The organism is Paenibacillus sp. EPM92, assembly GCF_016586185.1.
Lineage (GTDB): Bacteria > Bacillota > Bacilli > Paenibacillales > NBRC-103111 > Paenibacillus_G > Paenibacillus_G validus.
Genome location: NZ_BCPS01000005.1, coordinates 1 through 87,660, shown reverse-complemented (window position 1 = coordinate 87,660; position 87,660 = coordinate 1). Strand labels below are relative to the sequence as shown.

The 87,660-nt window shown below is 45.9% G+C and carries 86 protein-coding genes, 1 pseudogene and 1 riboswitch; of the genes and pseudogenes, 81 read left to right on the top strand and 6 right to left on the bottom strand.

The window, feature by feature from the left end:
• The 31 genes and pseudogenes from JMF85_RS00835 to JMF85_RS00685 all read left to right on the top strand — a co-directional run.
• Nucleotides 1-574, top strand: a pseudogene (locus JMF85_RS00835) (ParB/RepB/Spo0J family partition protein); the annotation flags it as partial.
• 88 nt (nucleotides 575-662) lie between these two features.
• Nucleotides 663-872 (top strand): hypothetical protein, encoded by a 210-nt coding sequence (locus JMF85_RS00830; RefSeq protein ID WP_127609411.1) that lies wholly within the window; start codon nucleotides 663-665, stop codon nucleotides 870-872.
• Nucleotides 860-1,468, top strand: a complete 609-nt coding sequence (locus JMF85_RS00825; protein ID WP_127609413.1) for a hypothetical protein — start codon at nucleotides 860-862, stop codon at nucleotides 1,466-1,468. Before JMF85_RS00830 ends, JMF85_RS00825 begins: the two co-directional genes overlap by 13 nt.
• A gap of 46 nt (nucleotides 1,469-1,514) precedes the next feature.
• Nucleotides 1,515-2,627, top strand: coding sequence for an SAF domain-containing protein (locus tag JMF85_RS00820; protein WP_127609415.1), 1,113 nt, complete (start codon nucleotides 1,515-1,517; stop codon nucleotides 2,625-2,627).
• Between the two features lie 11 nt (nucleotides 2,628-2,638).
• The gene (locus JMF85_RS00815) at nucleotides 2,639-3,346 is read left to right on the top strand and encodes a hypothetical protein (protein WP_127609417.1); all 708 of its coding nucleotides are present in this window, start codon (nucleotides 2,639-2,641) and stop codon (nucleotides 3,344-3,346) included.
• A gap of 33 nt (nucleotides 3,347-3,379) precedes the next feature.
• Nucleotides 3,380-4,225: a CpaE/TadZ family protein gene (locus JMF85_RS00810; RefSeq protein ID WP_127609418.1), complete on the top strand. Its 846-nt coding sequence runs from the start codon at nucleotides 3,380-3,382 to the stop codon at nucleotides 4,223-4,225.
• Nucleotides 4,222-6,093: an ATPase, T2SS/T4P/T4SS family gene (locus JMF85_RS00805; protein ID WP_127609420.1), complete on the top strand. Its 1,872-nt coding sequence runs from the start codon at nucleotides 4,222-4,224 to the stop codon at nucleotides 6,091-6,093. The genes JMF85_RS00810 and JMF85_RS00805 overlap by 4 nt, the downstream gene beginning before the upstream one ends.
• Nucleotides 6,083-8,152: a CBS domain-containing protein gene (locus tag JMF85_RS00800; RefSeq protein ID WP_127609422.1), complete on the top strand. Its 2,070-nt coding sequence runs from the start codon at nucleotides 6,083-6,085 to the stop codon at nucleotides 8,150-8,152. The genes JMF85_RS00805 and JMF85_RS00800 overlap by 11 nt, the downstream gene beginning before the upstream one ends.
• Before the next feature lie 76 nt (nucleotides 8,153-8,228).
• A complete protein-coding gene (locus JMF85_RS00795) occupies nucleotides 8,229-8,708 on the top strand; it encodes an ABC transporter permease (protein ID WP_127609423.1) in 480 nt (159 codons plus the stop codon).
• An 84-nt stretch (nucleotides 8,709-8,792) separates the two neighbouring features.
• Entirely contained in the window at nucleotides 8,793-9,182 is a 390-nt protein-coding gene (locus tag JMF85_RS00790; RefSeq protein ID WP_127609425.1) for a hypothetical protein, read from the top strand.
• 10 nt (nucleotides 9,183-9,192) lie between these two features.
• Entirely contained in the window at nucleotides 9,193-9,741 is a 549-nt protein-coding gene (locus tag JMF85_RS00785) for a hypothetical protein (RefSeq protein ID WP_127609427.1), read from the top strand.
• Nucleotides 9,728-10,711: a hypothetical protein gene (locus JMF85_RS00780; RefSeq protein ID WP_127609429.1), complete on the top strand. Its 984-nt coding sequence runs from the start codon at nucleotides 9,728-9,730 to the stop codon at nucleotides 10,709-10,711. Before JMF85_RS00785 ends, JMF85_RS00780 begins: the two co-directional genes overlap by 14 nt.
• A gap of 116 nt (nucleotides 10,712-10,827) precedes the next feature.
• Nucleotides 10,828-11,940 (top strand): copper amine oxidase N-terminal domain-containing protein, encoded by a 1,113-nt coding sequence (locus JMF85_RS00775; RefSeq protein WP_236595688.1) that lies wholly within the window; start codon nucleotides 10,828-10,830, stop codon nucleotides 11,938-11,940.
• Nucleotides 11,941-15,765 (top strand): DUF5704 domain-containing protein, encoded by a 3,825-nt coding sequence (locus JMF85_RS00770; protein ID WP_236595687.1) that lies wholly within the window; start codon nucleotides 11,941-11,943, stop codon nucleotides 15,763-15,765.
• A 38-nt stretch (nucleotides 15,766-15,803) separates the two neighbouring features.
• Nucleotides 15,804-16,232: a hypothetical protein gene (locus tag JMF85_RS00765; protein WP_141336562.1), complete on the top strand. Its 429-nt coding sequence runs from the start codon at nucleotides 15,804-15,806 to the stop codon at nucleotides 16,230-16,232.
• 21 nt (nucleotides 16,233-16,253) lie between these two features.
• Nucleotides 16,254-16,520, top strand: a complete 267-nt coding sequence (locus JMF85_RS00760; RefSeq protein WP_141336561.1) for a helix-turn-helix domain-containing protein — start codon at nucleotides 16,254-16,256, stop codon at nucleotides 16,518-16,520.
• Nucleotides 16,521-16,533: 13 nt separating this feature from the next.
• Nucleotides 16,534-23,808, top strand: coding sequence for a helicase-related protein (locus JMF85_RS28540; protein WP_141336560.1), 7,275 nt, complete (start codon nucleotides 16,534-16,536; stop codon nucleotides 23,806-23,808).
• Nucleotides 23,809-23,872: 64 nt separating this feature from the next.
• Entirely contained in the window at nucleotides 23,873-24,271 is a 399-nt protein-coding gene (locus JMF85_RS00750) for a hypothetical protein (RefSeq protein ID WP_141336559.1), read from the top strand.
• Between the two features lie 206 nt (nucleotides 24,272-24,477).
• Nucleotides 24,478-24,678, top strand: a complete 201-nt coding sequence (locus JMF85_RS00745; protein ID WP_236595684.1) for a hypothetical protein — start codon at nucleotides 24,478-24,480, stop codon at nucleotides 24,676-24,678.
• A gap of 166 nt (nucleotides 24,679-24,844) precedes the next feature.
• Nucleotides 24,845-25,786 carry a DUF3991 and TOPRIM domain-containing protein gene (locus JMF85_RS00740; RefSeq protein WP_141336557.1) on the top strand — a complete coding sequence of 314 codons (942 nt, stop codon included), beginning with the start codon at nucleotides 24,845-24,847 and terminating at the stop codon, nucleotides 25,784-25,786.
• 75 nt (nucleotides 25,787-25,861) lie between these two features.
• Nucleotides 25,862-26,410: a hypothetical protein gene (locus tag JMF85_RS00735; RefSeq protein ID WP_174350980.1), complete on the top strand. Its 549-nt coding sequence runs from the start codon at nucleotides 25,862-25,864 to the stop codon at nucleotides 26,408-26,410.
• Nucleotides 26,411-26,613: 203 nt separating this feature from the next.
• Nucleotides 26,614-26,904 (top strand): type II toxin-antitoxin system Phd/YefM family antitoxin, encoded by a 291-nt coding sequence (locus tag JMF85_RS00730; RefSeq protein ID WP_127609431.1) that lies wholly within the window; start codon nucleotides 26,614-26,616, stop codon nucleotides 26,902-26,904.
• Nucleotides 26,882-27,199 carry a type II toxin-antitoxin system RelE/ParE family toxin gene (locus JMF85_RS00725; protein ID WP_127609433.1) on the top strand — a complete coding sequence of 106 codons (318 nt, stop codon included), beginning with the start codon at nucleotides 26,882-26,884 and terminating at the stop codon, nucleotides 27,197-27,199. Before JMF85_RS00730 ends, JMF85_RS00725 begins: the two co-directional genes overlap by 23 nt.
• Before the next feature lie 283 nt (nucleotides 27,200-27,482).
• Entirely contained in the window at nucleotides 27,483-27,848 is a 366-nt protein-coding gene (locus JMF85_RS00720) for a MobC family plasmid mobilization relaxosome protein (RefSeq protein ID WP_127608053.1), read from the top strand.
• Between the two features lie 13 nt (nucleotides 27,849-27,861).
• Nucleotides 27,862-29,283: a relaxase/mobilization nuclease domain-containing protein gene (locus JMF85_RS00715; protein ID WP_127608052.1), complete on the top strand. Its 1,422-nt coding sequence runs from the start codon at nucleotides 27,862-27,864 to the stop codon at nucleotides 29,281-29,283.
• Nucleotides 29,195-30,157, top strand: coding sequence for a PcfB family protein (locus JMF85_RS00710; RefSeq protein WP_236595683.1), 963 nt, complete (start codon nucleotides 29,195-29,197; stop codon nucleotides 30,155-30,157). Before JMF85_RS00715 ends, JMF85_RS00710 begins: the two co-directional genes overlap by 89 nt.
• Entirely contained in the window at nucleotides 30,154-31,047 is an 894-nt protein-coding gene (locus JMF85_RS00705; protein ID WP_201317585.1) for a hypothetical protein, read from the top strand. The genes JMF85_RS00710 and JMF85_RS00705 overlap by 4 nt, the downstream gene beginning before the upstream one ends.
• 15 nt (nucleotides 31,048-31,062) lie before the next feature.
• Nucleotides 31,063-31,254 carry a hypothetical protein gene (locus JMF85_RS00700; protein ID WP_054795919.1) on the top strand — a complete coding sequence of 64 codons (192 nt, stop codon included), beginning with the start codon at nucleotides 31,063-31,065 and terminating at the stop codon, nucleotides 31,252-31,254.
• Nucleotides 31,241-33,016 carry a VirD4-like conjugal transfer protein, CD1115 family gene (locus JMF85_RS00695; protein ID WP_054798835.1) on the top strand — a complete coding sequence of 592 codons (1,776 nt, stop codon included), beginning with the start codon at nucleotides 31,241-31,243 and terminating at the stop codon, nucleotides 33,014-33,016. The genes JMF85_RS00700 and JMF85_RS00695 overlap by 14 nt, the downstream gene beginning before the upstream one ends.
• A complete protein-coding gene (locus JMF85_RS00690) occupies nucleotides 33,013-33,312 on the top strand; it encodes a glutamyl-tRNA amidotransferase (RefSeq protein WP_430016623.1) in 300 nt (99 codons plus the stop codon). The genes JMF85_RS00695 and JMF85_RS00690 overlap by 4 nt, the downstream gene beginning before the upstream one ends.
• Before the next feature lie 59 nt (nucleotides 33,313-33,371).
• A complete protein-coding gene (locus JMF85_RS00685; RefSeq protein WP_127608049.1) occupies nucleotides 33,372-34,211 on the top strand; it encodes a VirB6/TrbL-like conjugal transfer protein, CD1112 family in 840 nt (279 codons plus the stop codon).
• A 7-nt stretch (nucleotides 34,212-34,218) separates the two neighbouring features.
• Here JMF85_RS00685 and JMF85_RS00680 read toward each other — a convergent pair whose 3' ends face one another.
• On the bottom strand, nucleotides 34,219-34,551 hold the full coding sequence (locus tag JMF85_RS00680) for a helix-turn-helix domain-containing protein (protein ID WP_127608048.1): 333 nt from the start codon (nucleotides 34,549-34,551) through the stop codon (nucleotides 34,219-34,221).
• A gap of 157 nt (nucleotides 34,552-34,708) precedes the next feature.
• Here JMF85_RS00680 and JMF85_RS00675 point away from each other — a divergent pair, with 157 nt between their 5' ends.
• The 13 genes from JMF85_RS00675 (at nucleotide 34,709) to JMF85_RS00615 (ending at nucleotide 46,935) form a co-directional block, all read left to right on the top strand.
• Nucleotides 34,709-34,897, top strand: coding sequence for a hypothetical protein (locus JMF85_RS00675; RefSeq protein ID WP_054795922.1), 189 nt, complete (start codon nucleotides 34,709-34,711; stop codon nucleotides 34,895-34,897).
• A 16-nt stretch (nucleotides 34,898-34,913) separates the two neighbouring features.
• Nucleotides 34,914-35,285 carry a hypothetical protein gene (locus JMF85_RS00670; RefSeq protein WP_127608047.1) on the top strand — a complete coding sequence of 124 codons (372 nt, stop codon included), beginning with the start codon at nucleotides 34,914-34,916 and terminating at the stop codon, nucleotides 35,283-35,285.
• Entirely contained in the window at nucleotides 35,269-35,619 is a 351-nt protein-coding gene (locus JMF85_RS00665; protein ID WP_127608046.1) for a PrgI family protein, read from the top strand. The genes JMF85_RS00670 and JMF85_RS00665 overlap by 17 nt, the downstream gene beginning before the upstream one ends.
• A complete protein-coding gene (locus JMF85_RS00660) occupies nucleotides 35,616-37,952 on the top strand; it encodes a VirB4-like conjugal transfer ATPase, CD1110 family (RefSeq protein ID WP_430103021.1) in 2,337 nt (778 codons plus the stop codon). The genes JMF85_RS00665 and JMF85_RS00660 overlap by 4 nt, the downstream gene beginning before the upstream one ends.
• A 160-nt stretch (nucleotides 37,953-38,112) precedes the next feature.
• A complete protein-coding gene (locus JMF85_RS00655; protein WP_127608044.1) occupies nucleotides 38,113-38,373 on the top strand; it encodes a type II toxin-antitoxin system Phd/YefM family antitoxin in 261 nt (86 codons plus the stop codon).
• On the top strand, nucleotides 38,366-38,674 hold the full coding sequence (locus tag JMF85_RS00650) for a type II toxin-antitoxin system RelE/ParE family toxin (RefSeq protein ID WP_054795924.1): 309 nt from the start codon (nucleotides 38,366-38,368) through the stop codon (nucleotides 38,672-38,674). The genes JMF85_RS00655 and JMF85_RS00650 overlap by 8 nt, the downstream gene beginning before the upstream one ends.
• Before the next feature lie 891 nt (nucleotides 38,675-39,565).
• Entirely contained in the window at nucleotides 39,566-40,819 is a 1,254-nt protein-coding gene (locus JMF85_RS00645) for a cell wall-binding repeat-containing protein (RefSeq protein ID WP_054795925.1), read from the top strand.
• A gap of 72 nt (nucleotides 40,820-40,891) precedes the next feature.
• Nucleotides 40,892-41,302, top strand: coding sequence for a DUF302 domain-containing protein (locus JMF85_RS00640; protein ID WP_127608043.1), 411 nt, complete (start codon nucleotides 40,892-40,894; stop codon nucleotides 41,300-41,302).
• 360 nt (nucleotides 41,303-41,662) lie between these two features.
• On the top strand, nucleotides 41,663-42,001 hold the full coding sequence (locus JMF85_RS00635; protein WP_397375419.1) for a metal-sensitive transcriptional regulator: 339 nt from the start codon (nucleotides 41,663-41,665) through the stop codon (nucleotides 41,999-42,001).
• A gap of 25 nt (nucleotides 42,002-42,026) precedes the next feature.
• Nucleotides 42,027-42,227: a copper chaperone CopZ gene (gene copZ, locus JMF85_RS00630; protein WP_054798833.1), complete on the top strand. Its 201-nt coding sequence runs from the start codon at nucleotides 42,027-42,029 to the stop codon at nucleotides 42,225-42,227.
• Between the two features lie 97 nt (nucleotides 42,228-42,324).
• Nucleotides 42,325-44,754, top strand: a complete 2,430-nt coding sequence (locus tag JMF85_RS00625; protein ID WP_127608042.1) for a heavy metal translocating P-type ATPase — start codon at nucleotides 42,325-42,327, stop codon at nucleotides 44,752-44,754.
• 47 nt (nucleotides 44,755-44,801) lie between these two features.
• Nucleotides 44,802-45,425, top strand: a complete 624-nt coding sequence (locus JMF85_RS00620; protein WP_127608041.1) for an NAD(P)/FAD-dependent oxidoreductase — start codon at nucleotides 44,802-44,804, stop codon at nucleotides 45,423-45,425.
• A 319-nt stretch (nucleotides 45,426-45,744) separates the two neighbouring features.
• Entirely contained in the window at nucleotides 45,745-46,935 is a 1,191-nt protein-coding gene (locus JMF85_RS00615) for a D-alanyl-D-alanine carboxypeptidase family protein (protein WP_236595682.1), read from the top strand.
• A gap of 62 nt (nucleotides 46,936-46,997) precedes the next feature.
• Here the strand turns inward: JMF85_RS00615 and JMF85_RS28770 are convergent, their stop codons facing one another.
• A complete protein-coding gene (locus tag JMF85_RS28770; RefSeq protein ID WP_127608039.1) occupies nucleotides 46,998-47,342 on the bottom strand; it encodes a four-helix bundle copper-binding protein in 345 nt (114 codons plus the stop codon).
• Between the two features lie 216 nt (nucleotides 47,343-47,558).
• On the opposite strand from JMF85_RS28770, the gene JMF85_RS00605 reads away from it, so the two are divergent.
• The 5 genes from JMF85_RS00605 (at nucleotide 47,559) to JMF85_RS00585 (ending at nucleotide 53,390) form a co-directional block, all read left to right on the top strand.
• On the top strand, nucleotides 47,559-49,751 hold the full coding sequence (locus JMF85_RS00605; RefSeq protein ID WP_127608038.1) for a spermine synthase: 2,193 nt from the start codon (nucleotides 47,559-47,561) through the stop codon (nucleotides 49,749-49,751).
• Between the two features lie 104 nt (nucleotides 49,752-49,855).
• Entirely contained in the window at nucleotides 49,856-50,680 is an 825-nt protein-coding gene (locus JMF85_RS00600) for a C39 family peptidase (protein WP_127608037.1), read from the top strand.
• A gap of 18 nt (nucleotides 50,681-50,698) precedes the next feature.
• The gene (locus tag JMF85_RS00595) at nucleotides 50,699-51,391 is read left to right on the top strand and encodes a response regulator transcription factor (protein WP_127608036.1); all 693 of its coding nucleotides are present in this window, start codon (nucleotides 50,699-50,701) and stop codon (nucleotides 51,389-51,391) included.
• Nucleotides 51,388-52,467 carry a sensor histidine kinase gene (locus tag JMF85_RS00590; RefSeq protein WP_127608035.1) on the top strand — a complete coding sequence of 360 codons (1,080 nt, stop codon included), beginning with the start codon at nucleotides 51,388-51,390 and terminating at the stop codon, nucleotides 52,465-52,467. Before JMF85_RS00595 ends, JMF85_RS00590 begins: the two co-directional genes overlap by 4 nt.
• Nucleotides 52,468-52,490: 23 nt before the next feature.
• Nucleotides 52,491-53,390, top strand: coding sequence for a WD40/YVTN/BNR-like repeat-containing protein (locus JMF85_RS00585; protein ID WP_127608034.1), 900 nt, complete (start codon nucleotides 52,491-52,493; stop codon nucleotides 53,388-53,390).
• Between the two features lie 62 nt (nucleotides 53,391-53,452).
• Here JMF85_RS00585 and JMF85_RS00580 read toward each other — a convergent pair whose 3' ends face one another.
• A complete protein-coding gene (locus tag JMF85_RS00580; protein ID WP_127608033.1) occupies nucleotides 53,453-55,114 on the bottom strand; it encodes a multicopper oxidase family protein in 1,662 nt (553 codons plus the stop codon).
• Nucleotides 55,115-55,287: 173 nt separating this feature from the next.
• Between JMF85_RS00580 and JMF85_RS00575 the strand changes: the two genes are divergently transcribed.
• The 10 genes from JMF85_RS00575 (at nucleotide 55,288) to JMF85_RS00530 (ending at nucleotide 62,211) form a co-directional block, all read left to right on the top strand.
• Nucleotides 55,288-55,722, top strand: coding sequence for a BlaI/MecI/CopY family transcriptional regulator (locus JMF85_RS00575; protein WP_127608032.1), 435 nt, complete (start codon nucleotides 55,288-55,290; stop codon nucleotides 55,720-55,722).
• Nucleotides 55,719-56,576: a M56 family metallopeptidase gene (locus JMF85_RS00570; protein WP_127608031.1), complete on the top strand. Its 858-nt coding sequence runs from the start codon at nucleotides 55,719-55,721 to the stop codon at nucleotides 56,574-56,576. Before JMF85_RS00575 ends, JMF85_RS00570 begins: the two co-directional genes overlap by 4 nt.
• Before the next feature lie 61 nt (nucleotides 56,577-56,637).
• Nucleotides 56,638-57,351: a cytochrome c biogenesis CcdA family protein gene (locus tag JMF85_RS00565; RefSeq protein ID WP_127608030.1), complete on the top strand. Its 714-nt coding sequence runs from the start codon at nucleotides 56,638-56,640 to the stop codon at nucleotides 57,349-57,351.
• A 61-nt stretch (nucleotides 57,352-57,412) separates the two neighbouring features.
• Nucleotides 57,413-57,928, top strand: a complete 516-nt coding sequence (locus tag JMF85_RS00560) for a TlpA family protein disulfide reductase (protein WP_127608029.1) — start codon at nucleotides 57,413-57,415, stop codon at nucleotides 57,926-57,928.
• Between the two features lie 13 nt (nucleotides 57,929-57,941).
• A complete protein-coding gene (locus tag JMF85_RS00555) occupies nucleotides 57,942-58,799 on the top strand; it encodes a prolipoprotein diacylglyceryl transferase (protein ID WP_201317583.1) in 858 nt (285 codons plus the stop codon).
• Nucleotides 58,800-58,943: 144 nt separating this feature from the next.
• Nucleotides 58,944-59,750, top strand: coding sequence for a prolipoprotein diacylglyceryl transferase (gene lgt / locus JMF85_RS00550; RefSeq protein ID WP_127608027.1), 807 nt, complete (start codon nucleotides 58,944-58,946; stop codon nucleotides 59,748-59,750).
• A gap of 14 nt (nucleotides 59,751-59,764) precedes the next feature.
• Nucleotides 59,765-60,175, top strand: coding sequence for a rhodanese-like domain-containing protein (locus JMF85_RS00545; RefSeq protein ID WP_236595681.1), 411 nt, complete (start codon nucleotides 59,765-59,767; stop codon nucleotides 60,173-60,175).
• Between the two features lie 43 nt (nucleotides 60,176-60,218).
• On the top strand, nucleotides 60,219-60,482 hold the full coding sequence (locus JMF85_RS00540; RefSeq protein ID WP_164751825.1) for a hypothetical protein: 264 nt from the start codon (nucleotides 60,219-60,221) through the stop codon (nucleotides 60,480-60,482).
• Nucleotides 60,373-61,704, top strand: a complete 1,332-nt coding sequence (locus JMF85_RS00535) for a multicopper oxidase family protein (RefSeq protein ID WP_236595690.1) — start codon at nucleotides 60,373-60,375, stop codon at nucleotides 61,702-61,704. The genes JMF85_RS00540 and JMF85_RS00535 overlap by 110 nt, the downstream gene beginning before the upstream one ends.
• A gap of 39 nt (nucleotides 61,705-61,743) precedes the next feature.
• Entirely contained in the window at nucleotides 61,744-62,211 is a 468-nt protein-coding gene (locus JMF85_RS00530; protein WP_127608025.1) for a putative iron-sulfur cluster-binding metallochaperone, read from the top strand.
• Nucleotides 62,212-62,224: 13 nt separating this feature from the next.
• On the opposite strand, the gene JMF85_RS00525 is transcribed toward JMF85_RS00530, so the two are convergent.
• The gene (locus JMF85_RS00525) at nucleotides 62,225-63,127 is read right to left on the bottom strand and encodes a cupredoxin domain-containing protein (protein WP_127608024.1); all 903 of its coding nucleotides are present in this window, start codon (nucleotides 63,125-63,127) and stop codon (nucleotides 62,225-62,227) included.
• Between the two features lie 176 nt (nucleotides 63,128-63,303).
• Between JMF85_RS00525 and JMF85_RS00520 the strand changes: the two genes are divergently transcribed.
• From JMF85_RS00520 to JMF85_RS00510, 3 genes are all read left to right on the top strand, one after another.
• On the top strand, nucleotides 63,304-63,507 hold the full coding sequence (locus tag JMF85_RS00520) for a DUF2933 domain-containing protein (RefSeq protein ID WP_054798818.1): 204 nt from the start codon (nucleotides 63,304-63,306) through the stop codon (nucleotides 63,505-63,507).
• Nucleotides 63,508-63,733: 226 nt separating this feature from the next.
• Nucleotides 63,734-64,111, top strand: coding sequence for an ArsR/SmtB family transcription factor (locus JMF85_RS00515; protein ID WP_054796030.1), 378 nt, complete (start codon nucleotides 63,734-63,736; stop codon nucleotides 64,109-64,111).
• Nucleotides 64,101-66,245 carry a heavy metal translocating P-type ATPase gene (locus JMF85_RS00510; RefSeq protein WP_127608023.1) on the top strand — a complete coding sequence of 715 codons (2,145 nt, stop codon included), beginning with the start codon at nucleotides 64,101-64,103 and terminating at the stop codon, nucleotides 66,243-66,245. Before JMF85_RS00515 ends, JMF85_RS00510 begins: the two co-directional genes overlap by 11 nt.
• A gap of 788 nt (nucleotides 66,246-67,033) precedes the next feature.
• Here the strand turns inward: JMF85_RS00510 and JMF85_RS00505 are convergent.
• On the bottom strand, nucleotides 67,034-67,597 hold the full coding sequence (locus tag JMF85_RS00505) for a C40 family peptidase (RefSeq protein WP_127608022.1): 564 nt from the start codon (nucleotides 67,595-67,597) through the stop codon (nucleotides 67,034-67,036).
• A 374-nt stretch (nucleotides 67,598-67,971) separates the two neighbouring features.
• On the opposite strand from JMF85_RS00505, the gene JMF85_RS00500 reads away from it, so the two are divergent.
• The 16 genes from JMF85_RS00500 to JMF85_RS00425 all read left to right on the top strand — a co-directional run bounded on the left by JMF85_RS00500 (nucleotide 67,972) and on the right by JMF85_RS00425 (nucleotide 84,474).
• Nucleotides 67,972-68,535: a TVP38/TMEM64 family protein gene (locus JMF85_RS00500; RefSeq protein ID WP_127608021.1), complete on the top strand. Its 564-nt coding sequence runs from the start codon at nucleotides 67,972-67,974 to the stop codon at nucleotides 68,533-68,535.
• Between the two features lie 58 nt (nucleotides 68,536-68,593).
• On the top strand, nucleotides 68,594-69,643 hold the full coding sequence (locus JMF85_RS00495) for a F510_1955 family glycosylhydrolase (protein WP_164751823.1): 1,050 nt from the start codon (nucleotides 68,594-68,596) through the stop codon (nucleotides 69,641-69,643).
• Between the two features lie 8 nt (nucleotides 69,644-69,651).
• A complete protein-coding gene (resA, locus tag JMF85_RS00490; protein ID WP_127608019.1) occupies nucleotides 69,652-70,173 on the top strand; it encodes a thiol-disulfide oxidoreductase ResA in 522 nt (173 codons plus the stop codon).
• Nucleotides 70,174-70,208: 35 nt separating this feature from the next.
• Nucleotides 70,209-70,799 carry a class I SAM-dependent methyltransferase gene (locus JMF85_RS00485; protein ID WP_141336219.1) on the top strand — a complete coding sequence of 197 codons (591 nt, stop codon included), beginning with the start codon at nucleotides 70,209-70,211 and terminating at the stop codon, nucleotides 70,797-70,799.
• A gap of 184 nt (nucleotides 70,800-70,983) precedes the next feature.
• Nucleotides 70,984-71,727, top strand: a complete 744-nt coding sequence (locus JMF85_RS00480) for an urease accessory protein UreH domain-containing protein (protein ID WP_127608017.1) — start codon at nucleotides 70,984-70,986, stop codon at nucleotides 71,725-71,727.
• Nucleotides 71,728-71,975: 248 nt separating this feature from the next.
• A riboswitch (cyclic di-GMP riboswitch) is annotated at nucleotides 71,976-72,061 on the top strand.
• 92 nt (nucleotides 72,062-72,153) lie between these two features.
• On the top strand, nucleotides 72,154-72,867 hold the full coding sequence (locus JMF85_RS00475; RefSeq protein WP_201317582.1) for a response regulator: 714 nt from the start codon (nucleotides 72,154-72,156) through the stop codon (nucleotides 72,865-72,867).
• A 239-nt stretch (nucleotides 72,868-73,106) separates the two neighbouring features.
• Nucleotides 73,107-73,664, top strand: a complete 558-nt coding sequence (locus tag JMF85_RS00470; RefSeq protein WP_054796027.1) for a hypothetical protein — start codon at nucleotides 73,107-73,109, stop codon at nucleotides 73,662-73,664.
• A 233-nt stretch (nucleotides 73,665-73,897) separates the two neighbouring features.
• The gene (locus JMF85_RS00465) at nucleotides 73,898-74,227 is read left to right on the top strand and encodes a helix-turn-helix domain-containing protein (RefSeq protein WP_054796026.1); all 330 of its coding nucleotides are present in this window, start codon (nucleotides 73,898-73,900) and stop codon (nucleotides 74,225-74,227) included.
• A gap of 589 nt (nucleotides 74,228-74,816) precedes the next feature.
• Nucleotides 74,817-75,236: an RNA polymerase sigma factor gene (locus JMF85_RS00460; RefSeq protein ID WP_127608015.1), complete on the top strand. Its 420-nt coding sequence runs from the start codon at nucleotides 74,817-74,819 to the stop codon at nucleotides 75,234-75,236.
• A gap of 118 nt (nucleotides 75,237-75,354) precedes the next feature.
• Nucleotides 75,355-75,762: a DUF6075 family protein gene (locus tag JMF85_RS00455; protein ID WP_127608014.1), complete on the top strand. Its 408-nt coding sequence runs from the start codon at nucleotides 75,355-75,357 to the stop codon at nucleotides 75,760-75,762.
• 32 nt (nucleotides 75,763-75,794) lie between these two features.
• Nucleotides 75,795-77,450 (top strand): hypothetical protein, encoded by a 1,656-nt coding sequence (locus tag JMF85_RS00450; RefSeq protein ID WP_127608013.1) that lies wholly within the window; start codon nucleotides 75,795-75,797, stop codon nucleotides 77,448-77,450.
• Nucleotides 77,451-77,937: 487 nt separating this feature from the next.
• Nucleotides 77,938-78,150: a hypothetical protein gene (locus JMF85_RS00445; protein WP_127608012.1), complete on the top strand. Its 213-nt coding sequence runs from the start codon at nucleotides 77,938-77,940 to the stop codon at nucleotides 78,148-78,150.
• On the top strand, nucleotides 78,147-79,103 hold the full coding sequence (locus tag JMF85_RS00440) for a hypothetical protein (protein WP_127608011.1): 957 nt from the start codon (nucleotides 78,147-78,149) through the stop codon (nucleotides 79,101-79,103). Before JMF85_RS00445 ends, JMF85_RS00440 begins: the two co-directional genes overlap by 4 nt.
• A 9-nt stretch (nucleotides 79,104-79,112) precedes the next feature.
• Entirely contained in the window at nucleotides 79,113-79,601 is a 489-nt protein-coding gene (locus tag JMF85_RS00435) for a hypothetical protein (protein WP_127608010.1), read from the top strand.
• Complete coding sequence (locus tag JMF85_RS00430) at nucleotides 79,588-81,615, top strand: coiled-coil domain-containing protein (RefSeq protein WP_127608009.1); 2,028 nt, start codon at nucleotides 79,588-79,590, stop codon at nucleotides 81,613-81,615. The genes JMF85_RS00435 and JMF85_RS00430 overlap by 14 nt, the downstream gene beginning before the upstream one ends.
• 1,098 nt (nucleotides 81,616-82,713) lie before the next feature.
• Nucleotides 82,714-84,474 carry a recombinase family protein gene (locus JMF85_RS00425; protein ID WP_201317581.1) on the top strand — a complete coding sequence of 587 codons (1,761 nt, stop codon included), beginning with the start codon at nucleotides 82,714-82,716 and terminating at the stop codon, nucleotides 84,472-84,474.
• Nucleotides 84,475-84,496: 22 nt separating this feature from the next.
• On the opposite strand, the gene JMF85_RS00420 is transcribed toward JMF85_RS00425, so the two are convergent.
• Nucleotides 84,497-86,020, bottom strand: a complete 1,524-nt coding sequence (locus JMF85_RS00420) for a recombinase family protein (protein ID WP_201317580.1) — start codon at nucleotides 86,018-86,020, stop codon at nucleotides 84,497-84,499.
• A 402-nt stretch (nucleotides 86,021-86,422) separates the two neighbouring features.
• On the opposite strand from JMF85_RS00420, the gene JMF85_RS00415 reads away from it, so the two are divergent.
• From JMF85_RS00415 to JMF85_RS27885, 3 genes are all read left to right on the top strand, one after another.
• Complete coding sequence (locus JMF85_RS00415) at nucleotides 86,423-86,833, top strand: hypothetical protein (RefSeq protein ID WP_201317579.1); 411 nt, start codon at nucleotides 86,423-86,425, stop codon at nucleotides 86,831-86,833.
• 1 nt (nucleotide 86,834) lies between these two features.
• The gene (locus tag JMF85_RS00410; RefSeq protein ID WP_201317578.1) at nucleotides 86,835-87,254 is read left to right on the top strand and encodes a hypothetical protein; all 420 of its coding nucleotides are present in this window, start codon (nucleotides 86,835-86,837) and stop codon (nucleotides 87,252-87,254) included.
• A 141-nt stretch (nucleotides 87,255-87,395) separates the two neighbouring features.
• A partial coding sequence (locus JMF85_RS27885; protein ID WP_236595680.1) for a hypothetical protein occupies nucleotides 87,396-87,660 on the top strand: 265 nt, incomplete at its 3' end.

Genomic DNA, 87,660 nt, shown 5'->3' with positions numbered 1-87,660 from the left:
CCTGCAACGGGAGTATATCTTGCCGAGTGAGAAGGCTTTTGCTTATAAGATGAAGCTGGAGGCGATGAATCGGCAAGGACAAAGAACTGATTTAACTCGTTCCCAAGTTGGGAACAAGTTAGATGGGAAAAAGTCCAGTGAAGTATTGGCGGAGCAAGTTGGAGAGAGCAAAAACCAAATATTTAGATATATCCGTCTTACCGAACTGACCCCCTCCATTCTCGAAATGGTGGACGATAAACGAATCGCCTTTAATCCGGCCGTGGAGCTTTCATACTTGGCCGAAGAAGAACAGCAAGCTCTGTACGAGACGATGCAGTCCGAAGATTGCACTCCATCGTTGGCGCAGGCACAGCGCATGAAAAAACTGAGCCAGGACGGGCGGCTTAACGTGGATGTCATCTTCTCGATTCTCACGGAGGAGAAGCCGAACCAAAAAGAAAAGATGACCATTCAGCGCGAGCGGATCGACCGCTTCTTTCCGAGGGACTTTAACGAAAAGCAAAAGGAAGACCTGATCGTGCAACTATTGGAAAGCTGGTATAAAAAGCGGCAACGGGAACAGGAACGCTAACTTGTATTTGAATACTTATCCTGTTCGTTGGCACTCTCCCCTATAACGGAGAGCTTTTTTATGCCCATTTTTGGGGAGGCGATAAGCGATGTATTTCACAAAAGGGAGGCGTCGTCAGTATGAGCGCCTGATGCAAGAAAAACCGGGTTTCAACCGCATTGAAGTTTTGGAGGATGAGACGGAGGAGACGCGCACGCGAAAAAAGGAATCTCGTGAAACCGGTCAATCCAAACGAAACCGGAGAACGAAGGAAGACCGCAACTTGCCAGGAAAGGAAGACGGACGATGGAAGAAATGAAGCGAATGGTGGACAACTACGAAGTCTATCAGGCCATCTCCATCGGGAAGGTGGAAGTGCTGCTTGGCATAGACGAAACCAATGTTGATCATCCGTACATGGTGTGTACCTGCACCCGAAACAATTCGTTGGGTGTCGAGCAATTTTACGCGATTTCAGCTGGCGCGGATTATCTTGAGGCCATGCATGACTTTATTTCCCGTGTGCAATGGGAACTGGAGGATCTCAAAGAAGAACGGGCAACCGTCTTGGTGCCCCTAACTCCCCTCACCCAGGCACAATGTCAGCCCATTCGCGAAGACATGCGCATTGACAACCAGGTCGTCGCCATCCGACCGGAACGGTTGCGTCCCGAATATCGCACTGCAGTTAATCAGCTTGTATTGGCACAAAGCGGTTTTGGCACCTCTGCCTATTCCCGAGGCCGCGCCGTCTACGTGTTAAATCTGTATACCGGAGAGGAGTCTCGCTGGAATCGGGAGGATTTTATCGGCCTAATAAAACCGGAGCATATGCCCGCATGGGCGCAAGAAAAGCTGGAGCAGCATCAGGCTGCGGTCCAGCAAAAGCTAAAGTGCCGTGACGATGCCCGGTAAAACGTTCGAAAGCATTTCAGTATTGAGGAGAGAGGAGACGTGAGCGATGTCGTGGACTTATCGGAACCGTAAGACGCTTATTATCACCGCGATCGCTATAAGTGTTTGTTTACTTGTGGCTGCGGTCATTTATTCTCTGATTAACCAATCGGAACAAAAGCAGAAGCAGCAGCAAATGAAGGAACATTATGAAAGGCAAATCGAGGAACTGAAAACGATAGAGGAACAATCGCGCAGAAACGTCTGGACCGTGGCGCGAACCATCCCGGCCGGCGGCACCGTGACGGCGCAAGACATTAAGGCTGAAACAATGCCTGCGAGTCTGGTGCCATCCGGGATGATTACCGATCAAAATTCGGTCATTGGCAAAAGAGTCAAAATCGAATTGCAGCCAGGCACGCCGTTGATGCCATCGATGCTGTACGAGGGCGCACCGATCCCCAAGGATTTACGGTTACAGGAGTTTCATGTCATTCAGCTTCCCTCCAATTTGCAAAAGGGGCAGTACATTGACGTGAGAATCAACTTCCCGACTGGCGAGGATTTTGTCCTGCTTTCAAAAAAGAAAGCGCGGGAGTTATCGGGCACGGTCATCTGGCTGGAAATGAATGAGCTGGATATTTTGCAAACGTCAAGTGCGATTATCGACGCCTACTTGCAAGGCGCTCGTCTGTATGCCCTGCCTTATATCGAGCCTGGATTGCAGGAAGCGGCAGTGGTCAATTATCCTGCCAATCCGAAGGTGCTCGATTTGATGGAACATGATCCGAACCTGCTCGAAAAAGCGACAACCGAGCTTGCCCGCAAGCTTCGCGCGACACTGGATGACAATCTCAAAGCGATGAGCGAGTCGGACAAACTGCGTGTGACGAGCGGCAGTGTAACGGTTCAGCAGCAACTGCAAAATGAGCGCATTGTTACGCAACAAGGCAATACCATGCAAGAAGCGATTCCGTCGCAACCGATAGACACATCATCAACAGTCGATTATGAACCGCCAACCGTGCAGCCGCTGCCCTCCCCTTCCGATTCGTTAACAACGAATGAAAATGGACCGGAAACGGAACCAGCGCCAGCGCCATCACTGCCGCAAGTGCCGGCTTTGCCGTCGGGAGAGCCTGCCAGCGAAGATAAATTGGAGCACATTTTTAATCAGTGAAGGAGGCCCTCATGAAAAAAATCGTGTTTTTCGGCGCGCCGGACAAAAGTCACTTGCTCCTTGTGCTGGGCAAGCTGCTCACGGCGCTGGAGCAAAAGGTATTGATCGTGGATTCTACACTCGCCCAATCGATGCAAGGCTATTTGCCTCAAGTGGAATTCGGCTATTCGCTGCGGGAGTTTGAAGGCATCGATGTGGCGACCGGGCTGCTCACATCAGCGCAACTGGAGCGCTCTGTCCTTCAATCCGCAGGCGAAGCGGCTTATGATGTCATGCTGCTTGACACCGATCACACCGAATTTGTGAAAGGACGAGACTTACCGGGCTATGACAAGCGGGTTTGGTGCAGCAATTACAGTCGGCTGGGCATGCAAATCAATGCGAGTCTGATGCAGCGGCTGTGCCTTCACGAAGCGGAGGGACAACCGCTCACCTTTTACAAACTGATTACCCCCACCTTGCCGACCGCCATACCTGAGTCGTACATCGATTCGCTGCTGCCGCACCAGACTGTGCGCTGGGAGGAAACCGTGTTCCGCTTTCCGCTTGACGAACGGAATCTATCCGTTGAGCTCGACAACCAGCATCATGGCCGCATCGACATCAGGCGGCTGTCCGGGACGTATCGCCGAACCGTGCTCGACATGCTGCAACAGTTGTTTGATTGCGATGCCAAAACGGCTCGGCAGGCATGGGCGCGCTCCCGAAAGCGCGCGTGAATCCGGTAATGTTGCACGAAAGGAGATGAAGCAATGGGTTTTACTGTGGTGTTCTGGAGTCCGATTTCGGGACAAGCCGGTACGACGAGCAACCTGATCGCCGCCGCCGCGCTGCTCGGACTTGAATATTCCTCGCGTCTTTTGCTGCTCGGGCATTTGCAAAGTGAATACGCAGCCATTGAACGCGGATTTTACCCAAGGCGATCTTGGACAAGCAAAGCGGACGTCACCTCCGACGTAGGAATTGACGCGCTGCTCAGGCTATTGCAAAACCGCAAGCTCGAACCGAAATTGCTACGGAATTACACGTTGCCGCTGCTCGCCGAGCGCCTCGACATCCTACCGGGATCGAACAAACCGGACGTATCGTTTGTTTCGTCCGCACGGGACTGGCTTGACTCGCTTTTGGAACTGACAAGGCGGGCATACGATCTGGTGTTGGTCGACGGAGGAAGCGGCGACGTGTCGGAGTGGACACGAGGTCTGCTGCGACAGGCGGATTTGCTGGTCGTCTGTCTGCCACAGAATATACTCAAATTGGAGCAGGCTTTTCCGCTGGTGGAGGCGCAGCTACTGTCCAATCGGAAGCTGTTGCTCGTTTTCGGACAAGTTGATCCTCGCTCGTCGTTGACGATCAAAAACGTCATGCGTCAGTTTTACCGCCGGGAGCCTGCGTACCCGATTGTCCATAATACGGGCTGGCTCGATGCCGCCCAGCAAGGAGACGCTATTCATTTTTTATTTCGCAACCGGAAGGTGCCTCGCGATCATGAAAACAGCCTTTTTGTGCAACAAGTGCGGGCGTTAGCGCAGGCGATCACCCAGCGCGCTGGTTTAGGCAATCCTCTTTTCGGCGGGAAGGAGGACGTTGGCAAATGATGTTCGTTTTGAACGGATTGATCATAGCAGGCATCCTCATCGCGGTCGGCGTCCTGCTCTATTTGCGCATGAGCCGCCGCTTGCCGGAGCAGTCGGACGAAAAGCCAGTCTATACGCTGGAAGCGATGACTGCGTTTGTGAAAGTGGCGCTGCATGAGATGACGAGCAGCAACCTGATCGACTATGGTTTATCGGAAGAAGAATACCGCCGCCGGAAAAACAAGCGCGCGGAACTGAAAAAAGCGCTGCGGGGCTGCACGTCCGGTGATTTGCGGGACAAGGCCTATGTGAAGCAAGTGATCACCGATTTGCTTGAGCAGCGCTATACACTGGACGACGATAACTTGAATCGGCTTCTGCCGTTTGACGATCCGCAAGCGCTCACGCCACAGGATCAGTTTGACATCCTGCTCTATCTATATAAGAAACAACATCGTTTGAGGGCGTTGGATGAACTGATCCAAAAATACGAACTGGATCGCCCCAAACGGAGCATGGAAGACGAAGAAATCGAATCTTACCGGATTACCGCTGATGAAATCCGCGACATCTACAAGCGGGAAGTGCGCAAGCTGTCCGCCGAAGACAAAACGCAGATCATCGTACAGCGGATATACCAGCAGTACAAAGGATTTAGCGTCATCGACGAAATCCGCGATATGAAAATCGATGGCGTATCGGGTGGCGTGTCCGGCATCCCGCCCGCGATGTGGGAAGGCGAGTGGAGCTTGGAGGAAGAAGCACAACTTCGCGAGGTGCCGAAGTCACATGACAGCGTATGGCTGTTTTATAAAGGAAAGTCGATTCATCTGAGCTTTCTGTCCTTCGGCTCGGAACAAGAGCTAAGGCGCGTGTGCCAGAATGTGTACAAGCATAATTTCCCCGGCCAACTGTCCGAAGCGAACGGTTTTAAGGTGAATGAAATGGCCGACGGTTCCCGCGTCGTCGTGTTGCGCCCCCGGTTCAGTGAATCGTGGGCTTTTTTTGTGCGCAAATTCGATGTCCAAAACGCTACGCTGGAACAGTTGATTCAAGACGATCATGCCGAACTTCCGATTGGATTGATTCGATATTTGGTCATGGGCGAGCGCATTACGGCCATTACCGGCGCGCAAGGCAGCGGCAAGACGACGCTTTTGATGGCGATGGTGCGCTACATTCCGGCTATTTTACCGATTCGGGTGCAGGAAATGGCCTTTGAGCTTCAACTTCGGAAAATTTACCGGGATCGCAACATTGTAAGTTTGCGGGAAACGGAAACGATCTCCGGGCAGGACGGGCTGGACATTCAGAAAAAAACGGACGGCTCGGTCAATATTTTGGGGGAAGTGGCGACCGACCCGGTTGCCGCCTGGATGGTGCAGATGGCGCAGGTCGCTTCACTGTTTACTTTGTTTACGCATCACGCCAAAACGTTCCGTGATCTCGTCTACTCGCTGCGCAATTCGTTGCTGAAGACAGGGGTGTTTACAAACGAGAAAGTGGCCGAGCAGCAGGTTGTCAGTGTCATCAACTTTGACATTCATTTGAGAAGGGACACGGACGGACATCGCTATATCGAGCGCATTACCGAGTGCGTGCCGGTGGAACAGGAGGTGGCCTACCCGGATTCGTTCCGCCACAAAGCAACGACCGAAGAGAAAATGACGGCGTTTATGGAGACGTTGCTCGAATACTTCCGCCGCACGACGGATCGACCGCTTTATGCCGCGCGCAATGTAATCGAATACCGAGACGGACGGTATGTCGCTGTTCATCCGCTATCCGAGAAAAGCCGCAAAGAAATCGCTGCTTGTCTCGCCGGGCCAGACCAGGCGGCGTTCGAGGCGTTTTTGGCGGTTCATTGGGGGGATAGCGATGAAACTTGAATGGCTGTCCCTATTGCTCGGTGCGGCGACGGTGTTGTTCCTCGCGATGTTGGCCGCGTTTCAATGGGTATCCCGCTACGGTTCGGACGTAGAGGCCGTTCGGCGGTATGAAGCGCTGCGCAAGCCGGGCAAAGCCCGCAAAAAGCAAGCGCTGTATAGCGTCTTGCAGCAGTTGTACCGCCTATGCGAGCGCGTGCCGATTCTGCGTGCCTATTTGCTTCAACTCCGTAAACGAATGACCATCCTCCAGCTTGGCGATGAATGGAAGCTGCGGCTGGAGACGATGAAGACGGCTCTAATTATTTGGGGCATGCTGATTGCAGCGGCTGTTCCGCTGGCATTCGGTGTTCGCGATCCGGTCACGCTTGGCATGATCGCCATCGGCTTCTGGGTTGGCCACGGCATCTTTTCGGACAACCTCGTCCATCGTCTGGAAACGCGCCTGCTACGGCAACTTCGGCATTTCTTCTCGGATGTGCGTCACCACTATCATCGTCATGGGATGGTGGAGGAAGCCATTTATGAAGCGACGGACGGTGCGCCGTATGAGATGGCGCTGCATGGACACGAAATATACGATGTGCTGACAACAAGCGACGCGGAGCAGCGGCTGGCGCAGTACATCGAGAGCGCGCCGAATCGCTATTTGCAGGGTTTGGCCGGGCTGTCGCATTTGGTGAAAGAGTACGGCGATAAACGAACCACTACCGGCTCCGTGTACTTGAAGGCGCTCGGGAAGCTCGCGACCGAATTGAATCTGGAACTGTTGCGTCGCGAGCGTCTTGGTTTCCTGTTGCAGGGACTGACCGCTATCGCGCTGTTGCCGCTGCTGTTTACCCGGCCGATTGAAGCTTGGGCCAGCCACTACTTTCCGGCGATGGACGCTTTTTATGCGAGCACCGCCGGCTGGATCGTGAAAATCGGCTTAATGGCGGTCGTTTGGCTGTCCTATGTCCTGCTGCGCAACATTCAGGAACTGGACGTGAGTCCAAAACCGACCGGCCGAAAAAGATGGGAGAGACGGGTGTACGAGTGGCCGTGGATGCGCTGGCTTGTGCATCGCATCAGCCCCGCCCCCGGTTCCCGAGAAGCCGACCGCATGGTCAAGTTGCTCAAGGAAACCGCATCGCAACTTCGGCTGGAATGGCTCTATGTACAGCGCATCGTGGCGGGAGGCATGGCGTTTTTGGTTGTGCTCGGGATGTTTATTGCGCTGCATGCCGCAAGTCGGCATCAAATCCTGTATGCGCCAGTGAAGCCTGGCATCTTGTTCGGCCAACTTTCGCCGGAGGAGGAAAACAAGGCGCGTGAAGCGGCGGCGCTCGATCGCCGCATCATTGATCGCGCTAAGGAGGTGAAGAACCGCACCGAAGAAACGGTTATGGCCTTGCTCCGCAGCGAATCGCCGACGACGAATCCGGACGATCAGCTTCGCACCGCGGCTCGGCGCATCCTTGGCAAGCTCGCGAAGCTGGACAATCAGTATGTGAAGTGGTGGGAAACGCTCCTCGCCGCTCTCGCGGGCTGGGGCGGCTACGCCATGCCGGTCGGCGTTCGGTGGTTCCAAAGGCGTATGCGGCAGATGGAGATGAAGCATGAAGTGGATCAACTGCATGCCGTCATCGCGATGCTGGCAGATATGGACCGTATGTCGGTCGAGCATCTGCTCATTTGGATGGAGCAGTTTGCCCGCGTGTTTAAGGAGCCGCTGCAGACCTGCTTGCTTCATTTCGAACAGGGCGCGGATCAGGCGTTGGCGCAGCTCAAAGAGGATGCGCCTTTTTTGCCGTTCGTCCGCACGGTTGAAAAGCTGGAACTGGCGGCGCAAAGCCTGCCGATTCGAGAAGCGTTCGACGATCTGGAGTCGGAGCAAGCCTACGCGCAGGAGCAGCGCAAACAGGAATATGAGCAATTGATCGAGCAAAAGGCAGGCTGGGGAAAATGGATCGGGTTTGCGCCAATGATGGCCCTTATTTTCGGCTATCTGGTCATTCCACTCGTTATCGTCAGCCTGCACCAAATGTCCGTTTACTACGAACAGCTTCAGCGCATCCAGTAAGCGGCCATGTTGCGGCGCTTTCCAAACAGGAAGTGTCTTTTTTATTTTCTATTTCATTTGAAGGAGAGATCGGTTCATGTCTAACGCACAGAAAGCACTCGTGATGGCAGCAGGCATTTTTCTTGCCATCGCACTCATTACCCTCGCCGTTGTGTTGTTTATTTCCGCACAAGACTCAACCAAAGCGGCGCAAAGCAATTTCAGTAACATTCAGACCGAACTGTCACAAACGGCGTTTACAGTGTACGACAACACGACGCTATCAGGAAGCCAGGTGGTTAATGCGCTGCGCAAGTTCAGCGATCAAGACCAGTTTGGCATTCAGATCGTCACGGGGAAAAATCCGGTCGGCCAGTGGTATGGAAAAGTGATCAATACAGGCGTTCCGATGGACAGCGTAACCTATGGTTCGGTCATTGGCGTAGCGCCGGGGCAACTCAGTCATGCGGTCGATGAATCAGATATAAACTACGTCAATCCGAGCGGCAAATTCCGGGCGCAACTGGTTCACGACAGCAGCAACGTCATCCGCGGCATCGTGTTCCGACAGCAATAAGCGATCGATACCTTGACTATCATAAAACGCTTATGGGGTGTCCTCTACTGACGGACGCCCCTGCGTTTCCAAGGAGGGAAACCAATGGAACATGCCCCCAGGACGATGCTGGAGATGAGTGTGGCTTGTCTCCTCTTTCTGATGGCTGTCACAAGCGGGCTTCTGCTCTTTCAAACCGGGGCTGCGCTGAACTCGACCGCCTATGTGTCGGGAAAGTCGCTGGACCGCAACATGCAGCAGTCGTTTTCGCCCCAGGCTGGCGATGGCATCGTATCCGGCGCAGAGGTGGTGCAATCCATTGCCCGTCTGGAGACGGGAGAAGCGGAAATCGTGGTGGACGGCGTTCGATATGCGCCGCCGCTTGATCGGGAACAGTTCGTCCCCTTCGGGATTCGCTTGAATGCCCGGTATTCGGCAGTCGCCCAGCGGGATGCGTCCGGTCAGCTGCTGCGCCTTATTTTCGTCTCACGTTAAGGAGAATGCCATGAACAGTATTTCGAAAATATTTGCGTTGCTCATTGCCATTCTATTGCTCTACCTTTACCCAATTTCTGCTGCATTCGACCAACAGGACGATGTTTCCGAACTGGTCGTCCTGAAAGCGACGACAGCTTTTGTGGACGCGGTACGGGATAAAGGTTATGTGTCGCCGACCATGTATAACGACTTTTTGGAGACGATTGCGGCAACGGGCAACACCTTCGATGTGCAGATGGAACACGGAAGCAAAAAGTACGTGCCGGTGTATGACGACCCAACAAGGCCGGAGACTTTTCGGGGCAGCTACGAAGTTCACTACTACACGTATTATAACGCACAGATCCTTCCCGTTCTGTTCCCGAACAGCACGGCCGGAAAAGATGATGTGGCGCGACGTTACAAGTTGTGGGTTGGCGATACCTTTGCGGTTACGGTTGAAAATACGAACCGGACACCTGGCACGACCCTATTCGATTTTCTGAACCAGGCCATCAGTCCGATCGAAAAAATATACCTTCCATACGGCGGGGTGGTGCGCAATGAAGATCATTGAATGGGCCATTGTTGGGGTGCTCATTTTTCTGCCATTTGCGACGGTGAACCGGATCGAAGTCGAAACGCAGCGGAAGGCGCTATTGACCGAACTGCGGTATAATGCCGCGCTGAATGCGGCGGTGGATGACGCGGCGAGAACGTTGACTGTCAATGCCAACCAGCAACGGGAGACGCAATACGAATCGGCCAAGCGGGTGGCGCTGAATAAAGACGAAGCAATTGCCGCTTTTTATCGAACGCTATACACAAACTTCGGCATCGCCGACGATCCCATTGCGCAAGGAGTACTCAACCGGTATATCCCGGCAGTCGTGGTCATCGGGTACGACGGCTTTTACATCTATGCCGAGGACGAGTGGACGGGAACTGACGGGAACACGGAACGAAAACCGGTTTGGGGAGCGAAAAAGCCGTATGCCTACGCCGATCTATCGGGCAACAGCCTTTCGTTCACGCTGGACGATTTCGTCCTCGCTTACGATGCGGGCAGCCGAAGCTGGCACGAGGGCTTGCGAGTCGACGTTAGACAGCAGACGAACATTGCGCTGCTAAAAGACGCGGAGCGATTCGAGCAGGTGCGCCGAAGTACCATTGTCCGCGCAATCGAGGACGAATTGGCCTACCGGATCAACAAACATAACGAATCGGTTTCCCGATTTGGTCTCTCCTACACGTTCACGTTGCCAACGATTTCGCAAGAGGAGTGGCACAATACCGTGGATGATGTCGGGGTACTTGCCTTTATTCAAGGCATTCCGATGGGAGGCAAGTTTTATAACAACTACGCCCTCGGCGGAAGCCGCGTGCTCAAGAAGCCGGAGATTGTTGGAGCCAGAAAAGGAAGCATGAAGGTGTATTATCACACCACATGCGGCTTTTCCTATCCGGTGGAAGAAACGTTTTCCAGCGAAAAAGCGGCTGCGCTAAAAGGCTATATGCCGCTTGGTTGTCCGCCTGCACCATCGTAACAAGACGACAGCTATTTCAGAAAGTGGACACTCCGCCGATTCGGTTCTATGATGAATCTAACAGTCGAAATCTACCAAATTCGTCATTAGCAATAATATTGAGAGGAGTGAATCGCGTGAGAAAATGGATATTATCGGGGCTAGTCACCGTTATGCTTTGCAGCCTGTTCAGTATGATGGCAAACGCGGCGAGCAAACCTCCATCCTTTGTCAGCGTCGTTATGGACGGTCATAAAATCTGGTTTCCCGACGCACAGGCTTTTGTGGATGAAAATGGCCGGACGCTCGTGCCGGTTCGATTCATCGCGGAAAAGATGGGCGCGAAAGTAGGCTGGGAGCCACAAACCATGACCGTACCGATTGAGCGGGATGACCTGCATATTGTGCTTACGATCGGCGAAAGCAAGGCGCTCGTTAACGGCAAAGAAATGGTTTTCGATACGAAGGCGATCACCAGCGGCGGCCGGACGTTTGTCCCGCTGCGTTTTGTCAGCGAAGCGCTGGGGGCGGAAGTGAATTGGGATAGCCCGACATCGACCGTCTTTATTTCTACAAAAGAAGATGCCAATGCAAACTACGATGAATGGGACCGACTCATTCGCACAACCAATCTGCCAAAGAACGCGAAAGATTATCCGTATATCCTAGCCGATGTGCCGAATGAAGCGTATGAAATGGCTTATCCCTACTCGCATCCTACGGACAGCAAAGTTTCATCTGTTCTCTATTCGACCATACCGGAATTTAATAAGAAAAACGTGGATATTTGGATGAACCGGTTGAAAACGTTCGGCGCGCTGTGGCTGAACGTGGATTACAAAACGATCGATGATATGTGGGCGCAAGCGGTATTTGCTACGAAAGTGCAAAGTTCCAATGCGGAACTGAAATATATACGTCGCTATGTGGATTGGGTTAAAGAAAACAAGATTCAGATCGAGGGATACCTGGATCCCGAACCGTCCATGATTTATAAGGATGGGTTTGGGAACAATTACGTGCGTTCCAAGTTTAGAATCAAATTCAATTCATTCACAGAGAGTAAGAATTTGCTGTACGATGAGCATTTCCCCAACGACCGCAAATTCGAAACGCAGGTTTGGTACGAAGGATATGCGGATATTTCCCTATCCACGAATGTTGGTGGAGATTGGGGCAGTACATTGAAAGTCGATCCAGGAGCAAGTTTATTCCGTAATTATCTCATCGGAAAGGCGGACTCGAAATAGATGAGGAAAAACAAAATCATAAAAACGGCGTTGAGCGTGCTTCTGGCATGCTCTTTTTTATTCTCTGTATTTCCTTTCGTAGCGAATGCTGCGCCCCCCAAAGTAAGAACCGAGGCAGGAAAAATCAGCTTTGAAATAACCAGTACGGCCGCAACCTCTTCCATCCGCTACAGAACGGTAGGTTGGACGATACGCAGAGATCAATTATGCACGAATACTTCGCCCAAGCAGTGCGGCAATCCGAAAAACGGCCAGCATGCTTCGTTTTTGAACCAACAAGTGCAGCAGGTAGGCCAATACCCGAATCCGCCGATCCCCGGCCAGCCTTTAACAACCTTTTACGAAGTCAGCGAGGCGCTTGTCACGGAAGGCATGTGGAAGGCGGGCATGGGCGACATCAAGGACAACGACGACTTGTATTTGTATGCGATTATGGTGTCCATCGATGGAAATGGCAACGTGCGCAAAGGGCCATTTTATACATTGGAAGAGATCAAACGGGCCGAACCTTGGGCGCACGAGGACGACTTGGACGATTATTTCGGCATACATGTGCCCTACCGCAGTGCGGATTTTCCGGTCGATGTCATTGCGAAAACCGTAAACGGTAAAGTCATTCAAAAACCGGAAGTGACGTTTCAAAAGGGCAAATACAAAATCGGAGAAACGATCAACCATGAATTTCCCGAAACGATCGAAGATAACGGGAAAACGTACAAAATCGTTCGCTCCTATTTATCACCGAAGCAGGACCCGACGAAGAAAAACTGGCTGCAGGAAGATCCCGAAACGAATCCGAAGGTGCGAACGCGAAGTTTTACGGTTGCGCTGGGTGGAACAGATGCCATAGCCGAATATGCGGAGAACAACCCGGTGAAAGCCATCTATCAGAAAGAAGACGGTACAAAGCTCAAGGAAGTGGACAAAGGCGTTTTCGCAACAGGAGAGGAAGCGAATCATACGTTTGAGGGCCAAATCACTTCTGGCGGCCAAACTTATGAAATCATCCGCTCCTACATTACGAACAATAACAAGCCCGACGAGAAGCTGTTCATTCAGGAGAAAGGTGATCCCAAGCTCAAGGAGCGATCCATTCTCGTTGGATCGGGCGGCTCCAACTTTATCGGCATATACAAAATTCCCTCCTCGGTTACGGTTACGTCCCGGATTGAAGCGCCGGAAACCGTTGACAAAAACGTGACCGAAATGGACGGGAATTTTGTTTTTGAAGTGAAGTCATTAAAAATCCTGAAATCATACGAAATCATGGATATTCGAAACGCCAGACTTGTTCAAACAGGCGACAAAACCGGAACGCTCTCCGGCACTTCGGCTAATAAAACGATTCCGATCAAAATCCCGTTTACCTCCGGCGACAAAGTAAGCGTAAAAATCACCGTTGTCGTGAAGGATGTGGACGGCAATACCGGGGATTCGACATCCGATCATACGGTTCACAAAGGTGATGGCGGCGGAGAACCGCAGCCCGGCGATTCCCAGCAGGCTGAAGTGATGGAGCCAACCGTTTCCGCCGTCATTCAGGCGGAAGCGCGCGGCGCAGAAAAGTTTGATGTATTGCAAGGCATTCCGACTTCGGAGAGCCTGTATGTGAACGCCTTGGCTAAATCGTACTTGTACCGCAATACGTTCACGGAAACGGCCGGCTCAAAGCAATACCCGATTTCCGTAAGCCGGACATATACGTTGCGATGGACCGAATACGTTCCCGGCCCGCCTGATGCGAACGGGAATCCGACGACCATTTCGGTTCCGCGTTCAGACACACAGACGGTCACCAAAAACTATTCGATTGAACGCAGGTACAGCTTCTGGACGATTCAAAATCTTGAAGTATACGGCATTCAAAAGGCGACGGTCTCGAATTATGCGCTTCCTTCGGGAACAGTTACGCTTGTTCCGAGTGGCTACAGGCCGCCAACCGTTTCCGCATCGCATGATGCGTCGCTTAGCGCGCATATCACCGATCCGGTCTATTCGAATGTGACTCTTCCCGGACAAACGATTTCCGGCGGTTCCAGCCGCCCCTCCGTTCCGAACGAGGATTGGAAAAACGAGGCCGAGAAAGCGATTGGCAAAATCAAAGTAAAAAACGATTCGCTCGTTTTTAACGGAACAACCATCATGGACAACCGAATCGTTGAAGAAAAAGCGCCGACGCCGGGCGCGATTCCGGCTCCGACGATGATCGGGCAAGATGTGTTGTACGGCAAAGGCTATCTTATCGACGCGTCCAAAACGAACAAAGCAAGTCAGCCAAGTACCGGTACAATATCATATTCCCTGATTAAAGGCATTGGCGGCGGCGGAGACAAAACCTATCCGATTAACGGCATCAACCCGGTGACCGTGCATACACCGGTGGTGAACTACGCCTCGGTGTCGGACGATCAGGCGCATAATCAGAAGACGCAGCCGACCGCCGGACGTTCGGCGCTCATTTTGGATCGGCCTTTTACCGTGACGATTCCGACAAGCGGCCCGCACAAGGACATCAAGGGCTACGGCAATCGGGATTATGCCAAGTATGTGAGAGATAAACAGGTTCGTTTTCCGTTTGACGTGTACAAAGCGGATCGCACAACGTTCGTTCCGAAAGAAACGTGGGTGTCCATCCCGGTCGGACAAACGCAGACGACCTTCTACTTGCCCGTTTGGGTGGATGAGAGTAATTACGACGTGTTATTCCGAACGTTTGCTGAGAACAGTCCGGCTTCCTTTACGTCCCAAATGAATGCCAATCTGGACTTGACACATCATGTGGCTACGCAGGTGGTTCCGGTGGAAGTCATTGGCCGCCTCTATGATTTTCGGATCACCGACATCGCCGACTTTGCTTGGGAGTCGGTGTTCCGTACCCAAAAGGGCAGCGCAACGCCGACCGGAAACGCTTATTGGGTCGGAACGAAAGGCATTGACGGCGCACCGCGCGGCAATACCCCTCCTTACGTGCTGCCGGTACGGCAAGGCAGTCACCCGGAAAGCGGCAAAAAGAACGTATCGGTCAAAACGGGCTATCATTTCAAATTTGAAGTGATGACGAAAGGCAACATGTTCGGCGCAGGAGACGGCATCCGCATTACACCGACGTTTTATTTTGTGGACAGCAAGGGAAGGAACCGCCAGGAAGTCGATCTTTACTACCATTCGGGAAATCGGCGGTTTATTCGCATCGGATCTATCGACGATACGGAGAAGAGATATGTGACGCTTGACGCTCGCTTGCGCAATGTACCCAGGCAGGAGTTGACCGATACTGCCGCCACCCTTTGGTCGTTAAGCGGTTCGTCCGGTACCAAGCAGACGTTTATCGATCAATATATGATGGATGTGCAGAAGTCAAAGTATGTCGGCGGCTACGACATTATGCTGCTTCCGCCGCAGCTTCGGACGTTTATCGGCAGTATGAACGTGCCTTCCGGCGTCCATGCGGCCCGCGCCAACGCTTCGGTGCAGAAGTGGTATGGCGAATACAGTTTGCCTGCCGCGCCGTATGTGGTGCCCAAAGGGTTCAACTTGGCGGAATATGGACGGAAAAACCGGCTGGATGACAAGTCGCCTATTTTCTTGAAGGATGGGTACATCGTCGTTAATTTCAATCTCGAAACGATCCGCAACAAAGACTTGAACCATCCTCATTTGCAATACATGTTCGGACCGCTGAATAACCAATGGCAGATGGAAGGATTTCAGCGGAGTTTCACCGACCCGTATGGCGTGACGTTCCAGTTGAAGGACGGGGATATTGTGTTTTATCATGCGAATCTATCCTCCTATGACGACTATGGCACAGGGGGAACCCATTAAAGAAAACTTATTTTTATACCAGCCGGGAGGAAAAGATCATGCTGGAAAGATTGCAAGCGGCCGTGTCGGAGGATGCGGCTTATTTTTATTCCACTTCGAGGGAGAAAGACGAGGAACGGCGATGCATCGGGCACCTTCGCGGCTATTTTGGCAGCAGCGGCGAGACATACTGGGCAACCTGGTTCGATCATGCACCTGCGCTCAAAACGCCGTCCTTTCGAGCGGAACTGGATGCGGTGGTGCAGACGTTGACCGAGCAAGGACTGCTTCAAAGCCGCAGCCGGATGAACCGCTATTGCCTGTCGCATCCAGAGGCCCGTTTATCCGGTGCGTGGCATTCCGGCGTTTACGGCTTTTGTTTTCAAACGGAGCGCCATCGATACTATCTGCGCTGTTTTCCGCATACGGGAGACTACAATTTCTATTTGTACTGCTACGTCCGGCAGGATCGTTTGTCGGGGTGTTAGTGCTTGCTGAGGAGGAAGACCATGAACGATCTCGCGAGGTATAAACTGCTGGCGAAAGCGAAAGTCCCGCCTGCCGCAAAACTGCTGTACAGCTACCTGATGGACCGCGCGGGCGGACGGCTTGGCTGCGTCTTGTTGTCCGGTAAAAAGCTGGCTTTGGAGGTGGGCCTTTCCCCTTCCACTGTCCGCCGCAATCTCCATCGCTTGATACTTATCGGACTCCTTCGGATTACGGCTCGTTATTCCGAAGAAGGCATTCGTCTGACCAATCAAATTACGCTTCTGTAAGGGAGGTGCTCTCATGACAGCCAAGTTGCAGCGCATTGTCGAGCTAGCTGCCAGCATGGCTCGCACAGTGACGAACCAGCCTGAGCGCTGGGCGGATTTTTTGCGGACGGCAGCCTGGAACTATAAATATCCGTTTCAGGATCAACTGTTGATCTACGCCCAACGTCCTGATGCGACAGCTTGCGCGCCGATTGACGTTTGGAACAAACGGCTGGACCGTTGGGTGAAACGCGGTGCCAAAGGGATCGCCCTGATCGAAGATCGGGGCAACCACTTGGGTCTGCGTCATGTGTTTGACGTATCGGATACCCAGAGCAGACGCCAGCCGGAGTTATCGCTATGGCGTTTGCAGGACAGCGATACGGCTCATGTCATCGAGACGCTGGGAAATGCGTTTGGCGCGTCGGATGAGATGGAACCACATGCGGATCTGCCTGCTGCACTCCTCGCAGCTGCACGAAATGCGGTGGATGACAACAGCGCCGATTATGTGGCCGAGTTGATGAAAGAGCGGGAGTACAGTTTACTGGAGGACCTGGACATCCCGCATGTGGAATTGCTGTTCAAGCAAACTGCCGAATCGGCCGTCGCTTACATGGCAATGACCCGTTGCGGACTCAATCCCGCACATTACATCAGCATCGAAGATTTGTCCGGCATCGGGTATTTCAACACGCTTCCTACATTGTCCCATTTGGGCGCAGCGATTAGCGATGTGTCCGAGATGATGTTGCGGGAAGTGGAATCGACCGTCCGGGCGCTGCGCCGGGATGCACAGCGAATGAATGAAGATCGTTCGACTCGCACCCTTGCAAGACCCGATTCCATGCCGCACAATGAAGCTACTCGACAAGAAAGGAAGGATGAATATGGAGCTGACCTACACGCCGCAAGGGGATTATCTGTTGCCCAACCTGACGCTAAGCGAAGCGGAGACGACGATCGGGAAGTACGGGATGATGCGCAAGACGTTTCTGAAAACCGAGCGGAAGGGCATGTACGCTCATCTGATGTTGTCGGAGCAGTTGAACCAACATCTGGCGGACATCGACCAGACAGCGCGGGAGCAGATCGAGCGGACGATACAGGAATTGCTCGCATCCCACCCGGCTCCGGACAAGACGAGCAATCCGCTGGCCTGGACGGGATATATGAACAACCTGAAGCAACAAGCGGAGGAACTGATTCTCACGGAACTGATTTATCAATAAAATGGTTTGATCGGGAAACGGAGGACCGCAGTCTTCCGTTTTTTCACGACCAAGCGATTATCAACGATATGATCCGAGCCGCGCCGCTGCGGGAAAGCAAGACGGAGATTGTAGCGTTTTTCCATGCTCATGAAGATGAGCGCGAGCGACTGTTGTATGTGCGCAGTTTGTTTCCGGCTGGCATCACTGAGCTAATGCTTGAAGACGGCTTACGAGCCGGGTTTGAACCGTATCGCAATGTTCTGCATCTGTGGACGGGAACGGCGGATAAGCGTACGGCGCAAAGCTTTTACGATTGGGGTGCCATCGCAGGGCATATCTCCAGCATGCTGCTGTTAAACGAATTTGACTTATCACAAAGGGCAGAACCTTCCATCCAGCAACAGACGCTGTGGATGGAGCAAGCGGAGGACGCAAAAGCCTCCGCTTTTTTCATGCCGCAAGCGGTCATTGACGCTGTTTTGCAAAACGGCAGCGGTTTTGAGAATGGCAAGTATCGCATTGCGCTTCATTTTCAGCAGTCGCTGTCCGCACAGGAGAACGCCGATTTCCTGAAACGGGAATACGGGATCGGCGGGCGTCTCCCTGCGCTGACCGGCACGGATATTCATATGAATTATGACAGCAAAGGCATCACTCTCACCCGCGGCTCCATCATGAACCCGGATGCGCAGGTCGTGCTGCCGTGGTTGAAAGTGCAGAAACGTATCGGCGAACTGCTTGCAGCGGGTCGTTACTTGAACCGGCAGGAAACCGAGCGATTGCCCGCCTTTGGGGAGGAACAGGAAGAACGGCGGCGGCAGCAAGCGGCGGAAATGGCTAGACCCGATGTGCCGCAGCTGGATGCATCATCATCTGATGTGCTTCCCCAACCGGACGCGCAAGCGGAACTGGAACATATGACGCCGAATCGGGAACGGGCGCGCTACGGTTATGATGTAGGCAGCATCGTCTGGATTGGTGCGGACGAATATGAAGTCGCGCAATTGGAATCGCAAACGGTGATGCTGCAAGACCGGCAGTTCCCACTATTTATCAAAGAGTGGAATCGTCGGGATTTTGAGCGAATACTGCGCGAAAACCCGCTAAATGATCATCTGATTACCGGGGAGCTAGAACCGGAATTAACAAATGTAGAAGGTTGGGAGTTGGTAGCGGAAGAAGATGTTTCATCGACTAGATTAAACGATGAGCAGGAGCAACAGACGCAACAAGCGAATGTCCCTTCACCAACTCAAGCATCGGATCGTCCGGCTGCTCCTGCGGTTAACTACAGGATTACTGACGATGAACTGGGGCATGGCGGCGCAAAAACGAAATTCAAATGGAACATAGAAGCGATTCGTCTGTTGAACAAGCTGGAGAAGGAGCAGCGGGAAGCGACAGCAGACGAGCAGGCGGTGCTTGCTCGCTATGTCGGATGGGGCGGTCTCCCGCAGGCATTTGACGAAGCGAACAAGCAGTGGGCAGCTGAATATGCGGAACTTCGAGAATTGCTGGAGCCGGAGGAGTATGCGTCCGCTCGTGCGTCAACGTTGAATGCCCATTATACGTCAGTGACCGTCATCAAAGCGATGTACGAATGTCTGGAATCGATGGGCTTTCGCAGCGGCAATATTTTGGAGCCGTCCTGCGGCATCGGCCATTTTTTCGGTCTGGTACCGGAGTCGTTCAAAGACTCGCGGCTTTTTGGCGTGGAACTGGACAGCATAACCGGTCGTATGGCCAAACAGCTTTATCCGCAGGCGTCGATTGCCGTCAGCGGCTATGAACAGACGAACTTGCCGGACAGCTTCTTTGATCTCGCCATTGGGAACGTGCCGTTCGGCGGCTACGGTGTGGCGGATAAACGTTACGATAAGCACAAGTTTCTCATCCACGATTACTTTTTCGCCAAGACGCTGGACAAAGTACGTCCGGGCGGCATTATTGCCTTCATTACGTCCAAAGGAACGATGGACAAGCAAAACCCGGCGGTACGTAAATATATTGCGGAACGTGCCGAACTGCTCGGAGCAGTGCGTCTGCCGAATAATGCGTTTCTGGCCAATGCCGGCACCGAAGTAACCGCTGATATTATCTTTTTACAAAAACGGGATCGCATGGTTGCTGTCAGCGAGCAAACCGAGTCATGGCTATCACTAGCAGAGACAGCGGACGGTGTGCCGATCAATAGCTACTTTGCTGCCCATCCGGACATGGTGCTGGGCACAATGGTTTTTGACGACCGAATGTACGGTAACCGGCAGGAAACCGCCTGTAAGCCGTATCCCGACACTAATCTGGATGAACTGCTGCGCGAAGCATTGTCTAACATCCATGCCGAATGGGTGGAACTGGAACGTGATCACCAGCCGGAAGAAGAAGACACCTCCCTCCCTGCTGACCCGTCTGTCCGCAATTTCAGCTTTGCGCTGGTGGACGGTCACATCTATTATCGGGAGAACAGCCGGATGCGCCGTGTGGACACTTCGGCGACGGCAGCAGGTCGCATTAAGGGCATGATCGGACTGCGGGACACCGTGCGTGAGTTGATCGAGTACCAAACCGAAGACTACAGCGATGAGATGATTGGGCAGCAACAGCGTAAGTTGAATGCGCAGTACGATCGGTTTACGGCACAATACGGCCTGATCAACAGCCGCGCCAACAGCCTTGCTTTTTCGGATGACAGTTCTTACTTTCTTCTTTGCTCACTTGAAATCATTGACGAGGAAGGACGGCTGCTGCGCAAAGCGGATATGTTCACCAAGCGCACCATCCGTCAGCGTATCCACGTAGAACAGGTGGATACCGCATCGGAAGCGCTTGCGGTTTCCATCGGTGCAAAAGCCCGTGTCGATCTGCCGTATATGGCGGAGCTAACCGGCATGACGGAAGATCAGCTGATTCAGGAGCTGCGCGGCGTCATCTTTCCTAATCCCGAACATCTGGACGAGAAAGGAAAGCCGATCTATGAAACCGCGGATGCGTACCTGTCCGGCAATGTGCGGGAGAAGCTGCGCGTGGCCAAACAGTTTGCCGCATACGATGCCGAACGTTACGGCGAAAACGTCAAAACGCTTGAAGCGGTACAGCCGAAAGACCTGGACGCCTCCGAAATCGACGTCCGCCTGGGCGCTACTTGGCTTCCGCCAGAGGACATTCGGCAATTTCTGTTTGAACTGGTGGACACGCCGCCGATGTACCAGACCTACATCAACGTCATGTATTCCGAATATACGGCGGCCTGGAACGTCAAAGGCAAAAGCGATGACCGTAGCAACAATATTAAGGCGAACGTCACGTACGGCACAAACCGCGTTAATGCATACAAGATACTGGAAGATACACTGAACTTGCGAGACGTGCGCGTATTTGACACCGTGTATGAGGACGGCGTGGAAAAGCGTGTGCTGAACAAGCAGGAGACGGCCATCGCCCAGCAAAAGCAGGAGATGATCAAAGAAGCGTTTCGCGATTGGATATGGCGAGATCCGCAGCGGCGCGAACGGCTGACAGGGCTGTACAATGACCGGTTTAACGCCATCCGTCCCCGCGAATACGACGGCAGTCATATTCGATTCACCGGGATGAACCCGGAAATCCGGCTGCGCCAGCATCAAGTCAATGCGGTTGCCCGCGCATTGTACGGCGGCAACTCCCTCTTTGCCCACTGCGTCGGCGCGGGCAAAACATTCGCCATGACCGCCGCAGCGATGGAGAGCAAGCATCTAGGGTTGTGCAACAAAAGCATGCTGGTCGTTCCGAACCATCTGACTGAACAGTGGGCGGCGGAATTTTTGCAGCTTTATCCGTCCGCGAATATTTTGGTGGCGACCAAGAAGGACTTTGAAACGAAAAACCGCAAAACGTTTTGCGCGCGGATCGCGACCGGTGATTATGACGCGATCATCATCGGCCATTCGCAGTTCGAAAAAATACCGATTTCAATGGAACGTCAACGGCAGCAGCTGTATGAGCAGATTTCGGAAATTACAAACGGCATCCGGGAACTCAAGGAAGCCAGAGGCGAACGCTATGCGATCAAGCAGCTTGAAAAGACGAAAAAGACGCTCCAAACGAAGCTGGAAAAGCTGAACGATACAAGCCGGAAGGATGATGTCGTCACCTTTGAGGAATTGGGCGTAGACCGTTTATTCGTGGACGAAGCCGATTCGTACAAAAACCTGTTTCTTTATACGAAAATGCGCAATGTGGCCGGACTGTCGCAAACCGAAGCGCAAAAGTCGTCGGACATGTTTGCCAAATGCCGCTATTTGGACGAACTTACCGGGGGCCGTGGGATCATTTTTGCGACGGGTACCCCGATCTCCAACTCCATCACCGAGATGTACACGATGCAGCGCTACTTGCAGTACGAGCGGCTCAAGCGGCAGGGCTTGCAGCATTTTGACGCCTGGGCTTCGACATTTGGCGAAACGGTTACGGCGATCGAGCTTGCGCCGGAAGGAACGGGCTATCGGGCGAAAACCCGTTTTGCCCGTTTTTATAATTTGCCCGAGTTAATGAACGTGTTCAAAGAAGTGGCCGACATTCAGACGGCGGACATGCTCCAGCTTCCCGTGCCGAAAGCTCACTTCCATAATGTTGCCGTGCCGCCAAGCGATTTTCAACGCGACATGGTAGCGGATCTCGCCCGCCGCGCCGAACGGGTGCGGGCGAAGGAAGTGGAGCCTCACGAGGACAATATGCTGACGATCACCAATGACGGACGCAAACTGGCGCTCGATCAGCGGCTGGCCAATCCGATGCTCCCCGACGACGAAGGCAGCAAAGTAAGCGCCTGTGCGGACAACGTCTACCGATATTGGGTGGACAGCCAGGAAGAGCGGCTCACGCAGTTGGTATTTTGCGATCTATCCATCCCCAAGCAGGACGGTACATTTAACGTGTACGACGAGCTAAAGCGCAAACTGATGGAAAAAGGCGTTCCCGCCGAGGAAATCGCCTTTATTCACGACGCCAATACCGAGGTCAAGAAAAAGGAACTGTTCGCTAAAGTACGCAGCGGCCAAGTTCGGATATTGCTGGGATCGACGTTCAAAATGGGGGCGGGCACAAACGTGCAAACGAAACTGATTGCCCTCCACGACCTTGATTGCCCTTGGCGTCCGCGGGATTTAGAGCAGCGCAGCGGGCGTATTATCCGGCAAGGCAACCAGAATAGCGAGGTGCACATTTTCCGCTATGTCACCGAGAACACATTTGATGCTTACTTATACCAGACACTTGAGAATAAGCAGCGTTTTATCTCGCAGATCATGACCAGCAAGTCGCCGGTCCGTTCCGCCGAGGATATTGACGAGACGGCCCTCTCCTATGCCGAGGTTAAGGCGCTGGCGACCGGGAACCCTTACATTAAAGAAAAAATGGACTTGGATATCCAGGTATCCAAACTGAAGCTGCTCAAAGCCAACCATTTAAGCCAGCGCTACGCGCTGGAGGACCGGTTGCTCAAAATGTTGCCGCAGCAAATCAAGTCTACGGAGGAACGGATCGCCGGTTATGAACAGGATGCAGCATTGTTCTTACGTTCCAAATCGACTGAGCACGAGGAATCGGAGGAATCGAAATTCCCCGGCATGGTCATCAAGGATTTCACCTATACAGAGAGAGCGGCGGCAGGCGCGGCTTTGCTTGATGCTTGCAAAGGAATGACATCACCCGATCCGCAGGAAGTCGGCAGCTATCGGGGATTTTCCTTGTGGTTGTCCTTTGACAGCTTCCACAAGGAATATAAGGCAACATTACGCGGTGCGCTGGGTCATACGGTCGCATTAGGTGCGGATGCGGGCGGTAACATAACCCGGATCAACAATGCCTTATCCGACTTGCCTGCAAAGCTGGAGCGTGCCCGCGAGCAGCTTGCCACCTTGCGTCAGCAAATGGAAACGGCGAAGGAACAAATCGCGGCTCCATTCGAGAAGGAGCAGGAGTTGCAAACGAAATCGGCGCGGCTTGCAGAATTGAATGCACTGCTCAACATGGACAAGCGGGAAAATGAAACCGTGGACAACGTGCCGGACGAAGAACCGGAAGCACCGGAACGACGGGCTGTGGGCCGTGAACGATAACGGCTTTCGCACCTTCGTTCCTCCCCCTCCTTCTTGTTATAGTGGGAACAAGGAGGGGATGCAGATGGAATCGATGAATGTGCTACAAATGGAAGCCGTATTTGATGAGATTGAAAATAGGACGGTCAGCCGCCTGCGCGCAAACGAGGAGGCGTATGCACGATTGCTCCGGCAAAGAAACGATCTTAAAGAGCGGCATCCGTTCGTCAAATCGGTATTGGAAGGAGACGCTTCGGTCTTTCCAAGTGCCGAAGATCATCAGGCATGGCTGGATTACAAGCGCGCATCGGACGAATCCGACCAGATGGAGCGAATGGCGCTTTATTTGCAAGGACATGCCGATTGTTACGCGTATTTGTCGAAAAATTGGAGCTTTATGATGAAATCGAAATGGGGTATCCTCAACAATAGAAGCTTGCTCGCGTTTCGTCACGCGGTAGGCTTTTTTTCGTTTAGAAAATGATGTCTTCGACGTGCAGCATTTCACAGGTCAAAGACAGGCTGTCTATGAAAGTTATAAATTACACTGCGAATGGACTCCAGATTTGGGGTCCTTTTCGCATTTTTGGAGGAATGCACATGTTGTATGCCATCCCGAGTGGCGGATGCTTTTTCCCGATTCTACCGCCTCTTTGTTACGGAATCGGCTTGACCGAGGAGGGAGAGACCGTGGCAACATTGGAATTGATATCCAAAGAAAAGAACGTATTTGGCGACACGTACTATTACATCCGTGATTCAAACGGGGTGACCAGTCAGGTTTACGAGGGCGATTTAGACGCGTTCATGAAAAGGAAAGGTGCTACGGAATTGAGGGAAGGCAGAGCTTTCCTGTATCCCAAAAGGAAGAGTAAGAGTAAGGCACGATGAACGGTATACCCAACGGACGCTGCTTGGATCGCGATTAGTCATATGGACATATTGGAAATGAACCCAGTAATCATAGGAGAAGTCAGAATGTAATTACAATTAAGTTCAGACACAACTTGTAAATGTAGTCATGTCTTATTTGCTTCTATGGAAAGGAGCTGCGGCGATGAGCTATGTAAGCAAGGAACAGATCGAACGTGCAAAAAGGTTGGATTTGCTCACGTATTTGCAAGTATACGAGCCTGCGGAACTGGTACGTTGCTCTCGCAATGTCTACACCACCCGAACGCACGACAGCTTGAAAATTTCCAACGGCAAATGGTATTGGTGGTCAAGGGGGATCGGCGGACGTTCGGCGCTGGACTATTTAATCAAAGTGCGGGGTCTGTCTTTTCCTGATGCGGTGTTGCTAATCGAAGACGTTCATCCGGTCAGCGAGCCTACGTTTTCGCACCCTTCGCAACACCGCCCGGTGCGGTTTGAGCTTCCTGAACCGAATCGCACATCGCATCGCGTCGCGGCATACCTCAGCAAACGCGGTATCCATCGCGCGTTGATCGAATATTGTCTTGAAACAGGGCGATTGTATGAAAGCCGGCGCTATCACAACGCGGTATTCGTCGGCTTTGATCAAGAAGGGATTCCGCGCTATGCGGCGATACGCGGAACGACAAGCACCCGTTATATGGGGGAAGCCGCTGGCAGTGACAAGCGATATTCATTTTCGATTCCAGCATTAAACGACAGTCCTGAACTGCACCTGTTTGAGAGTGCCATTGATCTTTTATCGTATTGTACGCTGGAGCATCTTGCCGGTCGGAATTGGCGACAAGCTCATAAGTTGTCGTTAGCTGGTATTTATAGGCCGAAGGCGGGTCGAGAGCAAAGCGATCCGCCTGCCGCTCTCACGCAATTTTTGCAAAGTTTTCCGCAAGTGAAGCGGTTGGTACTGCATTTGGATAACGATGAAGCGGGGCGACTGGCTACCGTCACGATACAGAGGTTACTCTCACCTGTCCTTTACATTTCCGATGAACCGCCCAAACGCGGTAAGGATATGAACGAAGAGCTACAGTGGAGAATGAGACAGCGTAACGAGCGGTTCTGATGGTGCTCTCGTTCCAAAAGGGAATTGGAACATTCCTCCTTTTAGGTGCGTCTGAATGTTGAGGTGATTAATTTGATGAGCAGACTGTTTCTTTTACTTGGGGTTATAATCACGATTTCTTTTGTAACCGGTTGTTCCACGCCCCAAGCAATCGATGAGATTTCAGAATCAAGTCCTTCTCATGCGATCACTGAAACCGCTATAGAGTATACTCAAGCCCCTTTCCCTATTGAAAACGGGCCATTGAACGAGCCGTTAGTAAAGGAGACTCCAGGTCAGTTAAAAGGTTTCGCTGAAGACGAATCCTTAAGTGTGAGTCTGCTGGCACAGATAGAATCAGATCACAATGATTATAAAACCAACATTGAGTTTCATAATAAGTCAGATAAGTCGTTGGATCTGGTTTTTGACTGCGGACTCCTTATTTCAAATGATCAATTTGCATTGAAACAGGGGGACTGTCCAGCCGTCGAATCGATGCTATTAAAGAAAAATATGAAAGAAACACAAGCTCTTGTCTTATCCAAAAATTTTTTTGAGATAGCGAATAACGTGATAACTGTAAGATACCGACAAGATCAGAAAACAAAAGATTTAGAAGTGAAACTAGAAGTACCGGAATAATGATTTTAAGTCTATTCCTCAATAACTGAGGACAACGATTATTCTGAGGTAGGCACTAAACGGCGACGTTTGTTATTGGAATTGAATTCTCATTGTATTTGGATGGATTGGAAATAAGCGTGATGCAAGCGCGGCTACATTGACTGTATAGCATGTAATAGGTATAATAAAGTCAATATACAGCTATGCAAGGAGAGAGTTAGATGATTATCAAACCTTCCGCCAGTATCCGGCAAAACTATAATGAAATCGCCGATCTATGCAAAACATCCGGGGAACCGGTTTATCTAACCAAGAACGGTGAAGGCGATCTCGTCGTGATGGACATAGAGACATTCTCCCGTCGCGAGAAGATGTTAAAGCTGCGCGAAGAACTGCTAGCTGTGCAAGAAGATCGTTTGGCGGGCCGTGTTGGTGTGACGCCGGATGAATTGGACGCTTACCTGGAGGGCATTATTGACGAGGTGCAGCATGGAAAAGATGCCCCGATATAAGATCATCGTTTCCGATCGCGCCCGCCAAATGCTGGCGACTCATGTGCGATTTCTTGCGGAGAAAAGTCCGGATGCGGCGCGAAAAACGAAGAACGAATTGCTGCAAGCGATACGTTCCTTGGCGCGAATGCCGGAACGCTATCCTTTTCTGGAAGCGGAATTTATTCCGTCAAACAAGTATCACAAGATGTTCGTGGAAAAGTGGTATCTGGTGTTATATCAAATTCAGGATGAAATCGTGTATGTCGATTTCATTGTAGACTGTCGCCAGGATTACCGCTGGTTGGTGCGATAACATAAAAATTCCGAGGAAGACGCTGAGTGGATCGGCGTCTTTTTTGTGTATTTGAGGGTCCCCTCTTTTTCCCGGGAGGTGCCTTGAAGGCGACGCGAGACGGATGTCTCGTGTTGCAGCAAGCACTGAATTTGGATATCCAAATTCGCTTGTTAGGGGCGCAGCCCCTAAGACCCCATCATCGCGATGCTATCGTTTCGATGATCGAATCGTGTTCAAACTGGTTGTTCATCGCGGCAGCGTTCTGCTTCAAGGAGACATTTATGGAAAGGGGTGATGGTCGATGAGGAAACGTTCGATATCATTTCTGCTTCGCCTGAGTGAAAGCGAACATGCTCGCCTTACTAGAGAAGTGGAAAAAACAGGACTTTCTCGGGAGGCGTACATCCGAGCGCTCATTAATGGATATGTACCGAAGCAGCTGCCGCCACTGGACTACTACGCGATGATTCGTGAGCTGCACGCCATAGGCAATAATCTGAATCAACTGGCTGTGAAGGCACATACGACCGGTCGTCTGGAAAGAGCTGCCTTTCAGGAGGAAGCCGATCACTTGCGCCGTGCTGTTCAGCACATTCAACAGGCGGTAACCGAACCGGAGCGAAGAAGCGAACTACCTTCGATGCATACAAGCGGACATCCGCCGTAAGGGGGCATGACAAATGGCAACGACCGCGATCTGGGATGTGACTGACCGTTTGAAGCGCGTACTGGACTACGCTCGAAATCCCGACAAAACGACACAAGATCGCGCCGAACCAGATAGCTTGCAGCAGGCGCTTGGCTATGCGACAGCGGATGCGAAAACGGAGAGGCAACTGTACGTGAGCGGCATCAACTGCGACCCGCTCACCGCTTATGAGCAAATGCAGCGCACCAAGCGACAATTTCAAAAAACGGATGGCATTGTCGCGTTTCACGGATATCAGTCGTTCGCGCCGGGCGAAACGACGCCGGAAATTGCCCATGCCATCGGGGTTAGGCTGGCGCAAGAACTATGGGGAGAACGCTTTGAAGTCGTCGTAGCGACCCATCTGGACAAGGGACATTTGCACAATCATTTTGTGTTGAATGCTGTTTCTTTTGTAGATGGCAAGCGGTACTACGACAACAAAGCTTCCTACGCTTTGCTGCGGCACACGTCCGACCGGCTTTGCCGGGAGCATGCGCTGTCGGTCATTGAACATCCCGAACCAGGTAAAGCTAAGCACTATGGGGAGTGGCAGGCGGAACGCGAAAACAAACCAACTTGGCGGGGATTGATTCGTGAGGACATCGACACCGCCATCGCAGCTTCCATGACAATGACCCAGTTTTTCGCCGCTCTGCAAAAACAAGGGTATGCGATCAAAACCAATGTGAAACATCTGGCAGTGCGTCCGCCCGGCAAGGAGCGCTTCGTCCGCTTGCGCAGTTTGGGATACGAATATACGGAGGAAGCGTTAAAGGAGCGCATCTTGCAAAACCACATGCCGAAGCGCCAGCCCTCACTTCCGCTACCGCGCCGAAAGCGAGTTGTCAGGGTTCGTGGAGTTTGGAGGGCTGGACGTAAATTCAGCGGCTTGCAGGCGTTGTACCTACGCTATTTATATGAAATGGGCATCCTGCCCCGTCAACGTGCGTCCCCGCGAAGGACGCATTTTTTGTTGCGTCAAGACTTGCGCCACTTGACGGTCATCACCGAGCAGACAAGACTGCTGTGTCGCCGCCGCATCACCACGAAGGATGAGCTACTCGCAAATCTCACCGGGCTTCAGGAGGAAATGAAACAAGGGTACAGCGCGCGCAAGGCATTGTACAACCGGCTGCGCCGTTGTAAGCAGCCGGAGCAGCGTGAGGCAATCAAAAGACAAATTGCCGAGGCGACCCGGCAGCTTGCGAAACTGCGAAAGGAGGTGAAGCTTTGCACGGGTATTCTCGCCCGTTCGGAGGGGATGGTCCATTTATTGCGTGAACGTGAACCCGAACATCACATACGAAAGGAGATGAACGCCGATGAGCGGAAACGAAGCGGCCGATCAAGTCGTCAGCATGAGTCTGCGGGGCATCGAGATGGTGGCCAAAATTTCCGGGGAAGGCGCTAAGCATTTGGCGGTGTATTTGTTCGCCGCCTTGCAGGGACAGAAACGGACAAAAGGGCGCATCCGTTTGGAAAGTTTGCTCCGCAGCGGCAAGGAACTCAAGGTGTTTGCCGTGAAAACCGAGGATCTCCCGACTTTTTGTAAGGAGGCCAAGCGGTACGGTGTGCTATATTGCGCGCTACGCGACAAAAAGAACGTGGACGGGCTTTGCGATGTGATGGTGCGTGCCGAAGATGCGTCTAAGATCAACCGGATCGTCGAGCGCTTCAAACTGGCGACGGTAGACACGGCCAGCATCAAACAAGAAATTGCAAATACCCGCAGCGAAAAGCAGCCGGACGAGAGCCAAACTGCGCAAACGCCGGAGTTAAACGGCGAAGCGCCTGAGCGGGAAGGGAGTCCGCCATCTGTCACGGAGGAAGTTCGAGAAGATTTTTTGGACGAACTGCTGGGAAAGACCGAACAGCCGGAGGAGGTTCGGGCAGCAAGCCAGCAACCGGAAGCCGCGCCTCCGGAACCGACTCCCCCGGCAGCCGCACCTTCGGCCGACGAACGAGTGCAGCAGCAGACACCGCTGCCCTCTCCCCCGATGCAGGAGGGAAGAACGATGGAACCGGCCATTCCGTCCGTGCCTATCTCCGGGCACAGCGTCGACAACGTAAGGGATTCGACTGATCGTAAACCGGCGCAGGAAAAGGTGTCGATCCGTCAACTGTTGCGTGAAATTCGTGAAGAAAATCGCGAAGCGGAGAAAAGACGGCGGCAAATGGAGCGTGAGCCGTCTTTGCCTAAACGCAGGGATCGTGGCAAGGCAACATCGGGCGACAAAACGCCAACGCCCACTACCCGGAATCGAAAGCGAGGGAAATCCAAATGAACGAACTGGACGAATTATTCTCTACTCCTTCCATCCAGCGAGAGCAGTCGTTTGACAAGGAAGCGTGGGTTCACCAAAAACAGGAACAGCGGCAGTGGACTTACGACACGATTGATACGACGACGATGACGATTGTTCAAAATGGAGAACAGTTTCAGCGTTATCTGGATGTGCAAAGCCGTTTTGACCGTTACAGTGTCTCCAATGCGCTGCTGATTTTAGCACAACGCCCGGAAGCGACACGCATAGCGGATTTCGAGGGTTGGAAGGAACAAGGCGTATCGATCCGCCGCAAGGAAACCGGTTTTTATATTTTGGAACCGGGCGAGGAATACCGGCGGGAAGATGGAAGCACCGCGACCAGCTACAACCCGAAGAAGATGTTCGATATAGCCCAAACCACTGCAAAGAAACCGGATCAACCGGTCTACCCGGATGATCGCACCCGCATCAAGGCGCTCATGGATCGTGCGCCAGTACCGATCACAATCAGCGATGCGCTTCCTGCAAATGTGCATGCGCTCTACCAACCGGATGTGCGCAACATTGTCATCCGCCGCGGGCTGGCAGCTGGAGACATCTTCCGCGCACTGGCGCAGGAACTGGCGCATGCGGAAATGGATCGCGGCGATAGTCGCTACAGCCGATCAGAATATCAGTTTCATGCCTACAGTGTTGCCTATATCCTTTGCAAGCAGGCTGGAGTTGAAACGACCGCGTTCCGGTTTGACCGGGTGGCAGAACGGTTCAAAGACATGGAGCCGCAGCCGATTCGTGCGGAATTGACGACGATGAAAGAAGCTTCGCATACGATTTCCCGGCGTATGCACCGCATACTGAACCCGCAGCGGCAACCTTCGCAACCAGGTCGAACCGATCCTACCCGCTAAGGAGCGTGAGGAACCATGAAAACGGAAGAACGCATACTCAGTCTCGACCACTACGAGCATGGCATTGTCATCAACGCGTTGAATAAGCTGCGTAATGACTTGATAGGCGAGCGGCGGCCGACCGATGCGGTGGACGATCTGCTACTGAAAACGTTGGATGCGCCCTATCAAAGAATGAAACGCCGGAGTCGCCATGAAACGCGCTAAAGCCGCAAGGAGTCAACTTGTACTCGTTGCGGTTTTTTTTATTCCCGTCATATGGGTGGCGCTGCTCGTCGCCCCGGCGTTATCTGGGGGATTGCCTGCAATCCTGCTTCATCTAAGCGAGGCGAATCCCTTTCAACTCCAGTGGGTTGAGGATTCAATCCGAAGCCTGCTCGTCTGTACGCTGGCTTATGGGCTGGCGGTTGGCGCGTATCTGGCTTCGCCGCGTAATTATCGTCGCCGCGAAGAACATGGCAGCGCCAAGTGGGGCAAGGCGAAACCGATCAACGCCAAATACCAGAGCAAGCAAGCGGAGCAAAACAAAATATTGACGCAGCACGTGCGCATCGGTCTAGATGGACGCAAGCACCGCCGTAATCTGAATGTTCTCGTCGTAGGGGGTTCCGGTTCCGGCAAAACGCGGTTTTATGCGAAGCCGAACGTGATGCAGGCGCACACCTCATATGTCGTACTTGATCCGAAAGGCGAAATATTGCGTGACACCGGTCATTTGCTTCAGACGAAAGGGTATGACATTAAAGTGTTGGATTTGATTCATCCGCACCGTTCCCACGGCTATAACGCTTTCTCCTATTTGCAGGATGATAAGGATGTGCTAAAGCTGGTCACCAATCTGATTCGCAACACGACGCCCAAAAACAGCAATACGAACGATCCCTTTTGGGAACGTTCTGAAACCGCCTTGCTGGAAGCGCTCATGCTGTACTTGCTCTATGAAGCGCCGCCGGAGGAGCAGAACTTCCCGATGATTATGGAAATGATTGCTGCTGCCGAGGTTCGGGAAGAAGACGAAACGTACCAAAGCCCGCTAGATGAATTGTTCGAGCGGCTTGCCATGCGCGACCCGGAACATCTCGCCGTCAAGCAATACAACATCTTCAAGCTGGCTGCGGGCAAGACAGCCAAATCCATTCTGATCGGACTTGGCGTGCGATTGGAAAAATTCAATTTGCACAGCATTGCCGGAATGAGCCTGGTCGATGAAATGGACTTGCCACGTATCGGCACCCGGAAGACGGCGCTATTTGCCGTCATCCCCGACAACGACAGCAGTTTCAATTTTATCGTGGGCATGCTGTACACGCAGCTTTTTCAATGCCTCATGTACGAAGCGGACTACCGTTACGGCGGCCGTCTACCAGTGCATGTGCATTTTGTCATGGACGAGTTCGCGAATGTCGCCCTGCCCGATGAGTTCGACAAGCTGCTCTCAACGATCCGCAGTCGGGAAATATCGGTGTCTATCATTTTGCAAAACTTGGCACAGCTTAAAGTGTTGTACAAGGACGCATGGGAATCCATCGTCGGCAACTGCGATCTGTTCCTGTATCTGGGCGGCAATGAACAATCCACGCACAAGTATGTGTCGGAGCTACTTGGCAAAGAAACTATTGATACGAACACCTACGGCCAAAGTAAAGGACGCAGCGGCAGCTATTCCATCAACTACCAGCAGTCTGGCCGGGAATTGCTTACCCCTGATGAAGTGCGACTCCTTGATAATCGTTATGCGCTGCTGTTTATTCGTGGGGAACGACCGGTGCTTGATGACAAATACGAGGTACTGCGCCATCCTCATATCGCGCTGACGACAGACGGCGCAGGTCAGGCGTACCAGCACGGCGGTACGGAGCATGCGCTCGATTGGAGGACGGTGCAATTGGATGAGAACGGTGAATATGAGCTTTTGTCAGAGGAAGAACTGGAGGCATTATTTTTACATGAAGGGATGGATCGCGTTTGAAACGTAAAACGAAATGGCTGATTGCTTTCTACATGATGACGGTGCTGTTCGGGACGATGCTAGTTTCCACCGCCTATGCCCAAAGCGACCCGATGACGACAGTCAACAACTTGTCCAATTTTATCTTCGGGTTGATTCGCGCGGTCGGCATGATTATTTTGGGGTTTGGCGTTGTGCAGATCGGCTTGTCGCTCAAGTCGCATGACCCTTCGCAGCGAGCGAATGGTTTTTTAACCTTGGCCGGGGGCGTCATCATCACGTTTACCAAAGAGATTTTGGACCTGATCACAGGTTAAGCCATGGAGGATGAGGAATGAGCCGACGCCCGTTCCTCCCTCGACAGAAGGGTGAGCGTATGTCGAAAAACAGTTGGATTGCAGATAATTTGGAGAATGCTCTAGATACCTGGGAGCAGAAAATGAATGAAATCTGGCACCTTGTTACCCAGTCACCAGTCGATTTCAAGGGGGGCACCATTTGGCGCATCATCACGGATATTCACGGCGCGTTACAGGCAACGGGACTGGCGCTGCTGGTTTTATTTTTTGTCGTCGGTGTGATGAAAACAGCGGGTAATTTTGCCGAACTGAAGCGGCCGGAGCTGGCGGTCAAGTTATTTGTCCGATTTGTGCTGGCCAAGGCAGTTGTCACCTATGGTTTGGAACTGATGATGGCTCTGTTTACGATTGTGCAGGGCATCATCTCGACGATGATGTCCCGTTCGGGGTTTGGTGCGGTGGATGGCATGTCGCTGCCGGACACGATTACCCAGGCGATCGAAGATGTCGGGTTTTGGCAAAGCATACCACTCTGGGTCGTCTCTTTGCTGGGCAGCCTGTTTATTACCGTTCTGTCCTTCATCATGATTCTTTCTGTGTACGGGCGTTTTTTTCGGATTTATCTGTATACAGCGATTGCTCCGGTTCCGCTCGCCTCATTCGCTGGCGAGCCGAGCCAGAGTATCGGCAAATCATTTTTGAAAGGATATGCAGCCGCCTGTATGGAAGGGGCGATCATCGTGCTGGCGTGCATCATCTACGCGGCGTTTGCCAGCGCGCCCCCGGCTGTCGAAGCTGGCTCTGGCGCGGTCACGATGGTATGGACGTACATCGGAGAACTCATTTTTAACATGCTGGTCTTGGTCGGCACGGTGAAGATGGCCGACCGGGTCGTTCGGGAGATGATGGGTTTATAGGCGGGAATTATTGGATGGCGGTCAGAAACAGCTTCAGCAGCGCCAGCGAGTCTTTGCGCTGTTTGTCTGTGCATTGCTGGAGCGCGGCCATAATCAGCTCAATTTCATTGGAAGGTTCAGCGTAAACGTTTTGTAGCAGCAAATCATTCGGAGACAGTTTCAGCACATGACAGATGCTGAGCATCGTTTCTATCGACATGCCGGCTTTCCCCCGCTCAATGTCCGCGCAAAACCGGGGAACACGCCCGATCTGCTCGGCCAGTTGCTCGCGTGACATGCCCCATGCTTCTCTCCGTTTGCGTATCCGCTGGCCTACTATTTTTTTATCGTAAACGTGCATCGCTTGTCATCTCTTTCCGAATAGGAGTTCATAGTTCCTATTATGGACAAGCACAGAATTGACTTACATGAGTTTTGAAATTACTATCAGGGGGGGCTAAAAACTCATATCCAGATATGTTAATCGGTAGCCCATCTGAAAACAAGGCGGTGGAAGAATGAGCAATCTATTGCGTAAATTGGAGAAAGAACGACAGGAGCTGAACAAGCTAGGCGAGCAGTCATTGAAGCAATCCATTCGATTATCCGACAACCAGGAATTGCAGGAGCAAAGTCGCAAAGTGGATGAATTGCTCGTTCGTTATGAGCGTACCCGACGCAAACGGCATCGGAGACATGGTAGATGAGAGGTGTGGGCAAACGATGAAATTTCCGCCATGGTTCAGAGAAGCGATTCAAAAACGGCTAGACAATGTATCCGATCTTATTGAAAATCACTCCGAACTTAGCCGCATTCGGGAAAACGAAAGAAAAGCATTTGAACGCTTATTCGCGGGCATGGACATCGGGCGCATGCCGGAATTTGCGGGTTGGGAAGATTGTCAGCACCTCAAGCAAGCAATTATGAATGAATGGCTATATCTGCAAGGTCTGAAAGATGGCATACAGCTTGCGTCCGCGTTATCGAGTCATCTTCATCCGTTCGATGAGCAGGGCTTCGCCAACATAGATAGTCGCCAGCCCGATGCACGGGCGGCAGATTCGGGAGGTCCTACACATGGAAGTCAAAATTAACCGGGAAATCCGGGAATATACCGAGAGCTTGTTTTTTGGACTGTCCTTGCGGCAGTTCTTTTTTTCAGTATTGGCCGTTCTGGTGGCAATTGGCTTGTACTTTGCTTTGCGAGACCGCTTCGGCGTGGAGACGCTCAGTTGGATGTGCATTCTGGGAGCCGCCCCCTGCGCCGCGCTCGGGTTTATTCACTACCACGGCATGACGGCAGAGCAGCTTCTGTGGACGTATGTAAAATCCGAATTTCTCATGCCCAAACGGCTGGTTTATCGCGCGACGAACATTTACTACGAGGTGCTGCATAAGTATGTCCAGCAGCGTGAGCAAGGAGAGTGAAGCTCGTGATTAAAACGCTTAAACGAATTATCAAGCAAGACAAGGAACGGTTCGCCATTCCGAAGGGTGTCCAGCAAGTCATCCCGATTCGTGCCATCTGGCCGGATGGGATTTTTTTTGTGGGCAACAAGTTTTCTAAGTCGTACCGATTTGAAGACATGAACTACGCTGTCGCCTCCAGAGAAGACAAGGAAGCAATGTTCCTAGCCTATTGCGAACTGCTTAATTCTCTCGATAGCGGCGCGACGACGAAAATCACGATTCATAACCGACGTTTAAATCGGCTGGACGTGGAAGACACCTTGCTGATCCCCCATCGTCAGGACGGACTTGATGGATACCGCGAGGAATACAACCAGATGTTGCTCGACAAGGCGATGGGCGCAAACGGCACTTTTCAGGAAAAATATATTACGGTATCTGTGGTCAAAAGAAATGTGGAGGATGCCCGTCAGTATTTCGCCAGAATCGGTTCGGAACTGATGGCGCATTTCTCGCGTCTTGGTTCCGCATGCGTGGAACTGGATGCGATAGATCGCCTGCGCATGCTCCATGATTTTTTTCGAATTGGCGAGGAGGCTGACTATCACTTTGACTTGTCCGCTACCATGCGCAAGGGACATGACTTCAAGGATTACATCAGTCCGGATACGTTTGAGTTCGAACGGGATTACTTTCGGATGGGACGCTACTTTGGCCGTGTCGTTTTTCTACGGGAATACGCGAGCTACATCAAGGACAGCATGGTGGCTGAATTATGCGACCTAAACCGGAACTTGCTGCTATCTCTTGATGTGATACCGATTCCGACCGATGAGGCCGTCCGCGAAGTGGAAAACCGGCTGCTCGGCGTGGAGACGAATATAACGAATTGGCAGCGGCGGCAAAACAACAATAATAATTTCTCTGCCGTTGTTCCTTATGATATGGAGCAACAACGCAAGGAAAGCAAGGAGTTTCTGGACGATCTGACGACACGCGACCAGCGCATGATGTTCGGACTGCTGACAATGGTGCATATTGCGGAGAGCAAGGAGCAGTTGGACAACGATACCGAAGCCCTGTTGACAACTGCTCGCAAGCATCTATGCCAGTTAGCACCGCTGACCTTTCAGCAAATGGACGGACTCAATACGGTGCTTCCGTATGGATTGCGCAAGGTACATGCGTTGCGAACTTTGACGACGGAAAGCACTGCCGTTTTCATTCCATTCCGGGCACAGGAGGTCATCCATCCCGGCGGTATGTATTACGGCCAAAATGTCATCAGTAAGAATATGATTATGGCCAACCGCAAGCAACTGTTAAACGGGAACAGTTTCATTCTGGGGGTATCCGGCTCAGGTAAAAGTTTTACGGCAAAGCGTGAGATAGTCAATCTGGTGCTAGCAGGCGATGACGACGTGATCCTGATTGACCCTGAGCGTGAATATTCTGCGCTGGTGGAAGCACTGGGCGGCGAAACGGTCCATATTTCCGCAACCTCGCCGAATCATATTAATGCCATGGATATCAATCGGCAGTACGGCGACGGGGCCAATCCAATCATCCTCAAGTCGGAGTTTGTTCTGTCGCTGTGCGAACAACTGATGGGCGGCTATCCCCTTGGCGCAAAGGAGAAGTCGTTGATCGACCGCTGCACCGCAAAAGTGTATCGAACTTATTTGCAAAGCAATTTCAAAGGCGACCCGCCTACTTTGCAACATTTTCACGCTGAACTGCTCAAGCAATCTGAACCAGAAGCGCAAGACATTGCTCTGGCGATTGAGTTGTTTACTTCCGGCAGTCTGAATACGTTCGCAAAGCCTACTAATGTTAATGTCTATAACCGGCTCATTTGCTATGATATTCTTGACTTGGGAAAGCAGCTGCTCCCGATTGGCATGTTAGTCGTACTGGATAGTATCCTGAATCGGATTACACAAAACCGGGCAAAGGGAAAAAATACGTTTATCATTATCGACGAGATTTATCTGTTGTTCCAGCATGAATATAGCGCCAACTTTCTTTTCACGCTTTGGAAGCGTGTCCGAAAGTATGGCGCCTTTTGTACGGGAATTACGCAAAACGTGGACGATTTGCTGCAAAGCCATACGGCACGTACCATGTTAGCAAATAGTGAATTTATCGTCATGTTGAATCAGGCCAGCACCGATCGGATGGAGCTTGCCGAGTTGCTTAATATTTCAGACCTGCAACTCTCATACATCACGAATGTAGACGCCGGAAATGGACTTATGAAGGTAGGCAGTTCCCTTGTTCCATTTACCGACAAATTCCCGCGGAATACGAAACTGTATCGCCTAATGACGACAAAGCCCGGGGAGGGATAACAAAACAGCAGTAAGCGGTTGGTCGCCATTAGATCCATCCGCTTACTATTTTATAAAGATGGTGACAGATAGTAGGGATGATTAATAAGATGATTAGTAAGATCATTGAATGTAGGGGATATTTATGGTACAATAAGGCCACGAAAAGGAGCTGGATGTTATGCCTAAAATAATCCCAATTCGCGATTTGAAAAATACGAGTGAAATTTCTCAAATGTGTCAAGAATCTGATGAGCCTATTTTTATTACCAAGAACGGATATGGAGACATGGTTCTCATGAGCATGAAAACGTATGAGGAAAAGATGTTTATGCTTGATGTCTACGAAAAGCTGAATGCAGCTGAAAAACAATTGGCGGAAGAAAAAGTTCTTGATGGCGAATCTTCATTAAAAAGCATAAGAGAAAAATACGATGTATAGATTGATTGTCACAGAACTTGCTCATCAGGATTTAGATAATATTGTTTCATACATTGCAGTTCAGCTGGCAAATCCAACAGCTGCTTCTGATTTCCTTGACGAGGTTGATAAGTGTTATGCTCATCTAAGAAATAACCCTGTAATGTATCCTAAGTGTCAAGATAATCGATTGGAGAAGGAAGGTTATCGAAAGGCGGTTATAAAGAATTATATTCTTGTCTATAAAGTGGACGAAGGCGCAGAAAAGGTAGTTATTTTACGCTTCTTTTATGGAGCACAAGACTATAATAAATTAATATAGAAACATAATATAATCGAAAGCAACTCTTATCTAGGTTGCTTTTTTCTATGCTTTATATATAAATAACAATGCAGTTACCAAGGAAATACGAAATAAGAGATTTTTCAACTGAATCATTCTATAAAGATCGAGATAGATGGAAGAAGCAAATAATTAGGAACAACATACCAATGTAGAATAACCCCTGGCCAACGGCTAGGGGTAACACATTCCTATATAGGCACAGATAAATGGTCAACTTTTTGGGAGTTCAGTTCTCGTTCAAAGTCTTCGCAAACCTCGCTATACACGGATCTCTCCATCATGCTTATCATACATTATGCAACGGTGTCGTTACTAGGCACGTGCGCTTTTTCCCCGGCAAGTTTTGAAAATTTCTTCTCCTGTTTCGAGTAATTAGTTTTTTGTTGCTCAAGATAAAGTTTCATTTTTAAATGCCAATCCACCTTTTTTGTCGGCAACAATCTTCATGATTGAGGGTGTAGGCACCGCATTGTGTAATAGGTGAAGTTATTGCATACCTCCCTTAGGGGCGAATTCGTGATGTTTGCATCACGTATAACAGTCTATGCTAGATAGCATAACATGAACACGGCATGTGCCCAAAATATGATACGAAACCTGAATTCAACAAAGTATGGAAAGATGTATAAATCAAATGGCAAGTTTGATTTATCGTACGCAAAGTAGACATTTTACGCTGTAACCGATTGTTCGTGACCTCATACAGTAGCTTTACTTGTAAATCAAGACTAATTGGGGCGTAAATTCCCCAGAAACAAATGGATAAGACTTTCAGCCGTTTGGAAATAATATACGGGAAGCCGCAAAGGCAGAAGTTTGAAGTACATCTAAAAGTTACAGATGAAAATCCAAGATGGAGGATTTCGCATGAATAAGCGTTTAAAGATCAATATCCTTTTCTTCGCAGTAATATTGACATTAACTGCATGCACACCGGGAGCTACACAAGGCCAACAAACACAAAAAGGTCAAGTAAACGTCGATCAACAGAAAAACAAAGCGTCAGAGCCTCCTTGGATCGCTTCTAAAAATACAACACGTATTAACAACAGTGATCCTTTTCAAACGGCCGTATTGGTGTCCAAAACGGTTTGGATGGCGACAAACGAAAAGAACCAGCCCGGTGGTGTTATTCTGGCCAACCCAGAAGATTGGCAATCCGCACTAGTAAGTGCAGATTTAATTCATCATCCGAATAATGGCCCCGTATTATTTGTGAATAAGAATAATGTGCCAGAGATTACGAAAAATGAATTAAAAAGGCTCAATCCTGTAGGATCGACTTTGAATAACGGAACACAAGTTATTTTGGTCGGAAATCTGGATCAAAATGTTGAGCAGGAAATCAAAGGAATGGGCTTTAAAATAGATTGGATTAAGGGTGAAGGTCCCGCAGCTATCGCTAAAACAGTAGATGATTATTATGCAAGAATTTCACAGGGCTATCCACAATCTGTAATTATAGGCTCTCTGGATAGCCAAGAATATTCACTGCCGGCAATTAACTGGATTGCACACATGCCTGAGCCGCTACTGTATGTAACAAAGGATGAGATTCCAACGGATACAATAGAAGCATTAAAGCTTAGAAATGGAAAGGCATCTATTTATTTATTGGGACCAAAGAGCATTATATCCGAAAATGTTGAAAAACAATTAGGACAGTACGGAAAGGTCGTTCGGATCTCTGGAAACGACCCTTATGAAAATGCCGTTGCATTTGCTAAATATAAAGACCCCGAGACCGGATTTGGATGGGGAATCACTTCACCGGGACATAACTTTTCGTTTATTAGTCTGAATACAGCATCATTGGCTCTCGCAGCAGCGCCTTTCTCACATCTGGGCAAACATGCTCCTATTCTTTGGACTGATAAGGAGAAGATGCCGGACACTGTCATGGATTACATGATGACGGTTCAACCCAAATATAAGAAATCTCCAACGGAAGGGCCGTATAACCATTCTTGGTTAGTCGGCGATGAACAATCGTTGAATAGGGCTGCACAAGGAGAAATTGACGATATGCTGGAGATCATTTCTTCCACAGGCGAAGGACATGGGCAACATGAGGGAAATTCTAAAAACGGCATGTCGGAAATGCCGGCTATGGGTCATTAGATGTTAAATAAAAGGACTTACTTGCGATTGTCTTCATCGCGGGCGAGTTGAACAGGGAAAAGAGGAAAAGTCATGTTCCATTACACTGTTAAGACAGCAAAAACGCCTAAAGAAGCAATTTCAGCCCTTACTGAAAACCTAAAGGAAGAAAAATTCGGTGTCCTCTGGCAATTAGATATGCAGGAAAAACTTCATGAGAAAGGTGTTGATTTTGACAATACTTATCATATTCTTGAAGTATGCAATCCAAATGAAGCCAAACGTGTGCTTTCAGAAAATGCTTTGGTTGGTTATTTCCTCCCATGTAAGCTTGCCGTTTATGAAGAGAGCGGGAGTACCCGGATCGGCTTGCCGAAGCCTACGGCTTTAATCGGACTTGTAGAGAACGATGAACTGATGGCTATCGCTTCAGATATCGAGAAGCGGCTTATAGCCTGCGTGGAAAAAAAGCCGTTAATCCGCGATATCCAAAGGACGTTGTGATTAACGCCTCTGGTCTGAAAATATCATTAGCTATAAGGTACGTCTAGACACTGCCTCCGGGTATGTGTCATTTTTCATTGAAATTTAGTGTTTTTGGTATGAGAAAAATGGACTTAAAAAAAACTACTGTTCGAAAAAATAGTGACATAAGGGACGGATTAATGAACTGGATGATGGATGGTATGTTCGGAATGTGAATCGTCATGTTTATTGGAATGGCTTTGATTATTGCGGTATCCGGATTTACTGTCTATATCGTTATTAGAAAATTGCTTCAGCGCAAACACCCGAATTTGCGGATAATAATGATTGACAATTACCATAGGGGGGTATACTATAAATACAAGGAGGTGCAATTTAGTGGAAATCATACAAACTGGGGTTACAGATGTTCAAGAACATTGTTGTTCGAGTTTAGATGAACGGAAAAGTCATCATTCCAGTAAAACGAAAGCTGCACTAACAGCTCGATTAAATCGGATTGAAGGACAGGTCCGAGGTATAAAAGGGTTAATCGAAAAGGATACTTATTGTGATGATGTTTTGAATCAAATTGCCGCGGTTCACTCCGCTCTGAACGGCGTAGGAAAACTGTTATTGGCCGAACATTTAAAAAGCTGTGTTGTGGAACGAATACAAGATGGTGAAGTCGAGGTTATTGAAGAACTATTGAAAACAATGAATACTTTAATGAAGTAAATTTCAAATAAAGGAGACCCGTAACATGCAAAATCAAACATTGAAAGTGGAAGGCATGTCTTGCAATCATTGTGTAAATTCTATTGAAGGAGCACTGCGAAATATTGGGGTAACCGCAAAAGTTGATCTAAAAAATGGTACAGTTCAGGTTCAGTATGATGAAAATAACGTTAATCTTGAGAAAATCAAACATGAAATTGAAGAGCAAGGCTATGATGTGGTTTGAAATTTAACGAAGTAGTCACTCGCATCGAGTGACTATTTTCCATCATTTTTTTACTCAAAATTATACCCCCCATGGGTACATGAAAAGGTGACTACAGATGGAATCCAATCAAATCGAATTGAAGCAAAGTTCCCTGCAAATTACTGGTATGACCTGCGCCGCGTGTGCGAATCGTATTGAAAAAGGCTTGAATAAGTTGGAAGGGGTTAAAGAGGCCAATGTTAATTTCGCGATGGAGCGGGCGACGATAACGTACGATCCTACAGTAATGGATCTTTCAAAAATGGAACAAAGCATACAAAAACTGGGGTACGGGACGGCAAAGGAAACAATCGACCTGCAGCTTAGTGGTATGACGTGCGCAGCCTGTGCAAACAAGATTGAAAAATCGCTTAACAAGCTGCCGGGTGTTACGAATGCAACTGTCAACTTTGCGATGGAAACAGCTCATGTGGAATATAGCCCGACGGAAGTTACTGTCGCCGATATGCAGAACCAAGTAGAAAAACTAGGTTATAAAGCAATGCCAAAACAAGCTCAAAGTAATTTGGAGGAACATCGGCATCAAGAGATAATACATCAAAAGCGTAAGCTATTCATTTCAGTCCTATTAAGTTTGCCGTTGTTGTGGTCGATGGTTAGCCACTTTTCATTCACATCGTGGATCTGGATGCCTGAATTATTTATGAATCCGTGGTTCCAATTGGCACTTGCCACCCCAGTCCAGTTTTATATCGGAAAGCAGTTTTATGTGGGTGCCTTTAAGGCTTTACGTAACAAAAGCGCCAATATGGATGTGCTTATTGCACTAGGAACGTCTGCAGCCTATTTCTATAGTTTGTATTTATCGATTGTGTGGGCATCATCTGCGGATGCTGCACATCATGGACCGGATCTGTATTTTGAGACAAGCGCCGTATTGATTACATTGGTTGTTCTCGGAAAACTATTCGAATCTCAGGCGAAGGGACGAACGTCCGAAGCGATCAAAAAACTTATGGGCTTACAAGCCAAAACCGCGCTAGTCGTGCGCGATGGACAGGAACTGACCATTCCGGTTGAAGAAGTAGTGACCGGAGATATCGTACTTGTGAAGCCGGGTGAGAAAGTTCCCGTAGATGGAGAAGTGGTCGAGGGAACGTCATCCGTAGATGAATCGATGTTAACCGGAGAGAGTATTCCCGTAGAGAAAAACGTAGGCGACTTTGTCATTGGAGCGACCGTTAACAAGAACGGAAGATTGAGAGTAAAGGCAACAAAAGTCGGTAAGGAAACAGCGCTGGCTCAAATAATTAAAGTTGTGGAAGAAGCACAAGGTTCGAAAGCGCCGATCCAACGGGTAGCGGATCGCATCTCCGGCATCTTTGTACCGATTGTAGTCGCCATTGCGGTTTTAGCCTTTGGGGTTTGGTACTTCATTGTAACACCAGGCGATTTTGCCAGTGCATTGGAAAAATCGATAGCTATCCTTGTTATCGCTTGTCCGTGTGCGTTAGGTCTTGCAACGCCAACCTCAATTATGGCGGGCTCCGGTCGTGCAGCAGAGATGGGCGTTCTGTTCAAAGGCGGAGAACATTTGGAATCGACGCATAAAATCGAGGCGATCATCTTGGACAAAACCGGCACGATTACAAAAGGTGAGCCGGAATTGACCGATGTATGGGTCGATAATATGGAGGAATCGGATTTCCTGCGCCTAGTCGGTGCAGCTGAGAAGAGTTCGGAACACCCGCTTGCGGAGGCGATCGTGTCAGGTGTTAAGGGGAGAGGTCTGGAACTTCCCGAAGCTAGCGAGTTTGAAGCCGTCCCGGGATACGGCATCCGCGCTGTTGTAGAAGGAAAGGTGATCTTGGCCGGTACCCGCCGTTTAATGGCCAAGTATGGCGTAACTGCGGAGCAGGCGTTCGATCAGATGTCGAAGTTAGAGCAGGAAGGGAAAACAGCGATGCTTATTGCGATCGATCAACAATATGCCGGAATAGTAGCCGTGGCTGATACGATTAAAGAGACTTCAAAAACGGCTGTTGATCGCCTCAAGCGGATGGGACTAGAAGTAATCATGATTACGGGGGACAACGAGCGGACGGCTCGGGCCATTGCATCGCAAGTCGGTATTGATAATGTGTTGGCCGAAGTGTTGCCAGCGGGAAAAGCGGAAGAGGTCAAGAAATTACAGTCGCAAGGCAAAAAGGTGGCGATGGTTGGCGACGGTATCAACGACGCTCCAGCCCTGGCACTGGCGGATATCGGGATGGCGATCGGTACTGGAACCGATGTAGCCATGGAAGCAGCTGATGTAACATTGATGCGTGGTGATTTAAATAGTATACCTGATGCGATATTTATGAGCCGTAAGACAATGCGGAACATTAGGCAGAATTTATTCTGGGCTCTTGCTTATAACTCCGCTGGAATCCCGATTGCGGCAATTGGCTTGTTGGCGCCATGGGTGGCTGGAGCGGCAATGGCGTTCAGTTCCGTTTCCGTAGTGTTAAATGCATTGAGATTGCAGAGAGTGAAAATTTAAGTTTGAACTAAGCTTCATATATATTGAAAAGGGAGAGTGAAAATCAAATGGCTTTTCAGAAATTTGCCGTAACACCTGGGTTTGGAGTGGGTGGTACAATATTTAAGCCTAACCAGCTTGCATTGCTAGGTTCCATCGTAGGGGAAGATGCCCAGATTGAAATGACGACATTCAAGCAGCTTTATGTGGCATTGCAAGAAGAACGTGTGCAAGAAGTGCAGAAACAATTGCAGGAAGCAGGCTTGGAGATTCACCCTGCAGGCTTTTATTCGAAAAGTTTAATTGCATGCAATTTTTGCAGAGGAGCAGAGGATGCAGGGTTGGATGTAGCCGAAACACTCGATAAGGCAATTGTCGGTCATCCAGTTCCCAGTCCATTGAAGATTGGTTATGCAGGTTGTGCGCTCGGTACGAGCGAGCCTTTACTAAAAGACATTGCTATCGTGAAAATGAAAGATAGATATGATCTCTATGTTGGTGGCGATGCCAAAGGTTTGAAGGCGCGGCTTGCGCAGTTGTTAGTACCTGGCCTTAGAGCAGAACAGCTTATTCCTGCAGTCACCCGATTGATTACAGACTTTCAGCAGAACGGAAAAAAGAAAGAGACCTACGCCAGATATGCGGAACGTATATCGCTGGAAAAATTACGAGAAGTTGCTGAAGCAGCTTAATATTTCAGAGGGGACTACTAGTGAAAGAACAGTATAAGGTTGGTGCTGAGCGGTATTTTAGGAAAATCCAATTTAGTTATATCTTATAATCGCTGTATAAATAAAGTAAATGGATGCCAAGGAAATAGTATAGCAGTCCGAAGTTATTTTAACTTTGTACTGCTATACTGTAATTCTTAGATAAAAACTAAAGCGATATGCATTTTCAAAATATTACAAAGGATATTTCAAGGATCTTAAGATCTTGACATTGCACTTTTTAATACACTACAATAAGTAGTGTATTTTTTCAATTCCGTTCATGAAAAGGAAAAGTTCAGTGAAAACATTCTATCATTTTTTTCTTCTATTCGTCTCGTTCATATTCGTTTTTCAAAATACGGTATATGCAACGAAAGATGATCAGCATTTTTCGCTCAACAGCGAAGCTGCTATCTTAATTGACGGAGCAACAGGCACCATATTGTATGAAAAAGAAAGTAATCGCTTAATGTATCCCGCAAGTATCACGAAAATCGTAACAGGGATAATAGCTATAGAAGAGGGCAATTTGGACGATATTGTAACCGTTAGCGAAACAGCTAGAAATGTTATTGGTACGAGAGTTTATTTACTTGAAGGGGAACAGGTTACATTATTAAAACTTGTCCAAGGACTGCTTATTAATTCAGGCAATGATGCGGGAACAGCGATTGCGGAATATTTTGATGGAAGTGAAGCCCAATTTGCAGAACGTATGAATCAATTTGTCAGGGATACGGTTGGAGTTAAGAACACAAATTTTCAAAACCCGCATGGGCTATTTGATGAAAAACATCAAACAACTGCTTATGATATGGCAATTATTACGCAATACGCGATGAAAAACCCGATATTTCGTTCCATCGTTGGAACAAAGGAAATGGAGTGGATCGGGAAAGGATGGGAAACAACACTCTATAATCATAACAAACTACTATGGCGATACGAAGGAACAACAGGTGTAAAAAACGGATATGTGAGTCAGTCCGGAAACACGTTGGTTGCCTCTGTCAAGAGAGGGAATTCAGAATGGATTGCCGTTACCTTGAAAGCCGATTCGTCAGAATTAGCTTACGGTGATATGGTAAAATTGTTCGACTATGGATTTGAACATTTTCAAACCAATAAGATTACTTTAAATCCCTCAGCATTTGAGTCTTATATCGACCGTTTTGTAATCCCGGAACAATTAATCTTTACAAGCGATAAAGACGAAAAATTTGATATCCAGATCGATGATTCTGCTTTCCTAATCGTTGTTTTGAACTTTGACGGAAAAAAAATATATTCAAAAGAATTGGAAATCAATAATAATAAAGAACTTAAACGAGATAATACGGAAGATCCTTCAATTGAAAAAAAGGCAGCATCATCCCCATTCAGCACCAGTATAACATTTATGTTTATGTTAATTCTTACGGTCGTTATTCTAATCTTAAGGAAAAAGAGAAAGCAAAAAAAATTATCTAAACAAATTTTCGAAAATTAGAGAAAAATCCAAATAAAAAAAGAGGGATAACTGAAAGGGGGACAACCGTCCCCCTATCTCAGTCAAGCTGCCATTTTTCTGCATTCTTCAGCGCATTTTCTGCAAAGTTCGGCGCAGTGTTGGCAGTGTTCGTCTTTAAACTTCGCACATTCCGCCGCACAAGCATCACAAATGCTTGCGCAGATATTACAGATTTGTTTGGCATAGGGACTGTTACGTGACATGAATTGAGATGAGATTGAGCAAATATCTGCACAATCCCGCAGCAACTGAATGCATTGAATTCTTGCCTGCACATCCGGTTCATTCAAACACGCGGTTAGGCAATGTTCACAAGCTTGTACGCAGGCATTACATGTGTCGATACAAGATTGGTGATGCTGTGCAGTATGCGTTGTGACTGGCATGGAATAACACTCCTCCTTATATCGTTGGTTACTTCTTGATGTATAATTCCCAAATGATACATCTATATTCGTGAGGGCAGAGAACCATCTTCCTTTCATTTAATTAATCCGGAAAGATATTATAAAAACATCACCCCTTGCTTGGTTTTAAGGTCATCACGATTTGACCAAACTGTTAATATTAACAGGATTACCTTATGAAGGGGAACTATGTCATTGAAGCGAAGCGATCGTAAAGATATGCTGATTACATTTTCATCGGCTTTTGCTTTTTTAGTATATGAAGTATTCCTCTCCCGTTTTTTTTCGGTGATACTGGATTATAACTTCGTCTTTTTAACGATTTCCCTGGCAACATTAGGAATCGGTCTTGGCGGGTTTTTAGCCTACAAATCTTCAGGATTCGTCTTTAGAAACCGCAATGAATGGTTAGGGCTATTTGCTATCCTGTTGATTATTTCAGTTTTAACAATATATGTGCTTCCTTATCAGAATATATGGTTCTATTCGGCTGTAGCACTTTTACCTTTTTTCGCGGGTGGTTCGTTGCTTGCCGCAATCATGCAGGGGCAACGTGAAAATATTCGGACGATATATTTTTTCGATTTAGCCGGTGCCGGAATTGGTGCGGTATTTTCTATATGGTTAATGGATGTACTAGGTCCGATCGAAATGGTCAGTCTAATATCAGCGGCGCTAGTGTTCATTAGTTTTGTTTGCAGCGTCAAAACCGCTGCAAACCCATTAAAATATATATATATAACGGGTCTTGCTATCTTGATTTTCAACTTAGTTCAACCTTTTACTAACTTTCTTCCATTTCGTGCTTACCAAACGAGCCCGGCAAATTTGTTTTTAGGTGAAAAAGACACTCACATTGTTTATTCGGATTGGAATTCATTTTCTCGCACAGATGTATACGACGCGGGAGATGGGCAATTGTTATATATCACGATCGATGGCGGAGCAGTATCGCCAATTTCGAAATATACAGGCGATTTGCAGCAGGTCGATTATTTGCGATGGACAACGAGTTTTCTTGCTTTTCAAGATGTTACAAAAGAACGGGTCTTAATTATTGGTGCTGGCGGGGGACAAGAAGTCCTGACTGCAAAAATGGCCGGTTTTGAGCAGATTGAGGCAGTCGATATCAATCCAGGAAGTTTTCGGGCTGTTGAGGCAATGTCATCTTTTTCAGGCAATGTATTTAAACAGCCTGGCGTTAGGGAAATTGTATCCGATGGCCGTAACTATATCCGGCAAACCCAAAATCAGTATGACTTAATTTACTTATCGTTGGTAAAAAAGGAGTCAGAAAACGCTTTGGGTATGACCTTAACAGAAAACTATATGTTTACAGTTGAAGCGGTAGGAGAATATCTAAAGAAGTTAAAGCCGGGCGGAAGACTTGCCTTTCTGCTTCATAACGAAATGGAATTGGCGAAGGTTATGACTGCTGTTGAAAAATCCCTTAAAAGCGAAGGGGTTACCAACAATCGAATAAGTGATCACATTGCAGTGATTGGTACGTTTCAGCATCTTGGACACGAGGTTTGGGGTATGGGGGGAAGCGTGATAACACGGCCTCTGTTGATCATTAACAAGCGGCCGATTTCGTTAATGTTAGCCAACCGTTTAAAATCGGAAACGGAGAGCATACAGCAAATTCCGATTCACATTCCTCATGTAAATGATCAATACTCTTCGTTAAGTAAGTTATTAGCCGATCAGAAAGTCAACTTGGCTGCGAATAGCGACGATATGCCGTTCTTTTATAACAAAACAGGAAAAATCCCCTATTCGTTTATTTGGATCGTAGTTCTGACATTTTTGTTCGTATTTGTCTTTGCTAGAATAACGAAAAACGGATACGGAGGGACCGCCTATTTTTCAGGTATTGCCATCGGTTTTATTATCATTGAAACAACGCTTGTGCAACGGCTTATTTTACCGTTAGGCCATCCTACGTTGTCTTTTGTATTGGTTCTGGGTATTTTACTGATTGCCGGTGGAATCGGGAGTTTGTTATCCGGGATATGGTTCAATGGACAAACGAAACGATTTGTCCCTTTACTGATAATAACAATTCTTGCGATAGGAGTGAATTCGGGAATTACTTGGTACAATGAGCAAATGTTTTATTTGCCTTTGATTTATCGAATAGCAGTTGCAGCGATATTGTTATTCCCGCTGGGCTTTTTTATGGGTATGCCCTTTCCTTATGGTTTAACTCAAGTTTCGGAACGGCAGACGGCGGTAAGTTGGGCGATAAACGGATTGATGACAGTAGCCGGTTCCCTTCTTTCCGTAATGATTTCCATGACAATGGGATTTACCGTTGCAATGATGATCGGGGCCGCTGTTTACGGATTGCTATACATTGTGCATCCGAAATTGGTTTATAAATAAGTGAGAACAGGTAGTTACAATTATCCAAATATATACTACAATATGTAGTGTATTAAATTTTTAAATTTATTATGAGTGGTTGTACAACGGGAGAGGCAGAAAGTATGTTGAAAACTCTGAAGTACATATTTGCAACAATATTAGTCATCGGCCTTGTTATGACAAGCGCGTTCTTTACGTTGTTATTGTATTTAAAGATAACTGATCAGGAGTTTTTGATAGGTTCTAATCCCGATGACATGCGACAATCCGTCGCTATCTTAACTGAAAATAAAGATGATTATAATGAAAGTGATAATGTTGATCAGAAAAAAGAAAAGCTCGAATCGGCCTTTATTGACGCACCTGTCGTTCTTCAGTTACCCGAACTTTATAACGGATGTGAAATTGCAACATTAACGATGATGTTCAATTTTTACGGCATCGATAAAAGTAAAATGGATTTGCTTCCCGAACTAAAACAGGATCCTACGCCTATTGAGTATAATAAAGACGGAAGCATCCGCTATTGGGGAAACCCGAATTTAGGTTTTGTAGGAGATATAACAGGCAAGAAAAAAGGATACGGTATTTATCACACGGCATTATTTGAATTACTTATCAAATATATTCCAACCGGAATTGATTTTACCGGAAAAGACTTTGATGAACTGGAGCAACAAGTATCTGACGGTTTTCCGGTTCTGGTTTGGACAACCGTTTCATACACGAAGCCGTCTGAAAAGCAATGGATGGTGTGGGATTCCCCACTTGGGCCGATCCGGACGACGTTTCAAGAGCATACGGTGCTCTTGGTCGGTTACGACAATGATCATGTGTTTATAAACGACCCGCGAAAAAATCAAAAAGGAATTAAAGTCGATAAGAAACAATTTATTGAGAGTTGGGAAGCCTTAGGAAAACAGGCGCTATCCTACAGAGTAGATTAATTGCGAGGATGATAGGGTATGAAGAGCATTTTAATAGTCGATGATGAGGAAAAAATCCGCGATGTCATTAGTTCTTATTTGGTAAAGGAGGGGTACAACGTCGTTGAGGCGGGAACGGGTATAGAAGCCTTATCGTTTATCGAATCAACGGCAATCGACTTGGTCATACTGGATTTGATGCTTCCGGATATTCCTGGAGAAGAAGTATGCCAAAAAATTCGTCAGCAAAGCTCCGTTCCCATTCTTATGCTTACCGCAAAGGTTTCAGAAAATAATCGGATACAAGGTCTTTCGCTTGGTGCAGATGATTATTTGATTAAGCCTTTTGATGTTCGAGAGTTGGTTGCCAGGGTTAGGGCAATCCTTCGACGTTCCGATGACAGTTATTTACTTGCTGATCGCGTCTCTTTTAACGATGGCGAGCTTATTATCGATGTTTTACGCCATGAGGTATATTTAAATGGAGCTCCGATTGTGTTAACTCCGAACGAATATAAACTGCTGATGGTTTTAGCCCGACATCCTCAAAGACATTTTACAAGAGAAGAATTGGTGGAAAAAGTGTATGGTTTTGATTATGCGGGGGATGTTCGGTCCATTGATCAGCATGTTAAAAATTTACGTCAAAAAATTGAGCCGGATCCTAAAAAACCGGAATATATCGTTACCCTTTACGGTGTTGGGTATCGCTTTATGGGTGGTACTAGATGAGAAAAACCGGATTGCGTGCCCGCCTTTCCTTCATTTTTATTTTTACGGTGGCAGCCATACTCGTATTCGTTAGTATAAGTCTTATATTTGAGACGCATTATCACTTCTTGATGTATCAGAACCAGTCGATGGGAATGACTCACGATTTTTCTCAGCTTATTTATCATTTAGAACAAGCATTGATTCAATCCATCGTTTGGACATTTTTGGTAGCGCTTCTTTTGACCATCGGTATTAGCTTATATATAGCGAAACGAGTATCTGCGCCGCTGATCACAATGAAACATGTTGCGGAAAAAATGACACATGGACATTTAGAATCAAGGTCAAACATTAAAGGAAATGACGAGTTGGCGGATCTGGGAGCCTCATTAAATCGACTTGCAGAACAATTGCAAAATCAGGAACATTTGCGCAAAATAATGACTCAAGATATTGCACATGAATTGCGTACTCCGCTTGCAACGTTAAAAAGTCACATGCAAGCATTCCAAGATGGAGTTTGGCAACCGACACCGTCGCGGATTCAAGCCTGTTATGAAGAAATCGAGCGATTAATTCGTTTGGTTGCTGATTTGGAGCAACTCACACATATAGAATCCTCCCAATTTCGATTATCTTTGAAACAAGAAGACATAAGTAAGTTGATCCAACATGGAGTAAGCGTGGTATCAGCTGCCTACATGCAAAAAAATGTTCAACTCATAGTCAAAAGTGCTCCCTCAATCATCATACAGGTTGACAAGGAACGTCTTATTCAAGTTCTTGTTAATCTGTTAAGCAATGCTTTGGAATTTACCCCGGAAAATAGATATGTGGAAATAAAAGCGACGGATAAGGGGGAAAGTGTTCTTATCACTGTGAGTGATACTGGATCAGGTATTTCGCCTAAAGATTTGCCATATGTTTTCGAACGGTTTTATCGGGGGGACAAATCGCGAAATCGAAAATCCGGGGGTGGAGGTATTGGTCTTACAATCGTGAAAAAAATAGTCGAAGCCCACCATGGATCGGTATGGATTGAAAGCAACCATGGAACTATTGTTTATATTCAACTTCCTAAAAATTTGGATTAGTAACTGAAGGAGAAGAGATAAATATGGCCAGTAAGAAAAAAGGATCTTCTTTGAGTATAGGGTGGGTATTTTCGATCGTTATGATTGGAATTTTAGGCGTGGCTGTCTGGGGAATCATAAATAGGACAAGCTCAGCGGACGAGTTAAAACCCGGCTCGGCAACGCATCCTCATGTCTTTAGCTATTCTGCAGATGAATCAACTGTCTGGTTAGGAACGCATACAGGTGTTTATGAATATAACAACGGGAAATGGTTACGCACATTACAACCTTTGCAAAGTAACGACGTAATGGGACTGGAAATCGATCCAACAAATCCGGAAAAAATGATAGTTTCCGGTCATGGTTTTGTTAAGCGATCATTAGACGGTGGAAAGACTTGGGATGTGGCCGAAGACGGGCTACCGAATAAACAAAAACCAAATGAACCGGATGCGCACCTTTTGGCCATGGATACAAATAACCCTGAGCATCTTTATACAATGCTTGCTGGTCCAGGAGACAATCTGTATGAATCCAACAACGGTGGGAATACCTGGACGAAGGTAGGTGTTATTCCTCAAGCTGCATATTCTATAGCAATTGCACCCGGTCAATCTTCATCCATTATTGCCGGCACAGAAAGCGGGCTGTACCGTTACGATATAATGGATAACAATATAAAAGAGACGAAGATCGGTAATGAGCCGACATTTCAAATTTTTATTACGCCAACCGGGGAAATCATTACTATGAATGAAAGCAGATTTCAAAGATCGAACGACTTAACAACTTGGAAGCCAATGCTAGTCGATTTGAATGGAGAAATGCCGCTTGGGATCAAAGGTTCGAAGAAAGACGCCAACCGTCTGTTAATTGTGACTGAAAGGTATTCGGTATATGAAAGTAAAGACGGTGGTGAGAGCTGGGCGAAAACAAAATAACAACCTGCAAAAAACAGCCTGATTTTACGCTAATTTAAGGCGTAAGATCAGGCCATTTAAGGTTATTCAGGCTTATTGCCGGCATTCGGATCAGGTACAAAATCGCTCTTATAGTCGGTATATTGCAAATGCGTAACCATACCTGCTGCAGCATGGTGAAGTTCGTGACAGTGGAACATCCAGTCTCCTGGATTATCCGCAACAAAAGCCACTTCGTATTCTTCTCCTGGTTTCAAATTAAGTGTGTCTTTCACGATGGGTGAGCCTTCTATAGGCTTACCGTTCTTGCTAAGAACTTGGAAGAAATGACCATGAAGGTGCATGGGATGATCGTCGGTCTTGGAATTATTGACTAATCGGACTTTGACGAGGTCTCCCTTTTTGACTTTGATTTTCTCAGTGTCGGGATATGTTTTTCCATTAATCGTATAGACCTGCTGTCCACTCTGTTGATCCGTATTCAGATCCATCGTGTACTCTAAATCATATTTTTGGTCCAATGTGAACACTGAATTTGATGATTGCCCATAACGTGTCAAATCAAGGATTGGCAGCGCGGCAGTTTCGTTTGGCTTGTCTGTATCTGCGTTTGCGCCTTCGTAGGCAATGATGGCCTTCATGCCTTTCACACGCGGATCATCTCCGTGATCTTCGATATACCATTGCCCGGGGTTGTTCGCTTCAAATTCGAGATCGTAGCGTTCTCCCGGAGCAATCGAAATGACCTGATCATTGATAGAAGCAGGATTGTTGATCGGTTGTCCGTCAGTAGAGACGACTTTAAATTCGTGCCCATGTAAATGGATATTATGCGAAAGTAATCCAGCGTTAACGAGTCGAATGCGAACTTTTTCGCCCTTTTTCACTATAAGTTTATCAATCGAGTCTCCCGACTTCCCATTGATTGAATATATATCGTACATACTCATATCATGACCTTCAGCCGAAGAACCGTGAGCATCATCACCCATATTTCCATGGTCCATGTTATTTTCACTCGATGCCTGGTCTTTTGAAGAATCCATATTCATGTTGCTATGATCCATCGATGACATATCCATGTTCATGCTGCTATTGTCCATTGATGACATGTCCATATCGCCCATGCTCATCCATTCATCTAAAACTAACGTATAATCCCGATCCACTTTCTCATCTGTTCCTTCAACAATAAACGCACCGTAGAGGCCCTTATCCACTTGATTAGCACCGTCTTGATGAGAATGGTACCAGTAAGTGCCGGGAACAGTAGCTTTAAATTCATAGACAAATGACTTCCCAGGTTGTACAGCATTTTGAGTTACACCCGGAATGCCGTCCATTTCGTTGGGAACAGGTAAACCATGCCAATGTATCGTAGTGGGTTCAGGCAAATCGTTTTTTAATGTGATTTTGACGGTGTCGCCTTGTTTAACACGAAATTCGGGGCCTGGCACAGAGTTATTAAATGTCCATACAGGCAACGTTTTTCCAGGAGTGATTTCTAAATTGCTTGTTTTTGCGGTAAGCGTAAATTCCTTCCCCTTTAAGGTTGTCATCTTTGATGTTTTATCTTGTGTATTTACATTAGACTGATTGCTGCTATCCGTATTGGTCATACCGGATTGATTCATGTTCGAGTGATCCATTCCTTCCATCGAATCCTTCGAATCAAAGCAGGCTGTAAGCAAAACAGCAAGTATTGCAAAAACGAATACTAATTTAAAACGTGTACCAATCTTCATAATGCTTCCTCCCTATCCTCAATACTTTTGTCTATAACATTTATCACAAACTAATCATAATACATGATTATGTAGAACTTATGTAGGGAGGCCGGATTCATTTTTGCCCGATTTGTGAGCGATTGACACAGTGTATTTAATAGACTACAATTTGTAGTGTGGGGGGGCAGAAAATGACAAATGTGAAGAAGTTTAATGTGAATGAAGAAGGATTAAATCGTTTTTTCGGCCCACTCGAAGCCAAGATTATGAACATATTGTGGTTGTCCGATGGTATGAGTATCAAGGATGTGCAGTCAATTTTAAATCAGGAAAGTCCTATTTCGTTTAACACAGTGATGACCGTAATGAATCGATTGCTGGAAAAAGGGCACCTTAGTAAAGATACACGTGGAAAAGGCAGGAATAGGGTGACAGTTTTCGAACCTGTGCAAACGAAAGAACAATTTCTGCACGTACAAACTAAGGCGGTTACAGATGGCCTCATTCAAGAATTTGGTGATCTTGTTGTGGGACACATGATTGATGCGTTGGAGGATGCCGACTCTGAATTGATCAATAAATTATCGGATAAATTAAATCAACTGAAAAGCAGGAAAGATTTATGAATCCTGTATTCCGAATAAATTTCATTTTCGGTTCCTTGTTACTCGTCGGTGTTATGATTTTAGTACAAATGGGCCTATATATAGCGCATCAACTATGGGATGTTCGCCTTCCCTGGAACTTTTTCCAATATTGTATAAGTGCATTAAAGGAAGAAACCGTAGCCCATAATGTCATAAAATTTTTGATCAACGTGATCATTTTATATACGTTTGGGAAAATGATCTGGCGTCTTTACAAGCAATTACGTTTAACCCAAAAATGGCTCAGGGTGTTTCATAGCAAGAAACATACGAAACTTACCAAACAACTGAATGATAAGTATAAAAAGTGGGGGACAGAGTTCATTGTTGTTAATGATGAGAAGTTTATTGCTCTAACAATAGGATTCTTCCAGCCCCGAATTATTGTTTCAACCGGAGTATTGAGCATGTTTTCCAATCATGAAGTAGAAGCCATTCTGCTTCATGAGTGGTACCACTGCCGGAATCGTGACCCATTGAAAATGTTCCTGTTAGCTTTGATCCTTGACGGGTTAGGGTATATACCGACGATGAAGGCGATGGTACGTGATTTTAAGACATGGAAGGAATTGCTTGCCGACCGATTCGCCATTAAGCAAATGGGGACGGAGTATTATTTAGGCAATGTTCTACTAAAGCTATCAAAAGTAGGCAAGATGCAGCACTCTACTGCAGTTGCTTACTTTGCAGAAAATGCAATCAATTATCGAATTATGCAAGTTCTTGAACCGAAACAGCGGATCCATGTTCCCATGTCTGACTTTAAACCGTTGTTACTGACCCTATCTCTTATATTTATTATGAGTAGCATTATTTTAGGTGGGTGTTCGTAAGCCCGCCCTTTTCAAAACAATTTACACTACAATCAGTAGTGTGAAAAGGGAGGTAACCTTTTTGAATGCTGCAGATTTAAGCATTTGGCTTGTATTTGGCGCAGGTCTTTTATCATTTATTTCGCCCTGCTGTCTTCCATTGTATCCTTCTTATCTATCATACATTACAGGTATTTCTGTAAAAGATTTGCAAGAAGGTAAAGGAATGCTCCACCGGCAAGCGATGATGCATACGGTGTTTTTTATGATCGGTTTCTCAATTATTTTTATTGCTCTCGGTATCTCAGTTAGTTTCATAGGAAACTTATTTACTGATTATCAAGACCTGATACGCAAACTTGGAGGTATTATGGTCGCTGTTATGGGTCTGGTTATGCTTGGAGTTTTTACACCCAAGTTCTTAATGAAAGACGCGAGAGTTACTTTCAAGAACAAGCCAGTTGGTTATTTTGGTTCCGTACTTGTCGGGATAACGTATGCGGCGGGTTGGACACCCTGCGTCGGACCAATTTTGTCGGCGGTGATTATGCTTGGAGTGGCCAATCCGAATCAGGCAATTATCTATACCGTTGCTTACACAATTGGTTTTGCTATTCCGTTTTTCGTGATGGCATTCTTTATCGGACGATTAAAATCGATACTTAAATATTCAGGCATCTTGATGAAAATTGGTGGGGCCTTGATGGTATTGACCGGAATTCTGTTGTATACGGACCAAATGACAAAAATTACGATTTTCTTGATTCAGTTATTCGGTGGATTTACAGGATTTTAAAAGGAAGTAGTATGCTGGAAAATATAACTTTTTGAATATGGTAATGGAGAGAAGGAAAAGGATGAAAAAACAATGGATAGTGCTAGCGACTATTGTTGTTCTCACCGTTGCGGCTGTTTATCAATCGCCATCACCAAATAATAAGGAAGAACTGCCCAAAGTAGGGTATCGAGCCCCGCAGATTTCACTAACTGGACTTGATGGGAAGGCGTATTCTTTTGATGACTTGAATGGCAAACCCGTTGTTATTAACTTTTGGGCATCATGGTGCGGCCCATGCAGGATTGAGGCGCCCGATTTGGTGAGACTGTATGAAAAATATAATGAACAGATCGAGATTTATGCAGTAAACGTTACTGTCGGCGACAGTATTGATGGAGCAAAAGCTTTTGTGGAGGAATACGGTTTTGATTTCCCCGTTTTACTGGATCCGGAAGGAACAGTGTCTGGGCGATATCAGATCAGGCCAATTCCAACAACCTTTTTTGTAAATGGGAAAGGCGTCATTGTGGATCAGGTAATCGGAGTTGTAGATTCCCGAGATTTGGAAAGTAAATTTAAGCGACTTATTCGTTAGGGGGCAAAGGGTTATGCCGGAAATACTGCAATTTGGACCCTTAATGATTAAATTGGACTGGCTGCTGATGGGGTTTTCAGGAATGGTTGGCTACTATGTACTGCAAAAGCTAATCAAAAACTCCCCTTTCTATGATCGTCCAATTCTTGATAAGCTTTTCAATAGTTTTATTATCGTATTCTTCGTCTGGAAATTCAGCCCCTTGCTTTTCTCGCCGTCTATTTTATGGAGTAACCCGTATCGATTAATTACTATGATTGGTTCTTCAACGGGATTATGGATAGGAGTTACGGTTGCCGTATTTTACATGACCATAAGTATACGGCGATTGAAAGTTCCGGCTTTTTTTATTGGTGACCTGCTTGCTATTGGAACCATCACGTCAGTCCTCGTATACAGTTTGATTGGATGGCAATACGGTTCGGCTACTTCGTTGCCTTGGGGAATTTCGATTGAAAGCCCTCAGTTTAAATATCATCCTATCAATGTTTACATGCTGTTTATTACAGTTCCCATGCTCATTTACTTGTGGAGACAACGGTCGAAGGTCGGTTCGGGAAACATAGTTGTTCTGTTTTTAACTTATTTTGGTGCAGGCTTGATGCTAGTGTCGTTATTTAAGCCGAAAGCAATTTTTCTACTAGGGTTATCTGGACAACAAATCGTGTATTTGTTGATGATGGCAGCGGGATTTATATCTTCCATGTTCTTAAACAGATTGAAACATCATGAACAGACATCAATAAGCGAAAGGGATGAAGATCAACATGATGCCGCGTGGGTATTATCTTCTGATCCAGGAAATGCTGTTGCTGACCAAATCCGATCTGAAAATTCGAGCAAAGAGAACAGGACAATATTTTCAGATTAAACAAGATGCATTATCGTTTATACAAACAGAATGGTTTGAAGCGCTCTGCTTTGCGGTGGATTTAGACCCGGATGCGGTAAGGGACTGTTTTTTTGGGCGAACGCCTAATTTGCAAAACAATTATAGGGCAAGGTAGGGTATAGGATGAGAGTGATTCTTTTTTCGATTGGCGATTTCCAAGTTCGATCATATGGATTGGTCGTTGCTTTAGCCATCATGTTGGCCATGGGTGTGGCGTATTATTTAGCAAAAGGGACAACATATCGCAAACATATTCCAAACATGATGTTTTATGTACTAATCGGAGCAATCTTGGTTGCAAGAATTTGGCATGTGTTCTTCTTCCAATGGGACTATTACTCCAAACATTTAGTGGAGATACCTGCTATTTGGAACGGAGGTATTGCCATTCAAGGAGCGCTAGTAGGTGGATTTATCGCTGCGGCGATTTACGCCCGAGTGGCTCGGATTTCATTTTGGGAGCTGGCGGACACGATGGCGCCAGCTATTATATTTGGCCAGGCTATCGGTCGTATCGCTTGCTTTTTAAATGGAGATGCGTATGGATCACCTACAGGCTCAAGTTTTGGCATCGTTTATCCGGAAGGCACAATGGCATATGCCGAATACGGTCCGCAACCACTTTGGCCAGCCGAGATATGGGAAGGTCAGTGGGATTTCATTGTATTTGCGATTTTATTGATCATGAAAAATAAAACATGGCCTAAAGGGTTTTTGTTCTTATCTTATAACATCTTGTATGCGATCGGAAGGTTTATGCTGGAGTTTTTAAGAGGTGACTCTCCTAGATATCTTTTTAATTGGACAGCAGGACAATGGACGAGTGTAGTTGTGATTGTAATTAGTCTGGTAATCATGATGATCTTCACTTTAAGACAGAAACGAAAAGACCCCGAAGATCTTTCGCCCAAGTTAGAACAAATTCATTAAAAGGAGGGTCGCTTGTGATAAGAAATAAGTGGTTTGTCTTACTTGTATTGATTGTAGTTATGTTAGGAGCGGCCTCCATCAAGTTTTTAACAACGAACAAGTCCCTAGAAACTATACCTGAACTGCAAATCGTGGATACTAAGATGCTCACGAATATGATCAACAGTAAAAAAGATATGGTCATTGTCGATTTAAGGGAACCCGAATTATTTTCCAATAGTAGAGTACCCAACTCGATAAACATTCCTTTTGAGGAGATTCAGTTGAGGTATACTGAACTGCCTAAGGATAAGGAAATTGTCTTTGTGTGTCATACCGGTCGTATGGGAGTGGAAAGTGGGAACCTTTTGTTAGAGAATGGTTATAACCAGGTTTATAATCTTGACGGCGGTATGGCTAAATGGACGGGGGACCTCGAGAAGTAACTATCCGTTAAAATACGAGCACGTTAAGAAGGAGGACTAGCGGTTGAAAAACATTTATAAAGCAATTCTAATCCTTCTCATTGCCTCAGTCCTTGGTTCTTGTTCAATGATGGGAATGATGAATCGATCAGAACCCACAAGTGAAAAAAGACAACGGAAAGAAGTGGATATTAATCAGTTTTCAATACTTCCAATCGATGATACCTTTTATACAAGGCCTCAAATCGAAGGCGATAAGATCACATATAATATCGTTGCACAAACAAGAGGTCTCGTCGGGAATAAAACTAAACCTTTATTCCTATAACGGAACTGTACCCGGCCAAGAAATCCGTGTAAAAGTAGGGCAGCAGGTAGAAGTCAATTTGAAGAATGAGCTGGATCAGCCCGTAACCATCCACTGGCATGGATATCCTGTTCCGGTAGATATGGATGGAGTACCCGGGGTAACACAGAACGCAGTGAAACCTGGAGAGAGTTTTCAGTATTCATTTACAGCAACCGTTCCAGGCACCTATTGGTATCATTCCCATTACAAAAGTGCCGAGCAAGTGGATCTTGGGTTATATGGTGCACTGATCGTGGAGGGCGACCGGCAAACGGAGTTGGACCGAGATTATACGTTTATCCTGGATGAGATGAATAGTAAGGGAAAAGCAGGATCAAAGGGTATGATGGGAAGCTCCAATGATGATCTTTTCACTGTAAATGGCAAGTCTGGTGATTTGATTTCTGCGTACGAAATTCAAACGGGTGAGAATGTGCGGTTGCGTTTTATAAATGCAGGATATATAACCCATTATATGAACTTGGGTTCGATCGAATATAGAGTCGTGGCGGTTGATGGGCAGGCAGTAATGGATCCGCAAATAATCCAAAATAAGCTTTTGCCCGTTGGACCAGGGGAAAGATACGATGTGGAATTTACTGCGCCCGATAGCAGCTTTTTTATAAGAGAGATGTTAAATACGCCTGCTGCAGATGGATTAATCATTCCATTAATTAATAGAACATCCAAGAAAACATTGGATGAAACGGAGTATGACGGAATCTTTACATTGACTGGATCCGGGATTGCAACAGAATATGCTTCTCTTGCATCAAATAAATATGATCAAGAATACAAGATGGTGCTGTCGCATGGAATGAAAGGAATGGGGATGATCTATACAATTAATGGAAGGACATATCCTGATATCGATCCGCTTGATGTGAAGAGAGGGGATATTATTAAAGTAACATTAGAAAGCAAAGATATGATGTTCGATCATCCTATGCATTTGCATGGACACTTTTTTCAAGTATTAAGTAAGGATGGCTCACCGGTTGAAGACGGGGCGATCTTCAAAGATACACTTGTTGTAAAACCGGGCGAGAAGTATGAGTTGGCTTTCATTGCAAATAATCCCGGAGAGTGGATGTTTCATTGCCACGATCTCAACCATGCGAGTTCTGGGATGATGACATCAGTACTTTATGACGGGTATGCAATTCCGAGCCATATTGATCAATCGCAGCCGAGCGAGTAAGATTAGCGTGTTTCTACGGACATTAAGGAGTGGTCATCATTGAACGAATGTTGTCAATCATCATCGTTGGAAAAGTCGAATCTTAATTATTGCCCTATTTGTCAGCAAAAGGGCAAGAACGTTCCTCTTATTACACTCAAAGCAATGCTTATACCAAAAGCCTTAGAAACCATAGACAGTGAATTGATATACACATTCTGCTCAAATTCCTCATGTGAAGTAGTTTATTTCAGCAATGATCAAACTTACGTTTCAGACGACCTCAAAATATCTGTATTTCAGAAAAACAAGGCTTTGAATGTGCCGGTTTGCTACTGTTTTGGATGGACGAGAAAACGCCTAACGGAAGCAACTCTAAAAAACCAACGCCCCATAGAACATATACGCATGCAGGTACAAGCCAAGCGTTGTGGCTGTGAAGTTAATAACCCGCAAGGGTCTTGTTGTTTGGGTAATGTAACCTCATTTATACGCAGCATTAACACGGATAAAAATCCTACGTCTTAATATCAATATTGTTCTATAATGGATGAACACGAACGGCAGAGATCATTCCAGCCTCCTGATGGCCAGGCAATGTACACACTGCTCGGTATTCACCTGTTTTCTCCAGAGTGGCGATTACACTGCTTCTTTGCCCTGGTTTTGCATGGACATGAATATCAGTTCCGACAATTTCAAAGTCATGTTCAACATTTCCCGCGTTATACAAAATAATCTTTATTTTTTCGTTCGCATTCATGTGGATTGTGGATGGGGAAAATGAAAATTCATTCGCTATTATTGCGAGTTCATTTTTGGATAGGTCTGGTAAATTCTTCTCTAGTTGGTGTTCATGCGTAGCGTTAGGATCAGCTGTATTATTGTATTGTTTACCGTAGTAGTTATTGTGTAAATCGCTCCCTACACCCAAAATAATTATGACTGCAAACAAAACGATTACGGCAAACATAGAGACTGGTTTGGACAATAATGATGATCTTTTCTGTAAATGTTCTAGCTTTATTTCTCCCTGTAACATCAGAAATAAAAGAAACAGCACACCGGTACAAAGAACTGACATGATTTTTATGGCTGCAATTGTATATGATGTAGGGATCATGACCATAAACATTGTGCCCATCATGCCGCCCATGATACCCGATAAAAGTCCGTCCAATATGGCCATAATACTAATAGGGATTCCAGAAACTGTCCCGATGATTCCCCCGATTAACATACTAATTATTGTTGCATGAAAGATTTCACCCGGGAGCCATATAACGAGCAGCGTCCCTACGCCTAAACCGATTGTCATTCCCTGCACCATTGCAGCCATCATACCGGCCATACAGGATAAACGATGGCGGAAAACGATAATGAATCGAAGAATCCATATGGTTAAAACGGAATAAATACCCAGGAAAAAGAAAGTGTTCGTCATTTTTTGCCCTCCAGTAAATGATAGCTTGTATATTAAAAATATGTATGGAATGTCCTAAATATTAATGTGGAAAAAACTTGATTTCAACAACTTCTACACAGGGATCTCATAATTAGGAATTACAATTGAGTTATAAAAACTCATATAAGATAACCAAGAAAGGAAGTGAAGGTAAGATGAATTGGTACTGGTTGTTAATGCTTGTTTGTCCAATAATGATGATATGGATGATGAAAGGAATGCATGGCGATCATAAAGCCGGAAACTCAAATAACAGTCATTCTCTTGAACAAGTGACTAACGAGTTGAACGAATTAAAGGAACGGAATAACGAACTACATCGACAGGTTGAAAATTTGCAACAAAAACAGCATGTTTAAAATACGGAAGGGGCATATGCCTCTTCTTTGTATTTTTACATCGATTCTAAGCGCTATAACAAGGGACAAAAAAACTCCCTGGTTTGTAGCGCTTTTTCCATGTCGTGGAATTATACTCAAATATGGTTGAAGCCTTTTTTAAACACAGTCAAATTTTCATTTGAATGTATAAAAAGATCGTGCTATGATAATAATCAAATAAAGGTTTGATTGAAGGGGTGACGGAATGAGCAAAAAGGAAAAAGACACTTGTGATATTTACTGTTATGACGAACCCAAGGTTCAAAGGGTACAAAAATCGCTTGAAGGGCAAAATATTCACGGCATGGTCAAAATGTTTAAGGTATTAGCCGACGAAACACGTATGAAGATCGCCTTCGCCCTTTGTGAAGAAGATGAACTTTGCGTTTGCGACGTCGCGAATATTATCGGTTCAACAATGGCGACGGCTTCGCACCACTTACGGACGTTAAATCAACTTGGATTAGCGAAAAACCGTAAGGAAGGCAAATTAGTGTTCTACTCGTTAGAAGACGATCATGTTCGTCAATTGGTACAGTTAGCATCCACACATTCGGGGGATTTGATTACTAATGGCAAGTAATGTAGAAAATAACGCTATAAGTGAAGAAAATAAAAATGTTTTCCGCGTGCAAGGCTTTACATGTACCAATTGCGCGGGGAAATTTGAAAAGAACGTCAAGGACTTACCCGGTGTAAAGGACGCACAAGTTAACTTCGGTGCTTCAAAAATAACTGTTTACGGCAAGACAAGCGTTCAAGAACTTGAAAAAGCTGGCGCTTTCGAGAACTTAAAAGTTACGCCAGAAAAAGAACGTGTAGTCGAGAAGAAAAAACCATTTTGGTTAGCAAACTGGAATGTATTACTTTCGGTCGTTCTACTGGTTGCGGGTTATTTACTTGGTGAACAATACGGGGAAGAAAGCATTCTATCTTCAATAACATACGGCGCATCGATCATAATTGGCGGGTACGCATTATTCATTAAAGGTATAAAGAATCTTTTCCGTCTTAATTTTGATATGAACACGCTTATGACCGTAGCAATTATCGGCGCCGCGGCTATCGGCGAATGGGGCGAAGGCGCAACGGTCGTCATTCTATTCGCTATCAGTGAAGTTCTGGAACGCTACTCGATGGAAAAAGCCCGTCAATCCATTCGTTCCCTTATGGACATTGCACCGAAAGAAGCGCTAATACGTCGCGGTTCCGCTGAACTAATGGTTAACGTTGACGATATTCAAGTAGGCGATATTATGATCGTGAAACCGGGACAAAAACTTGCGATGGACGGCGTTGTTATTAAAGGGACATCAACGATTAACCAAGCCGCGATAACAGGCGAATCCGTTCCCGTATCTAAAACAATTGACGATGAAGTATTTGCGGGAACCTTAAACGAAGAAGGTTTGCTTGAAGTTAAAGTTACAAAATTAGTCGAGGATACGACGATTTCAAAAATTATCAACCTTGTCGAAGAAGCACAGGCGGAACGCGCACCTTCGCAAGCGTTCGTTGATCGGTTCGCGAAATACTATACGCCCGCGATTATGATTTTGGCGTTAGGTATTGCCGTTGTTCCTCCGCTTATCCTTGGTGGCGATTGGGGCGAATGGGTTTATAGGGGATTGGCGCTACTCGTCGTCGGTTGTCCTTGTGCGTTAGTTATTTCAACACCTATTTCGATTGTTACGGCTATTGGTAACGCGGCAAAGAATGGCGTTCTTATCAAAGGCGGTATTCACCTTGAAGAAGCTGGACGCCTTTCAGCAATCGCTTTTGATAAAACAGGTACTTTGACAAAAGGCTTCCCGGAAGTAACTAACGTTGAAACTTTCGGAACGATAGACGAAAAGGGATTGCTTGCTATCGCGGCAGTTATCGAAAAAGGGTCGCAACACCCGCTTGCTTCCGCGATTGTTCGAAAAGCTGAAAGCATCTGCGCCGATTTATCACTTACCGTTGAAGACTTTCAGTCCATTACGGGCAAAGGTGTAAAAGCGAAGGTAAACGGGGAATTGTATTACATCGGAAGTCCGAAACTTTTCACAGAACTTCATTCCAATATGAATGTTGAAACGAATCAGCGTATCGAAGTTCTTCAAAAGCAGGGGAAAACAGTTATGGTATTGGGTACTGAACAACAAGTTCTTGCCTTAATCGCCGTTGCTGACGAAGTACGCGATTCCAGTGAAGACGTTATCAAACAACTGCACGAAATTGGCATCAAGAAGACGATTATGCTTACGGGCGACAATCAAGCAACCGCCGAAGCTATCGGGCAACGACTGAATGTTACGGACGTTAAAGCCGATCTAATGCCACAAGATAAATTAGACTATATCAAGCAACTTCGCAAAGATTACGGCAATGTCGCAATGATCGGCGACGGCGTAAACGACGCGCCAGCGCTTGCGGCTTCAACGGTTGGTATCGCAATGGGTGGCGCCGGTACAGATACGGCACTTGAAACGGCAGATATTGCGCTTATGGCGGATGATTTAAGTAAATTACCATATACAATTCGATTAAGCCGTAAAACCCTAACGATAATTAAACAAAACATTACGTTTTCGCTCGGTATAAAACTTCTTGCATTGGCGTTTATTGTTCCCGGATGGCTTACGTTGTGGATGGCGGTTTTCGCCGATATGGGCGCGACGTTGATCGTTACGCTAAATAGCCTTAGATTGTTGAAGATCAGAAATAGTAAGTAATTGAAGAAGCCCCGCCACTTTCCGTTACATTTAAAGGTCAGCTAAGCGGGGGGTTCGCTTCGAATAGCGAAGGTCGGGCGGCAATAACTATCGGCTTCGGCGTTCGCTTCGTCTACGCTTCATTTCTCGATCTGCATGTTGTTTGTGGATGTTTAGTTCAATTAATGCGACTTTCTTCGACAATACACCCGCCACGGTCAACGAAGTATGGGATTTTCGGCGATGGGAGTATTTATATAGACGTTGGCCACTTCAAGCATCACAACTGAACTATTAAAAAAATTCTCATCATGTTGTTCCAGTAATCCATTCCGTTGTCCATTGCATTGATACGTGTGAGTATGTGCGACTTGCATCATAATATCACTAAATATTGAAACACTATATTTCTACTAACTACTCGGATTTAGCACGACACACTTTATGCAAATGGCTTATGAGATCATCTATCCTAAAACAAGTTTTGTAAAAGTATTTTTTGAATAATACAAACCAAATATGGATACATTTAACTGATGAACCAAACTTGAAGGGGGATTAGGTTTGTTTGCTGGACAAAAACCAAAGCAACCAAAGAAATGTAAGAATTGTATCTGGGGATATTGGGACGGAATTAAACAATTTTGTTCGAAACAAACATGTGTTCATGCGCGTGACGCGAAAACACGGAATGAAACGGTGACGCTAGAATAGCGGTATCGGACCAGTTGTAAGCGAATATGTCTAAAGAGAAGGGGCAACAAAAAATGACAATATTATCACTGAGATAACATTGTCATTTTTATTTGTTACTTTAAAATACTTCCTCCGAACAAGAAGCGCTTTTCCCACTGTTTACCTTCAATCGTATCGATTCTGACTCCACCCGACTTTTTGGAATAAGTGTGAAGGATTTTTCCATTCCCTAGATAAATACCGTTATGTGTAATACGTTCCTTACTTTTATCGATCCCGCGATAATTCGAATCTTTGCTGCCTTTATAGGACATAAAAAACATAATATCCCCTGGTTTTAGTTTTCGCCAATCTGTTGTGACTGTTCCATTCTTCTTTACATAATCCCCTTGCTTTCTCGAATCAGCCGGAAGCTTAATTTTGGCTCCCTCCAGGTAGGCTTGTCTGACAAAATCGGAACAATCAAATGTCCTGGTGTTAGAACGGCTCGACCCAAATTCATAAGGAGTTCCTAAATATTTCTTCCCGCTACTGATCACACTATGCCTGACCGAAGAAATGTTTGTTAGCTTAATATCCTGTTGATTTTGCGAAGCGGCATAAGCTTGTCCTTGGTAGAAGAGAGGACTTACAACTAGAGTGCTGGTTATCAACCCTATTGCTGCGATCTTTTTCATAGAATCCCTCCAAAAATTAAAGATATATAACTTGCTTGTTCACCCATGGTAACATGTGCGATAGGAGGGGGTTGGATGGAATGTTTTCCAATATACAAAAAGAGATAGGGAAAACGAATTGAGAGATTAATAGTTAATAGAGTTGCCGTGTTCATAAATCATTCAAATTTACAAGATAAATTAAACGATAAGACAGGTAAGCATGGCTGCGCAAATTGACACTAACTCGACATTACACTACAATGAGTAGTATAAAAACGGGTTAAAATACTACAATGAGACTTGGTAATAGGTTGCGATAGAAATTTCACTTTGAAGTTTGAACAAACGATTGGCGGTAAACCCGATTTCTTACAGAAAGGCTAATAAACCGGATGGCCCCTTTATTTAATGTCGATGTTATTGCAGAATGGCTAAGAAGTTATGGGGTATGGGCCATCCTGATTAGTTTACTGATCAACATTCTGATCAGTATATTAGGACTCGTTCCCACCCTGTTTTTATCAGGAGCTAACGCTGTTGTATTCGGATTTATCCCTGGATTTTTTCTTTCCTTGGCAGGGGAAGCACTTGGGGCAGCAGTTTCATTCTGGTTGTATCGATGGGGGTTCGGTAAGCAAAAGAAAGTAAAAAAAGAGAATTGGAAATGGTTACAACGATTTAACGAGGCGGGCCGCAGTCGTCGGGCAATGATTCTGTTTATAGCTCGGTTGACTCCACTGATTCCTTCCGGCGTCATAACTTTTGCCGCAGCGATCTCGCGAATGCCTTTTACCGATTTTTTTCTTATTACTTCGCTGGGCAAAGCCCCTTCCATTGCGTTGGAGACAATGGTGGGACATGATTTGATTCGCATCGGCGAATATTATCCCAGACTATTAATTTCGCTTTTTTGTTTATTATTAATTTATTTGTTATATAGAAAGAAACGAATATGAGACAATGTTCAGTTGCATTAGATTTGACTACATCATTACAGAAGAAGGGAATTTCATTATGAACACATTATTAATTGGAACAGGTGCATTATTTGTTCTATTCTTTGCATTACATTGGAACGCATCCCACAAAGTAAAGCAGCTCAAAGATGTGAAGAGGCAGGAAGACCGATATCAGCGACAGAAGTGGACCAAAATAGCAACCGGATTCAGGTGGGCATGGGTCGCATCTCTAATCGCGGTCATCATTAGCGGCGTGTTGTCTTTGCAGGGAACGGCTTCAAAAACGATTACGTTGACGCATGTCCATGGTCTCGGTTATTCAGGGGACGGACAGCGAATTTTAATCCCTTCTCACCTCGGTTTGAAAGTTTACTCACAAGGGAAATGGTCAGACGGTCAAGGAGAAAAACACGATTATATGGGATTTACCACTGTGGACAACGGTTTTTATAGCAGCGGGCATCCGGCACAGGGTTCGAATAAAAGGAATCCTTTTGGAATTGTAAAAAGTTCAGATGAAGGTAAAAGCTTTGAAATCCTGGATTTGTATGGGGAAATTGATTTTCATTTAATGAGTGCAAGTTACAAGACGCACACCATTTACGCAGTTAACCCGGAGCCGAACTCTAGGTTAACAACAACGGGATTATATTATTCCAAAGACGATGCAAAGACATGGAACAAAAGCGAAATGACTGGAATAGATGTTGAACTGTCCGAACTGACATCTTTAGCTGTTCACCCGTCCGATGATTCAATCGTTGCAGTTGGAACGACAAAAGCGTTGTATGTATCCAAAGATTCAGGCAACCAATTCGAAAAAATAGCCGATCTACAGGTAACTTCTCTTACCTTTGGTATGGAAGGAAATATAATCGTTGGCAGCTACAAACAAAAAGGGGTTATTTATCAAATGGATCTGCAACAGAAACAGTTGGTTGAGGTGAATATTCCAGATCTTGTTGAAGATGCAGCATCGTATATTGCACAGAACCCAACGAATACCAAAGAACTTGTTTTCGCCACTTTTAATCTGGATGTATATATATCCTTGGATGAAGGGATGAACTGGAGGAAAATTGCGGATAAAGGAAAAGGGGTTTAAGAATAACAGTGAAACGTAATCGAAGATGGATTCAAATTGTTGTATTGTCGGTCGTATTGGTAATTGGAGCTTATACAATTGGATCAGCGTTATTTAGATCAGATTCTTCCGTAAAAATTGGCTCAAAAGCCCCCGAGTTTAAGCTTTTTGGTTTGGATCAACAGGTTCATCAATTAGCAGACTATGAAGGGAAAGCACTGGTAATCAATTTTTGGGGTACGTTTTGTCCGCCATGTGTGAACGAGATGCCGGCTCTGCAAAAACAATATGATCAATGGAAAGACGACAATGTGGTAGTGCTTGGCATTAACTTAAGTGAAAGCCGGGTTACAGTACAAAGTTTTATTGATCGATACGCGATTACGTTTCCGATCATTATCGACAACGACAACGAAATCCGAAACAAATATAATGTTATGTCTTATCCCACGACGTTTTTCGTAGATTCATCTGGCGTGATCAAAGATAAATTTATTGGTGAGATGAAAGAACAAGATATCCTCATCCGGATAAATCGATTATTACAATAATTGCTTCGTGAGCAGTTTATGATCAGGAGGCTGCAATGGATAAATTATTCAACAAATATTATGATCGGTTGATGCAGCCGCTAGAAACAAAAATATTCGGCCGGATAAGAAAACAGCTTCTTTCTAAGGCGAAAGGAAAAGTGCTGGAAATTGGCTCAGGTACGGGTATTAACTTTTTGTACTATGAGTTTGCAGATCAAGTCATTGCAATAGAGCCAGATCCAATGATGTTGGAGCAATCCCTAATTAAAGCACGTGAAGCTACAGTTCCGATCGAAGTGGTACCGGGAGATGCCCAAAAACTACCGTATCCAACCAATTCGTTCGATTCAATCGTTGGAACACTAGTATTATGTACGATACCTGACCCGGCGAAAGCTCTGGCCGAAATCCATAGAGTATGCAAGCCTGAAGGAACGATTTTAATTTTTGAACACGTAAGGTTAAATCATCTGGTCCTTGGTAAAATACAAGACTGGTTAACGCCCGTTTGGAAACGATTATGTGTTGGTTGTCATTTAAACCGCAATACACTTGAAACCGTTGAACAAGCAGGTTTCAGAGTGGTGCAAACGACGTCGATGTGTAGGGAACTGTTCCTAGTAATTGAAGCAAGAATAAAATAAATTGGAAATGTGAGACTGCGGTGAACGATAAAGCGGCAGTTATTCTGGAAATAAAATAGACTGCTTTTATGTATCCGCGAAACACTACGTTATGTAGTTTATAATAGATGCTTGTCAAGGTTCGATGTGTGATGAAAGCATAACTGCCAAATCTATTTAACGGATTTTGGGGGGTGAATAGTTAATGTACTCCTTTTTTAGTAAAATTAGCGCCTTCCTTAGCGAACCATTCGTTAACGCGGCGAACACTGATATCGCCTTTCTTGCGGCGCTGTTTCTCGGTTTTGTTGGTTCGGTTGCTCCTTGTCAAATGTCAGCGAACGTTGCGGCTATTACTTACTTTGGGCAGCGTCAAGCGCAAGCAAGGTTGTCGTGGCCCGAAACGTTCATGTATTTATTAGGGAAGATGATTGTATTCAGTATTTTCGGTGCTTTGTTTTGGTTTTTCGGTCAAAAGATATCCACTGACATGATCCCTTTATATTCTTTTGCAAGAAAGCTGCTTGGGCCGTTATTGATTTTAATCGGATTGTTTTTGCTTGGCTGGATTCGGCTTCCTTTTCAACTTGGGGCTCGAGTGGCAGGATTTTTTGAAAAATTGGCCGATCGAACCGGAGGAAGGAGCGGAGCCTTTCTAATGGGGATTGCATTTTCGCTAGGATTTTGTCCAACAATGTTTGTTTTGTTCTTCGGTTCGCTTATGCCTTTGGCATTGCAATCAACATATGGCGTAGTGTTGCCATCTGTTTTTGCAATCGGTACCGCAATGCCGTTTTTACTAATTGCCGGGTTTGCTGTAGGTTTCGGGTTAGATCGAGTCATTGTTAAGCGTGCCAAAAGGTGGGGGTTGTGGATACAAAAACTTGCGGGTGTGTTATTTATAGTGCTGGGCATAAGCGATACCTTGACATATTGGACTCTAATGTAAATCATGGGAGGTGCCAACGGAAAAATAATGCAGAGTGAGAGCCACGAGTAGTTGATTAGACCTATTGTGTGATCAAGAAATTTTTCGCGAACTTACAATTTGTGACGCTTCTATAGTTTATCCTGTATCATTCGATATGAAATGATATAGAATCGACAAATATCAACACATTTAAACACGTGGGACTTAGGGCGGTGCCAGAAAAATAAAAATTATGGTATTATAAGGCTATGATTTGGAAGAAATAATAGGAAAAATGGCAAACCAGATCGAAAGGCTGGGACGCAAAGCCACGGGTCTTCTGCACTATTGCAATGATCGCCGGGTTACCCTCACAAATCTCACATCTACGAAAAACTAGACACGGCCGTTTGAGGGTACGTGTCTTTTTGTCGTGATTCTAGAATGAATACGAGGTGATGATATATGGAGGAGCGTGTACGCTATGCTGCAAAAGTTGAAGAAGTCATGCGCTGGCAAGAAAGCAGGATACAAGTATTGCTGGTGGACAGCGACCCCGTATGGCAACAACGGTTGACGGCGTTGATCGATGCTGAGCCGGATATGAGTATATCTCATATTGCAACAAACAAAGAATCGGCTATTCGAGCCAGTATGCAATTGGATTTAGACGTAATGATTCATGACCCGGTGTTACATTCGTCGCAACAGGATGGATTGGATACAATTGCCGAAGTGTTGAAGATCAAATCACTGCCAATCATTATCTTGACTTCACTCTACCAGCCCGAGATCATTGTGGATGCAATGCTGGCCGGAGCGATCAATTATATTACCAAGATCAATTATGTGGATGTCGCAAGTGCCGTCAGGGAAGCGTATCAAGGGCAATCCTCCCTTCACGCCGATGTTGCATCCATCATCCGTAATGAAATTGGACTTGTTAAGCGAAGGGAATTGCATCGAATACTGACTCCTACTGAAAAAGAAATCTTGCAGTTGATCGGTTGGGGCTATACACAACCGGTAGTTAGAGAATTGCTCGGAATCACGTCTAACACAATGAAGACGCATGTTCGCAATATCATTCGCAAATTCGACGTATCTTCCATTCGCGAAGCAGCGGAAAAAGCGAAACGTAGGGGCTTGTACGATCAACTAGATCGCATCACCTGTTAGCGATTCGTTTCCGATTCGAGCCGTTTCGCGATGGTTTGACAACCAATGATCTGTTGGTATGAGGGAAAAATCACCCTCCTCTTTCGAATGTATTATTGGTAAAATGTGGACAAATGCAGGTATCTACAGAGGAATTTTATTACCAAGTTTGTAGGAGGTGAGAATCAAAAATTGACTTAAGTTGCGAAAAATGGCATCCTTACTGCTTCCTCCACTTTACTAGAGAAGGGACGATGATAATGAAAACGGAGCGTGAACAACCTATAATCATGACGATTAACAGGCAGGCTGGCGGAACAATTTCAGGCAGCATGCACAGCAAGGAGGGAATTGTGATGACGCTGACCCAGCACCCCGTCCCCTATGAGAAAGTAGAATTATGGCTGAAGTCTTACAAGGACTGGAAGGCGAGACTGAAGTACATGCAGTCAGAACTGTCCTACATCCCTGAATTAACGCGTACGCTACAAATGGTTGCGGCTCACAGCAGCGGCAGAAAACAGGAAACGGTTTTACGGACGGTTATACGACGTATCGAAATCACCGAACATGAAATCCCGTTGCTGCTATCCAGAATCGGTTTGATCGACTATGCTTTCTCGGCTCTCACCCCGGAAGAAAGCTTGTTCATTCGGTTACGATATATGGATCAACTGGCGCTTTCAGACGCCATGAGCCGCCTAGCACTTTCCCGCCGCGCGTACTTCTACCTTCGAAAGCGAACATTGCACAAAATCTATATGAAAATCAAAGATCGGGCGGTTTTGTTGGATTTGGATTCGTCCCAAAATGATTGACCGGTTTCAGAAGATGCATATGCGCATCTTCTTTTTTTGCGTCCATTTTTCATTTTAATACGTTTTTATTCGTTACGTCCAATCCCAGTAAATACGATTAATGTCTCGCCAATTGATTCAATGAGTATTGAGGAGATTATAACACATACATTGGATACTGAGAATAGCGAATCTATCGAATGTTCATTTGACTTACTCTGCCTTATAAGCTGAAAGAATAAGGTGGTGGAAATGTGAACTCAATTCGGGATTCGTTAGGTCAGCGCATTCGCACATTGCGGGAACAATACGGATGGACGCAAGAGCAGCTTGCAGAGCGGGCAGACCTCCATCCTAATTATATCGGACAAATTGAACGCGGGCTAAAGAACGTTTCATTGGATAATATTTATAAACTGGCTGTTGGTTTGCGCATGGATTTGTCTCAGTTATTTGTTTTTGAGAATCGCGAACTTCCAGAGCCGTTGTCCCAGATTGGCCAAATGCTACAGCATTGTTCCGAAGAAGATTTAGATTTTCTGATTCAACACATCGAGCATTTGTTGAAGTGGAGACAAAAGTAAGTAACTGCTCGAAAGGAAGCGCCGGAACTGCATCGAACATGCACCGAACGCAGCACTGGATTTGCTCTCTTTTTTGCACAAAGTCTGCACGCGTTATGCACATGATCCGTGTTATGATGTTAGTGTGGACAGGTTGTGCAACCACAAGCATCATGAAGACTGGTTGTCCCTTTCATCAAGCGCCGTTTCTTTCCCTGCTATCCCAGTGGGAAGAAATACGGCGCTTTTTTTATTTTGTTACTGATACAGCAGTCGTCGACTATATTCCGAATGTAAAGGAGTTGAACTAAACATAGGGCAACGCCAACCATCAAAGGCCCGCACAATTTCTCGCACGGTGTTGCCAGGTGAGAAAGGGAGTTGATGTTGATGTATCCCGACGACACATAATAACAAGCGGCGAATGATTCATCGGCATGCGTGGAATCAAGTTTATCAAGTCTTACGATCAGACCTGGTCGCAATCAAGCGTTGGCACGCTCTGCGGCAAGGTCTTTTTTGTTGTCCTTCCCGCTTGTCAGGAAGCGTCGGCTGTCGCTCTCCCCCCTCTGTTTTGATTGATCAAACAAACCAAAACGGAGGGACGAGTATGAAAAAGATCAATTTGAAAGACATATATCCTTTTTGGAAAACGGATGTATGGGTTGAAGTGGATGACGAGGTGGCTCAGGAGCTGCATCGGTTTGAATTAATTGAAAGCGCATACAAACTGCGCACGTATCGTCACCGGGCGTATTACTCGCTGGATCGAAACGATGGAATTGAGAAGGACGTTCTTTTTCTTTCGATTTCGCCGGAGGAGTACTATGAACGCAAGCTCTCCCGGCAACAGCTTTACGAAGCGTTGTGCCAGTTGCCGGAGAAATCGGCCAGACGAATTTATGCACACTTTTTTCTAGGCATGAGCAAAGTCGCTATTGCCAGAGCTGAGCATGTCGATGAACGGGCCGTTCGTAAATCTATTAAACAAGGCTTAAAGATAATGGAGCGTCTACTCAAAAACATGTGATTTTTCGTCATTGGGTCCGGTTTTCCCGTCAGAATGAAATGTTATATAGAGGATCTTTTCAGACAGCGGCTGGTTGCATCCAGCCGCTCATCATTCTCGGTGAGAGGGGCAAGTATCGATGCATCCTATTCGATTTCGGGATGAAGAACACGAGAGGTTCTATCATCAAATGCTGGCTGAAAGGAAATGCAACGACGGCTATCATCGTGCGCTTTTTTACACATTGGGCATTTCCCGGGAAACTAGGAGTCATGTACGTGATTTGTTTGATTTTTCTAACGGCGGCATTAATCCCAAGGGCCTTTCGGCCCCATGGCAAACCGGCAGTTCCATTCGAATATGTCGGCTCGCCTTTAATCTATGGAACGGGTGGACCGAACCAGGTGGGGAACGCTTCTCCACTCCCAACGAATTATTCGATTGCAGCTACGCCCCTTTCTTTTTCGAGGCAATTCATCTTCGTTATCCGGAATATTTCCGAAGTCAGGAAAAGATTTTCAAACGGCTATCTGAACAAACCCGCTGAACAGATACCGATTGTCGGGGGTGCATAAGAAGATGAAAGAAATTAAAACGAGGGTTGTTGTAAAAAACATAAAACGGCTGGATAGGTTCAAAAATTTAATGGAACGAGTAAGGAAAACGGGTGTCCGAGTCAAGAATCATACAGACAACGATGAGTCGACTTCCCCATCTCCTGTTGAATTTGCGCAACACCGCACCGCATCGTCAATTAAAACAATGGCTCAAATGGGCATTCGCATGAAGACCAACAGCAGACTGATTCGGTTGATTCAAAAAAAGAGGGCAACTCCAGTTGAAGATGCTGCTAATCCACAATCGAGTGGGTTACCCGTAAAAAAGTATAAGAAAACGACAGACGGGGTTATGAAGGCGAGAAAAAATCCCGTTAACGATTCCCGACTTTCCCCGAATGCCGATGCTTCTAACATGAGTACACTGCGATTTACCCGTAGGATGCAACCCCGTGAGCCGTTCGATGGAAAATACCTTTTGCCTTCTGATCAACTACCGGGAAAACAACGCTTTGTACGAAGCCGGGTCAATGCCCGGCTTTTGCATCGTTCTCAAAAAAACAGCTTTCCTGACCAGATGCTAAGAATGGACGTTAGACATCCAAAGTCCGTCGTAAAAAATGAAATAATCATCACCGCCGCGGCATCTCATTCAGCAAATGTACGAAGCAATCACCCTAAAACGCTAACGCCGGAAAGATTGAAGCCACGACATTTCAGACAAGCGTTATCCCGTATCCCCTCCGCTATATCAAAACAAGCAGGTTCAACGATCAAACGTAAAGAACGAAAATTCAAGGTATTACCCCTATTTATTAAAACCGGGCAACGACTGGGTCAGACTAATAATCATCCGGATTCGCAAGCCGAAGGGAAAATGAATGCGTTCAAAACGGCACGGCGGACAGTACAAATGGTGATGACTGCCCGCCGATCTGTTCAAAGGGCACAAGCCGCCGCGAGATTTAATCTTCGGATCATTAGAATGGTTGCAAAAGCAACCGCCCTGCTCGTCAAGGGATTGACGGCGCTTTTGGGGATCAGTAGTTCCGTTATCATCTTGTTGTGCATTGTAATGGCGGTAGCCGCAGTCATTTCCTCTCCCTTTGGCATCTTTGTATCCGGCGAAAATACGGACGCCGATGTAAAGCCGCTTTCCCAAATTGTTGAACAAATGGACGATGAATTTGCCGCCAGACTGGAAGAAGTACAGCAATCAGCCGACCCTGTAGACCGGGTGGAAATTCATTATCCTGGCAGCGCGGACAATACTCGAATGGATAATTGGATGGATATTATAGCCGTCTTCGCCGTGAAGACCGTCATGGATGCTGAAAATGGAATGGATGTGGCTACGCTCGATGCAACAAGAATCGGTATAATCCAATCCGTTTTTTGGGATATGAATCCAATAGAAACTCACGTTGAAACGATAGAACATAAGGAAACAATGACGGTAGAACATGAAGACGGGAGCACCAGCGAAGAAACGATTACCAACTACGAGTACATTTTGCATATTACGATTGCCAGCAGGACTGCGGAGCAACAGGCCGACATATACCGCTTTACAAGTGAACAGAAAGACATAATAAATGAAATGCTATCCGTAGAGTTCCGACCTTTCATGTTAGCGATCTTAGGTAAAGAACAGGATATTGGATTTACGCCGGAATAACCTGAAACGATTAAACATCATCTGCCCTAAGAGGAATTGTTCGATTTGGATAAACAAGTCCTGTTTGGCAGATCGCATTCTACGAACGCAAATTGATCCTCCGAAAAGATAAGGCTCAAGTTCTGAGCCTTATTCGCGTTAGCGTGCCCCATAAAGCATATATCTTCTTGCTGGACAAAATTGGTTCACGGGCGGTTATCAAGTGTTGGCTTCAATAAACTTTGGCTGTGGAAAGCGCGTTTATTGCGAAAAAGAAGGAATAAAGTCCCCTTTTGTCAAATAGGTAACTTTCGGGAGTAGCGAAAGGTGGGTCTTCATGAACATATGTAATTATATGCATGACGATTTGTTTTATCAAAACAGGTCGGAATTATTTTATACTGTTCTCCAGTTAATTCTTTACGGATCGAGCTTGCTTTATATGACTGGTAACGGGCGGTATTTTGGCACGACAGCCATTGTCAGTTCTATGTGGAGGATTAATATTATGAGTACTGGTACCCTACCTCGAGTAAATGAACGATTATTTTTTTTCGATAAAGAGGTAATCGTTGTGAAAGTATTTTCTATTTTTCAATTGGCAGAAATTCGTTACGCTTGCTCACTCGCTACATTTATGGTTGATATAAAAGTTTTGCGCCAAGAAGCAGATAAAAGTAGTTCTATCTCTATTAAGTTATTAGGTGGTACAGATAAATGATCTTAAATTTTATTGAAGGACCTTTAAACGGTGATTCTTGGGAAAGTCTAATTACCTCTTGTTACAGGATGAAATACCAAGATGAGCACTTCACCGAAATTCCAGCAGTTCATGGAGGTGATGCTGGTATTGAGGGATTTACACGTCATGGAAGGGTTTATCAATGTTATTGCCCTGAACGTGAGTATTCTGATGATGAATTGCACGATCATCTAAGAGATAAAATGACAGCAGATATAAACAAATTGATATCGCCCAAATATGCCAAAAGATTAAAGGAATTGGGTGTGCCCAAAATAAAAGAATGGCATTTTGTAATTCCTCAGTACAGGGATTCAAGAATTGTTACACATGCAGAGACTAAACGTAAAGAAGTGCTTCTGAAGAAAGAATCCGAACCAAATAATTATGATTATATAGATGATGATTTTGTAATAGTCATTAAGCAAGCAGAAGACTTTAAAGTGGAAATATCTAAAATCATTCGAACAACATTGACGGATATGCAACTTAACTTTGCAATTTACCATACTACTAGTCCCGACTGGTCGAAATGCGATTCTGAGAAAGCCGGCAATATTAAAAGAAAGGTTAAAGCAGTAATGGGAGATGTTGAAGAGTCTGATGAGGATTTCAATGATATTGTTAATACTTACATAGATTCCTACATTAAAGGCATTGAAATTCTAAGAATATTACGTGTTTCTTACCCTGAGGTCTATGAAGAAATTTACATGCTGGAGCAATCGTATAAAAAGCAGGTATCCCTAAAAACTAAAATGAATACAGACAGTTCAATTAACTCTAAGTTATTTTTCGAAATACTCGATGATTTTCAGAATAAGCTAGAACAACAGTTTAAATATCTTACAACTGCATCAGTAATGGAATTAAAAATTGATCTTATTAGCGGGTGGCTTGCTGATTGTTCGATGCAGTTTAGAAGTAGGTGAACTGGGATAATGCTAGAGAAAAATTTTCTAATTGCGGATGAGATATTGTTTGATGCGAAGCCCGATGCAGTACCGTACAACTATAGAATTAGTTATAAGTTGGCACAACTTTGCTTAATTCTTGAAATGTGCTGTGGCCGTGGAGGGTGTTCATTGTTAAAGTTGCATATGATTTCAATCGGTCTTAGTACAAACAATGACATGGAGAAATTAAGTGATTTCGCTAACGATAGACTAACCAATTATACTATAGTGAGATTTGATCCAGCAGTAAACCATGCTGTAAAGTATGCACTTGCTGAAGAACTGTTCTTTCAACAACAAAATGGTTTATTTCGTCTGACAAAGAAGGGTAAGGCCTACGTAAAGAAAATTATTAGAAACACAGATTTATTAAGTAATGAAAAGCGGTATTTATTCACCTTGTCAAATAAACTAACAGAAGAAAAAATTAACAACCTCACTTCGCTTTGGAGGTATTCCAATGTTGAGAATTAGAAGATTGAAAACTGAAATTAAGACAAGTAACGGTGTGTTTGGATCTGACGATAAATTCACTGAAGGTCTGAATTTTATTGCAAGTGAAGATAACACCTGTGGAAAGAGTTCAATAATAGCTGCAATTTATTACTGTCTTGGTCTTGAAGAAATAATTGGTGGTCGCGGTGAGAAAGTCCTGACATCAGTGTATAAAACTTCTATTGAAGAAGGAGAAAGCGTATGGCCAGTACTTGAGTCAGGGGCATATTTGGAAATTTCAAATGGTAAAGACGTGATTACAATTTACCGGGCAGCTAAGATGGAAAATAGAGATAGTAAACTGATTACGGTGTGTCACAGTGAATTAGACGATATCGGAAAACCCAATATATTGTGCGAAGATATGTACGTACATATGCCCAATTCAGCAGTTAACAAAAAAGGATTTCATAGCTTCTTAGAAACATTCTTACATATTGAATTACCGTTAGTACCAGCTTCTGATGATGCAATTAGAAAGTTATATTTGCAATTAATTTTCTCAGGGATGTTTATTGAACAGAAGCACGGATGGGCGGATCTCTTATCAGGAATGCCTGTTCTCGGAATTAGAGAGTCCAAGAAACGGGTATTAGAATTTATTTTGCGCCTAGATACTTTGGAAAATGAAAAGAAAAAGGATTACCTTCGGACATCGGAAAGTAACATTAAGCATAAATGGGAGTCCCTTGTAAAGGAATTAATCATTTATACAAATAGGGAGTCATGTACAATAAGTGGGCTTCCAGCAAGCCCGAAGTTGCTGTCCGAGGATGATTTCTCAAAAATCCTTATTAGTAAGGATAATGACAGTATAGAGGAATATATTGAAGACCTTAACGAGCAGTATAAAGAATTGGGGCTTATGAAGCCCAAAATCATCGATAATTTTGATGAGATTCAAGAAGAACTAAATGAGACTGAAAATTCAATAGACCAATTCGAAAGCGAGCTTCATAAACATAGAGATATGTTGCTTTCAGAAAATAGCAGTATTGAAAGATTAGCTAGTAATCTGGAAATAATCGATTCTGATATTAGAAATAATAAAGATGCTGCACGTCTTCGAGATCTCGGTTCTGAATTGAATTTAGCTACTTCGAAGGATCTTTGTCCTGTATGTAGTCAAGCTATTCAGGATACTTTGATTCCAGATTCAAGTCATATGCAGGTCATGAGTATTGATGAAAACATTAGGCATTTGAACGCACAGAAAGAGATGCTAGAATTTGCCCGAAATAGTCATAGACAAAATAAAGAGAAATTGCAGGGTAAAATAACTCAATTGGAAAATAGCTTATTTAAGCTTCGTAGTTTAGCTAAATCGTTACGCAGCGATCTTTATTCGACGAACGATAATATGTCAGAATCTATTGTTTATAAGAGATTGCAACTTGATTCCGAAATAAACAATCTCAATAAATTGTGTGATTTTTTATCAAGCCAGAAACTGAAACTAAAAGAGCTATCGGATGACTGGAAACAATATCTAACAGAAAAATCCGGATTGCCAAGTAAAAAGTTTACGGACTTGGATGAGGAAAAAATAAAGACATTAAGAAATCATTTTATTAACAATCTGAGGCAATTTGGTTATAAAAGTATTCTCAACTTAAATCAAATAGATATCTCTTTAGAGTCATATCTACCCGTAATTGAAGGATTCGATATGAAATTTGATTCTTCAGCAAGTGATAATATACGAGCGATATGGGCTTTTATACTGGCATTACTCCAAACATCTAATGAAAAAGCAGGAAATCACCCCGGAGTATTAATCTTTGACGAACCTGCCCAGCATAGCATCGTTATTAATGATATGGAGCAATTTTTTAATTGTATTATCAAGTTGAAAAAGAGTCAGGTCATTGTTGGAATTACGATAAAGGATAGCGATACACGTCAAGCAATAAGTAAATTACCTTCGGAAGATTATAATTTAATTAGAGTACCCAATAAAGCTTTTCGAAAGTTCGAATCAGAAAGCGAATAGCAAATATCTAGAATCCCCGGGGAATTTATAACTAAGTTCAATCCAAAACCAGAATGAATGAGGGATTGAATGTTCTCGTTATAATAATCGTTCCGGGGATTTAGCTTGTTCAGGAGAATTGTCAGCACTTACAACTTATGTGCTTCGTCGGTGACGTAATACCGCCATTAACGTAAGCGCTTGTGAGTCAGACTCGACCACAGCGTAAAGAGTCTAACGCTACTGAACGGCGGTAATGCATTAAACCAATAAAGTCTGTGCCTATTTATCTCGACAGAGTAGCAATACCCCTTTCACGTCTGGCATCAAAAGAACGTATCCTCGTGTCTCGTTTTCCTTAGCCCCCTCGCCTTTTTCTTAGAAAACGCTCTCCGATCTGATCGATAGTTTTGCAACCAAGGTCCGATTTTGCATTGAAAATGAAATGAATATTAGAGGGACACTATTCAACCCCTCATTGATCCTTGAAAACTGAATAAAATCTTATCCGGTACGTTCCCCGCATGACCTGAAAGGAAAGCCAGATTGCAGGCGCGCCATGACCATTTTGCCGGTTCTTGTTTCTACATGCCCTGAAATCAGAAGCGGTAAACTGCGAGCGATTTTGCCCATGCAATGAAAAATGGTGGTGCTATTTATGGCGAAGACCCATGCGGAGGGATAATGATACTTCCGTCCAGCCACAGTTCAGCGCAATGGGGGCGGCTTGCAGCGATCCTGGAAGAGGTTTGAAGCCTATGAGGACGGCTAACCACTGTCCGCCGGATAGGATATTTGAGAGAAGCAACCAAAACAGAGGCGAAAACAGAGATGCGCACATACGGTTATGTTCGTTGCGCATCTCTGATTTTCAGCTTTGATGGATTAATGGGAGGTTATTATGAACCATAAACTCATCCGGTACAGCATGCAAATAGCTATGATAAGACAGTTACTGGCTTTATCTTTGATTACCGAAAACGAATTTCATTTGATAAAGAACAAAACGATGCGGGATTACGGCATCATTTCGGACCTTACTTCTTGATTCGCACATTTGTCGGTTCGCCCATCTCTTATTAAACTGATGGCGAGTAAATAAGAATGGAGGACAACACCATGGCTCTTGAAGTGGAAGTGATTAAAGCAAGTCGGAAAATATCGGATCGCAACGCCGGAAAGTTATCGGATGTTCTTCGCGTCGCCCCTTATGCCCGCGTAAGTACCGACACTGAGGAGCAATTGAACAGCTACAAATCGCAAGTCGCATATTATACCGATCTCGTAAGCAAGCGCAGCGACTGGATGCTTGTCGATATTTATGCGGACGAAGCCATAACCGGGACACAGGTAACGAAGCGCGAGGATTTTCAGCGCATGATTAACGATTGTATGGATGGGAAAATTGATATGATCATCACAAAGTCTATCTCCAGGTTTGCAAGAAACACGCTGGATACGTTGAAATACGTCCGAATGTTGAAGGAAAAGAACATCGCCGTATTTTTTGAAGACGAAAATATCAATACGCTGACGATGGACGGCGAATTGTTGCTTGTCATTCTAAGCTCCGTAGCGCAGCAGGAAGTGGAGAATATCTCCGCCAACGTGAAAAAAGGTTTGAAAATGAAAATGAAGCGCGGCGAACTGGTGGGCTTTCAAAGTTGTCTGGGATACGATTACGATGTGAATACGAAACAGATAACCGTTAATCAAGAAGAAGCCGAAATCGTCCGCTATATTTTTGAACGATACTCATCGGGAATCGGCGCTTACGTTATTGCAAAGGAACTGACTGAGGCGGGACATAAAACCAAGTACGGAAGAGTCGAATGGCAGGACACAACCGTTCTTGGTATCATAAAGAATGAGAAGTACAAAGGCGATTTGTTGCAAGGAAAGACATTTACCGTCGATCCCATTTCCAAGAGAAGATTGGACAATTACGGCGAGGAAGATCAGTTTTATGTCAAAAATCATCATGAGCCGATTGTCAGCGAGGAAGTTTTTGAAAAGGCGCAGGACATATTGCATCGAAGAGGCGAGAATCGCCGCCGCGGCGCAAAAGGCAAGCGGGACAAGTACAGCAGGAAATTTGCTTTCAGCAGCAAGTTGGAATGTGCTTTCTGCGGAAGCAATCTCTCGCGGCGGAACTGGCACAGCGGAACCCCGCATGAAAAGGTGATTTGGCAGTGTGTGACAGCCACGAAAAAAGGGAAGAAATACTGCTCTCTCAGTAAAGCCTTGGAGGAAAAGCTGATTGAGGGTGCTTTTGTCGAATCGTACAAATTGGTGTGCCGCAACAATTCGGATGTGCTAGACGAGCTTATGAAAAGAATGGAGTCCGTGTTTAGCGACCAGAATAATCAAAAGCGACTGAACAAAATTATCAGCGATATTCAGGCTACGGAGCAAAAACGTTGCAAACTGATTGATTTGTGCCTGGATGAGAAAATAGACAGGGCTACTTACGAACAGAAGTATGCGGAGCTCGATACTTCGCTTACTAAATTGCTCGAAGAAAAGGAACAGTTAGAGCAATCCGCGCAAGATGAAATTGACTTGGGAAAACGGCTTGAACATTTTCGCAAAGTGCTTCAAACGAATGAGCTTCTGACCGCATTCGACCGGAACGTATTCGAAAGCATTGTCGATAAAGTGATTATTGGGGAGAACCCCGATCAAGGTAGTCCCGAGCCGTACAAATTGACCTTCGTCTATAAAACCGGCTTTCATAACAGCATCCAAAGCAAGATGCATAAGCAAAAAAAGTCCATGCGAAGTGAAAGGGGGAAAGTGCATTCCTATTCCCAGCACAACACATGTGGAGTGTGTAGTGTCAACATGCCGAAAAGATCTTCTATAGTCGAAGGGCGATGATTAAGCATCATCGCCTTTTGTCCTAGACTTTGAAGTTATATGTGACACTCACGTCACCAGATTCCTTGACCTCAATCCGCTTCACAAGCATTAGTAGTAACTCTCGGTCTAGTGTTTCAAATGAAACAAGTTTTGCAATATCTGGTAAAGTCAATTTGACATCCTCATGTTCCTTGAGAAGATTGCTTAATTTTTGTTGAGTATCAAGCAATTCACTACTAATCCTCTCAAGCATCTCATGATATTGTTCTTTTTCGATATCACCGTCGAGCCACTTATCTTCAGCAACTTTCTTTCGTCGCTCAAGTTTTTCAAGTTCCTTCTTTAAAGTTGTAATATCCCTTGAAGCTGCTTTCTTCTCGATTGCAGCTTCCTTTTGCATTTTCTGAATAAGGGCATCAGAACTGACATTCTCGTTCATTAAGAGTTTGATGTCAGAAAGAATCAAGTTGATAAGTTCATGCTCGTAAATAGAGTGACGAGTGCAATGCCCTTTACCTCTTAGTTTGTATTTCCCGCACATATAGTGGGTTTTCCCATATGAGCGTTTAACACAATGCATTCCTGATCCACAGTCAGCGCAGAAGAGTATGTGGGTAAAGAGGTTCGGCATACCACTAACCTTATTATGCGATCTACGATTAATCAGGTCTTGAACAACTTGGAATTGTTCTCTTGAGATCAACGCCGGATGGTTATTAGTTAACATTATTTGTTCTTCCTTCTTGATGGCTTTCCGTTTATTGCTACCTAAAGTAGCAGCTTGCTCTCGTTGAGCGATCAAGTCACCGACATAGACAGGATTGGTCAGGATATATTCGATTGTGCTTTGGCACCAGTACTGACTACCGTTTTTCCGACCATGAGTTTGCCCAGGGGTTGGAACTTCATCAACATTCAAGCGATTGGCAATCGCTTGCATCCCTAACTCGCCTTCTTGATACCAATCAAAGATTCGTTGAACAATGTCTGGAGTGCTGTCATCAGCAAATACTAGGCGCTTCTCCAATTTCCGATATCCATACGGTGTAAATGAACCTGTAAACTCTCCACGCTTTGCCCTAGCACGTTCTGCCATTCGTATGAACTCTGATGTAGTTTGACTCTGCATATGATAGACCATAGCGTACATAGTCAACTTACTCTGCCAATCTGATTTGTCAGTATCGAGATTTTCTGTCAGTGCAATGAAGCGAACGCCGATCTCAACCATTTTCGGGATAACCGTTGTCAACTCACCCATATTACGCCCAAACCGACTCAGAGATTTTACGAGAATCACTTGAAACTTTTTATTCAGACCATCTTTAACAAGTCGAGCAAATGCTTCTCTCTTTTTGAAGCTGGAACCTCTCTCTCCATAAGTCTCGTAGAGAACCCAACCTTTTTTACGATAGTAGTCTTGCAAGCCCTCCTCTTGATTGATGATCGAAGAATCTTGTTCTTCAAAGACAGTTGAAACTCGAACATAAGTTGCTACCTTCACTTCAGTTCCCCCATTCAAGGGGATACCTAAACCGTTGTTGTCAGCTACATTATATCTCATTATTTTTTACCATCCAGTTCTTTTTTCATCCAGAGAAATAGTAGTGTTTCAAGCTTCTGATCTCCTTCATACTTCCTTTCAATTATCCGAGGCATACTTTCTTTTTTTTGATCTTGCATGCAGAACACTCCGTTCTAGTTAAGTTAGGAGTTCGATCTCCGCATGAGTTAAAGAATCTCTTATTCTATATCCCAATCTGTTTTTAAGTCCCTCATCTAAACAGCAATGTTCCCTAAAGACATGAAAAAACCGCACTTATGAAAAGTGCGGTTGATAAATTTATCGGGAAGGGCAATATTTTTTAAGAAATTTGTCGAAAATCGGACTTGAATACAGATATATTTTACATAACATAGAGGACACTTCTCGCAAATTCAGTCTCTGAGAAAGGGGGGGTTATTAATGACTGATCTTATTGGTTTTTGGACGAGCGGTATGATTACCCGCGCTCACACGGAGGATCATGGTATTTGCTTCAATCCTGAAGGAACTGGCTTCGTAACTTGGTCAAATTTATTTGTGGAGAACTTCGATACCTTTACTTGGTCTTTGGACAATAAGTGTCTTTCCCTAGTTGGCATAACGAGATATGTTTTTTACCATGAAAAACTGCAAGAAGTATCTCCTTCCGAGATTAATGAGCGAGATATTCAGATTGTTCGTACCAAGTATAAGTCTTTGGACGATGAAGAAATTGACACCTTAGCCTTTCCTAAATATCCAGAAAGAGTTTTTGGCTTCATATGTAATGATATTTGGGGTATAGAGCATTATAATGAGCTGCAGAATATTTTGACAAAAGGGGTTGCATGACATGAAAAACGAATTGCAAGAACAAGTCTTTACTCGCTTTCCTTGGACAAGACCCGACGAATCCGATACTAGGAGTCCATATACATTATTTCAACTTGAATGCGGAGATGGTTGGTTTCAGTTGCTTTGGGATTTATTCACCGAGATTGAATCGTTGTATCAATCGAGAGATACGGAGATTCAATTAACCATCGGTCAAGTAAAGCAGAAGTTCGGTTCTTTAGAGGTCTACATTCATGATGCATTGCCAGAAGCATATGAAATTGTTAATAGGTATCAAACGTTATCTGAGACAATATGTGAAGGTTGCGCTATTGAAAGTTCTATTCAGCAACGTCACTATTACTTCTCAACCTTATGTAATCCTTGTTATGAGATCAAGCTTCAATCCAGAGCTAGACTTGGGAGGAACGAAGGATAAGGTAATCCTCCTATTACTTTCAATTCCAAGTATTCGTTCCGCTAATGATGTTGGACGGATACTTTTTTATTTTTGGATAAGCAATTCAATAATTATTACATCAGTACATGGAGTATCCCAAAACGAAGGAGGTAATTCAAGTTGAGAGCCAAGCCGCATGTAAATGAAAATGTTCAACTGCACATGTCAGCTTCATACATCCGAAATGGTAGGTCACGAAGCATCTCCGAACCTAACAAGCCTAAGCGTATCTTTAGTCTTGTGATCAAGGGATTTATGCTCAGTTCAGTCCTATTGAGCAGTTTTGCCACCGCAGGGATTCCGGCTTTTGCCGCGACTTCACCCGCTCTACCCACTCACCCAATTACTACTCAAGCACCACAGCAAGTTCAAGAAGATGTTCTTG

Bases quoted from the DNA above. Each gene is read 5' to 3' on its own strand.
- JMF85_RS00705 (WP_201317585.1), top strand. From the start codon at position 30,154: ATGAACGAACTGGACGAATTATTCTCTACTCCTTCCATCCAGCGAGAG.
- JMF85_RS00700 (WP_054795919.1), top strand. From the start codon at position 31,063: ATGAAAACGGAAGAACGCATACTCAGTCTCGACCACTACGAGCATGGC.
- JMF85_RS00750 (WP_141336559.1), top strand. From the start codon at position 23,873: ATGGAATCGATGAATGTGCTACAAATGGAAGCCGTATTTGATGAGATT.
- JMF85_RS00595 (WP_127608036.1), top strand. From the start codon at position 50,699: ATGAAGAGCATTTTAATAGTCGATGATGAGGAAAAAATCCGCGATGTC.
- JMF85_RS28540 (WP_141336560.1), top strand. From the start codon at position 16,534: ATGACAGCCAAGTTGCAGCGCATTGTCGAGCTAGCTGCCAGCATGGCT.
- JMF85_RS00415 (WP_201317579.1), top strand. From the start codon at position 86,423: ATGACTGATCTTATTGGTTTTTGGACGAGCGGTATGATTACCCGCGCT.
- JMF85_RS00495 (WP_164751823.1), top strand. From the start codon at position 68,594: ATGAACACATTATTAATTGGAACAGGTGCATTATTTGTTCTATTCTTT.
- lgt (WP_127608027.1), top strand. From the start codon at position 58,944: ATGAGAGTGATTCTTTTTTCGATTGGCGATTTCCAAGTTCGATCATAT.
- JMF85_RS00680 (WP_127608048.1), bottom strand. From the start codon at position 34,551: ATGCACGTTTACGATAAAAAAATAGTAGGCCAGCGGATACGCAAACGG.
- JMF85_RS00825 (WP_127609413.1), top strand. From the start codon at position 860: ATGGAAGAAATGAAGCGAATGGTGGACAACTACGAAGTCTATCAGGCC.
- JMF85_RS00720 (WP_127608053.1), top strand. From the start codon at position 27,483: ATGAGGAAACGTTCGATATCATTTCTGCTTCGCCTGAGTGAAAGCGAA.
- JMF85_RS00560 (WP_127608029.1), top strand. From the start codon at position 57,413: ATGAAAAAACAATGGATAGTGCTAGCGACTATTGTTGTTCTCACCGTT.
- JMF85_RS00425 (WP_201317581.1), top strand. From the start codon at position 82,714: ATGGCTCTTGAAGTGGAAGTGATTAAAGCAAGTCGGAAAATATCGGAT.
- JMF85_RS00485 (WP_141336219.1), top strand. From the start codon at position 70,209: ATGGATAAATTATTCAACAAATATTATGATCGGTTGATGCAGCCGCTA.
- JMF85_RS00815 (WP_127609417.1), top strand. From the start codon at position 2,639: ATGAAAAAAATCGTGTTTTTCGGCGCGCCGGACAAAAGTCACTTGCTC.
- JMF85_RS00650 (WP_054795924.1), top strand. From the start codon at position 38,366: ATGTATAGATTGATTGTCACAGAACTTGCTCATCAGGATTTAGATAAT.
- JMF85_RS00685 (WP_127608049.1), top strand. From the start codon at position 33,372: ATGTCGAAAAACAGTTGGATTGCAGATAATTTGGAGAATGCTCTAGAT.
- JMF85_RS00795 (WP_127609423.1), top strand. From the start codon at position 8,229: ATGTCTAACGCACAGAAAGCACTCGTGATGGCAGCAGGCATTTTTCTT.
- JMF85_RS00580 (WP_127608033.1), bottom strand. From the start codon at position 55,114: ATGAAGATTGGTACACGTTTTAAATTAGTATTCGTTTTTGCAATACTT.
- JMF85_RS00640 (WP_127608043.1), top strand. From the start codon at position 40,892: ATGTTCCATTACACTGTTAAGACAGCAAAAACGCCTAAAGAAGCAATT.
- JMF85_RS00590 (WP_127608035.1), top strand. From the start codon at position 51,388: ATGAGAAAAACCGGATTGCGTGCCCGCCTTTCCTTCATTTTTATTTTT.
- JMF85_RS00805 (WP_127609420.1), top strand. From the start codon at position 4,222: ATGATGTTCGTTTTGAACGGATTGATCATAGCAGGCATCCTCATCGCG.
- JMF85_RS00460 (WP_127608015.1), top strand. From the start codon at position 74,817: ATGAAAAAGATCAATTTGAAAGACATATATCCTTTTTGGAAAACGGAT.
- JMF85_RS00500 (WP_127608021.1), top strand. From the start codon at position 67,972: ATGGCCCCTTTATTTAATGTCGATGTTATTGCAGAATGGCTAAGAAGT.
- JMF85_RS00810 (WP_127609418.1), top strand. From the start codon at position 3,380: ATGGGTTTTACTGTGGTGTTCTGGAGTCCGATTTCGGGACAAGCCGGT.
- JMF85_RS00525 (WP_127608024.1), bottom strand. From the start codon at position 63,127: ATGACGAACACTTTCTTTTTCCTGGGTATTTATTCCGTTTTAACCATA.
- JMF85_RS00780 (WP_127609429.1), top strand. From the start codon at position 9,728: ATGAAGATCATTGAATGGGCCATTGTTGGGGTGCTCATTTTTCTGCCA.
- JMF85_RS00515 (WP_054796030.1), top strand. From the start codon at position 63,734: ATGAGCAAAAAGGAAAAAGACACTTGTGATATTTACTGTTATGACGAA.
- copZ (WP_054798833.1), top strand. From the start codon at position 42,027: ATGCAAAATCAAACATTGAAAGTGGAAGGCATGTCTTGCAATCATTGT.
- JMF85_RS00665 (WP_127608046.1), top strand. From the start codon at position 35,269: ATGGAAGTCAAAATTAACCGGGAAATCCGGGAATATACCGAGAGCTTG.
- JMF85_RS00520 (WP_054798818.1), top strand. From the start codon at position 63,304: ATGAATTGGTACTGGTTGTTAATGCTTGTTTGTCCAATAATGATGATA.
- JMF85_RS00470 (WP_054796027.1), top strand. From the start codon at position 73,107: ATGAAAACGGAGCGTGAACAACCTATAATCATGACGATTAACAGGCAG.
- JMF85_RS00695 (WP_054798835.1), top strand. From the start codon at position 31,241: ATGAAACGCGCTAAAGCCGCAAGGAGTCAACTTGTACTCGTTGCGGTT.
- JMF85_RS00575 (WP_127608032.1), top strand. From the start codon at position 55,288: ATGACAAATGTGAAGAAGTTTAATGTGAATGAAGAAGGATTAAATCGT.
- JMF85_RS00645 (WP_054795925.1), top strand. From the start codon at position 39,566: ATGAATAAGCGTTTAAAGATCAATATCCTTTTCTTCGCAGTAATATTG.
- JMF85_RS00620 (WP_127608041.1), top strand. From the start codon at position 44,802: ATGGCTTTTCAGAAATTTGCCGTAACACCTGGGTTTGGAGTGGGTGGT.
- JMF85_RS00585 (WP_127608034.1), top strand. From the start codon at position 52,491: ATGGCCAGTAAGAAAAAAGGATCTTCTTTGAGTATAGGGTGGGTATTT.
- JMF85_RS00800 (WP_127609422.1), top strand. From the start codon at position 6,083: ATGAAACTTGAATGGCTGTCCCTATTGCTCGGTGCGGCGACGGTGTTG.
- JMF85_RS00450 (WP_127608013.1), top strand. From the start codon at position 75,795: ATGAAAGAAATTAAAACGAGGGTTGTTGTAAAAAACATAAAACGGCTG.
- JMF85_RS00430 (WP_127608009.1), top strand. From the start codon at position 79,588: ATGTTGAGAATTAGAAGATTGAAAACTGAAATTAAGACAAGTAACGGT.
- JMF85_RS00670 (WP_127608047.1), top strand. From the start codon at position 34,914: ATGAAATTTCCGCCATGGTTCAGAGAAGCGATTCAAAAACGGCTAGAC.
- JMF85_RS00725 (WP_127609433.1), top strand. From the start codon at position 26,882: ATGGAAAAGATGCCCCGATATAAGATCATCGTTTCCGATCGCGCCCGC.
- JMF85_RS00790 (WP_127609425.1), top strand. From the start codon at position 8,793: ATGGAACATGCCCCCAGGACGATGCTGGAGATGAGTGTGGCTTGTCTC.
- JMF85_RS00420 (WP_201317580.1), bottom strand. From the start codon at position 86,020: ATGAGATATAATGTAGCTGACAACAACGGTTTAGGTATCCCCTTGAAT.
- JMF85_RS00625 (WP_127608042.1), top strand. From the start codon at position 42,325: ATGGAATCCAATCAAATCGAATTGAAGCAAAGTTCCCTGCAAATTACT.
- JMF85_RS00710 (WP_236595683.1), top strand. From the start codon at position 29,195: ATGAGCGGAAACGAAGCGGCCGATCAAGTCGTCAGCATGAGTCTGCGG.
- JMF85_RS00735 (WP_174350980.1), top strand. From the start codon at position 25,862: ATGAGCAGACTGTTTCTTTTACTTGGGGTTATAATCACGATTTCTTTT.
- JMF85_RS00820 (WP_127609415.1), top strand. From the start codon at position 1,515: ATGTCGTGGACTTATCGGAACCGTAAGACGCTTATTATCACCGCGATC.
- JMF85_RS00740 (WP_141336557.1), top strand. From the start codon at position 24,845: ATGAGCTATGTAAGCAAGGAACAGATCGAACGTGCAAAAAGGTTGGAT.
- JMF85_RS00760 (WP_141336561.1), top strand. From the start codon at position 16,254: ATGAACGATCTCGCGAGGTATAAACTGCTGGCGAAAGCGAAAGTCCCG.
- JMF85_RS00600 (WP_127608037.1), top strand. From the start codon at position 49,856: ATGTTGAAAACTCTGAAGTACATATTTGCAACAATATTAGTCATCGGC.
- JMF85_RS00510 (WP_127608023.1), top strand. From the start codon at position 64,101: ATGGCAAGTAATGTAGAAAATAACGCTATAAGTGAAGAAAATAAAAAT.
- JMF85_RS00570 (WP_127608031.1), top strand. From the start codon at position 55,719: ATGAATCCTGTATTCCGAATAAATTTCATTTTCGGTTCCTTGTTACTC.
- JMF85_RS00440 (WP_127608011.1), top strand. From the start codon at position 78,147: ATGATCTTAAATTTTATTGAAGGACCTTTAAACGGTGATTCTTGGGAA.
- JMF85_RS00730 (WP_127609431.1), top strand. From the start codon at position 26,614: ATGATTATCAAACCTTCCGCCAGTATCCGGCAAAACTATAATGAAATC.
- JMF85_RS00655 (WP_127608044.1), top strand. From the start codon at position 38,113: ATGCCTAAAATAATCCCAATTCGCGATTTGAAAAATACGAGTGAAATT.
- JMF85_RS00455 (WP_127608014.1), top strand. From the start codon at position 75,355: ATGCATCCTATTCGATTTCGGGATGAAGAACACGAGAGGTTCTATCAT.
- JMF85_RS00535 (WP_236595690.1), top strand. From the start codon at position 60,373: ATGATACCTTTTATACAAGGCCTCAAATCGAAGGCGATAAGATCACAT.
- JMF85_RS00445 (WP_127608012.1), top strand. From the start codon at position 77,938: ATGAGTACTGGTACCCTACCTCGAGTAAATGAACGATTATTTTTTTTC.
- JMF85_RS00765 (WP_141336562.1), top strand. From the start codon at position 15,804: ATGCTGGAAAGATTGCAAGCGGCCGTGTCGGAGGATGCGGCTTATTTT.
- JMF85_RS00715 (WP_127608052.1), top strand. From the start codon at position 27,862: ATGGCAACGACCGCGATCTGGGATGTGACTGACCGTTTGAAGCGCGTA.
- JMF85_RS00555 (WP_201317583.1), top strand. From the start codon at position 57,942: ATGCCGGAAATACTGCAATTTGGACCCTTAATGATTAAATTGGACTGG.
- JMF85_RS00410 (WP_201317578.1), top strand. From the start codon at position 86,835: ATGAAAAACGAATTGCAAGAACAAGTCTTTACTCGCTTTCCTTGGACA.
- JMF85_RS00435 (WP_127608010.1), top strand. From the start codon at position 79,113: ATGCTAGAGAAAAATTTTCTAATTGCGGATGAGATATTGTTTGATGCG.
- JMF85_RS00785 (WP_127609427.1), top strand. From the start codon at position 9,193: ATGAACAGTATTTCGAAAATATTTGCGTTGCTCATTGCCATTCTATTG.
- JMF85_RS00505 (WP_127608022.1), bottom strand. From the start codon at position 67,597: ATGAAAAAGATCGCAGCAATAGGGTTGATAACCAGCACTCTAGTTGTA.
- JMF85_RS28770 (WP_127608039.1), bottom strand. From the start codon at position 47,342: ATGCCAGTCACAACGCATACTGCACAGCATCACCAATCTTGTATCGAC.
- JMF85_RS00475 (WP_201317582.1), top strand. From the start codon at position 72,154: ATGGAGGAGCGTGTACGCTATGCTGCAAAAGTTGAAGAAGTCATGCGC.
- JMF85_RS00830 (WP_127609411.1), top strand. From the start codon at position 663: ATGTATTTCACAAAAGGGAGGCGTCGTCAGTATGAGCGCCTGATGCAA.
- JMF85_RS00770 (WP_236595687.1), top strand. From the start codon at position 11,941: ATGAGGAAAAACAAAATCATAAAAACGGCGTTGAGCGTGCTTCTGGCA.
- JMF85_RS00675 (WP_054795922.1), top strand. From the start codon at position 34,709: ATGAGCAATCTATTGCGTAAATTGGAGAAAGAACGACAGGAGCTGAAC.
- JMF85_RS00480 (WP_127608017.1), top strand. From the start codon at position 70,984: ATGTACTCCTTTTTTAGTAAAATTAGCGCCTTCCTTAGCGAACCATTC.